Origin of the sequence: Pseudomonas atacamensis, assembly GCF_017167965.1 — a bacterium.
GTDB lineage: Bacteria > Pseudomonadota > Gammaproteobacteria > Pseudomonadales > Pseudomonadaceae > Aquipseudomonas > Aquipseudomonas atacamensis.
Genome location: NZ_CP070503.1, coordinates 2,137,349 through 2,250,044, shown reverse-complemented (window position 1 = coordinate 2,250,044; position 112,696 = coordinate 2,137,349). Strand labels below are relative to the sequence as shown.

Below are 112,696 nucleotides of genomic sequence, written 5' to 3'. Positions count from 1 at the left end.
GCAAAGTCCTGCTGCCCTTCACGGGAAGCCAGGAAGCGACGATATTGCGCCTTCTCTTCATCAGTAGGCGCGGCAGCTTCGTTAACACCGTTGAGTCGCACAACCATCAGACTGCCATCCGGCAAGGTAACGCTGGAGAAGGTCGGCTTGTCTTTGGCAGCCGGCTTCGGCATCCGGAACAGTGCCTGCAGCACAGCCGGATCAACCCCTTCCTGACCACGGGTGGCCGCTTCGGTGATCTTCCAGTTCTGACCGTCAATGGCCTTGTCCAGCGGCGCCTTGCCATCGCGCAGATCAGCGATCAGCTTCTCGGCACGGGTCTTGGCCTCGGCACTGGCGTGCTCCTTGGTCAGCTGAGTGCGGATCGCCGCGCTCACACTTTCCAGCGGCAGTTGCGCAGGCTTCAGGTGCTCCTTGGAACGCAGCACGATCACGGTTTCCGGGTCCAGCTCGATGGCGGTGCTGTTGGCACCTTCATCAATCACTTCCGGACTGAAAGCGGCAGTGACCACGGCACGGTTGGCTGCAACACCTTCGCCACCTTCACGGCCGAACGGTTTGGAAGTGTGCACGGTCAGTTTCAGATCCGCTGCTGGCTGCGCCAAGTCAGAGGCTTCGAACGCCGAGTCTTCCAGTTGCTTGGTCGCCTCAACGAAACGCTGCTCGACCTGAGCGGCTTTCAGCTCGCGGGTCAGCTTGTCTTTCAGGCTGGCCAGGGTCGGCACTTCAGGCGCTTCCACGCCCAACAGCTTGATCAGGTGATAACCGAAGTCGGTACGAATCGGCTCGGACACCTGGTCTTTCGACAAGGAGTACAGCGCTTTTTCAAAAGCTGGATCGTAAACGCCAGGACCGGCATAACCGAGGTCACCGCCATTGTTGGCGGAACCCGGGTCCTGCGAGAACTCTTTGGCCAGCGCTTCGAACTTCTCGCCCTTGGCCAGACGCGCCTGGACTTCGTCGATCTTCGCCTTAGCCTGCGCTTCGGTAGTCTTGTCGTTCACTTCGATGAGGATGTGCGCGGCACGACGCTGTTCCGCCAGGTTGGCGATCTCTTTCTGGTACGCCGCCTCAAGGTCTTCATCCTTGACCGCAACCTGATCAAAGAACGACGACTTCTTCAGCTCGACGTAATCGATGATCACCTGATCCGGCGTCATGAATTCCTTGGCGTGTTCGTCGTAGTAAGCCTTGACCTCGTCATCGGTCAGCTTGACCGCAGCCGGGTCGGCCTTGACGTTCAGAGTGGCGAAATCACGGGTCTGTTTTTCCAGACGGGCGAATGCCAGCACTTCGGCGTCGGTGACGAAACCGCTGCCGGCAACGCCAGCGCGCAATTGGCCGATTAGCATTTCCTGAGCCAGCATCTGGCGGAACTGCATGCGGCTGTAGCCCAGTTGACGGATCACCTGGTCGAAACGCTCGGAGCTGAACTTGCCATCGACCTGGAATTCAGGCGTCTGCAGGATCACTTGATCCAGCGCGGCTTCGGAGAACGAGAACTTCGCCTGTTCGGCGCCTTGCAGCAGCAACTTGCGGTCGATCAGGCCTTTGAGCGCCGATTCGCGCAGCATCTTTTCGTCGAGCAAGGAAGCATCGAAGTCCTTGCCCAGCTGTTGCATCAGCTGACGGCGTTGCATATCAACGGCCTGGCTCAGCTCGTTCTGGCTGATTTCGTCACCGTTGACCTTGGCCGCCTCGTTCTTGTGAGTCGTGGCCTGGAAAATGGCATCGAAACCGGTCAGGGCCATCAGTGCAACGATGACCCCGATAATGGTCTTGGCAATCCAGCCTTGTGAATTGTCCCTGATATTCTGCAGCATGCGTCCCCCAGAAACGGTTGAACTTCAATTTAGGCAACCGTGGAGCGTGGGTAGAATCCGGATAGAAGAAAGGCGCATCCGAGGATGCGCCTTCTCGTAACTGGCGGAGCGGACAGGGCTCGAACCCTCGATCCCGGCGTTACAGGTGGCTCTTTCAGCCACCTGCTCTACCGCTCCGCTGCCAAGTCAGGCTTGACCCCGACCCGGATGGGTAAAAACCTGGAAACTCAGTTAACAGCTTCTTTCAGCGCTTTACCGGCTTTGAAACCTGGCTTCTTGGCAGCCGGGATTTCCAGAGACTTGCCGGTTTGCGGGTTGCGACCGGTACGAGCCGGACGGTCAGTCACGGAGAAAGTACCGAAACCAACCAGAACAACGGAGTCGCCAGCCTTCAGAGCGCCAGTGACGGATTCGATTACAGCGTCCAGCGCACGGCCAGCAGCAGCTTTCGGGATATCAGCGGATGCAGCGATAGCATCAATCAGTTCCGACTTGTTCACTCTAAGTCCCCTTATATCTATTTTGAGATGTTTCTAAGTTTTTTGGTGAAAGCAAAAACGAGTGCTGAATGGCCTACAGACACTTAAGAGCCGCTTTATAACAAGGGCTCTAAAATGCTGTCAAGGAAAGCCCCCCAGGCTAAAACGTATTAATGCGTGCTAATTCTTTCCTTGGCATCAGACTCGCGTTTTTCGTCCTTGGCAACTATCTCCGGAGCCACATCCGGCAAGGGCTCCGGCGCGTATTGCAGCGCAATTTGCAGGACCTCGTCAATCCATTTAACCGGTTTGATCTGCAGATCCTGCTTGATATTGTCAGGAATCTCCTTCAGATCGCGGACGTTTTCTTCCGGAATAATCACAATCTTGATTCCGCCGCGATGTGCCGCCAGCAGTTTTTCTTTCAAACCGCCAATTGCCAACACCTGACCACGCAAAGTGATCTCACCGGTCATGGCGACATCGGCGCGCACCGGAATGCCGGTCAATGCCGAGACCAGCGCCGTGCACATGCCCACGCCAGCGCTAGGGCCGTCTTTCGGCGTAGCACCTTCCGGCATGTGAATATGGGTGTCGCGCTTCTCGTGGAAGTCCAGCGGGATGCCCAGGCTCTTGGCGCGGCTGCGCACAACGGTCTGTGCGGCAGTGATCGATTCGACCATCACATCACCGAGCGAACCGGTCTTGATCAGTTGCCCTTTACCCGGAATCACTGCGGCTTCGATGGTCAGCAATTCGCCGCCAACCTGAGTCCACGCCAGGCCAGTCACCTGCCCCACCTGATCCTGCTGCTCGGCCAGGCCGTAGCGGAACTTGCGCACGCCGAGGAAATGCTCGAGCAGATCAGCTGTCACTTTTACCGAGAAGCGTTTTTCCAGCGCATGCTCTTTCACTGCCTTGCGGCAGACCTTGGCGATCTGTCGCTCGAGGCCCCGCACGCCCGCTTCACGGGTGTAATAACGGATGATGTCGCGGATGGCTTCCTCGTCGAACTCCAGCTCGCCCTTCTTCAGACCGTTAGCGGTGATCTGTTTCGGCGAGAGGTATTTCACGGCGATGTTGATCTTCTCGTCTTCGGTGTAACCCGGCAGACGGATGACTTCCATCCGGTCCAGCAGCGCTGGCGGGATATTCATCGAGTTCGAGGTGCACAGGAACATCACATCAGAGAGGTCGTAATCGACTTCCAGATAGTGATCGTTGAAGTTGTGGTTCTGCTCGGGATCGAGCACCTCCAGCAACGCCGACGCCGGATCGCCACGCATGTCGCTGCCCATCTTGTCGATTTCATCGAGCAGGAACAGCGGGTTGCGTACGCCCACTTTTGTCATCTTTTGAATCAATCTTCCCGGCATCGAACCGATGTAGGTCCGGCGGTGACCACGAATTTCCGCTTCGTCACGCACGCCGCCCAAGGCCATACGTACGAATTTACGGTTGGTGGCATGGGCAATCGATTCCGCCAGCGAGGTTTTACCCACGCCTGGTGGACCGACCAGGCACAACACCGGGCCACGGATTTTCTTTACACGCTTCTGCACGGCGAGGTATTCAAGGATGCGCTCCTTGACCTCTTCAAGGCCGTAGTGATCGGCGTCGAGAATGTCTTCTGCACGAGCCAGGTCGAGACGTACTTTGCTTTGCGCCTTCCACGGCACCTGCACCAGCCAATCAATGTAGGAGCGCACCACGGTGGCTTCAGCCGACATCGGCGACATCTGCTTGAGCTTGTTCAGCTCGGCAGTCGCCTTGGCCAGCGCGTCTTTCGGCAGGCCGGCAGCATCGATGCGCTTTTTCAGCTCTTCGATTTCGTTGTGGCCTTCGTCGCCGTCACCGAGTTCTTTCTGAATGGCCTTCATCTGCTCATTCAGGTAGTACTCGCGCTGGCTGCGCTCCATTTGCTTTTTGACGCGACCGCGAATGCGTTTTTCAACCTGCAGCAGGTCGATTTCGGCATCCAGCAGCGCCAGCACGTGTTCGACACGGGCCGACAGATCGATGATCTCGAGGATTTCCTGCTTCTGCTCGATTTTCAGCGCCATGTGCGCGGCCATGGTGTCGACCAGACGACCCGGCTCATCGATGCTGTTGAGCGACGACAGGACTTCAGCCGGAACCTTCTTGCCCAGCTGGACGTATTGTTCGAACTGCGAAAGCAGCGTGCGTACGAAGACTTCCGACTCGCGCTCGGCGGCGTCGACTTCTTCGATCAGAGACACTTCGGCGCGGCAATGGCCATCGACTTCGCTGAAGCGCTCGACAGTACCACGCTGCTCGCCTTCGACCAGAACCTTGACGGTGCCGTCAGGCAGCTTCAGCAGTTGCAGAACCGTGGCAATTGTACCTACGCGATAGAGAGCGTCTTCACCGGGATCATCGTCAGCCGGGTTTCTCTGGGCCAGCAGCAGAATCTGCTTGTCACCCGTCATCGCGGCCTCGAGGGCTTCGATGGATTTCTCGCGCCCCACGAACAGCGGGATAACCATGTGCGGATAAACCACGACATCACGCAATGGCAGGAGAGGCAATTCGATGGTTGTCTTCATGATTTCGCCTCTACGGCGGCCGTATGGCCGTAATCAGATGGAATTAAGCTTGAAACCAAGATGGGGGCTGCCTCGAAAAAAAACAAGCGCAAAGCGGAGGTAAAAAACGACTTAAAAAAAAAGAGGCCCGAAGGCCCCTTCTTTGTTGCGGCGCTGTGAACGCTTACGCGTCCGGCGCTGCCTTGGCCGTCGGCTCACTGTTTTCATAGATATACAGTGGCTTGGACTTGCCTTCGATCACGCTTTCATCGATCACGACTTTGCTCACCTCGGACTGTGAGGGGATCTCATACATCGTGTCGAGCAGCACACCTTCGAGAATCGAACGCAGGCCACGGGCACCGGTTTTACGTTCCAGGGCACGCTTGGCGACCGATTTCAGCGCGTCGGAACGGAATTCCAGATCCACGCCTTCCATCTCGAACAGCTTGGCATACTGTTTGGTCAGAGCATTTTTCGGCTCTGTGAGGATTTGCATCAGCGCAGCCTCGTCGAGCTCGTCCAGTGTCGCCAGGACCGGCAGACGACCGACGAATTCCGGGATCAGACCGAACTTGACCAGATCGTCAGGCTCGACTTCACGCAGGGATTCACCAACCTTCTTGCCCTCTTCCTTGCTGCGCACTTCGGCGTTGAAGCCGATGCCGCCTTTGGTGGAACGGTTCTGAATGACCTTTTCCAGGCCGGAGAACGCACCACCGCAGATGAACAGGATGTTACGGGTGTCGACCTGCAGGAACTCCTGCTGCGGATGCTTGCGGCCACCTTGCGGCGGTACCGAAGCGACCGTGCCTTCGATCAACTTGAGCAAGGCCTGCTGCACGCCTTCACCGGAAACATCACGGGTGATCGACGGGTTGTCGGACTTGCGGGAAATCTTGTCGATTTCGTCGATGTAGACAATGCCCATCTGGGCTTTCTCTACGTCGTAATCGCACTTCTGCAGCAGCTTCTGAATGATGTTCTCGACATCTTCACCCACGTAACCTGCCTCGGTGAGGGTAGTCGCGTCAGCGATCGTGAACGGAACGTTCAGCAAGCGGGCCAGTGTTTCGGCCAGCAGGGTTTTACCGGAGCCTGTCGGGCCGATCAGCAGGATGTTGCTCTTGCCGAGTTCGACGTCGTCAGCCTTTTTGTCACGTTGGTTCAGGCGCTTGTAGTGGTTGTACACCGCTACGGCCAAAACCTTTTTCGCACGCTCCTGACCAATGACGTACTGGTCAAGGATGCCGCTGATTTCTTTAGGCGAAGGCAATTTATGCGCGCTGCTTTCGGCCTGTGCTTCCTGCACCTCCTCGCGGATGATGTCATTGCACAGGTCGACGCACTCGTCGCAGATAAAGACCGAGGGGCCGGCAATCAATTTGCGCACTTCATGCTGGCTTTTGCCACAGAAGGAGCAATAGAGCAGCTTGCCGTTGTCCTCGCCGTTGCGGGTGTCAGTCATTCGTTCGATCCAAATCCGATAGGCTTGCAACACAAGATGAAGGCTATTGCGGGCTTTTTCAAGCCCGCCGCTGATCGGACGTGCCGATCAGGCCTGTTTTGCGCTGCTTATATTAAGCTGGACGCTGGTTGATCACTTCGTCGATCAGGCCGTATTCCTTCGCAGCTTCGGCACTCATGAAGTTGTCGCGATTGGTATCGCGCTCGATTTCTTCCAGAGTACGGCCGCTGTGCTTGGCCATCAGCATGTTCAGACGCTCGCGGATGAAGAGGATTTCCTTGGCGTGGATTTCGATGTCCGACGCCTGGCCCTGGAAACCGCCCAGTGGCTGGTGAATCATCACGCGCGAGTTCGGCAGGCAGAAACGCTTGCCCGGAGCACCTGCGGTGAGCAGGAATGCGCCCATGCTGCAGGCCTGACCGATGCAGGTGGTCGATACGTTCGGCTTGATGAACTGCATGGTGTCGTAGATCGACATGCCTGCAGTTACCGAACCGCCCGGCGAGTTGATGTACAGATGGATGTCCTTGTCCGGGTTTTCCGCTTCAAGGAACAGCAGTTGCGCACAGATCAGGTTGGCCATGTAGTCCTCTACCGGGCCCACCAGAAAGATCACTCGCTCCTTGAGCAGGCGCGAGTAGATGTCGTAGGCGCGTTCGCCACGAGCGGACTGCTCGACAACCATCGGGACCAGGCCGCCGGCGGCCTGGATATCAGAGTTCTGCTGAATATAAGAATTACGGAACATGCTCTGCAGTCGCTCCCAAATAGTTATGTCTTGAATACGCATAAGCCAGCTCGAGAGCTGGCTTATGGTGTGCACTTCTAACGCAAAATCAATCAGTCGGCTGCTGGAGCTTCTACCGGCTTGACTGCTTCTTCGTAGGAGACCGATTTGTCGGTCACACTAGCTTTCTGCAGAACAGTATCCACAACTTGTTCTTCCAGCACAACCGAACGCACTTCGTTCAGTTGCTGCTCGTTTTTGTAGTACCACGACACGACCTGCTCTGGCTCCTGGTAAGCGGAAGCCATTTCCTGAATCATTTCGCGAACGCGAGCTTCGTCAGGCTTGAGGTCGAACTGCTTGACCACTTCAGCAACGATCAGGCCCAGCACGACGCGGCGCTTGGCTTGCTCTTCGAACAGCTCGGCCGGCAGTTGGTCTGGCTTGATGTTGCCGCCGAACTGCTGAACAGCCTGCACGCGCAGACGGTCAACTTCGTTGGACAGCAGAGCCTTTGGCACTTCGATAGGGTTGGTGGCCAGCAGACCGTCCATTACCTGATTCTTGACCTTGGATTTGATCGCCTGACGCAGTTCACGCTCCATGTTCTTGCGAACTTCGGTGCGGAAACCGTCGATGCCGCTTTCCTTGATGCCGAATTGAGCGAAGAACTCTTCGTTCAGCTCAGGCAGCTTAGGCTCGGACACAGTGTTGACGGTCACGGTGAACTCGGCGGTTTTGCCAGCCAGGTCCAGGTTCTGATAGTCCTCAGGGAAGGTCAGGTTCAGAACGCGCTCTTCGCCAGCCTTAGCGCCAACCAGGCCTTCTTCGAAGCCCGGGATCATGCGGCCGGAACCCAGTACCAGCTGAGTGCCCTTGGCGGAGCCGCCAGCGAACACTTCGCCGTCAACCTTGCCAACGAAATCGATGTTCAGCTGATCTTCGTTCTGGGCAGCACGGTCGGCCACTTCGAAACGGGTGTTCTGCTTGCGCAGGATGTCGAGCATCTTGTCCAGGTCAGCGTCAGCCACTTCAGCGCTCAGACGCTCAACGGTGATGCCTTCGAAGCCAGCAACGGTGAACTCAGGGAAGACTTCGAATACAGCAACGTATTCCAGATCCTTGCCCGCTTCGAGCGACTTTGGCTCGATCGAAGGCGAACCGGCAGGGTTGAGCTTCTGCTCGACCACAGCTTCGTAGAAGGAAGACTGGATGACGTCGCCTACCGCTTCCTGACGCGCATCAGCACCGAAACGGCGCTTGATTTCGCTCATTGGCACTTTGCCTGGACGGAAGCCAGCAATTTTGGCCTTTTGGGCAGTCTGCTGCAGACGCTTGTTGACCTGAGTCTCGATGCGCTCTGCCGGCACGGTGACGCTCATGCGGCGCTCGAGAGCAGTAGTATTTTCAACAGAAACTTGCATGGATATTCCTCGTTGCACAGACGTTAGCCGGCCGTTTCCGACCCCAGAATCAAGGGCATGCATTCTAGTGGGTCAAACTCAAGAAGTCACCCTACTGGAAACGGGTAAAAAAACAGCAGGCAATTTATAGGGAGCGCCGCACGAATGCCGTGCACTCCACTGGCGAATACAAGCGATCACGTCAGGGCTCTGCAGCAACGCTTCTATATATAGAAGCAACTATCAAATCCGCCCCGACAGGCGTTCCGGTAAAACCGGAACGACGAGCAGTTCAGCGTCATCCGATCCTTTAAAAGCGATGAAGTGCCCTGCCCTGCGCTTCGAAATCGGCCATGGCCGGATTTCGAAACCGCTAAAACAAAAAAGGCGCCAGACTGTTAAATCTGGCGCCTTTCGAAATATGGGGTGGACGATGGGGATCGAACCCACGACAACGGGAGTCACAATCCCGTGCTCTACCAACTGAGCTACGCCCACCATATTGCGTAACAAAAAAGCCAAACAACTTCTTTGTCGAAACTTCATCAGGCCCGAGGCACAGATGAAGCTTTATTTGGTGCGGATGAAGAGACTCGAACTCTTACGCCTCGCGGCGCTGGAACCTAAATCCAGTGTGTCTACCAATTCCACCACATCCGCGGATGAAGCTTTTAAAGCAAAGGCGCCAGACCGTTAAATCTGGCGCCTTTCGAAATATGGGGTGGACGATGGGGATCGAACCCACGACAACGGGAGTCACAATCCCGTGCTCTACCAACTGAGCTACGCCCACCATATCGCGTTACTTGTGCCAAAGCTGCCTAATGGCGCACCCGGCAGGACTCGAACCTGCGACCATCCGCTTAGAAGGCGGATGCTCTATCCAGCTGAGCTACGGGCGCCTTGTTAATCTGTACTCTTAAAGGACTACAAACTAAGTGCTTTCCAGCGTCGCAGAACCTTGATTCCGCTTCACCTTCTTAACCAGTGCTAGGCTGTGCCCGACAAGTGCGACGAATAGTATAGAGGGCTCCAAAGGTCGTCAAATCCTTTTTGAAAAAAATTCATTTAATTAAAGGAGTTAGAGGAATTTGCTGACCAAGCGCCTTTGCCCTCACCGCTCGACATGCGAGAATGCGTTCTCATTTTTTCCCCTCTCGATGGTTAATCACGCGCAATGACTGCACAACTAATCGACGGCAAATCGATCGCCGCCAGCCTGCGCCAGCAGATCGCCCAACGAGTTGCCGAGCGTCGCCAGCAAGGCCTGCGCACCCCCGGCCTCGCGGTGATCCTGGTCGGCAGCGATCCTGCCTCTCAGGTTTATGTCTCGCACAAGCGTAAAGACTGTGAAGAGGTTGGCTTCCTCTCTCAAGCCTACGACCTGCCCTCCGACACCACTCAGGACGCCCTGACCGATCTGATCGATCGCCTCAACGACGATCCGGCTATCGACGGCGTTCTCCTGCAGTTGCCTCTGCCCGAACATCTCGACGCGTCCAAGCTGCTGGAACGCATCCGCCCGGACAAAGACGTCGACGGCTTCCACCCGTACAACGTCGGTCGCCTGGCCCAGCGCATCCCGCTGCTGCGCCCCTGCACCCCGAAAGGCATCATGACTTTGCTGGAAAGCACTGGCGCTGATCTTTACGGGATGGATGCGGTAGTTGTGGGCGCCTCCAATATCGTCGGTCGCCCGATGGCCATGGAATTGTTGCTGGCCGGCTGCACCGTCACCGTGACTCACCGCTTCACCAAGGATCTGGCCGGTCACGTCGGCCGCGCTGATCTGGTGGTCGTTGCCGCCGGCAAGCCGGGCCTGGTCAAGGGCGAGTGGATCAAGGAAGGCGCGATCGTGATCGACGTCGGCATCAACCGTCAGGAAGACGGCAAACTGGTCGGTGACGTCGTCTACGAAACTGCCCTGCCCCGCGCTGGCTGGATCACTCCGGTACCGGGCGGCGTCGGCCCGATGACCCGCGCCTGCTTGCTGGAAAACACCCTCTACGCGGCAGAAACCCTGCACGTCTGACCGGTTTTTTCCGCCGCATCAGAACCCCGCCTCGTGCGGGGTTTTTAATGCCTGAGAAAAAACTTCAACCGTTCGCCGGAAACCGCTCTTTTTACAGGCCTTTTCACGAGATTTTCAGGTCTTACAAACAACCATCGACAGTTCTTCAGCCATACTCCTAAAATGCGCCGGTTTTAAGAAATAACCCGTTACAAACTAACGGTATATCCAACCTTTTAGAGTTCGCCCGCGTGAAAATTCGTCTCTCGATTCTGAGCCTGTTGTTTGCTGTTACAGGCACATTCATCACGCCAACGATCAACGCTGCGGAAACCACCGCTGCCCCACGTGACGCTTCGACTTTGAAGATCGCGTCCGGCAGCGCCCTGCTCATGGATATGCAGACCAATAAAGTCATCTATTCCAGCAACCCTGACGTGATCGTGCCGATCGCTTCCGTCAGCAAGCTGATGACGGGCCTGGTCGTGGTAGAAGCTCGACAGAACATGGACGAATGGATCGATGTCGACATCAGGAACACTCCGGAAATGAAGGGTGTGTTCTCCCGGGTCAAACTCAAGAGTGAGCTGCCGCGCCGCGAGATGCTGCTGATCGCCTTGATGTCTTCGGAAAACCGCGCCGCCGCCAGCCTCGCCCATCACTATCCGGGCGGCTACGCTGCTTTTATCGCGGCAATGAACGCCAAGGCCAAGGCGCTGGGCATGACCAGCACGCACTTTGTCGAGCCTACCGGCTTGTCGGAGCGCAACGTTTCCACCGCCCGCGACCTGAGCAAACTGCTGGTGGCTGCGCACAAGCAACCGCTTCTGGTGCAACTGACCACCACCAAGGAAAAAACCGTGGCGTTCCGCAAGCCCAACTACACCCTGGGCTTCCGCAATACCGACCACTTGGTCAATAAGGCCGATTGGGACATCAAGATCACCAAGACCGGCTTCACCAACCCGGCCGGCCATTGCCTGGTGCTGGTGACGAAGATGGGCAACCGTCCGGTCGCCCTGGTGATTCTCGATGCGTTTGGCAAATACACGCATTTTGCCGATGCCAGCCGTATCCGCAGCTGGGTGGAAACCGGGCGCAGCGCCAGTGTTCCTGCGGTGGCACAGCAGTACAAAGCCGACAAAAACCTCAAGAGCCGTCAGAGCGGCGTAGTCGAGGCGGCCAAGTAAATCCAGCGTTGATGAAAAAGCCCCGAATCTTCGGGGCTTTTTTCGTCTGCGCATCAGTCGTTGGGCAGCGGCATCTTGTCGTCATCGGGGATGCCATCGCCCGAGCTCGGCTCTGGCGAAACCTCCGGCGTCAGCACATTGGGCCGGGCCAGCGGGTCACGCATCGGGCTGTCCGGGTCCAGCACCGGATCAACCTCAGGCTCCGGCGTGGTCGGCACGCTGTCAGGTTTGTGGTCATCGAAGCTTGAATCGGTACTCATACGCACCTCACATCAAGGTTTCAGATCGGCTAACGGATCATAGGGCTTGGCCGGTTTCTTCGGATCTTCACCGGGCTCGACATCCAGCGGTGCTTTGGCCGGACCGACCGGATCAACTTGCGGATCGTCAAGGTCCGGCGAATCCGGATCGAATCCCAGATCATCACCCGAGGAATGTTCGGACGAGTGCGGGCCTTTCGGGTTTGGGGAATCTGCCATGTTGCCTCCTTGATTCACCCGCGAAGCACGGGCATTAATCTTCAGAGGCTGGCCGGGCGCAGTCGTGCCCGGCAGATGACGAACGGAGGTTTATTGCGCCGCCAGAGCCTTTCGCGCCTGCGCCGCAGCGTTTTCTTCACCGGCCTGGGCCAGTTCATCGGCGGCTTTCAGCCAACGGGAGCGGTCGACGGCTGCCGGGATCTGCGACGGTTTCTGAATCAGGATTGCCCAGCCACCGGCCTTTTCGAGCGCTGCTTCGAAGCTGGCGAAATCCATCAACTGCCGACGATTCATGCCGGCGCGCAGCAGGACTTTCTGTTTATTGCGATCGTAGCCGGACAGGATCGCGTAACGCGGCTCGGCCCAGAATGCCGAACCTTCACTGAAACGCACCATGACCGGATAGCCCGCTGCGACCTGGGTCAGCAAGGCCGGCAGCTTGCTGTCGAGCGGATAAACCACCAGGCCATATTCGCGAGCAAGGTTCTGCATGTTCTGCTGCAGCTTGTCCTCAGCCCCCGGCAAGTGCAGCGGTTTTTCCAGAAGGCCTGGGGTGATGACGATGCCTTGTTGCGACAGCAGACTGGCGAGCACCTGTGGCCCACTCTGGTTGGCTTCGCCACGATAGAAGGTGCCGCTGAGCTCAACCCGCTCCGGCAAGCGTTTGACTTCCGGCGCTACATTGCCTGCACATCCGCTCAGCACCACCGCGCAAGCGCCGGCAAGCAACGCTCCGCGCACTCGAGAAAATACCTGCACCATCAATCACTCTCTTCCAGACGCCGGTCATCGTGTTCCGGCAACGCCAGCGATCATAGAGCCGCACCCGCCTGCGGTATAGCCTTAAACCGCAGAGCGGGCGATTGCATAGAGCAAACTGATTGGTGACTAACGACCTTTGGTCAATAGCTTGAAACACCCCATTGACTAGACTGTCACTGAAATAGAGCGAATTGCGAAAAGCGGGCGCCCGATGCAGGGCGAAGAGGAGGCACCAATGAGCCTGACCATGACCATCGTGATGTTGATAGCCGGCTGGCTGGCCGTGGCGACTGCCATGTTGTGGGGCGTGCTGCGGATTTCGCGGCGCCACCATCATCCGGTGCAGACGATGCCGGTTGAGAAGACAGAAAAGCATCCAGTGCGACACGCTGCTGCGCATTGAGGACCAACAAGGTCCTTCCCTCAGGAGAGCGCTCAGCAGCAGCGCGCTCTCGATAACTCAGCAAAAGGTGAATAAAAAAACCGCCTGAGCTCAACCAGCCCAGGCGGTTTTTTGTGTTCTCAGCAATTACGCCTGCTGAGCAACCTTCTTCTGCTTCGCCCGGCGCGACATCATGTTCAACACCTCAATGCCCGCCGAGAACGCCATGGCCGCGTACACATAACCTTTCGGAACATGGGCGCCGAAGCCCTCAGCGATCAGCGTCATGCCGATCATGATCAGGAAGCCCAGCGCCAGCATGACCACCGTCGGGTTATCGTTGATGAACTTGGCCAGCGGGTCAGCCGCGAGCAGCATCACCAGCACCGACACCACCACCGCGATGATCATGATCGGCAAGTGTTCGGTCATGCCGACAGCGGTAATGATGCTGTCGATCGAGAACACCATGTCGAGCATCAGGATCTGACCGATAGCTGCGGCAAAACCCAGGGTTACGGTGGAAGTCGCGGTCTTCGGGTCTTCCGGCGACGGGTCCATGCTGTGATGGATCTCGGTCGTGGCTTTCCACACCAGGAACAGGCCACCGGCGATCAGGATCATGTCCTTCCAAGAGAACGCCTGGCCAAGAATTTCAATCACAGGCTCCGTCAACTGCACGATGAACGCGATGGTGCTCAACAACGCCAGACGCAGAATCAGGGCCATGCCGATACCGATACGGCGCGCCTTCTGCCGATGCTGTTCGGGCAGCTTGTTGGTCAGGATCGAAATAAAGATCAGGTTATCGATGCCAAGCACGATTTCCATTACCACCAGTGTGGCCAAAGCAACCCAAGCGGTGGGGCTGGCGGCGAGTTCTAACAGATATTCCATGGGTCAGTCCTGACTCTGTGTAAGACGGTTTAAATGGTCTTGGAGGAAGATTCGGATTCTTCCGCTTGTTTTTCCGGTGTTTCTTTTTTCTCGATCAAACCACCAGTGGCATCGCTGAGCGCTTGCTCAGCGGCTTTATGGGTGTCGTCGATTGCTTGTTTGGCGGTTTCAGCCGCCGCGCCCATCAGTTGCTGGGCGCTTTTTTCCGCCTGATCACAACCGGCCAGAACCAGTAAAGACGCAAACATCACTGCGGGAAATGTGTATTTCATAAGGTTTCCTTCGAATGAACAGACAGGCGCACACACCGGCCGTCGATGGCTGGGCATTCTAGGGAGATGAACACTTCAGGAAAATTCGTATTTTTAGCGGCTATACTTCGGTTTTCACGAAGTGGCCATCACTATGCTCAATTACCGACAACTGCATTACTTCTGGGTTGTAGCCAAAACCGGCAGCATCGTCCGCGCCTGCGAGCAACTGAACCTGACGCCACAGACCATCAGCGGGCAGATTTCACTGCTTGAGCAAACTTATGGCGTGGAACTGTTTCGCCGGGTTGGCCGCCAGTTGGAGCTCACCGAAGCCGGGCGCCAGGCCCTGCCCTACGCTGAGCAGATGTTTCAGTTGGGCGGCGAGCTGGAGCTGATGCTGCGTGCGCAGCCCAACGAGCAGCAGATCCTCTTTCGCGTCGGGGTGGCCGACGTGGTGCCCAAATCCATTGTCTATCGGCTGATCGCGCCGACCATGGAGTTGAGCGAGCCGCTGCGCATCACCTGCCGCGAAGACAAACTCGAGCGCCTGCTTGCCGATCTGGCCATTCAGCGTCTGGATCTGGTGATTTCCGACAGTCCGATGCCTTCGCATCTGGACATCAAAGGCTACAGCCAGAAGCTCGGTGAATGCGGGATCAGTTTTTTCGCCACCGCCGAACTCGCCGCGCAGTATGGCCAGGATTTCCCGCGCAGCCTGCACGGCGCACCGCTGCTGATTCCCGGCGCGGAAACCGTGGTGCGCAGCCGTTTGCAGCGCTGGTTCGCCGAACAGCAGATCCAGCCGCAGATTGTCGGCGAATTCGATGACAGTGCTTTGATGCAGGCCTTCGGCCAATCCGGCAGCGGGATCTTTATCGGCCCGAGCGTGATTGCCGAGGAAGTGAAGCGCCAGTACGGCGTCGAGTTGATCGGCCAGACCGACGCAGTGAGCGAGTCGTTCTATGCCATTTCGGTGGAACGCAAGGTCAAGCACCCTGGCATCGTAGCGATTACCGAGGGTGCCCGACGCGAGCTGTTTACCGGGTTATGAAGCGCAGACTTCACGCGGCTTCAGCGTCATCAGCACCATGGCGAGGAACACCGACAGCAAAATGAAGCCGGCAGCGGCAAAGCCCAGAAAGCCCAGCCCCGCAGTGTCGATCACCCGGCCGCCAACCATCGCGCCTAGACCAATGCCGAGATTGGCCCCGGCAATGTTCAGCGACGCGGCGAAGGCCGGCGCTTCCGGTGCTGCTTTCATCAGGCGCACATGGCTGACCAGGAACAGCGCCGCCTGAGTCACGCCCCAGATGCCCATCGCCACCGCCAGACCCACTGGCGAATGAATGTTCGGCACCAGCGAAACCATGCCGGCGATCATGAACGCACAGAACAACACCGACGCCCCCAACGGATGCCGATCCACCGCTCGCCCACCGAGCGAGTTGCCGATCAGCCCGACTGCGCCAAACGCCATCAGGCACCAGCCGACCACGGTGCCGTTGAAACCGGCAAGTCGTTCGAGGATGTCAGCAAGGTAGGTGTAAGCGGTAAACATGCCGCTGAACACCAGAATCGATAACAAGATATGGCCGAGCATCAGCGGGCTGCGCAGGATCTTGAACTGCGAACGGAAGCTGACCTGATGCTGGTGCAGACTGGTTTTCGGCAGGTAGACAAACAGCAGCAAGGCTTTGGCAAACGCGATCAGCGCCAGAATGCCGAATGCGCTGCGCCAGCCGAACGCGTCGGAAATCAGCGTGCCGACCGGAATGCCGAACACAGTGGCGCAGACGATGCCGAAGCCGATCTTGGCGATGGCGCGGCCGGCGAAATCCGGGCCGACGATGTCGACGGCGGTTTCACTGGCCAATGCCCAGAACACTGGCAAACCCAACGCCGGAATCAACCGTGCGATGGCCATCACCCAGATATTCGGTGCCAACGCTGCAACGGTATTGGCCAGACCGAACATGATCAGAATGCTGATAAACAGTTTGCGCCGTTCGAAACGGGCGAAATACGCGGTCAGGAACGGGCCGAACAGCGCCACGGTAAAGGCGAACAAGGTCACCAGCAGCCCCGCTTGCGGAATGCTGACTTCGAGGTCTCGGGCAATCGCCGGCAACAGGCCGACAATGACGAATTCCGTGGTCAGCACCGTGAACCCGGCGGCGGACAACAGAAGAATAGGCAACAGCATGCGCAACTCCAGCAAAACGACGACACCAGCGATGACCCGGAGGCCCGCTGGCAGAACTTGAAAATGAGGATGGTGAAGCTTAACAGACTGCGTCCGCACTGAGTTGCCCAAAACTGCCGATCTGCCGGGCCGATCCGGTGGCAGATCGTCACAGGCCTGAAGGTTCACGCCTACGCTGTGATAAAGTCCGCGCCCTGAAAATCGTACAGCTGTTCAACGTGCCGTTTGGCGGCGTTGATGTCACTTCGACAGGCGTTTCGTGACTGCCCACGACGCTTCGCACCCTATAAAAAACAGAGATGCCGCTATGACCGCTTCATCCCCTTCGTTACTGCAACGCCTGAAACGCCTGAGTCTGGTCAGCCAGATCGTCATTGGTCTGATCGCCGGTATTGCCCTGGCCCTGATTGCACCGGAGCTGGCGAAGTCCACCGCGTTCATCGGCAAGGTGTTTGTCTCGGCGTTGAAAGCCGTGGCGCCGATTCTGGTGTTCGTTCTGGTGATGGCCTCGATCGCCAACCACAAGCACGGTCAGGAAACCCACATCCGCCCGATCCTGTTCCTCTACCTGCTGGGTACATTCAGCGCTGCGGTGGTGGCCGTGGTCGCCAGCATGGCGTTCCCGTCGAATCTGGTGTTATCGACCGAAAACGTTGCCGTGACTGCGCCTGGCGGCATCGGCGAAGTGCTGCAAAGCCTGTTGCTCAGCGTCGTCGATAACCCGGTCAGCGCGCTGATGAATGCCAACTTCATCGGCATTCTGGCCTGGGCGATCGGCATGGGCATTGCCATCCGCCACGCTGGCGACACCACTCGCGAAGTGCTCGGTGACTTGTCCAACGGCGTCACCGTGATCGTCCGCGTGGTCATTCGCTTCGCGCCGCTGGGCATCTTCGGCCTGGTCGCGTCGACACTGGCCACCTCCGGTTTCGGCGCGCTGCTCGGCTACGCGCACCTGCTGGCGGTGCTGCTGGGCTGCATGCTGTTCGTCGCGCTGGTGATGAACCCGCTGATCGTGTTCTGGAAGCTGCGCCGCAATCCGTACCCGTTGACCCTGATGTGCCTGCGCGAAAGCGGCATTACCGCGTTCTTCACCCGCAGCTCGGCGGCGAACATTCCGGTCAACCTGGAATTGAGCAAGCGCCTGGGCCTGCACGAAGACACCTACTCGGTATCGATCCCGCTGGGTGCGACCATCAACATGGCCGGTGCGGCGATCACCATTACCGTGCTGGCCTTGGCGGCGGTGCACACTTTGGGCATCGCCGTGGACATCCCGACCGCGATCCTGCTCAGCGTCGTCGCAGCCATTTGCGCCTGTGGCGCGTCCGGAGTGGCCGGCGGTTCGCTGCTGCTGATTCCGCTGGCGTGCAGCCTGTTCGGCATCCCGAGCGAGATCGCCATGCAGGTCGTGGCGGTGGGCTTCATTATTGGCGTGCTGCAGGATTCGGCGGAGACCGCGCTGAACTCGTCGACTGACGTGCTGTTTACAGCGGCGGCTTGCCTGGGCGAGGAAGAGAAGGCTCAGCGTACGGCGTAACCGCCTTACCTTGTGGGAGCGAGCCTGCTCGCGAAAGGGGCGAGACATTCAGCATTAATAGCGCCTGATACGCCGCATTCGCGAGCAGGCTCGCTCCCACAGGAAAACAAAAGCCCGCCAAGGCGCGAACCTTGGCGGGCTTTTTCGTATCCGGGTGTTTAGAACGCGCCCATGTAATCGCGCTTGCCCACTTCAACACCGTTATGACGCAGCAGCGCGTAGGTGGTGGTGACGTGGAAGAAGAACTGCGGCAGGCCGTAAGTCAGCAGATACGCCTGACCACTGAAGCGCTTCTCTTTCGGCGTGCCCGGACGGGTCACGATTTCGATGCCTTCCTTGCCATCGATCTGCTCTGGCTTGATCTCGCCGATGAAGGTCAGGACCTTGGCGATCAACGCTTGCAGCTCGGCAAAGGTGGTTTCAGTGTCGTCGTACTTCGGCAGTTCGACTTGGGCCAGACGCGCCGACACGCCTTTGGCGAAATCCACGGCGATCTGCACCTGGCGCACCAGCGGGAACATGTCCGGGTACAGACGCGCTTGCAGGAAGACGCTCTGGTCGATGTTTTTCGCGCTGGCGTGGGCTTCGGCCTTTTTCAGCACATCGCTCAGGGCGTTGAGCATTTGTTGAAAAACCGGGACGGATGCGGCGTACAGTGAAATGGTCATGGCAATCTCATGTGATGGCTGGGTAATACGTGGTGGCGATTATAGCCATGCTTGATGAGCACACGGCTTGCCTTTTGTTTGGCAAGGATTAGGCTAGGCGGCTTCGACTGCAGAGGGAACGCGCGATGAGCAACGAACAAGAATCCACCTCCGACCAGCCACGGCTCAATGCCACGGAAATCCGCATTCTCGGTGCGCTGATCGAAAAACAGGCCACCAGCCCGGAAACCTATCCGCTGACCCTCAACGCGCTGGTGCTGGCCTGCAATCAGAAAACCAGCCGCGAACCGGTAATGAACCTCAATCAGGGCCAGGTCGGCCAGAGCCTGCGGGCGCTGGAGGGGCGTGGTTTCACCCGGCTGGTGATGGGCAGCCGTGCCGACCGCTGGGAGCACAAGGTCGACAAGGCGCTGGAACTGGTGCCGGCACAGGTGATTCTGACGGGTTTGATGTTTCTGCGCGGTCCGCAGACCGTCAACGAACTGCTGACCCGCAGCGGGCGCATGCACGAGTTCGAAGACGCCGAGCAGGTCGTGCATCAGCTTGAACGCCTGATCGCACGCGGTCTGGCGGTATTGATTCCGCGTCAGGCCGGGCAGCGTGAGGATCGCTACACCCATGCCTTGGGCGATCCGGCAGATATCGAAGCGATCCTGGCGGCGCGGCAGAATCCTGGGGAGCGATCGGGCGGTGGCGTTTCACTGGAGCGTATCGAAGAACTGGAAGCGCGGATCGCCGCACTGGAAGAACGCCTGGCCCGCCTCGAATAATCACAACAGAACTTTGTGCGAGCGAGCCTGCTCGCGAACGCGTAGTGTCAGTCACCACGACCTCGAATGACCTGCCGCCTTCGCGAGCAGGCTCGCTCCCACAGGGTCTGCGCGATATTCAGCTGCCCGCTCTATTCCCCATCCCAGTAATCCACCCCATCCACCTGCCGCGCGACAGCGACAAAGCCCGAGGCCTTGCCCTCGGCATCCACCGTGAAATTATCCATCACCGCATACTTGTTCGAATCCGGATACTCGCAGATCTCCGGCTGCTGCTGAGTGCTCACCGCCAGATAACGCAGTTCGCCCGCGCTGGTATTGATGATCTGATGTGCCTTCTCCGGTCCGCCCGGTGGGCAGGCGATCACATCACCGGCGCGGATCGGAAAACGCTCCCCTCCCAAGCGCACCTCGCCCTCCCCGGCCACCACGTAGAACATCTCCTCATTGACCCGATGGCTGTGGAATGGACTGCCGCGCATGCCCGCTGGCAGTGCATACAGGCGATAACCGAGTTTCTGCGCACCGAGTTGCTGGCCGATCCGCGCGAAACGCTGCTGATAACGCGCGGCGGTTTCGCCTTCAGGGGCCAGGGCTTCGGGAAGGGCTTCGAGTTCGACCTCGTTGAGGTTGAGGATGGGCGGATGCATGGGCGGCCTCGGTTATGGTTTTTGTGATGGGCACGTCTGTGCGTGCTGGCGAGGATTATAGATAGTGATCCAGAACCGCAGCGCCGCCTTCGCGAGCAGGCTCGCTCCCACATTCAATCGCATTCCAACTGGAGGAACACGCTCAACTTGTGGGAGCGAGCCTGCTCGCGAAGAGGCTAGCCCAGCCACTAAAAGATCAATCAGCTACGCGCAAAATCCACCGCCGCCGCAAACTGAGCCTCATTCGGCCGCACCCCGGTGTACAGGACAAACTGCTCCAGCGCCTGAATCGCAATCACCTCAAGCCCGGTGATCACTCGCTTGCCCTCGGCTCGTGCACGCACAATCAGTGGGGTTTCCGAAGGAATCGCCACCACGTCGAATACAGTCTCAGCCGCCTTGATCACTTCAGGCTCGAACGCCAGTTGCCCCGCCTCCGGCCCGCCGTCCATGCCTACCGGGGTGACATTGATCAGCATCTGCGGGCGCTCGTCGCCAAGCTCGGCCTGCCAGCGATAACCCAGCGAGTCCGCCAGGGCGCGGCCGGCGCGTTCGTTACGGGCGACAATCAAACCGTTCTTGTAGCCACCATCGCGCAGGGCGCTGGCCACCGCTTTGGCCATGCCGCCGCTGCCGCGCAGGGCGAAGGTCGAATCCTTCGGCACCGCGTGGCTTTCCAGCAATTGCGCGACGGCGATGTAATCGGTGTTGTAGGCCTTGAGGTGGCCGCCAGTGTTGACGATGGTGTTGATCGACTGGATCGCCGCCGCCGACGCATCCAGCTCATCGACCAGCGCAATGCAGGCTTCCTTGAACGGCATCGACACGCCGCAGCCGCGAATGCCCAGTGCCCGGATGCCGCCGACCGCGCCGGTCAGGTCCTGGCTGCTGAACGCTTTGTAATAGAAATTCAGGCCCAGCTGTTCATACAAATGGTTGTGAAAACGCAGACCGAAATTCCCCGGCCGCCCCGACAGGGACATGCACAGTTGGGTGTCTTTGTTCGGGTTCATCTGCATGAAACTTCTCCTTCAAACGCACTTTCGGATGGACGGGATTGGCCAGCCCACCGGGTTCTGAATCATCATTGGGGCTTGTTTGTGGCGCCGCGCAGCCGGGTAAAGAAGCCGCTACAGACCTTACACAAAATTTACCCAGCGGCTGTGCTGAATTTCGCAATTTTGCTGTCTTAGCTGTATCCCCGCGACAACTGTGGGCCTGACTCAGGCCGCGGCGCCGGGTCGAAGAACCGAGGACTTATCATGATTCGTAAACTTCCCATCATGGCTTTGTTGATTGGCGCACTTGCCGTCACCGGCCAGGCTGAAGCGGGTGGTGGCCATGGCTGGCAGGGCCCTGCAGTGTTTGGCGCGATCGTCGGCTCGGCCATCATCGGCTCGGCACTGATCAACCAGGATCGGCCGGTGTATGTGCAGCAACAACCGGTTTATGTGCAGCCGCAACCGGTCTACGTGCAGCAACCGCCGCCACCGGTCTATTACCAGCCGGCGCCGGTGTATGTACAACAACCGGTCTACGTGCAGCCAGCCCCCGTCTATTACGGCCCGCCTCGTGGTTATTACGGTCGGCCCCACGGCTACTACGGCGGCCCGCATGGCTACTACGGCGGTCCACGCTGGTAAGCGCAACACAGAGCCCCGTTTTCAAGCGGGGCTTTTTTATGACCGCTGGTCGGCCAACGTCTGAAAAAATCTCGCCAAGGTCGCTGTGAGGACAGTGCGAGCAGCTAAAGTCGGCATGATGGAATCGACCGTCGGGCTTTTTTCATCGAACGGTCACCGCTTTGTCATGACGGAACCGCAATCTGAATCCGTCCGTAAACAACAGATCGATAACAACAAGGACGACTGTATGCCCACACAAAACCCGCACCGCATCGTCGGTCTGTGCACCTCGAGCAAGGTGTACAGCGCACTTACCGAGCTCAAGCATCTGGAAGGCCATCGCTGCGCCAAGCTGCTGTCCCTGCTCGCCGAAAACCTCGTGCACAAGGGCCTGCTCAATGAGCGCGAAGTCATGCACATGCTCGATCAAGTGGTCGAATGACGCCAGACCTCACTGGCATCAATGACCACTATCGAAAGCGTTGATTGTCCGTCGTGCCGGCAAATCCCTAAGGTAGCCCCATCAGTTTGATGGAGTTTTTCCCATGGCACAGGTTCAAATCATGTCGGTGATCGGCAGCGCAGTTCCCGCTTCGCTGCGTGCATCCGGTTTGCTCGCTTGCTGGTATCTGGTGCGCGATGGCGAGCCGATCAGCGGCCCGCTCACCTCCTTGCCAGCAGCACAGGCCTTGTCGCAACAAGTCGCCAGCAATACGTTTCATGCCTAAGGCAGCTGCACCTTGGGCTTGGTCTCGACGAACAGCGCCCAGCTCGACAGGAACAACGCGGCAATCAGCGGTCCGATCACAAAGCCGTTGAGGCCGAAGACCGCGAGGCCGCCGAGGGTGGAAACCAGAATCAGGTAATCGGGCATTTTCGTATCCTTGCCCACCAGAATCGGGCGCAGCACGTTGTCGACCAGGCCGATCACGAATACCCCGAACAAGCCCAGCACCACGCCCTGCCAGATCATGCCGCTGAGCAGGAAGTACACCGCCACCGGCGCCCAGACAATCCCCGCGCCCACCGCTGGCAACAGCGACAGAAACGCCATCAGCACCGCCCAGAGCAGCGCGCTGGGAATGTCGAGAAACCAGAAAATCAACCCGCCCAGCGCGCCTTGGGTCACGGCCACCACCACGTTGCCTTTGACCGTGGCGCGCACCACGCGGTTGAACTTCAGTTGCAGGCGGCGCTTGTGGTTTTCTTCCAGCGGCACGGCAGTGCGCATCTTGCGCGCCAGCTCAGGGCCGTCACGCAGAAAGAAAAACAGCAGATACAGCATGATGAAAAAGCTCACCACGAATTCGAATGTGCCCTGGCCGAAGCTGAAAGCCTGAGTCGCCAGCGCCTGGCTGCCCTGCATCGCCGCTTTGACGATCTTCTCGCGCAAGCTGTCGAGTTCGCCCATGCCAAAGCGGTCGAGCAAGTGCTGAAAGTACGGCGGCAGGCTGTGCTTGAACTGCGCCAGATACGCGGCGATATCCAGCTCGCCGCTTTCGATGTTCTTGTAGACCGTCGCGCCTTCCTGCACTAGCAGGATGCTGACGATGATCACCGGCAGAATCGCGATCACCAGGCACAGGCTCAAGGTGCACAGCGACGTCACATTGCGTTGCCAGCCAAATTTCTGCTGCAACCTGCGCTGCACCGGCGCAAACAGAATGCCGAGGATGACAGCCCAGAACACCGCGCCGTAAAACGGCAGCAGAATCCAGATAAAAGCCACCGTGACCAGCACCAGCAGCACCGTCAGGGATTTGAATTGCAGACTCTTTTCGTTCATATCCGGTCCATGTCAGTCAGGCGTCACGCACGCCCGCCCCACTTAGTCAGCCGCCGAGCGCGCGAGTGCCATGTTTATTCATGGAGCATAGATCCAGATCAATAAACCCTCGCAACAGCTGCCCTACCCTGCGCGGCTTTTGCGACCGACACCCAAATGCAGACTCTCATCGCCCCCGAGCTTCTCGCCCCCGCCGGCACCCTGAAAAACATGCGTTACGCCTTCGCTTACGGCGCTGATGCGGTCTACGCCGGCCAGCCGCGCTACAGCCTGCGGGTGCGCAACAACGAGTTCGATCATGCCAACCTGGCGCTGGGCATCCGTGAGGCGCAGGCGCAGGGCAAGCGCTTCTACGTGGTGGTCAACATCGCCCCGCACAACGCCAAGCTGAAGACGTTTCTCAAGGATCTGGCGCCAGTGATCGAGATGGCCCCGGATGCGCTGATCATGTCCGACCCCGGCCTGATCATGCTGGTGCGCCGGCATTTTCCGCTGATGCCGATTCATCTTTCGGTGCAGGCCAACACGGTGAATTGGGCGAGCGTCGAGTTCTGGCAGCAACAGGGGCTGAGCCGGATCATTCTGTCGCGCGAATTGTCGCTGGAGGAGATCGGCGAAATCCGCGAGCAGGTGCCGGGCATGGAGCTGGAAGTGTTCGTGCACGGCGCGCTGTGCATGGCCTATTCCGGGCGCTGCCTGCTTTCCGGTTACATGAACAAACGCGATGCCAATCAGGGCACCTGCACCAACGCCTGCCGCTGGAAGTACACGGCGCAGGAAGCCACACAAAACCAGCTCGGCGAGATCGTCCAGACCTTTCAACCCGAGCCGACGCTAGGCCTCGGCGCACCGACCGATCAGGTCTTCCTGTTGCAGGAAGCCAATCGTCCCGATGAATTGATGCCGGCTTTCGAAGACGAACACGGCACCTACATCATGAACGCCAAGGACCTGCGCGCCGTGCAGCATGTCGAGCGGCTGACGCGCATGGGCGTGCATTCATTGAAGATCGAAGGCCGGACCAAATCGCATTTCTACTGCGCACGCACCACCCAGGTGTATCGCCGGGCGATCGATGATGCCGTGGCCGGGCGCGCGTTTGATCGCGGCCTGATGCTGGATCTTGAGTCGCTGGCCCAGCGCGGCTACACCGAAGGTTTTCTGCGCCGCCATGTGCACGACGAATATCAGAACTATCAGCACGGCAGTTCGGTGTCGGAGCGGCAGCAGTTCGTTGGCGAGCTGACCGGCGAGCGCCGGGATCGCCTGGCCGAGGTGAAAGTGAAGAATCGTTTTGCCGTGGGCGATCATCTGGAACTGATGACGCCCAAGGGCAATTTCCATTTTGATCTGCATGAATTGCAGAGTGTCAGCGGCCAAGCGATCGAAGTGGCGCCGGGGGACGGGCATACGGTGTACGTGCCGATACCGGATGCGGTGGACTTGCGCTTTGGGTTGTTGATGCGGGATTTGCGTGTTGGTTGACTGGCGATTTTGTCTGGCACTCGCAGCATGGCCGTGATTTGCTGGTGAAGCCGATGCCGTCTTCGCGAGCAGGCTCGCTCCCACAGTGGATCTGTGTCGTACATACATCCATTGTGGGAGCGAGCCTGCTCGCGAAGAGGCCGGCGAACTCAGCAAAGAACACCAGACTTCAGCACCTATCATCCGACAACGATCACTGTCGCAACCTTGCTTCGGCAAACTCCTCCCGCAACATCGCCACAAATGCATCTCGCGCCGGGTGCACACCGGCGTTTTCATGCCAGTAAAACAAATTCTCGATCGCCATCAGTTCAGCGAACTCGTAACCCTCGCAGCCCGCGCCTTTGGCGTACTGCTCGAACACGCCCCGGGGCACCAGCGCCACCCCGGCACCGGCGCTGACGCAGCCGACAATCGCTCCGTAACTGGCCAGACTGACAATCGGCAGCGCCTGCCCTCGGCGCAGCAACCAATGCTCAAGTGCCGCGCGGTATGGGCAACCCGGTGGCCACATGAACAGGGTTTTGTCTTGCAGATCCGCGATGTCGCGCACCGGGCCGACTGAAGTCGAGGCGATCAGTAACAATTCCTCTCGATACATCGGCGTGCGTTTGAGCTGAGCACGTTCGACATCTACCGCCACGATCGCACCATCCAGGCGATGCTTGACGGTGTCGTCGAGCAACTGGCTCCAGGTGCCGGTGGTAAGTTCCAGTGCCACTTGCGGGTAGCGCTTGTGGAATTTTGCCAGCAGGCGCGGCAAGCGCCCGGTCGCCGAAGACTCGATGGCGCCGATGCGCAGCGGTCCGGACGGCTCGGCGGCCGGGTCGAGCGCGAGTTTGGCTTCGACGGTCAGCGCCAGAATCTTTTCCGCATAAACCAGAAAGGTCTGCCCCGCCGGGCTGATGCGCAGTCCGCGCCCCTCGCGCAAGAACAGCGCCACGCCCAACTCGGCCTCCAGCGCTTTGATCCGCGCAGTGATGTTCGACGGCACGCAGAACAGCTTTTCGGCGGCCCGGGCAATGCTGCCGACCTCGGCCACAGTCTTGAACATGCGGATTTGCGCCAGCTCCATAATCATCACTCCGAGTGAACAGTCGACGCAGTATAAGTCAGTTGTGACGAATGATCGGGCGCCCGGATACTCGGCGCATCCACTGCCCTGGTGCCTCGATCATGACTTCCACTTCTACCTGCAAAATCATCCTGGCCATGGCGTTTGTCATCGGCTGCTGGGGTTATTCGCCCACCGGCATTCATCTCGGCTTGCAAGCATATGAGCCCGGACATCTGGCCTTGCTGCGTTTTCTGCTGGCGTCGCTGTTGATGGCGCTGATCGCAATTTTCAAAGGCATTCGCCTGCCGCAGTGGCGCGATGTGCCGTTGCTGTTTGCCTTGGGCTTCTTCGCCGTCAGCCTGCATCACGTCGCCTTGAACATCGGCCAGCAAGGCATCAGTGCCGGGGCTTCCAGCGTGCTGGCGCAATCGAGCCCGTTATTCAGCACGCTGCTGGCGCGCCTTGTGTTCAAAGACCGCGTCAGCCTCTGGCGTTGGGGCTGTGTGCTGCTTGGATTTGTCGGCGTGGTGATCGTAGTCAGCGGCGACAAGGGCCTGGGCGCTATCAATGCCCATGGCTTGTTGATCTTGTTGGCGGCGCTTTCCTGGAGCCTCTATTTCGCCCTGCAAAAGCATCATGCGCGGCGCTACGACGGCTTCAGCCTGGGCTGCTACGCGGTGTGGTCGGGGACGTTGCTGTTGCTGATTTATCTGCCGGGGCTGGCTGACGCCGTGATGCAGGCGCCGCCGCGTGCGCAGTGGGCGGTGCTGATGTTGGGGGTGTTTCCCAGCGCTCTGGCGTATCTGGCCTGGGGTTTCGTGCTCAAGCACGTGGATTTAAGTCGGGCGACGATGACTTTGTATCTGATACCGCCGACGGCCATGGGGATTGCGTCATGGGGATTGGGGGAACGGCCGACGTTGATGGTGCTGATGGGAGCGGTGGTTGTGTTGATCAGTGTGTTGGCGTTGAATCTGGAGCGTCGGGTTGGCGTCGTTCGAGCAGTTGAGAGCAAAGGCTTGAATCTGCAGTGAAGCCGATGCCGTCTTCGCGAGCAGGCTCGCTCCCACAGTGGATGACACAAACTCCCTGTGGGAGCGAGCCTGCTCGCGAAGAGGCCGGCCCACTCAATGAATAATCCAGACCTCAGCGCATATCATCCGACAATGGTGTCGGCTCATCCGCCGGCGGTACATCGTCGTCTTCCGACGGATCCTTCCAGTCATTCGGGCGGTCGGCATCGCTCAGCGGATCGCGCCCCGGGTCCATGCCCGGCGGTGCGTCGTGATCGCTCAGCGTCGGCTCGTCGGTGCCGGATACGGGGCGGGTCTGGTCGGTGGGCGCCATGCCACCGGGAACAAGCGAGTCATCAGCCATGCTGCACCTCACAATACTGGCCCGGATTATCCGGGGCGTATTGTTTGGAAGCGCGGGTGCTGAGGGCGTGCGGTAGATCAGACCAGCGGCATCAGCCTTGGGCGATAAAGCGATCACGACTGTTGGTCAGGTGCAGCCACATCGCGGCGCGGGCGGCATCGGCGTCCTGACGCTTGATCGCATTCAGAATCGCCTCGTGTTCCAGATTGGCCAAGTGCCCGAGCTTGCTCAGATCCGCCGCGCCGCGCTCGGCGGCATTCAGGCGATTGCGCGGGATCATCGCACTGCCCAGGTGCTGCATGATCTCGCTGAAACAAGCGTTGCCGGTGGCCTCGGCGATCAGCAGATGAAAACGCCGATCGGCCTCCACGCAGCTGTCGTTGTTCGCCAGCAGCCGTTGATAGTCATCCAGCGCCTGACGCATCTGCTGCACCTGCTGCTCACTGCGCCGCTGCGCCGCTAGCGCCGCCGCTTGCGTCTCCAGGCCCATGCGCAATTCGAGAATGCTGCGCACGCCGAGCGCCGTATCGACGTTCAGGCGCAGGCCCTGCTCCGCTGCACGCTCGATCACGAAGGTACCGATGCCGTGGCGCGTCTCGACCAGCCCCGAGGCCTGCAACTTGGAAATGGCCTCGCGCACCACCGTGCGGCTGACGCCGTGCTCCTGAACGATGGAGTTCTCCGACGGTAGCTTGTCACCGGGCGACAGTTGTCCGAGCAGGATGCTCTGGGTGAGCTTTTCCACCAGGTCATGAGCGAGGTTGTGCGTGCGTTTGCGCGCGGGCGCGTCGAGGTCTTCTTGCATGATCGGTTCCGGTGATCGGGGCTTGCCGATCGTAGCACTGCGGGATGACGGTTGAGATGGATTTTAGCGGTCGACGGGCCATCAACTTGTATGACAACACTCAATTACGTCGAATATTTTCGATAGCCAGCCATCACGCATCACCATTTACATATCAAAAATGCGCTCCGCTCGACTGGCTCAACAATCAATAAATACGAGCTTAGATCCTGTTTTCGCATAAGAAAACGAACAATCAGAAGAATTTAATCGCCCCTCCCCACTTGTAGGACAAAAAATTACGGTTGTATGATGTCTAGCAACAACGCAGCACCCAGTCCTACCCGCATAAAAATAATCAGTGGGAGAAACATCAGTGAAAACCTCCATCTCCGGGATGCAGGACAGCGTCGACCCGACGCTCGCCTCCGCCATCTCCAAAGTCAAACGCCACGTCCTGCCGCTCTTCGTGATCATGTTCATCGTCAATTACATTGACCGGGTGAACATCGGCTTCGTCCGCACCCACATGGAAACCGATCTGGGCATTGGTGCTGCCGCCTATGGCTTCGGCGCCGGGCTGTTCTTTATCGGTTACGCGCTGTTCGAAGTGCCGTCCAACATGCTTTTGCAGAAAGTCGGCGCACGCATCTGGCTGACCCGCATCATGTTCACTTGGGGCATAGTCGCCGCCTGCATGGCGTTCATCCAGAACGAAACCCACTTCTATATCCTGCGCTTCCTGCTCGGTGTCGCCGAGGCCGGGTTCTTTCCCGGGGTAATTTATTACTTCACCCGCTGGCTGCCCGGCGTCGAGCGCGGCAAGGCGATCGCGATCTTCCTCAGCGGCTCGGCCGTGGCCTCGCTGATCTCCGGCCCGCTGTCCGGTCTGCTCCTGCAGATCAATGGGCTGGGCATGCACGGCTGGCAATGGATGTATTTCATCGAGGGGATGTTCTCGGTGTGCCTGTGCGTGTTTGTCTGGTTCTGGCTGGATGCCAAACCCCACGACGCGAAATGGCTGAGCCGCGCCGAACAGGATGCGCTGGTCAGCGCCATCGACGACGAGCAAAAGGCCCGCGAAGCCGCGACGCCGATCCGGCCGTCGCTGGGCAAACTGCTCAAGGACCGGCAGATCATTCTGTTCTGCCTGATCTACTTCTTCATTCAGCTGACTATTTATGCGGCGACTTTCTGGCTGCCGAGCATCATCAAGAAGATGGGAGAACTCAGCGACGTCCAGGTCGGCCTGTTCAACTCGATTCCATGGTTGCTGTCGATCGTCGGCATGTATGCCTTCGCCTCGCTGTCGGCGAAGTGGAAACACCAGCAAGCATGGGTCGCCACTGCCCTGTTGATCGCCGCAGCGGGGATGTTCATGTCCACCACTGGCGGGCCGATCTTTGCCTTCGTCGCGATCTGCTTTGCGGCACTGGGTTTCAAATCCGCCTCGTCGCTGTTCTGGCCGATTCCCCAGGCTTATCTGGATGCACGCATCGCGGCGGCAGTGATCGCGCTGATCAACTCGGTGGGCAACCTCGGCGGCTTCGTCGCACCGACCACTTTTGGCCTGCTTGAGCAACACACCGGCTCGATCCAGGGCGGCCTCTATGGTCTGGCCGCAACCTCGATCATCGCCGCAATCATCGTCTTCGCCGCGCGCACCACGCCCAAACCCGCTGCTGAAAAGGCTGTGGCCGACGCCGCGCCGAAACACGCCTGACTACGTCTCGACAAGGAAAACAACAATGACTGTTCACGACACCGCCAAAGCTCCGATCATCACCGACATGCAGGTCATTCCGGTGGCCGGTCACGACGGCATGCTGCTCAACCTGAGCGGCGCCCACGGGCCGTTTTTCACCCGCAACATCGTCATCCTCAAGGACAACGCCGGCCACACCGGCGTCGGCGAAGTGCCCGGTGGCGAGCGCATTCGCCAGACCCTGGAAGACGCGCGCAATCTGGTGGTCGGCAGCCCCATCGGCACCTACCAGAAGATCCTCAATCAGGTGCGCCAGACCTTCGCCGACCGCGATGCCGGCGGCCGCGGCCTGCAAACATTCGACCTGCGCATCACCATTCACGCGGTCACCGGCCTGGAAGCCGCCCTCCTCGACCTGCTCGGCCAACATCTGGACGTGCCGGTGGCGGCGCTGCTCGGTGAAGGTCAGCAACGCGACGAAGTGAAGATGCTCGGTTACCTGTTTTACGTTGGTGATCAACACGAAACCGATCTGGCCTATCGCAGCGAACCGGACGCCGACAACGACTGGTTCCGTGTGCGTCACGAGAAAGCCATGACCGCCGAAGCAGTCGTGCGCCTGGCCGAGGCGGCGCACGCCAAGTACGGTTTCAAGGATTTCAAACTCAAGGGCGGCGTGCTCAGCGGCGATGCCGAAATCGAAGCGGTCACGGCACTGGCCGAGCGCTTCCCTGAAGCGCGAATCACCCTCGATCCGAACGGCGCCTGGTCGCTGAAAGAGGCGATTCGTCTATGCCGCGATCAGCACCACGTACTCGCCTACGCCGAAGATCCGTGCGGTGCGGAAAACGGTTATTCCGGGCGCGAAGTCATGGCTGAATTTCGCCGCGCCACCGGGCTGAAAACCGCGACCAACATGATCGCCACCGACTGGCGTGAAATGGGCCACGCGATTCAGTTGCAGTCAGTGGACATCCCGCTGGCCGACCCGCACTTCTGGACCATGCAGGGTTCGGTGCGCGTCGCGCAGATGTGCCACGAGTGGGGCCTGACCTGGGGCTCGCATTCCAACAACCACTTCGATATTTCCCTGGCCATGTTCACCCATGTCGCCGCCGCCGCACCCGGCGAGATCACCGCCATCGACACCCACTGGATCTGGCAGGACGGTCAGCGCCTGACCAAGGCACCGCTGCAGATTGTCGACGGCTGCGTGCAAGTGCCGCAGAAACCGGGACTGGGCGTGGAACTGGACATGGATCAAGTGGCCAAGGCCCACGAACTGTACAAAAGCATGGGCCTCGGCGCGCGGGATGACAGCGTGGCGATGCAGTTTCTGATTCCGGGGTGGAAATTCGATAACAAACGGCCGTGTCTGGTGCGGTAATCCAGCAGGCGCCGCTGATTTCAATTGTGGGAGTAGGAGCTGCCGAAGGCTGCGATCTTTTGATCTTCAAAACAGAATCAAAAGATCGCAGCCTTCGGCAGCTCCTACAAATCGGTTTTCAGCTTGAGATTTGCAGCAACCAGGTTTTGAACGCTTTCATCGCCACCGTTTCCGCTCGCGACTGCAACCGCGTCAGCCAGTAACTGCCGGTGGTGATCTCGATCGCAAACGGCTGGCAGATCGCATCTGCCGCCAGTTGCCGGGCGAACATCAGCGGCGGCGCCAACGCCACGCCGCCGCCCTGCAATGCGGCTTCCATCATTGCCAGCGACGAATCGAACACGATGCTTTGCGGTGGCGCGGCCTGCGTCGCCAGGCCCGCTGCGTGAAACCACTCCGGCCATTCATCGGTGCGATAGGAGCGCAGCAAGGTCTGCTGCAACAGGTCCGCCGGCGAGTGCAGCTGCCGGGCAATCTCCGGCACGCACAATACCGACAACGGCGCATCGAGCAAGCGTGTCGCCTCGATGCCATGCCAGGCGCCAGCACCGAAACGAATGGCGTAATCCAGTCCTTCCGCCGCCACATCCACCCGGTTGTTATTGGTCGACAGACGTAAATCTATAAGCGGATGTTTCCCCCGAAAGTCCGCCAGCCTCGGCAACAGCCAACCCACAGCAAAAGTGCCCACCGCGCCGACCGTCAACATGTCGCGATACTGCCCACCGGCCAGACGTTCGAGCATCTGCGCAATATGATCGAATGATGTGCTGAGTACCGGCAGCAAGGTTTCGCCTTCACTGGTCAGCATCAGCCCACGTGGCAGGCGTTTGAACAGGGTCAGGTTGAGCTGCGCTTCCAGGCTTTTGACCTGATGGCTCACCGCCGCTTGTGTCACGCACAACTCGACGGCAGCACGGGTAAAACTCAAATGACGTGCCGAGGCTTCAAATGCGCGCAGAGCGTTGAGCGGCAGTTGCGGTCGAATCATGCGTTGCCCCAAATTTTTCTAATGGCCCATGCGAGTTTTCATCGTTTGTCGAGATCCAGCGAAGTGCCTAAATTGGCCGCGCTGATCGGCCGCCCGATGAAAAATCACCCGCAGTGTAGCGGGATACAACAATCGACACTCATGGAGAGTGATTCAATCATGTGTTCCTTAAAACCGAGCAAGGTCTTTTCCTACAGCGCTTTCGCACTGTTCTTCGGCAGCGTTGCCTGTCATGCCGCAACGCCGACGGATGCGCAATTGCAGGCACTGGTCAGCCAAGCCGTCACCCCGGTGATGCAGCAAAACAACATCCCGGGGCTGACCGTAGCGATCACGCTGAATGGCCAGGCGCATTACTTTAACTACGGGGTCGCCGCTAAAGACACCGGGCAAAAGGTCAGCGAAAACACCCTCTTCGAAGTCGGCTCGGTGAGTAAAACCTTCACCGCCACCCTCGCCGGTTACGCCCAGGCCACAGGCAAACTCGACCTGTCGAGCAAGGCCAGCCAACTCTGGCCGGAGCTCAAGGGCAGCGCCTTCGACAACATCAGCGTGCTGCAACTGGGCACCTACAGTGCTGGCGGACTGCCGCTGCAATTTCCCGCTGACGCGGATTCTTCCGACAGGATGCTCGGCTATTACCAACAGTGGAAACCGCAATTTCCCGCCGGCAGCCATCGCCTGTATTCCAACCCGAGCCTGGGCCTGTTCGGCTACCTGACGGCGAAAAGCCTCGGCCAGCCGTTCGACCAGGCAATGACGCAAACCCTGCTGCCGAAACTCGGCCTTCAGCACACCTTCCTCAGCGTACCGTCAGCGCAGTCGAAGCTTTATGCCCAAGGCTACGACAGCGCCGACCAACCGGTACGCGTCAGCCCCGGCGCCCTCGACGCCGAAGCCTACGGCATCAAAACCAGCGCCGCCGACCTGCTGCGATACGTCCAGGCACAGCTGCAACCGGCCAGCCTTGCGCCTGATCTGCACAAAGCCATCGCCAACACCCACATCGGTTATTACCGCGTCGGCGACATGACCCAAGGCCTGGGCTGGGAACGCTACGCCTACCCGATCAGCCTGGAAAAACTGCAAAACGGCAACTCGACCCCCATGGCCATGGAACCGCACAAAGTCGAATGGCTGACTCCACCGCAAGCTGAACCGGCCAATGTGCTATTCAATAAGACCGGTTCTACACGGGGCTTTGGCGCGTATGTGGCGTTCGTGCCGTCGCGGGACATGGGCATCGTGATTCTGGCCAACAAGAATTACCCGAACGTCGAACGGGTGAAGATAGCGCATGAGATTTTCAGTCAGTTGACCGAATAAAGATCAAAAGATCGCAGCCTGCGGCAGCTCCATTGACCGAGTGAAAACCCGATCCTGTAGGAGCCGCCGCAGGCTGCGATCTTTTTCGTTTCAGCGCTTAAAGCTGCGCCTGCAAGCGCCAGCCAATGACATCCATCAAGTCACAGCTATCGCGCAACGGAATCGCCAGCACCCGGGCGAAATCCTGCAACAGCAATGCATCGTGTCCCTTGCCCTCGTCCAGCGAAAGGCTCTCCATCAGCTGCGTCACACAGCGCAAGCGGTAAGCCGCGGTGCCGTGCAACACGTCAATGGGGGCTTCGCTGTCGATCAGCACACAGGGAATTTTGCAGTCAATCCCGGTGATCGGTATGTAACGCGCCATGGTAGAACCTCCCTGTTCAATGTTGAGTCGCCGTTGGGGGTGAATCGAGATTGTCCAGCGCGCGGTTGACCAGCAGTTCTCCGACTACCGCCAATTGCTGGATCGACAACGTCAGGCTGCGCTGCGCACCGCTCAACTCGCAGGCCAGATCGGTGGTCAGTACGTTCAGTGAGGCAAGGGTTTCGCAGGCATGGCTCAGCAGTGTCGCCGTGTCGATGTCGGGGAGAATGGTGAAAACGTGGCTGATGGGATCGGGTTGGCCGGGGTGGCGCAGACGCGGATTATTGGAGTCGAAGGAGCTTGAATCCATGGGGGATTCGGGGGGATTTGGAGTGTGTTTTTTCATGTGTTGATTACCGTTGTGGATTGTAGGAAACACTACCTGTCTCACTTCCACATGAGGGTGGCAGCTGTACGCAGGTGTGGAAGACCAGGCCAATCCACCAATACCCGGCGCACTCGAGAGTGCTCCTGCGCACAGCCGCCAAAACGCGGCGATGTTGACATAAAACCCGTCGACATGCGCTTTTGAGACATTGATGGATGTAACCGAACAACCGGACTTCCACATCCGACCACTGTGTTTTTCAGCGGCCAAAAGAGGTTATCCCTCTGCGTCACAACGCACCAGTTCACCACGACCGCCGCGTCTTGCAGGAAAAATCCACTCGATTTGAAGGGTGTTGGCGTCAGACGTTTCGGCAGGCACATGCTGCAATGACTTTCGATCAGCAGATGACTTGTGGCAGCGAGCCTGCTCGCGAATGCGCTCGATCAGTCACCTTTCAGCGCCTGAAAAACCGCTATCGCGAGCAGGCTCGCTCCCACATTTGAACTGTGCACTTCACAAAAAAATGTGGGAGCTGGTTTGCCAGCTCCCACAGGGATTTTGCTTCACTCACGCAACGCGCAATCAATCATCCGGCATCTGCGGTGGTTTGCTCGGTTTCGCCGGTTTGCTGCCCTTCGCGCCTTTGGCCGGTTCCGGCTCGGTGGCGGCAGGCGTTTGTGCGGCGGCGGCCGCAGCGGCGGCTTCTTTTTCGGCCATGGGCATGGCGTCGATGGTTTCGAAGATTTTCGCCAGGCTCAATGCCTTGGCTTCATCACCCGAGGCGGAGAGCTTGGTTTCGCCGTCCTTGCCCACCAGGAACACTTTTGGATAAGCGCCGGCACCGAGCTTCAGCGAACGCAGCAGGGCCATGGTGTCCTGCTGGCCCATGTCCTTGCCGTCGAGCTGTCCGGACATGCTGAGGATGGTGTAGACCTTGATGTTGCGGTCGGTGACGCCCTTTTTGTTGGCCGGATCTTCCAGCGACTTCTTCAGGCTCAGCCACACCGGGTCGACAGTGCTTTGCGCAATCACGATCAGCGGGCGGGCGCGGCCCACGTCCCCGGCCAGGGGTGAATCGCTGTCGGCGGCGAACAGGGGGCCGGCGATTGCCAGCAAGAGGGTCAGGGTCAGGGACCTGATGAGCATGCGCATCTCCTTTTGATATCCACGCACTACTGATTGCGCATCGTGGCGATTGTTCCGGCGGCGTCTGGCAAAAAGGCATTGCCCTGTCAGAAGCTTAGGTCAGGGAGCGCTTTGCGCAACATGACGCAAGCGATCATTGGCACATCCCTACGGCCGCTGCATTGGAAGTGTTTGCTCCAGACTTACTCAGAACGCCAACTTATAACCAATCAACACCAGCATCGTCGCCAGGCACGGGCGCAGGGCTTCGTCGGAGATGCGTCCGGTCAGGTGGCTGCCGAGCCAGATGCCGGGCAGCGAGCCCATCAGCAGGAAACCCAGCACGCCCCAGTCCATGTTGCCCATGCTTGCGTGGCCGAGGCCGGCGACGAGGGTCAGGGGTACGGCGTGGGCGATTTCGGTGCCGACCAAGCGGCGGGTTGGCAGCAGTGGGTAGAGGATGAACAAGGCGACGGTGCCCAGTGCGCCGGCGCCAATCGAGGTCAGGGCGACCATGGTGCCGAGGATCAGACCGGTGATCACCGTCATCACGTTAAGCCGCGAACCGCTCGGGTTGTAGTTGCCACCCGCGCGTTTGTGGGCGAATTCGAGCAAGCGTTTCTTGAAGAAGATTGCCAGGGCGGTGGCGAAGAGGACGAAGCCGAGCGCCTGTTTGATGATGGCGTTCATCGCGTCCGGCGCGGTGTGCAGGGTGCTGAGGAACCACAGGGTCATGGCCACGGCTGGCACGCTGCCGAGGGTCAGCCAGCCGGTGATCGCCCAGTCGATGTTCTTGTTCTTCCTGTGAACGAGGACGCCGCTGGATTTGGTGATCGCAGCGTACAGCAGATCGGTACCCACCGCCGTCGCCGGGTTGATGCCGAACCACAGCAGAATCGGCGTCATCAACGAACCGCCGCCGACACCGGTCATGCCTACGATAAACCCAACCACCAGCCCGGCAATCACCAGGCCGAAATTTGCCAATTCCATTCAAACGTCCAGAAAACGACAGGAAAATCTGGCCCGCAGCATAGCGATTTTTCTTATAACCACATATATCGATGCGGTCTATCGTTATGCCATATCGAATTCACCGCAGATCCCTGTGGGAGCGAGCCTGCTCGCGAAGGGGGTGTCAGCCGACCGATGAGTTGAATGACACAACGCATTCGCGAGCAGGCTCGCTCCCACAGTGGATCTTTGCGCCACAGCAAACCTGCAAGGCTCACTGCACCGGCAGGAAATTCAAGAACAGCAGACTCTGCGCGTAATTCAGGCCGATCCTGCGATAGCGCTCATCGAGCATCTGCGTGAGCAGATCCAGGCGCGCGACGATTTTGCTGAATTCGGTGGCGAAGCTGAGATTGCTGCCCTCCTCCGAGATTTCGTTGGAGAACAGCAACGGCTGGCCTTCCTTGTTTTGTCGTTGCGACAAAATCCACATGGCTTTTTCGATGTTGCGCGCGGCGTTGTGCACGAACGTCGGGTTGATCGCGTCGGTCATGTAGAACTCGGTGCGATTGCCGTGGGCGGTAACCAGCATGCTGCCGATCGCATAGATGAAGGCGCCGACGCGGTCGCCGAGGAATTCCGGACTCATCGCATAGCTCAGCGCCGCCAGGTCCTTGCGCCCGCCCAGCACGGGCAACGGCTGCTGTTGCTCGACAGCGAGACGCACCTGTTTCACGGCGGCGTTGACGGTGAGGAAACCGGATTTGCGCAGTTCTTCCGGGTTGCGCAGGTAAAGCTTGCCCATCAATCGATAGAGACTGTCGAGGTTGTCGCGCATCGCCAGGGTGGCCATACGGTCGACGCTGGTCTGGAGAAATTCCTGCGGCTGCCCTTCACGTATCTGATTGAAAAATCCATTGCCGTTCTGGTGGCTGCAGCCGCTGAGCAACAGCGACAACAGGCAGGCCAGCAGCAGGCACGGGCGGCGGTGAGCGGCGGTGATCAGGGCAAAAACACTCGGCATGAAGTATCGGACAGGCACATTCCTGTGCGGCGGGAGTCACCGCATCCTGGCCATGCATAGAGCCGCCGATTGCGAAAAAGTGCAGTGCCCTGGCGGTGAGCCGACCTTCGGCGCTTTTCGCCACATCAATTAGTCGGACTTTATATTTGCCAACAGCGGTAAATCCGCTATAAATCTTCTGCGAAATATTCAATAGCCTGACTAATTGCGTTTTCTCAAAACAACAACAAAAAGGAAGGTCAACCATGCTTCAATCCCGTCACCTGCTCTCCGGCCTCGGACTGTCCCTGATGATCGCTACCCTTTCCGCCAACGCGGCGGGCCTGACCGCCGAACACAAAGCTTTCGGCAAAACCAATGACGGCACGCCTGTCGAACAGTACATCCTACGCAACAGCCACGGCATGCAAGCCACCGTGATTACCTACGGCGCGACCCTGCAAGCGCTGAAAGTCGCTGACAAACACGGCAAGTTCGACGACGTCGTCTTGGGTTTTGACGATGTGCAGGGCTATCAGAAAGGCACCGCGTACTTCGGCGCGACCATCGGCCGCTTCGGCAACCGTTTGGCCGAAGGTGCTTTCGAAATCGATGGCAAACGCTATCAAGTGCCGCAGAACGACAAATCCAACGCCCTGCACGGCGGTCCCGAAGGTTTCGACAAGAAAGTCTGGAAGGCCAGGGAAACCAAGGACAAGGATTCGGTGGGCGTAACCCTGACCTACCTGTCGGCCGACGGCGAGATGGGTTTCCCGGGCAATCTGACCACCGAAGTCACCTATCGCCTGACCGACAACAACGAACTGCGCATCGACTACAAGGCCAGCACCGACAAGCCGACCGTGCTCAACCTGACCAACCATAGTTACTTCAACCTGGCCGGCGCCGGTAATGGCGATATTCTCAAGCAAGTCGCCATGATCAACTCCAGCCATTACACGCCGGTCACCGCCAAACTGATCCCGACCGGGGAGCTGGCGCCTGTCGCCGGTACGCCGATGGACTTCAGCAAACCGACGGCGATCGGCACGCACATCAAGGCTGATCATCCGCAGCTGAAGTTCGCCGAGCCGAAACAGGGCGGGTTCGATTTCAACTGGGCACTGGACACCAAGGGCGATGTCAGCAAGCTCGCCACCGAAGTCAGCGACCCGCAATCCGGACGCGTCCTGCAACTGTTCACCAGCGAGCCGGGCGTGCAGTTCTACACCAGCAACTTCCTCGACGGCACGGTCAAGGGTAAGGGCGGCAAGGTCTATCCACACTGGGGCGCATTCACCCTCGAGACCCAGCACTACCCGGATTCGCCGAACCAGCCGGACTTCCCGAGCACGCGGCTTGATCCGGGGCAGACTTATGCCCACAGCGTGATACTGAAGTTCTCCACCAAGTAAGGCCCACGCCCCATGATAGTTCCCACGCTCTGCGTGGGAATGCAGCCCGGGACGCTCCGCGTCCCTTTCAGAGCTGGAACGCGGAGCGTCCCTTGATGCATTCCCACGCGGAGCGTGGGAACGATCTTGTAGGAGCTGCGATCTTTTTTGCTTTTTGAACCCCGACGCTATTCTGCTGCCCACTAAAGACACCCACTCTTTCAGGCAGGAGGTTTGAATGCGTACCCTTGAGTTGGCCGGCGTGCAGGTTCCCGTGATTGGTCAGGGCACTTGGCGCATGGGCGAGGATCGTTCGGCGCATAGCCGTGAAGTGGCGGCGCTGCGCAGCGGCATCGAGCTGGGCATGAGCCTGATCGATACCGCTGAGATGTACGCCGAGGGCGGTGCCGAAACGGTGGTCGGCGAAGCCATTGCCGGTCTGCGCGATCAAGTCTTTCTGGTCAGCAAGGTCTACCCGCACAACGCCAGCCGCCAGGGCATCCCGCAAGCCTGCGAGCGCAGTTTGCGTCGGCTCGGCACCGACTACATCGATCTGTATCTGCTGCACTGGCGCGGTCAGTATCCGCTGGAGGAAACCGTCGAAGCCTTCGAACGCCTGCGCGAGGACGGCAAGATCGGCCGTTGGGGCGTGTCGAATTTCGATGTCGACGACCTCGAAGAACTGTCTAGCTCGGCCTGCGCCACCAATCAGGTGTTGTACAACCTCGAGGAGCGCGGCATCGAATTCGATCTGCTGCCGTGGTGCCAACACCAGCGCCTGCCATTGATGGCGTACTGTCCGATCGGCCAGGGCGGCGCGATGCTCGCCGAGCCGGTTCTGCAAGACATTGCCAGTCGTTACAACGCCACCCCGGCGCAGATTTCACTGGCGTGGCTCCTGCGTCAGGACGGCGTGATTGCGATTCCCAAGGCTGTGCGCCCCGAGCATGTGCAACTCAATGCCGAGGCGGCCCGGTTGCAACTGGACGCCGGGGATCTGGCGGCGCTGGACAAAGTGTTCCCGGCGCCTCAACGCAAGCAGCGACTGGCCATGGTCTGAGCTGCCGACTGCGAGGGCTTCGCCATGAGAAGCACAGATCTGCACGACCCGTACAACCTGCAACGTTTTGTCCAGGCACAGGATCCGGTGTTCGAACGGGTCCAGCGTGAACTCGAGACAGGCCGCAAGCGCAGCCACTGGATGTGGTTCGTCTTTCCGCAGTTCGCCGGATTGGGCGGCAGCGAAATGGCCCGCCGCTTCGCCATCGGTTCAGCCGAGGAAGCCCAGGCCTATCTCGCCCACGAGCTGCTCGGGGCGCGGCTGCGCACCTGCACGCAACTGGTGCTGAATGTGCCGCAGCGCTCGATTGCAGAAATGTTTGGCCATCCCGATGACCTGAAATTTCATTCTTCGATGACCCTGTTCGCCCAGTTCAGCGCCGAGGACAGTCTGTTCCATCAGGCGCTGGAGCGTTACTTCCACGGCATTCTCGATGAATGGACGCTGCAACTGCTCGACTCAAAACAGGCCCAGTTGCCCACCGATCAGGGTTGAGAAGTCGTCGTCGACAAACGGCAGAATCGCATCCGCCACCGGTTGCAGCTGTCGCGTGATGTAGTGGTCGTAGTCGATGGCGGCGCGGCGTACTTCCAGCGGCTCCGGGCCGGCCAAGGTGATGACGTAGCTGATCCAGCCGCCGTTCTGATACTGCCGGGGCCGACCCTGCTCGGCGTTGTAGTCATCGGCGAGCCGCGCGGCGCGGACGTGGGGCGGTACGTTGCGTTCGTAATCGTCGAGGGTGCGGCGCAGACGCTTGCGGTAGATCAGCCGATCGTCGAACTCGCCGGCGAGGGTCTTGCGCACGTAATCGCGCACATAATCCTGGTACGGCTTGCGCTGGAAGATCCGCTCATACAGTTCTTGCTGAAATTGCCGAGCCAGCAGCGACCAGTCGGTGCGCACGGTTTCCAGGCCTTTGTAGACCATTTCTTCGCTGCCATCGGCGCGGGTGACCAGTCCGGCGTAGCGCTTCTTGCTGCCCTCCTCCGCGCCGCGAATGGTCGGCATCAGGAAGCGCTTGTAGTGAATCTCGAACTGCAATTCCAGCGCGCTTTCCAGCCCGTATTCTTCGCGCACATGGGCGCGCCACCAATCATTGACGTGTTTGACCAGCGCATGGCCGATCTGCGCTGCTTCATCCTGACCGTGCAGACTGCGCAGCCAGACGAAGGTTGAATCGGTGTCGCCGTAAATCACCGCATGGCCCTGCTCTTCGATCAACTGCCGGGTGCGCAGCATGATTTCGTGGCCGCGCAAGGTGATCGACGAGGCCAGCCGGGTATCGAAAAAACGGCAACCGCTGGAGCCGAGCACGCCGTAGAAGGCGTTCATGATGATCTTTAACGCCTGGGACAGCGGCGCATTGTGCTCGCGCTTGGCGGTTTCGCGCCCTTCGGCCACCCGCGCCACGATGGACGGCAGGCAATGGCGGGTGCGCGAGAAGCGTGCGCCACGAAAGCCCGGCACCGAGTCAGCGTCGTCCGGGTGCTGCAGACCCTCGATCAAGCCCACCGGGTCGATCAGAAAGGTGCGGATGATCGACGGGTAAAGGCTTTTGTAATCGAGCACCAACACCGATTCGTACAGCCCCGGCCGTGAATCCATGACAAACCCGCCGGGGCTGGCCTGCGGTGGATTGGTGCCCAGATTGGGTGCAACAAAGCCCTGGCGGTGCATCAACGGCATGTACAAATGGGTGAACGCTGCGACCGAACCGCCGCTGCGGTCGGCCGGCAAACCGGTAACGCTGGCGCGCTCAAGCAGGAACGTCAGCAGTTCGGTCTTGGCGAAGATCCGCGTGACCAGTTCGCAGTCCTTGAGGTTGTATTTGGCCAGCGCTGGCTTGTCCTCGGCGAACATGCGGTTGATCTCGTCCATGCGCTGGTACGGATTGTTGATCGCTTTGCCTTCGCCGAGCAGGGTCTGCGCGACGTTTTCCAGGCTGAACGAGGGAAAACTCCAGGTCGCCGAACGCAACGACTCGATGCCATCGATGATCAGCCGCCCCGCTGCCGAGGCGAAGTAGTGATTGCGGCTGCCGTGCTCGCGCCACTGCATTTCTTCGCCGCCACGACCGATCTTCAGCGGTACGCCAAGACGCCGTGCGTGTTCATGGAGGATGCGCAAATCGAACTGCACGACGTTCCAGCCAATGATCGCGTCGGGGTCGTGGCGGGCGAACCAGTCGTTGAGCTTCTTCAGAATGAGCGTGCGCGAATCGCAGTATTCGAGGTCGAAATCGACAATGCTGGCATCGCCATTCGGCGCGCCGAGCATGTACACCTGGCGCTCGCCGCAGCCTTCCAGCGCGATGGAATACAGCTCGCCGTTTTCGGTGGTTTCGATGTCGAGTGAGACCAGACGCAGTTTCGGCCGGTAATCGGGGTCGGGTTTCAGTTGGGCGTTGATCAGTACGCCGTCAGCATCCGGGGTGCCGCCAAACAGCACCGGCGCGGTGATGAAGCGCTCCATCAGATAGCGTTCCGGCGGGCGGATGTCGGCTTCAAAGACGTCGACGCCGGCGCGGTTGAGCGCGGTTTCGAGGCGCATCAACTGGCCATGCTGCTGGCAATACAGACCGAGCACCGGACGATGCTGAAAATCGAGCAAGGCCAACGGTCGCAGTTCCACATTCTTTTCATCGTGCAGCAGACGCTCGGCCGCTTCTCGCTGTGCGGCGGGAATAAATGCGACCGACGGCTGATGCGCCAGACGCACGCGGCGCGGCCCGGCGTCCGTTGCCAGCCAGAACTCGACTTCGGTGCCGGCCGGCGTATCGCGCCAATGCCGGGTCAGGACGAAGCCCTGCTGTAAATCCACCACTGCGACCTCAACGTTTCAATCAGAACGCCATTCTACGCAGCATTGTGGCAAGGGATTTATCTGCGGCAACAGGGATTTATCTGTGGCAAGAGGGATTTATCTGTGGCGAGGGGATTTATCTGTGGCGAGGGGATTTATCCCCGTTGGCCTGCGCAGCAGGCCCTTTCATTAAAAGCGGGGCCGCTTCGCGGCCAGCGGGGATAAATCCCCTCGCCACAGATGCTTCATTTACCGATACAAAGATGTTTTTTCCGGCAAATGGCGTTTTTTGCACGCTAACTGCCGCTTTGCCACCTTGCTCTGCGCGGCTGCGTCTACGATGCTTGATGAACAACGACAACACCTGAGTAACCGCCATGAAGACCGTCGCCCAACTGCTCAAGCTCAAAGATCAGAAAAATCAGGAAGTGCACCAGATCAAACCCGATCACATGGTGCTCGAAGCGCTGATGAAGATGGCCGAGAAAAACGTCGGCGCCTTGCTGGTGGTCGAAGACGACAAAGTGGTCGGCATCATCAGCGAGCGTGACTATGCACGCAAACTGGTGCTGCACGGGCGCTCTTCGGTCGGTACGCCAGTGCGCGACATCATGGTCAAGGACGTGATTACCGTGGATACCCGGCAAACCGTCGACACCTGCCTGGGGATCATGTCGGACAAACGCCTGCGCCACTTGCCGGTGGTCGAGGACGGCCAGTTGATCGGCCTGTTGTCGATCGGCGACTTGGTGAAAGAGGCGATTGCCGAACAGGCCGAGCTGATCAAACAGCTGGAGCAGTACATTCGCGGCGAATGAGCCCACCGCCGTGACCCCTTGTGAGAGCGAGCCTGCTCGCGAATGCGCCAGGTCAGTGATGATCGTTCCCACGCTCTGCGTGGGAATGCAGCCCGTGACGCTCCGCGTCCCTCTAAAGCCGAACGCGGAGCGTCCGTTGAGGCATTCCCACGCAGAGCGTGGGAACGATCGCGCCTGTCAGGCCGGCCAATGCCGCTCAAAGACCGGTGCCAGCACCGGGTGCCGGTCGATCCTTTGCAGCCACGCATAAAAGCCCGGGCGGGTCCGGCGCAGGTGTTCGCGGCTGCCGGCCCAGCGGCTTACCACGGCCGCCAGCACATCCAGCGCGCCGGGCGATTCATCATCCAGATACAGCTCCCCGGAAAACTGATCGGCAAACACCTCCCAACTGAAGTGCAAGCGCTGGCGGGTGCCGGCGATCAGGTTTTGCCGTGCGCTCTCGTCGGGCGTGCTCAGCCAACGCTCGGGGTAATCGATGATGCCGACCGCCGCATAGCAATTGCTGACGATATAGGCGAGGCCGCGAATCGCCTGATCACGATCGGCAGCCTTGCTCGGCAGCAGGCCGGACTTGGGAAACGTCAGGCCCAGGTGAATCAGGATCGCCGCGCTTTCAGTCATGGCGCTGCCGTCCGGCAGTTGCAGGGTCGGTATCTGCTTCAACGGATTGAGTTTGCCCAGCGCCTCGTCGGCCTCGGCGCTGGCTTCGGTATCAATGAAGCGATAGGCGATCTGGCACAACTCCAGTGCCGCCTCGATGGCAGCCGCGCCGGAATTCTTGTGCCCGTAGAGCTGGTACATGTCCGTTCCCCCGATAAGGCCTTTGCACAGGGTAGATGGCTGGCTGGCCTGACGTAGAAAATTCTGCAAATGTGTCGTGATTGGCACGTTTTTCCCATGCACTGCCGACTTGCGAAATCAACCTTCGCCAATCAGCGCTGGCGGTGCCCATCCCGCACCAAGAGCATTCATCGAACGCTATCCGCGTTCTTGTAAGGTGCGACAGCGAACCAAAAGTTCGCCTGTCCGAGCTGGCAATAAGGAGTTCACCCGTGAATCTTCAAATGCTCCGCCGTACGACATACCCCACTCACTCGCAAATCCAGCCCCAAGTTCAGCCGAGCCTATTCAGCCTGGCGCGTTTCTCCTTTATTACCTGAAACCCAATGCACACTCTGCGTGCCTGGCGATCGAGCGATCGCCGGGCGCCAAGTGTTATTTATTTTTTAAATACGGCAATTAATAAAAGGCACAACAACAAGATTGTCGAACAATGACTTTCCGTCATTGAAGTTGCACCAAAAGCGCACGCCCGAATGTGATGCAGTTAACCAATACTCCAGAATCAAAATAAGGAACATGTCCTGTGAACCGCTGAATGACTGACCTGCACCAAATCGATTCGCTACGCACCGATAGGTGCTAAGCCTGATCACCGAGCAGCCGCTCTATCCCGCCGATTGGCGTGATACAGCGTTCCCTCTGACTCGCTCTGGAAAAAGCCCTTCTGCGAGGACTTGAGGACCGCTTCGCGCCGAATAAACAGTGGGCGAAACTGAAACTTATATAAATGCGACACCAGTAACACCGAAGATTTGCGTTCAACCGGTTTCAGCAACATCTGGCACACCTGTTGCAAACTGTAACAAACCTGAGACAGCTCACGTCTCCACACAACAACAAGCCACGGAATGGATAATGAACAATCGATATAGATGCTACTAAGCCACTAAGTTTGTTCGAGGCCGTTTAAACAGATAGTCCAACTATCGGCCCGCGTACACCTTGAAGAAAGTTGCACCCACTCACTCGAACATCAGCCAGATGTTCGGACGGCACCTTATTGCCCTTCATCTGACCCGAGGGAGCTTTAATGAACGATGCGGTAAAGCACAAAACCCTGCCGGGGCCGTTGCAGCAAGCGCCGGTCTCGCCGGCAACGGGCAGGCCGGCGTTTACAGCCAATACGTCACGACCCGGCGGGTTGAACAAACCACAGATGCTCTTGCTGATCGCCGTGTCGGTGCTGATACACGGCGGCGCGTGGTGGTTCTTCCATCAGGCGCGTCCGGAACCACTGCCGACGCCGCCGGAAATCCCGGAAATGACCGTCGAGCTGACCAGCCCGACGCCTCCGGCCCCGCCAACACCGGAAGCACCACCGCCGCCCCCGCCTCCACCGCCGCCGGAACCCGAGCAGCCGGTGGAAGACGAGGACGCGCTCAAGCCGCCGCCCAAACCGGTGGAGAAGCCCAAGCCGATCGAAAAACCAAAACCGGTCGAGAAGCCAAAACCGGTGAAAAAAGTCGAGCCACCGAAAGCGCCGCCGGCCCCGGCGCAACCTGCCGCACCTGCGGCGCCGACAACACCAAGCGCACCACCGGCACCACCTGCTGCGCCCGCTCCGGTCAAGGAGTCGGCGGCGATTTCCGGCCTGGCCAGCCTTGGCAACCCGCCGCCGGAATATCCGTCGCTGGCGCTGCGCCGCAACTGGGAAGGCAGCGTGGTGCTGCGCATTCAGGTGCTGGCCAACGGCCGTGCCGGCAGCGTGACGGTGACCAAGTCCAGCGGCAAACCGCAACTGGATGAGGCGGCCGTCGCGGCGGTGAAGAACTGGAAGTTCATTCCGGCCAAGCGCGGCGACACGCCGATCGACGGCTTCGCCACCCAGACCATCGATTTCAAATTGCCGCAATGACGGCGCAACCGACTCATTACTGATTAACGCAAGCGAGGTGTAGCCATGAACGATTCACTGTCTTCGATGATTGTCCCCGGTGTGCTCTGGGGCCTGGTGCTGTTTTCCGTGGTCAGTTGGGCGATCCTGCTGGTCAAGTCGGCCCAGTACCTGCGCCAGAAAGCGCAGAACAAGCAGTTCGCCAAAGCCTTCTGGAGCGCGCCGGACCTGCTCACCGCCGCCGAACACGCCAGCCAGTATCCAGGCTCGCTGGCGCGCATCGCCAGCAGCGGTTTCGAAGCCCTGCTGGTGGAAGAGTCGCCGCGTACCACGCAACAACTGGCGCACACCATCAACCGCTCCGACCGCCTGGAACGCAACCTGCGCCAGCAGATCCAGAAGGAACGTCGCTCGCTGGAAAACGGCCAGGCGATCCTCGCCAGTATCGGCAGCACCGCGCCGTTCATTGGCCTGTTCGGCACCGTGTGGGGAATCATGGAAGCCCTGCAAAGCATTGGCGAAACCGGCTCGGCCAGCCTTGAAGCGGTCGCCGGGCCTATCGGCCACGCGCTGATCGCCACTGGCGTGGGCATCGCCGTCGCCGTGCCGGCGGTGCTGATCTACAACTTCTTCCTGCGTCGGCTGAAACTCGCCTCGGCGGACATGGACGACTTCGCCCACGACTTCGACGCCCTCGCCTCGCGCAGTGCGTTTTCCATCAGCCGCCAGGCCATCGCCAGCAAAAGCACCACCGCCGTGCGGGAGGCCAGCTGATGTCCTTCTCCACTCAAGACAGCGATGAAGTGCTCAGCGAAATGAACGTCACGCCGCTGGTCGACGTCATGCTCGTGCTGCTGGTGGTGTTCATTGTCACCGCGCCGCTGATGACCAACGCGATCAAGGTCAACCTGCCGAAAACCGACGCCGTCGCCCCTGCCGAAAAGAAAGACCCGGTGGTGGTCAGCGTCGATCAGGATGGCAAGTTCTATCTGGCCAAGACCGAACTGGCCCCGGAATCCCTCGAGGCCAGCCTCAAGGAGGTCAAGGCCAAAGACGCCGAAGTGCGTGTGCAATTGCAGGCCGATGCCGCCGTCAATTACGGCCAGGTGGCCAAGGCGATGGCATCGATCGAACGCTCCGGCATCAGCAAGATTTCGGTGATGACCACCCACTGAGTGCGGTGCCGGGCGGCTGTTGAAAGCTCCCGCCCGGCACCGCTGAAAAAAGAAATCCCGTCGCACCCGGCCGACCGAAAAAACGCCACGCGTCTTCGGAGGGGATCGGCTTGCTTGAAGAAAGTGGTTTTCCGCGCGCGGTATCACCGGAAGCGGAGCAATGAGCGGCTCACAAGGCCAATTCGATAACGTCTGAAAATCGGAAACAACCATGCTGATGAACACTCCACGCTTCACGCTCAAACCTTTGGTGGCAACGATGTCTCGCCACCGTTTCGTTCCGCTGTATCTGGTGGCCATGGGGATGGGCGCCGGGACCGTGCAAGCGGCCGAGGACGACAACAGCGCCACGCCGGCAGCCGCTGTGGTGGCGGCGCCGACCACGCAACTGCAACGGGTCGAAGTGACCGGTTCGGCGATTCGCCGGGTCGATGCGGAAACGGCGGTGCCGATCACCATTCTCAAGGCTGAAGAGCTGCGCAAACAGGGCGTGACCACCACCGCCGAACTGGTCCAGCGCATCACCGGCAGCCAGTCGATCAACAACAGCGCCGGCTCCGTCGGCGCGGCCACTGGCGGTGCGTCGTTTGCCGACATGCGCGGCATCGGCGCGAACAAGACGCTGGTGCTGCTCAACGGTCGACGCCTGGCCAACAATGCCCTGTCGGGGACCAACTCGGCCGGCGGCGCGGTGGACCTGAACATGATCCCGTTCGCCGCCATCGAGCGCGTGGAAGTGCTGCGCGACGGCGCCTCGGCCCTGTACGGCACCGACGCCATCGGCGGTGTGATCAACTTCATCACCAAGAAATCCCTTACCGACGGCGCGTTGACCCTCGGTGGCGAAACGCCGACCCACAGCGGTGGCGGCGCGACCAAGGACATGAGCGCCAGTTGGGGCTACGGCGATCTGGAAGAAGACCGCTTCAACGTCCTCGGCGTGTTCAACTACAACAAGCAGCAGAACCTCGACGCCAACGACCGCTCCTTCGCCACCGACTACGCGCCCGGTCGCGGTCTCGATCAGACCTCCGGCACCGCGTTCCCCGGCAACTACAGCCAGAACGGCAACGCCACCAACCCGTTGGCGAACAGCAACTGCAACGGCCCCAACCTGATCGCCCGCGACGGCTTGTGCCGCTTCAGCACCCGTGAATTCATCGACCTGGTGCCACAGACCGAGAAGACCTCGTTCTTCGGAAAGACCACTGCCAAGCTCGGCGATGATCACAATGCCAACCTTGAATATTTCTGGTCGCGCAACAACAACGCCGTCGCCGTCGGCCCGGCGCCACTGACTGGTCTGAGCCTGGATTCATCGTCGCCCTACTACCCCGGCAACGGCATCACCCCGGCGCCGACCGATTTCGCCCTCGACCCGACGCAGCCGGTCGATGTGAACTGGCGTGAAACCGCTGCCGGCCCGCGTGAATCGAAAGACCAGAACACCAGCCAGCGCTTTCTGCTGAGCTTCGATGGTCTGGTTGGCGGCTGGGATTACAACGTCGGCGCCTCGTACAACCAGAACAAAATCGTCTCCAGCGTCACCAGTGGCTATGTCAGCGATCAGGCGATGATTGACGGCCTGGCCAGCGGTCTGCTCAACCCGTTCGGCCCGCAGACCGCTGCCGGCCAGCAGTACATCGACGCCGCCGCGTACCACGGCGCCTACTCCACAGCCGTGGGCCGCGTCGCCGGTTTCGATGGCCGCGTGAGCCGTGAAATCGGCGACTGGTTCGGCGCAGGTCCGTCCGGTCTGGCGCTGGGCGGCGAGTACCGCAAGGAGAAATTCCATCAGGACTTCGAGTCGTTCGCCGGCGACATCCAGAGCCTCGGCATCGACCCGGCCGGTAGCGTCGAGGGCGACCGCAGCGTCAAGGCCGCCTATGCCGAACTCAACGTGCCGGTGCTCGACAGCCTTGAATTGTCCGCCGCTGTGCGCCACGACAAATACAGCGACTTCGGCAGCACCACCAACCCGAAATACTCGTTCCGTTATCAGCCGTTGAAAGAGCTGGTGGTGCGTGGCGCCTACAGCGAAGGTTTCCGCGCGCCGTCGCTGTATGAACTGTATTCGCCGCGCAGCATCACCTTCACCCAGGGTTTCTACAACGATCCCGTGCTGTGTACCGGCGGCGTGGTGCAACCAGGCGGTAACGGCGGGCGTGATTGCGGTCAGCAATTCCTCAACCAGATTGGCGGCAACGAGGATCTGGCCCCGGAGAAGGCGCGCAACGTGACGTTGGGCTTCGTCTACCAGCCGATCAGCAACCTCTCGGTGGGTCTGGATTTCTGGTGGATTCACATCTCCAACCAGATCCAGCCGTTCCCGGAATCCACCGTGTTCGATCAGGCCGGATCCTACCCGGACCGCTTCGTGCGCAACGCCGACGGCACGCTCAACTACATCGTCACCGGCAACGCCAACCTCGGCATCGTCGAAACCAACGGTGTCGATGTGTCGCTCGACTATCGCTTCCCGAACACGCCGTACGGTCAGTTTGGTCTCGGCCTGCAAGGCACCTATGTCGACGAGTACGACTTCCAGAGCACTATCAAAGGCCCGTTCACCGACAAGGTCGGCGACTTTCAGGGTGACGGCGTGATCGCGCGCTGGAAGCACAACCTCACCGGCAGCTGGAGCCTCGGTGCGGCGCGAGCAGCGCTGACCAACCGCTTCACCACCGGTTACAACGATTACGACCGCGACACCCATTCGCGCGTGGCCTCGTATTCGGTGTGGGACCTGTCGGCCGGCTACACCTTCAACAAAGTGCTCGACGTCGATGCCGGGATGAAGAACGTGTTCGACCGCAACCCGCCGTTCTCCAACCAGGCTTACAACTTCCAGAGCGGCTATGACCCGCGCTACACCGACCCGCTGGGCCGGACATTGTTTGCGCGCATGACTTACCACTTCTAACCCCAAATAAAACGCATCCCTCTGTGGGAGCGAGCCTTTGTGGTGAGGGGATTTATCCCCGATGGGGTGCGAAGCGCCCCCAGGACCTGCCGACGCGGAGCATCAGAAGTACCGCATGCATTGATCTTGCGACTGCTGCGCAGCCGATCGGGGATACATCCCCTCGCCACAAGGGCTCGCTCCCACCGGGGGTCCGGGTTCCTTCAGGGATTTCAAGGGTGACTTCATGAGTTTTTTGCGCAACATGGCTGGCCTGCTGCTCGGCAGTGCGCTGCTGTGCACTGGCACTTCGGCGCTGGCCGGCGGCAGTCACGCGCTGACGGTGTACGGCGAGGCGCCGAAGTATCCGGCCGGCTTCAAGCATTTCGATTTTGTTAACCCCGACGCGCCCAAAGGCGGTTCGCTCAGCCGTGCGTCGATGGAGATCGGTCAGTACAACTACATCACGCCGTATGCCGATCAGGGCATTTCCGTGGTGCAGGTCAATGACTGGGTATACGCGCCGCTAGCGTTCCGTTCGCTGGATGAGCCCTACACGGTTTACGCTCTGGTTGCGCAGCAGATCGAGCGCGATCCCGAAGGTTTGTGGGTGCGCTTCACCCTCAACCCCAAGGCACGTTTCGCCGACGGCACGCCGATCACCGCCGAAGACGTGCGCTACACCTTCAACCTGCTGATGACCAAGGGCAGCCTGAGTTATCGCCAGCAGTATGCCGACGTGCAAGACGTGCTGGTCGAAGGTCCACGCCAGGTCCGTTTCACCTTCAAGAACAACCTCAATCGCACCCTCGCGCTGGATCTGGCGACGCTGCGCGTGCTGCCCGAGCACTGGTGGAAAACCCGCGACTTCGCCAACGGCGGCGGCTTCGAGCCACCGCTGGGCAGCGGGCCGTACCGGGTGAGCAAGGTCGACGCCGGGCGCAGCATCAGTTTCCAGCGTGACCCGGACTGGTGGGGCAAGGACCTGCCGGTCAGTCGCGGCATGTACAACTTCGACAGCCTGACGGTGAATTTCTACGGCGACACCGACGTCGCTCGCCAACTGCTGCAGGCCGGCGCGTTCGACTACAACCGCGAGTTCTCCTCGTCCGGTTATGTGGTCGGCTATGACAGCCCGGCATTGCGCGACGGTCGTTTGCAACAGTCGATCCTCGCCCCGGACAAACCCACCGCCGCTCAGGGCTTCGTGTTCAACCTGCAGAATCCGTTCTTCAAGGATCGCCGCGTGCGTCAGGCGATCAGCCTGCTCTGGGATTTCGAGTGGACCAACAAACAGATGATGCGCGGCTTCTACGTGCGTCAGAACAGCTTCTGGCCCAAGAGTGAAATGGCCGCCAGCGCCCTGCCCGATGCCGAGGAATTGAAGATCCTCGAACCGTTGCGCGGCAAGGTTCCTGACGAGGTGTTCACCACGGTCTATGAAGCGCCGAAAACCGATGGCAGCGGCTACATCCGCGACAAGCAATTGCAAGCGCTGAAACTGCTCGGCGAAGCCGGTTGGACGGCGAAAAACAATCGTCTGGTGAACGCCGCCGGCGAGCCGCTGGAATTCACCTTTCTCGATGGCCAGGGCGGCTTCGATCGCATGCTGCTGCCGTTCAAACGCACCCTCGCGCAGATCGGCATCACGCTCAATCTGCGCCGCATCGATTCAGCGCAATACATCAACCGTCTCAACGCCCGCGATTACGACATGATCGTCTGCGCTTTCCCGCGCAGTGGCGATCCGATCGTCTCCCCGGGCCGCGAATTGTACAGCCTGTACGGCTCGCAAAGTGCCACGCAAGTCGGCAGCTCGAACGCGATGGTGCTGGCCGATCCGGCAATCGATCAACTGATTGACGGGCTGGTCCAGGCCAACAGCCGCGAAGCCATGGTGCATTACGCCCGCGCCCTCGACCGGGTGCTGCAATGGGGTTACTACATGATTCCCAACTACTACTCCAAAGGCACGCCGACGGTGTATCAGAACCGCTTCGGCATGCCCGCCGTGCAACCTTCGTATGACGAAGGCCTCAACACCTGGTGGGAAGTCTCGGCCAGGCCGCTGACGACGCAGCAAATGAGCGCTCAGCTTGCGGGAGGCCAGTGACATGCTGCGTTATCTGAGTCGCCGTTTGCTGCTGATCATCCCCACGCTGTTGTGCATTCTGGTGGTGAATTTTCTTATCGTGCAGGCCGCACCCGGCGGCCCGGTGGAACAAGCCATCGCCCGCCTGCAAGGCTTTGGCGGGCACAGCATGGGCGGTGGCGGCGAAGTCGCGGCGGTCGGCGGTGCCGGGCGCAGCAGCCGTGGGCTGGACCCGGCGCTGATCGAGGAAATCAAACGCCATTACGGCTTCGACAAACCGCTGCACGAACGCCTGTGGTTGCTGCTGAAAAACTACGCACAACTGGATCTGGGCAACAGCTTCTTCCGCGGCGCCAAGGTCACCGACCTGATCGTGCAGAAGCTCCCAGTGTCGCTGTCGCTGGGTTTGTGGGCGACGCTGATTACCTACCTGATTTCAATCCCGCTGGGCATTCGCAAGGCAATCAGGAACGGCAGTGCCTTCGATGTCTGGAGCAGCACCGCGATCATCGTCGGTTATGCGATGCCAGCGTTCCTATTCGCCATTCTGTTGATCGTGGTGTTCGCCGGGGGCAGCTACGTCAACTGGTTTCCGGTGCAGGGGCTGGTATCGGACGACTTCGCCACACTGAGCACATTGGGCAAGGTCGGCGACTACCTCTGGCACCTGGTGCTGCCGGTCACGGCGCTGGTGATCGGCGGCTTTGCCACGCTGACGATCCTGACCAAGAACAGCTTTCTCAACGAAATCAGCCGGCAGTACGTGATCACCGCACGAGCCAAGGGCCTGACAGAGCGGCGCGTGCTGTACGGCCACGTGTTTCGCAACGCCATGCTGCTGGTGGTTGCGGGTGTGCCGTCGGCACTGATCGAAGTGTTTTTCGCCGGCTCCCTGCTGATCGAAACCATCTTCAATCTCGACGGCCTCGGGCGCATGAGCTACGAAGCGGCGGTGTCGCGCGACTATCCGGTGGTGTTCGGCGCGCTGTTTCTGTTCACCCTGTTCGGCCTGCTGATCAAGCTGATTGGCGACCTCTGCTACACCCTGCTCGACCCGCGCATCGATTTCTCGGCGAGGACTGCCTGATGTTCACACTGTCGCCTCTGGGCCAGCGCCGCGTCGCGCAATTCAAGGCCAACCGCCGTGGGCGCTGGTCACTGTGGCTGTTTATCGGCCTGTGCCTGATCTGCCTCGGTGGCGAGCTGATCGCCAACGACAAGCCGCTGGTGATCCGCTACCACGACGCTTTTTACTTTCCGATCCTCAGCGATTACCTGGAAACCGATTTCGGCGGCGAGCTGCCGTTTCAACCGGATTACGCCAGCAGTTACGTGCACAAGCTGATCGAGGATCAGGGCGGCTGGATGCTGTTTCCGCCGATCCCGTTCAGCTACGACACGGTCAACTACGACCTCACCGAACCGGCGCCCAGCCCGCCGTCATCGAGCAATTGGCTTGGCACCGATGATCAGGCCCGCGATGTTCTGGCGCGGGTGATTTTCGGCACGCGGATCTCAATTCTGTTCGCGCTGATCCTCACCGCCATCAGCGCGTTGATCGGCATTGTCGCCGGGGCCTTGCAGGGCTACTACGGCGGCTGGGTCGACTTGCTCGGGCAGCGTGTACTGGAAATCTGGTCGGGGCTGCCGGTGCTGTATCTGCTGATCATTCTGTCCGGCTTTGTCTCGCCGAGTTTCTGGTGGTTGCTGGGGATCATGGCGCTGTTTTCCTGGCTGGCGCTGGTCGACGTGGTGCGCGCCGAGTTCCTCCGTGGACGCAATCTCGAATACGTGAAAGCCGCGCGGGCGCTGGGCCTGACCGACAGCGAACTGATGCGCCGGCACATTCTGCCCAACGCCATGACCTCCACCCTCACCTACCTGCCGTTCATTCTCACCGGCGCCATCGCCACCCTGACCGCGCTGGATTTCCTCGGCTTCGGCATGCCCGCCGGCACCGCGTCGCTGGGCGAGTTGATCGGCCAGGCCAAACGCAATCTGCAGGCACCGTGGCTGGGCCTGACAGCGTTTTTTGCCTTGGCGCTGATCCTGTCTTTGTTGGTTTTCATCGGTGAAGCGTGCCGAGATGCCTTTGATCCGAGGAGCTGAGATGCAAGACAACTTGATTGAAATTCGCGACCTGCGCGTGGCCTTCGCCGGGCAGGAAGTGGTGCGCGGTGTGAACCTGGATATCCGCCGTGGCGAGTGTCTGGCGCTGGTCGGCGAATCCGGCTCGGGCAAGTCGGTAACGGCGCATTCGATCCTGCGCCTGCTGCCTGGCAAGAGCGTCAGCAGCAGCGGCGCGATTCGCTACAACGGCGTGGATTTGCTGCACGCCAGCGAACAGCAGATGCGTGGTTTGCGCGGCAATCGCATTGCGATGATTTTCCAGGAGCCGATGACTTCGCTGAACCCGCTGCACACGGTGGAAAAACAGATCAGCGAAGTGCTGGAAATCCACAAGGGCCTCAAGGGCCGCGCCGCCCGCGCGCGGACCCTGGAGCTGCTCGAGCTGGTGGGTATTCGTCAGCCGTTGCAGCGCTTGAAAGCCTATCCGCATCAGCTTTCCGGTGGTCAGCGGCAACGGGTGATGATCGCCATGGCATTGGCCAACGAGCCGGAACTGTTGATTGCCGATGAACCGACCACAGCGCTGGACGTGACCGTACAGCAGAAGATTCTTGAGCTGCTGATCGAGTTGCAGCAGCGCCTCGGCATGTCGCTGTTGCTGATCAGCCACGACCTCAATCTGGTACGCCGGATCGCTCAGCGTGTGTGCGTAATGCGTCAAGGCGAGATCATTGAACAGGCCGATTGCGAGACGCTGTTCCAAGCGCCGGAACATCCTTACAGCCGCTTATTGATCGAGGCTGAACCGAGCGGCGCGCCAGTGCCCAGTGAATACGAGCACAACCTGCTGGAAGTCGATGATTTGAAGGTGTGGTTTCCCCTGCCGAAAAAACTCTTCAGCCGTCAGCAGGATTACATCAAAGCGGTGGACGGGGTCAGTTTCACCCTGCAACGCGGCAAGACGTTGGGCATCGTCGGCGAGTCAGGTTCTGGCAAGTCGACGCTGGGTCAGGCGATCCTGCGACTGGTCGAATCAGAGGGCAATATCCGTTTCGGCAACAAGCAGTTGAGCCTGCTCAATCAGCGTCTGATGCGCCCGTTGCGCCGGCAGATCCAGGTGGTGTTTCAGGACCCGTTCGGCAGCCTCAGCCCGCGCATGTCGGTGCAGCAGATCATTGCCGAAGGCTTGCTGACCCACGGCATCGGCAGCGAGGCCGAGCGTGTAGCGGCGGTGATTCGCGTGCTGGAGGAAGTCGGACTCGATCCGCAAAGCCGCCATCGTTACCCCCACGAGTTTTCCGGCGGCCAGCGCCAGCGCATCTCCATCGCCCGCGCACTGGTGCTGGAACCGGCGCTGATACTGCTCGACGAACCGACGTCGGCGCTGGATCGCACGGTGCAGAAGCAAGTGGTGGAGTTGCTGCGCCAGTTGCAGATCAGGCATGGGCTGACCTATCTGTTCATCAGCCATGATCTGGCAGTGGTGCATGCGCTGGCGCATGACTTGATGGTGATCAAGGACGGCAAGGTGGTTGAACAAGGCTCGTCGCGGGAGATTTTCGCTGCGCCGAAACATCCGTACACGCAAGAGTTACTGAAAGCCTCGGGCCTCAAGCCTTACAGAGAGCCTTGTGGGAGCGAGCCTGCTCGCGAATGCGCTGCGTCAGTCACATAAGTGCTGACTGACCCGACGCTTTCGCGAGCAGGCTCGCTCCCACAGGTTTGATCGGTGGTGTTTGAAATTTATTTTTCCGGCACTGCATCCAATCGCCTCCGCCACGGGTAGTCCCTGTAACAGCCCACTCTGGTGCTGTCAGCGCCCTATCCTTTTCGGAGAATCATCGGATGAACATCACCCAGCTGATTGGCTTCACCGGTTTGCTCGCTTTCACCGCGACCACCTTCGCCCAGAGCAGTTATCCCGACGCGATCAAGGTGCCGGACGGGCACAAGATTGCCCTGGAGACCACCGGGGTTGGCGAGATCACCTACGAATGCCGCGACAAACCCAATATGGCCGGGCAGACCGAATGGACCTTTGTTGGCCCGAAAGCGGTGCTCAATGATCGCAGCGGCAAACAGGTCGGCACCTATTTCGGCCCGCCAGCGACATGGCAAGCCAAGGACGGTTCGAAAGTCACCGGCACACAACTCGCCGTGGCACCCTCGAGCCCGGGCAACCTGCCCTATCAACTGGTCAAGGCCAACCCGGCCGAGGGCAAAGGCGCGATGACCGGGGTCAGCTACATCCAGCGTGTCGCGCTCAAGGGCGGCGTCGCGCCCGGCAGTGAGTGCACCATGGCGAACAAGGGCAAGCAGGAAGTGGTGAAGTACCAGGCGGATTATATTTTCTGGGCGGCGAACTGATATTCGGAAGCAGTGCACAATCCTGTGGGAGCGAGCCTGCTCGCTCCCACAGGGAACAATGCGTCTGGATGTTTGGGAAATGTGAGCTAGATTGCACCCCATGCCTTTACCCGAATCCGTTTTCGATTATGAAGCCCGCCTCGCCGCCTGTGCCCGGGGCGAGCGCGCGGCTTTGCGCGATTTGTATGTGCAGGAAGGCCCGCGCCTGCTCGGCGTGGCCAAGCGGCTGGTGCGCGATACGGCGCTGGCGGAGGACATTGTGCATGAGGCGTTCATCAAGATCTGGCACGGCGCCGCCGGGTTCGATCCGGCGCGGGGTTCGGCGCGGGGCTGGATGTTCAGCGTGACCCGGCACCTGGCGTTGAATCAGCTGCGCAAGCAAAGTCGGGAAACGCCGTTCAGCGAAGAACATGAGGCAGCGGCGCCTGATGAGGCGGTCGATGTTCACTCGGCACGCATTCATCGCTGCCTCGAGCAACTGGAACCGCAGCGGCGCAGCTGCATCCTCCATGCCTACGTCGACGGTTACAGCCACGCGCAGATTTCCGCGCGCCTCGACACGCCGCTGGGCACGGTCAAAGCGTGGATCAAGCGCAGCCTCAATGCTTTGCGGGAGTGCATGGGATGACCGGCGAATCAGCGCAGGAACGGGATGAACTGGCCGGCGAATACGTGCTCGGCACCTTGTCGTTCGAGCAGCGCATCGAGGTACAACGGCGCCTGCCGAACGATCCAGAATTGCGTGCAGCGGTTGATGCCTGGGAGCGGCGTCTGCTGGAGCTGACCGATCTGGCCGAACCTCAGCAACCCTCGGCGCAGTTATGGCCGCGCATCGAGCGCAGTCTCGAACGGCTGACGGTGAAGAAACCGCTGAGCTCGTGGTGGAATCTGCTGCCGCTGTGGCGCGGCTTGAGCGCGGCCGGGCTGGCGGCGACATTGATCCTCGGCACGATGCTGCTGACGCAGACTGCGCCGAAACCGAGTTATCTGGTGGTGCTGGTCGCGCCGCAGGACAAGGCGCCGGGCTGGGTGATTCAGGCGAGCAATGCGCGGGAGATCCAGTTGATCCCGCTGGGCGTGGTCGAGGTGCCGGCGGACAAGGCGCTGGAGTTCTGGACCAAGGCTGACGGCTGGTCGGGACCGGTGTCGTTGGGGCTGGTAAAGCCGGGGCAGGCTTTGTCGGTGCCGCTGGACAAACTGCCGCCGGTGCAGCCGAACCAGCTGTTTGAGCTGACCCTGGAAGGCGCCAATGGCTCGCCGATCGGCAAACCGACCGGGCCGATTCAGGCGATCGGGCGTGCGGTCAAAGTCTTGTAGGAGCTGCCGAAGGCTGCGATCTTTTGATTTTTCTTGGAATCAAGATCAAAAGATCGCAGCCTTCGGCAGCTCCTACATTAATCATCATCGACGTCGATGTTCACCATCACGGCAATGAAGTTCTCATAAAAAATTCCGGGCGTAACATCAGCTCCATACCAACCAACAACACCCCGGAGCACACCATTATGAAACGCCAGACTCTTCTCAGCATCGCTTTCTCGGTTTTCGCAGTTAACGCTTTCGCCGCCACCCCGGCGCACACCATGATCGCCGAAGGCGGTTCGGACAAGCTGATCGAAAGCCGTCTGGCTGAAGGTGGCTCGGATCGTCTGATCGAGCGCCGTGTTGCCGAAGGTGGTTCGGATCGTCTGCTCGAACGCCGTGTTGCCGAAGGTGGTTCGGATCGTCTGATTGAACGCCGTGTTGCTGAAGGTGGCTCGGATCGTCTGATCGAACGCCGTGTTGCTGAAGGTGGTTCGGATCGTCTGATCGAACGCCGTGTTGCCTGATGCATGACTGCAAGCGCAACACCGCAGAGAAACCCGGCTCCCGCAGCCGGGTTTTTTATGTCTGCGTGTTTTATCCGGCCTTGGCCATGCAGCGCTTGTAGCGCTCGTCCACGCGCTTGGCGAACCAGGCTGTAGTGAGTTTGCGGGTGATCTTCGGACTCTGCAGCACAATCCCCGGCAATACCGCGCGCGGTAACGCCTTGCCTTCGGCCCGCTCCGCCAGTTCGAACACGCGCTGATAAAGTTTGGTCTCTTCGAATTCCAGGGTTTTGCCTTTCTCCAGTTGATCGCGAATCGTCGGGTTGCGCATGCCCAGCGACTTGCCGAGGGTGCGCACCGCCAGTTCGGTACTGCCGGGCATGATCGAGTCGTAGCGAATCAGGTCGCCGTCCAGGGTCAGCGGGATGCCGGAAGCGCGGCTGACCGCATTCTGAAACGCGGCATTGCGACTGGCGTACCAGCCGGCGTTGAAATCGGCGAAGCGATACAGCGGCTCGCGGTAATTCACCGGATAGCCGAGCAAATGGGCGATGCCGAAATACATGCCGCCGCGCCGGCTGAACACTTCACGGCGGATCGTGCCGTCCACCGGGTACGGGTAATCCTTGGCGTGCTCCTCGGCAAATTCGATGCTGACCTGCATCGGCCCGCCGGTGTGCACCGGGTTGAAGCCGCCGAACAACGTGCGGCCCATCGGCACCATGCCGATGAAGTCGTCGAAAATCGCGCTCAGCTCTTTCTCACTGCGCGCCGCATTCAGTCGTTCGCTGTAGCTCTTGCCGTTGGGCGAGCGCACTTGCAGAGCGCCGCTGACCAGCAGGCTGGGGATGTGCACCTTGGCGGCGCGGCGATCGATTTCGTCGCGGGCGATCTTGCCCAGGCCGGGCACCGTCGGGTCGGCCTGGAAAGTCGATTCCTGCTCGGCCACAGCCAGTACCGAACACAGATTCTGCGTGGTGGTGTTGATGCCCTGTGCGGCGAACGCGGCGTAGATGTCCGTGGCCCAGCCCTGACGGTCGGCAGTATTCGCCGGCAACAGCCGAACGATTTCAGCCTTCACTTCGGCCGGCGGACGCGGCGCCGGTTCGTTGCTGCGCTGGCTGGCGCAACCGGCGAGCAGCAGCACGGCGCCGAGAGTAATGAGTAATCGCATGTTGCTCCATCCAATCAAATTAGCCACAACACCATACACAACCCCCGTAGAAGCTGCCGCAGGCTGCGATCTTTTGATCTTGCTTTTTGCAGCTCAGATCAAGATCAAGCTCAAAAGATCGCAGCCTTCGGCAGCTCCTACGCGCTGATGACAAACTGATTGCAAAACGTTACTGCGAAACCCTATCATTCGCGCCTGGAGTCGCATTAGCGCAAGGAGTTCCGCGCCGCCCTTATTTTTTCATTGGCCGTTCGCCTCCAGGTATCCGACATGCCCGCTTCAGCTCGACTCGGCGCTCCATTTCGCCCGACTTTGCTTGCCCTGCTGTGCTCCCTGACCGTCACCGCTCACGCTGCTGAACAAAACAGCAAAGCGCTGGTGCTCGACGACGTCAACGTCAATGCCCAGGCCCCGACACCCAACGCCCTGCCCCCGGTCTACGCTGGCGGCCAGGTTGCGCGCGGCGGCCAGTTGGGCGTGCTCGGCAATCAGGACATGATGGACGTGCCGTTCAGCGCAGCGTCCTACACCGAGCAATTGATCCAGGATCAGCAGGCGGAAAACGTCGCCGACGTGCTGCTCAACGATTCTTCCGTGCGCCAGGCCTCGGGCTTCTCCAACCAGGCGCAGGTCTTCATGATTCGCGGCCTGCCGCTCAATGGCGATGATATTTCCTATAACGGCCTGTACGGCGTATTGCCCCGGCAGATCATTTCCACCGATGCGCTGGAGCGCGTGGAAGTGTTCAAAGGCCCCAACGCTTTCATCAACGGCGTGACCCCGACCGGTTCCGGCATCGGCGGCGGCGTCAACCTGCAACCCAAGCGCGCCGGCGACGTGCCGCTGCGCCGTTACACCACCGACATCAACAGCGAAGGCCGCATCGGTCATCACTTCGATATCGGCCAGCGTTTTGGCGAAGACAACCGCTTCGGCGCGCGGGTCAACCTGTCGCAGCGCGAGGGCGACACCGGCATCGATCACGAGAACCAGCGCTCGAAACTGTTCGCCATCGGCCTGGATTATCGCGGCGATGCGCTGCGGGTGTCCGGCGACTTTGCCTATCAGAAGGAACGCGTCAACGGCGGCCGCAGCTCGGTCAACCTCGGCACCGCCACGCACATCCCGGATGCGCCATCGGCGGACACCAACTACGCGCCGAAATGGGGTTACACCGACATCGAAGACACCTTCGGCATGCTCCGCGCCGAGTACGACCTCAACGACAACTGGACCGCCTACGCCGCCGGTGGCGCCAAGCACACCCGTGAAGTCGGGCGCTATAACTCGACCACGCTGGTCGGCAACAGCGGCGCATCGTTCACCACCGGCTCGTTCGTCCCGCATGACGAGGACAACACCAGCGTCATGGCCGGTCTCAACGGCAAGTTCAACACCGGCCCGGTCAGCCACAAGCTGAATTTCGGCCTGACCGGGATCTGGGCCGAGCAGCGCAGTGCTTATGACTTCGACCTGACCCGCTACTCGAACAACATCTACCATCCGATCGCTCCTCCGGCACCGGTCGGCAATTTCTCTGGCGGCGATCTCAACGATCCAGGCATCGTCGGCAAGACCTTCAACCGCAGCGTGGCAATTTCCGACACCCTCGGGTTCTTCGATGATCGCCTGCTGGTCACCGCCGGTCTGCGTCGTCAGCAACTGGTGGTGCAGGGTTACAGCTACGCCAGCTACGGCAGCGGCCCGCGCTCGTCGAGCTACGACGAGTCGATCACCACGCCGGTGTACGGCATCGTGTTCAAGCCGTGGGAGCATGTGTCGTTCTACGCCAACCATATCGAAGGCCTGGCCCAAGGGCCGACTTCGCCGACCAGCTCCGGCGGTTTCCGCGTGACCAACGGCAACGAAGTCTACGCACCGAAACGCTCCAAGCAGACCGAGCTGGGCGTTAAGGTCGACATGGGCACCTACGGCGCGAGCCTGGGCGTTTATCGCATCGAACAGCCGAGCGACGGCTACTGCGAAATCAACAGCGCCACCACTTGCACCTACGTCCGCGAAGGCGAGCAGATCAACAAAGGCGTGGAGATGAACGTGTTCGGCGAGCCGATCGACGGCCTGCGCCTGATCAGCGGCCTGACGCTGATGGATACCGAACTGAAAAACACCCTCAACGGCGCCAACGACGGTAATCACGCCATCGGCGTGCCGACGTTCCAGTTCAACGCTGGCGTGGATTGGGACGTGCCGGGCCTGCAAGGCGTTGCGCTGAACGCGCGGATGCTGCGCACCGGCGGGCAATACGCCGACGCGGCGAACAACCTCAGCCTGCCGACGTGGAACCGCTTCGATGCCGGCGCGCGTTATGCGTTCAAGGTGTCGGAGAAGGACGTGACCGTGCGGTTCGGTGTTGAGAACGTGGCGAACAAGAAGTACTGGGAATCGGCACAGGGCGGCTACCTGACCCAGGGCGAACCGCGAGTGGCGAAGTTGTCGGGGACGATCGACTTCTAAGCGTCATTGCGTCGTAAAAAAGGCCCCGCAGCTTCACGGTTGCGGGGCCTTTCTGGTTTTTGTGGTGCTTGATCCGGCTTCTTCGCGAGCAGGCTCGCTCCCACAGGGGTACGAAGTGCGGCTTAGATCCCGGCGAGTGCCAGATCCATCGCAAAGTAGGTGAAGATCAGATCCGCCCCCGCACGCTTGATTGCGCCAAGGCTTTCGCGGACCACGCGATCCTCATCGATCGCACCGGCCTGGGCGCCGAACTTGATCATCGCGTACTCGCCGCTGACCTGATACGCCGCCAATGGCAGGTTCGAGGCCTGGCGGATGTCGCGGATGATGTCGAGGTAGGCGCCGGCCGGTTTGACCATCAGCGCATCGGCACCTTCCTGCTCATCGAGCAGCGATTCGCGTAGGGCCTCGCGGCGATTCATCGGGTTCATCTGATAGCTTTTGCGATCGCCCTTGAGCGCGCTGCCGCCGGCCTCGCGGAACGGGCCGTAGAGTGCCGAAGCGAATTTGGTCGAGTAGGCCATGATCGGAATCTGCGTGAAGCCGGCAGCGTCGAGCGCCTGGCGAATCGCGCGCACTTGGCCGTCCATCGCCGCCGAGGGCGCAATCACGTCAGCACCGGCGCGGGCGGCGGCCACGGCTTGTTTGCCGAGATTGATCAGGGTCTGGTCGTTGTCGACCTCGTGGTTGTGCATCACGCCGCAATGGCCGTGATCGGTGTATTCGCAGAAGCAAGTGTCGGACATCACGATCATTTCCGGCACGGCGTCCTTGGCAATGCGCGACATGCGCGACACCAGCCCGTCTTCGCGCCAGGTGTCGCTGCCGTTGGCATCGAGATGATGGGACACGCCAAAAGTCATCACCGACTTGATGCCGGCACGGGCATAGCGCTCGATTTCGCTGGCCAGTTTGCGCTCGGGAATGCGCTGCACGCCGGGCATGCTGGTGATCGGCACGAAGTCGTCGATCTCTTCCTCGACGAAGATCGGCAGGACCAGATCGTTCAGGCTGAACTCGGTTTCCTGGAACAGACTGCGCAGGCTCGCATTGCGGCGCAGACGGCGGGGACGTGCTTCGGGGAACTGACTGGACATGGGGCCTTTCCTGAAAACAGCGGATGAGACGAAAGTCGTAGGGGGCGAAGCTTATGCCTTGCGGCGGGTGCGGGACAAACCTGGATCAATCAAGAGAGCGTTACCGGGCTTGTAATAATCCTGCTGCTGATCGCGCATTTCCCCCTGTGGGAGCGAGCCTGCTCGCGAATGCGCTGGATCAGACACGAAAATGGTGTCTGATACGACGCTTTCGCGAGCAGGCTCGCTCCCACAGTGGCGACTGTGTTGGGTCAGGACGGGATGGTCAGGCCACGAATGACCGCCGGACGCGCGAGGAACCGCTCCAGCACTCGGGTGACATTGGGGAAACTCTGAATCCCGACCAGATCCCCGGCCTCATAGAAGCCAAGCAGATTGCGCACCCACGGGAACGTGGCGATGTCGGCGATGGTGTAGCGCTCGCCCATGATCCAGTCGCGGCCTTCGAGGCGGGTGTTGAGTACGTTCAGCAGGCGTTTGCTCTCTTCGACATAACGATCACGCGGGCGCTTGTCCTCGTAATCCTTGCCGGCGAATTTGTTGAAGAAGCCGAGCTGGCCGAACATCGGGCCAACGCCGCCCATCTGCCACATCAGCCATTGAATGGTCTCGTAGCGCAGCGCGCCTTCCTGAGCGAGCAACTGGCCGCTCTTGTCGGCGAGATAAATCAGGATCGCGCCGGATTCGAACAACGGCAGCGGTTTGTCTTCCGGGCCATGCGGGTCGAGGATCGCCGGGATCTTGTTGTTCGGATTGAGCGAAAGAAACTCTGCCGACGTCTGGTCGTTGGTGTCGAAACCGACACGGTGCGGCTCATAGGGCAGGCCGATCTCTTCGAGCATGATCGACACTTTGACGCCGTTGGGGGTTGGCAGGGAGTAGAGCTGAATCCAGTCCGGGTACTGCGCCGGCCATTTCTGAGTAATCGGGAATGCAGACAGATCGGTCATTGGAAGCATCCAGTCACAAATTGAAAACCGATCATAAAGTAGGCCTGCCGCTGCGCCTACACGAACCGTAACATCCTGTCGCTAACCTGCCTGCATGCCCGCAAAGGTTGCCGCTAGAGTGCTGCGCACTGGCCTGGAACGAACCAAACGGCGTTACAGGACTCTGAGTTATGCCTTTCTCGCAGAGGAAGCTGTTCATGACAGGGAAACACCCGGTGCTGGGAGCCCGCGGTGCCAAGGTTTGTCAGCCTTAACCGATTTTGCTGAAGAACCCTCGAATTGATGACGAATCTGATGAGTTTCGCCAAACGCTTCAAACATCGCGCGTACGTGGCCCTGCCCTCCCTGCTGGCAGTCAGCGCGCTGTTTCTGTCCCTCGAATCCAGCGAAAGCCGCGCACAACCAGCGGACGGCACGCAGACGCTGGTGTTCCTGCGCCACGCGGAAAAGCCCGAAGGCGGCCTCGGCCAGCTCAACTGCCAGGGCCTGAACCGCGCCATCGACCTGTCGACGCTGCTGCCGGAAAAATTCGGCAAGGCCGATTACGTGTTCGCCGCCAACCCGACGCGCAACGTCGAGGAAGGCGAGCTGGACAATTCCTACAGCTACATTCGTCCGCTGATGACCATCAGCCCGGCCGCGATCAAGCTCGGCCTGCCGGTGAACATCGAGTTCTCCGCCAACGACACCAGCGATCTGGCCCGCGAGCTGCTGGACGAGAAGTACCACAACTCGACGATCTACACCGCCTGGTCCCACGGTTATCTGCCGGATCTGATCAACAAGGTCGCTGGCAACGCAGTGGGCGAGCGGCAGAAGATCACCGATGACTGGGCCGGCGATGACTTCGACTCGCTGTATGTACTGACCCTGAAGTGGCACAACGGCAAGGCCAGTTTGCAGAGCCATGTCTACAAACAGGGGCTGGATAACGGCAAGGACACCTGCCCGACCTGAGTTTTGCAGCGCCTGACCTTGCGTCTTCGCGAGCAGGCTCGCTCCCACAGGGAACCGCATTTCAACTGTGGGAGCGAGCCTGCTCGCGAAGAGGCCAGCCGCTTGCGCCTCAAGCCTTCTGGCTCACCCTCGCACGCAAATACTCGATCACCGCCCCCCGCTCTCCGGCAAACTCGATCCGCCCGCCCTTCTTCTCGCGCTGGAACACATACATCGGGTCGTAATACTCACGCAGCAAACCCTCGATCCAGCCACGATGCAGCTCCACCGCGCCGCTGCGGCCCTGCTCGGCGAGCGCCTGCTCCATCAACACCAGCATCCGCGAATGGCGCTCACCGCCGAGGCGTTTCTGTACGTTGTTGAGGCTTTCCAGCAGACGTTCGGAGAACAAGGCAAAACCGTTTTCGCCGTGCAGCGAAGCAAACTCCGCCGACAGATCGATGACGTAATCACGCAGGATCCGTTCGACGCGATCCTCGAAGCGATCTTCCAGCCAGACCATCGGGTGCTGCTGCATGCCCTGATACAGCGGCAGCGGCAAGGCGCAACTGCCGACCACACGGCTCTCGTCTTCGAGCACAAACTGCTCGATCCCGGCATCGCGTTTCTTCAGAAAGTCGATGGCCAGGCGATTCTCGAAATCGATGTTCGACGGCTGCCCGGTCGCGCGTTTGCCGAAACTGGAGCCGCGATGGTTGGCGTGGCCTTCCAGATCCACACCGTTGCGCAACTGCACCAGCACTTCGGTCTTGCCGGTGCCGGTCATGCCGCCGAGCAAAACGAAATCACACTGCGCGATGGCTTGCTCAAGGGTGTCGATCAAAAAACTGCGCATCGCCTTGTAGCCGCCGCCGACGCGCGGATAGTCGATGCCCGCCTCGTCGCGCAACCACTGCTGGGTGATCTGCGAGCGCAAGCCACCTCGAAAACAATACAGATAACCATCGGGATGAGCCCGGGCGAAGTCGGCCCAGGCCTGGATGCGCTCGGCCTTGACCGAGCCGGACACCATTTGATGGCCCAGCTCGATTGCCGCCTGCTGGCCATGCTGCTTGTAGCAGGTGCCGATCTTCTGCCGTTCCAGATCATTCATCAGCGGCAGATTGACCACGCCGGGGAACGCGCCTTTGTGAAACTCGACCGGCGCGCGGGCATCCATCATCGGCCGGTCGTTGAGGAAAATGTCGCGGTAGTCGGTGCAGTCGCGGAGCATCAAATCACCTCAACCGCGTTCGTCTGTCGCTCAACCAGTTCGCCGATCGGCGCAAGGTTCAGGCCCAGTTCGGCGGCAACGCCGAGGAACTCGTCATTGCCTTCAGGCGTGACCGCAATCAGCAGACCACCGCTGGTCTGCGGATCGCACAGCACGCGTTTGTGCAACTCCTGCACGCGGCCAACCTTGCTCGAATAGCTGTCGAAGTTGCGCAGCGTACCGCCCGGCACGCAGCCCTGATCGAGGTAGTACTCGACGCTGTCCAGACGCGGCACGCGGTCATAGGCGATGCGCGCGGTCAACTGGCTGCCATCGGCCATTTCCACCAGATGCCCGAGCAGGCCGAAACCGGTGACGTCGGTCATCGCGGTGACGCCGGCGAGTTTGCCGAAGCGGCTGCCAGGCTTGTTCAGGGTGCACATCCAGTCGCGGGCGACACCGACGTCGGCGGCGCGCAACTTGCCCTTCTTTTCGGCGGTGGTGAGGATGCCGATGCCCAGCGGTTTGGTCAGGTACAACAGGCAACCGGCGGTGGCGGTGTCGTTGCGTTTCATGTGGCGCTTTTCCACAAGCCCGGTGACGGCGAGGCCGAAGATCGGCTCCGGCGCATCGATCGAATGCCCCCCCGCCAACGGAATGCCCGCCGCGTCGCACACCGAACGACCGCCACGAATCACTTCCCGCGCCACTTCCGGCGCCAGCACATTCACCGGCCAGCCGAGAATCGCGATCGCCATCAACGGATCGCCGCCCATCGCGTAGATGTCGCTGATCGCATTGGTTGCGGCAATGCGGCCGAAGTCGAACGGGTCATCGACAATCGGCATGAAGAAATCGGTGGTCGACACCACACCACGCTCGGCATCGATCTCATACACCGCCGCGTCATCACGCGAGGCGTTGCCGACCCAGAGTTTCGGATCGAGGTTCTGTGCGCCGCTGCCGGCGAGGATCACTTCCAGCACCTGTGGAGAAATCTTGCAGCCACAACCGGCGCCATGGCTGTATTGGGTCAGACGAATCGGCTCGCTCATGGGAGAGTCTCTGGCAATGAATGGGGCGGATTCTAGCAGAGCGCGAGCGCGCAGATTCTTGTGCTGACCGAGCGGCCCTTTCGCGAGCGGGCTCGCTCCCACATTCGTACGGTGGTCTCCCGTGGGAGCTAGCCCGCTCGCGAAAGCAATCGAACCTGCCTGCACCGTCCAGTCAGCCCCGCCTGCAAACCTCAGCGAAAATCTGCGTAATCGGCCGATGCGGCTGGCGCTTGTGCATCTGCCGCACCTGTTCACTCAGTCGCAACAGCTCTTCGCTGGGCTTGGCCCATTGCTCTTTTGGCAACGGCTCGGACCATTCGCGCATGACTTCCGGCAGCGCCTGTTTGCCGATTCTTTCCAGGCGGCGCACTTCCCATTCGACCAAACGGTTGGGAATCGTCCATAGGGTCATAACGTGATACAGGTACCAAAAAAATCCCGACAACCGCGAGCGCCGGCCTTCACGGATCTGCTGATGCATCCGCGTGCGAGCGTTACGGAAAGTGTGCAGGCCTTCGTGGGGTGGGTCGTCCGGGCCTTGAAGATCCTGCAAATCCTGGATCGATTTGAGGTCGTTGACTTCGTACTCCATGTAGCCGCGAATCGCTTCCCAATGGCTGATCGCGAGCTGCAGGCCGGCGCATTGGAATTCGAGGCTGGTGAGGGTTTCGCCGTGGCGAAAACCGATGCCCATGCCGTATTGGCGATGGATGCCGAACTGGGTGGCGCCCTTGGCTTCGATGATCCAGGCGCTGAGCGATTCCCACGGGACAAAGACAGGTTCGGTGGCGCCTTCGGGCATGAAGCACACTTCGCGGCGTTGACGGTTGAAGCGGGTTGGGATGAGGGAGAGGCGTTTTTTGTGGACGTGGTGCCAGACGCCGAGGCCGATCAGTAGAATCAAAGGCTCGGTCAGTAAAGCGCTTTCATATCCTGCTTGGAATATACCCACTATTGATTCCCAAATGAGTGTTGGACCGTAGCCGAATACGACACCCAGCATTCCCGTAATCAAGGGGAATATGAAAATGACCATAACCGCTAAACTGACCGGCCCCCCCAACGTCATTTGCCACATAAAAACTTGCGGCTGGCCTAATCCGAAGTCCATGTAAACATCATTGAGCTCACCGATATGTGGACCATAAGGGGGAATCGGTGTGGGCAGTGGCAACGGTGCGAGATAGGTAATCTTTCCGCTTGGAAACGGCTCTACATCGCCCGCTTTTCTGATCACTTCACATTGCGCATCAACTACAGGCTCATTGTGATTATTCAGCATGGTCAGCCCATTCGAGGTATTGAGTTTCTACCAGCAGAACCATCGGGTTTTCCTTGACCGGCCCGGTAGCAACAACTGAGAAATGGCCGCCACCCCGAGGGTCTACCACCTCGGCCAAGATCAACCGAAACATCTGCGTACAATGCGATCCCCTGTGGGAGCGAGCCTGCTCGCGAAGGCGCTCAAACAGGCAAAAAACCTCCCACCCTCTGGCCACAAAACTGCTCAACATCAGCACTCAGCCCGCCTGCAAACCTCAGCGAAAATTTGCGTAATCGGCCGATGCGGCTGGCGCTTGTGCATCCGCCGCACTTGTTCACTCAGTCGCAACAACTCTTCACTGGGCTTGGCCCATTGCTCTTCGGGCAGCGGCTCGGACCATGCACGCATGACTTCCGGCAGCGCCTGTTTGCCGATCCTTTCCAGACGGCGCACTTCCCATTCGACCAGGCGATTGGGAAGCGTCCATAAGGTCATGACGTGATACAGGTACCAAAAGAACCCCGACAGCCGCGAGCGGCGGCCTTCACGGATCTGCTGATGCATTCGCGCGCGAGCGTTACGGAAAGTATGCAGCCCTTCGTGGGGCGGGTCGTCCGGGCCTTGCAGATCCTGCAAGTCCTGAATCGACTTGAGGTCGTTGACTTCGTACTCCATGTAACCGCGAATCGCCTCCCAATGGCTGATCGCGAGCTCCAGGCCGGCGCATTGGAATTCCTGGCTTATGAGGGTTTCACCTTGGTAGAAACCGATGCCCATGCCGTATTGGCGGTGGATGCCGAACTGGGTGGCGCCTTTGGCTTCGATGATCCAGGCAGACAGCGATTCCCATGGGACGAAGACTGGCTCGATGGCGCCTTCGGGCATGAAGCAGACTTCGCGGCGTTGGCGGTTGAAGCGGGTTGGGATGAGGGAGAGGCGCTTTTTGTGGACGTGGTGCCAGACGCCGAGGCCGATGAACAGGGTCAAGGGGCCGCAAATTAACTCATTTTCCAATGCCACTTCGAATACACCTACCATTGATTCCCAAATTGCCTCGTTCCCATAGCCAAAAAGAATTCCTAGCAAGCCCGTGAACAAAGGAAATAAAACGAGCACCATAAAAGTGCCTGCGGTCGTTCCGCCGAAAATTAGCTGCCATGGGAATACCTCCAGTGAGCCGAGACCAAAATCCATGTATCCGTCATTGAACGCTCCGATATGAGGTCCGTAAGGCGGCATTGATGTAGGTAATGGCAACGGTGCGAGATAGGTAATCTTCCCGCTAGGAAACGGCTCAATATCGCCCGCTTTTTTAACCCCCTCATATTCCGAACTGGAAAGAGGATTACTGCGATTATTCAGCATGGTCAGCCCATTCGAGGTATTGAGTTTCTACCAGCAAAACCGGAGGATTGTCTTTAACCGAGCCAGGAGTTACTACAGCAAAATGACCGCTATCCAGAGGGTCAATATGAATCACGCGCGTTCTTGACTCCGCCCCACCTTTGCCATTGACGGTCTGGATACATATGGCAAGTTCGAGCGTTTCCTTTGCAGGCGTATAGTCAGAATCGTGACGGATGGGGTACTGAAGACAAAGCACCAAACCATCTGTCGATGACTTCACGATTCGCAGACTGCTCAATATCTCCTCACTAATGACTTCCTTGCGTACTTGCGGCACACCGCGACCATGCAGCGGTGCAACAAGTCTATGGCCACCGATTCCCAAGCGTTGACTCGGTTTACCGTTTAACGGTGGCAGAAGATCATTTAGTGCCAGCCTCGGCAGAACCAAATGGATATCACTGGGTTTGGCGCCAAATAATAAAGTCTTCAGCCAGGTGTCACTGGGATCAGGTCCTGATTGGGCGTAAGGAGCGTGTATCAAAAACGCCAGATAATTTTGATAGTCATCCAGAGAGTGGTCTCCGCGCATCTCGTCATCACGGCTCCAAGGCGTAATTTTCAGCCACTTCTCATGGGCAGAAAGGTTGTAACGATTGAACAGCCAAGTACCGACGAACTCCAGCACGGTGAACAACGCACCGGCCAAATTGAAGCGAAAGAACACTAAAGAAAGACGTGTACCAGCTGCAGCCCAAGCGGCCGTGCGTGCCGAGCTATTAGGTGCAGTGAACACTTTGAAAGAAGCGTAGACAGTGTTACTCGCTCCATATCCGTTAGCTGCAACCATACCTGCAGCGCCCAACGTTGCCAGCGCAGCCGCCCTTTGCTCAGATGGAGTGCCACTGCGGATCGCGTCTTGCCATTTTCGATCCTGGTTTCCGAGGCTGGTAATAGAAGTTCTTAAACCAAAAAAATAAGTAAAAAAGCCCAAACCAACATGCAACTTACCCATTTGCACACGAACATGTTGCAACGCTTCAAGCTGCAAACTCCCGACAAGGCTCGCGCTGCGAGACTTCAACGCTGTATCAGCAAGCCCCTGTGCAGCGGTAAAACCCGCCGCGCCTGTCGCGGCAAGGGCCGCGGAAAACTCCGCCCGTTTCTTCCTGTCCCTCGTCTGCTTCATCACCTCTCGATAAGCCCCCACCAAATTCACCACCTGCACCATCACCACCAACAACCCCATCCCCTCCGTCCGCACCAGACTCGCCTTCGAAACCCCCGCCACCCCCGCGCGAATGTTCTCCAGCAACCCACGCAATTCCCCGTGCTGCGCCGGCGGAAACACCACCGTCAATCCCGCTTTCGCCGGGGTGGCGCCGTACAGCCGCGCCGAGCGATCCGGCAGTTCATCAATCGGGCTCAACGCCGCCGCCAGCCTTCCTTCGAACAAGGCCAGTTGCGTGCGCACGCGGACGATTTCCTGCTGCAATTCCATCGCCCGGGCGGTTTTGTGGCCCTGGCGGTTTTTGTTGTGGGTGAGCTGGTTGCGTTCGCGGTTGAGGGTTTTCAGGTAGTCGCGTTCGCGCAGCACTTCCTTGATCGTGGCTTGCAGCGCCGCTTGTTCCGCCGGGGTGGACACGGTGAAGGTCACGCCGCTGGTTCGCGCGGCGTCGAAGACGCGCAGGCGCAGGGCTTTGGGCAAGCGCTGGAACAGTTCGTCGAGGTCGGGGATTTTCTCACCGGCAAGATCAAAACCTTCCAGCGCCCGGCTCAGGCCGAGGTTCAGCGCCGGGCTGTAGGTGTCCTGCACGGCATCGGCGAGGACGCGGCTGTGTGCGGGCAGATCGTCGAGGGCCGGCAGCTGCGGCTGCTCGATGCTCTGCAATTTGGTCAGCCAGTCCGGCAGGTTGTTGAACATCGCCATGCCGGCGTTGAACAGCGTTGAATATTGCCCGGCCTGTTCGGTCTGCAAGCGCAGCGGCAAGGTGTAAAACAGCGGGCGGGTCAGTTGCGGGTGTTGCTCGAGGTATCCGAGCATTTGTTCGTTGGCCGCGTCGCTGCGGCCGATGTCCTTGAGGCAGGCGTATTCGCTGGCGAGCGCCTGATCGATCTGCACTTGGCCGTCGAAATACCACGCCGAGCGATGGAAACGCCCGGCGCACAGCAGTTGCGCGCGGTCGGCGGTTATGCGTTCGAGCAGGCGATTCCAGCGTCCCAGGTTGTCGCGATGACTGTTCAGCACCTCGTCCATCGCCGGACGGTCGATCAGGTCGTTGATGCCGCGTTTGCCGCTGAGCAGCGGGCCGTCGAGCACGTCTTTCATGCGCCGGCTCTGGTCCTTGCCGAGCTCGACCAGTGTGCTCAGATGACGCTCGACGAATTCGGCGGGGGCTACTTCGAGAAAATATTCGCGGGTATAAAAGCGTCGATCCGCCTCGGCGGTGACGCGAGCGTGCGCGGTGAAATCCGGGGTGACGCCGTCGAAACGGTTCAGCGCCAATGACTCATCCAGTGCCTTTTCGCGCTGTTGTTGCAGTTCAGGTCGAGCCTGAGTATCGGTCGGGACAACCTCACCACCTTTGTTCAAATACTCAAGCAATGCGTGCCGGGTATTTTCCCGATCCGGTTCGGGCAATTGCTCCAGTTCAGCGAACAATGCCTGGGCGCGCGGATCGTCACTGGCCTTGGCCAAAGTGTCGAAATCCTGAGCGCCCAACTGGCTCAGCGACTCGATGTAACTGGCCAGCAGATAGTCGCGCTCGTTGTTGTCGGTGTTGCTCCACTGCTCGATCCAGCCGACCACCAGGTCCTGATAATCAGCCAGATCGCGCATCACCCCGAGGTCGTCGTTGACCAGCAGAAACAGCGTGTCGTCCTGATATGGTCCGCGCACCCGCCCGAGAAATTCGCCGATATGCGCCTCGCGAAAACGTCGCGGGTTTTCCCACAGATAGGGCTCACGCTCGTGCTCCGGCGCGTCGCTGACCTGCACCGCCGGCATCCGCGTGGCGTCCGCCTCGGCCAGCGGTTTCGCTGTGCAGGCCACTTCCGCCAGCCACTGTTTGGCCTGGGCCACGGTGAGCAGATGCTCGCCGCCGATCAGACAATGCACCGGGCCGAGATCGACCGCCTGCATGAAGTGCTCGCGCTCCTCCGCGCTGTCCAGCACCTGTCGGCACTTCGCCGCGCTCAACTGCACGTCGGCGAAGGTCACGTAGAGGGTGCTTTTACGCGAGAAGATCAAAGCCGGACGTTCTTCGATGGCGCTGCGCTGCTCCTCGCTGACGCTTTTGCCGCGATGCAGCAATGCGCTGATCACGCCGTCGAGCACGCGATATTCGTACAGCTCAGCGCTGAGACTGTCGACGATGTACAGCCAGCCATCGCGCAAACGGCGGATGCCCATGGGACGCGTGGTCAGGATGTAAGGCAGCGTGATTTCGGTGCTGGGGTCGAAGGGTTTTTCCACCAGGCCGTACGCAAGGGGCAGCAGTTGCACGTGGGTGTTGCGCAAGGGGCAGGCGGCGGGACCGATGATCGGGGCTTTGGACGCGGCGGCTGCCGCAAGGTCGGCGGGATGGTTCATGGTCGGACTCTTTCAGACGCCCATTGGCGGGCCATTGAAACGGCCAGCGTCAAGCGCTCACCGATCGGTTGCAGGGAGGGCTCGTGTAGCAAGTGCTGGATCTGCGGATGCTCATCCGGATCAGCGCCGTTGAGAGAGGCGACAAGGTTGGCGAAGTAAAGCCATTCCGATTGGCTGCTCAGGTCGAGCGCGCTGGCTTTTGCCTCGATTTGTTCCAGAAGCATCCAACGTTCAGCGATGGTTTCCCCGGTATGAAACCGGGGAAAATATTCAAGCAAATACGCATCGACTTGTAGCAACACCCGCCGCCGATCCACCCGATCCAGCGCGGCATCCTGCTCGAGACTCAACTGATACGGCACCACCAGCGCCCCACCCTGCCCGTGCCGAGGTCGCTGACAGTGCCAGACTCCCCGCGCGCCATCCGCCGTGACCACACACCCCAGCGGCCCGAACAGACTCGCATCGCCGCTGGCAAACAGCGCCTGCGCCACGGCGGCATCCGCCAGCCGCAACAACACCGGCGAGCCGACCGGCAACTCGACGATCAGCAACTGACGCAAGTGCGCGACGATTTCATGCGCCGGCGCGGTGCTGAACAACAGCACGCCCCATTCCTGTTGGGCGTGCTGGCGATAAAACCGCGCCACCGGATCGTCAGCGTCAGCGAGCGCCACCAGCAGCGGCGATACCTCACGCAGGGCCGAAAATGGTGGCTGGTCGTACAGCGCGAAAGCGTTGGCGGCGGGATCGAGCCTTCGCAGTTGCGCCGGTAAATCCGTGATCGTCGCGCCGTCGAGCAGCACAAACGCCTGCTGCTCAGCCCACGGCAAACCTTCAGGCCAATCCGTCAAAAGGCTCATGCCTGGGCTGCCTCGCAGATCAGGCAACGCGAGGTCCGCGTGGTCAGCAGCGCATGCCGTTGCTGCACGGCATCGAACGTCGCCTTGAGCAACGGCGCGGCCCCCGGCAGCAAGGGTTCCGCTGGCAGACACACCGTCGGCGCCCCGCCCTGCACCACCGGCACACTGCTGAAAATGCCGGCGGCGCCGACCGTCAGCCAATGCCCGCCAGCAGCCAGGGTGATCTGCAGGCCGCTGTTGAAAACCACCTGCTCGCCCGCGCCGAAATGCAGCTGCTGCGCCGCACTGACACGCTGGCTGGCGACCCGCACATGCTGCTCGCCCTGCACCCACAGATGATCGTCCTGCTTGAGTTCAGTCAGGCGATTGCCATGGGTCAGATGATGTTCCTCGTCGCGCAACTCAAGGCTGGAAACGCCGCCAATCACTTGGCTGTGCAGGTTGTCGATCTGCACACGCAAGTCGTTGAGCACGTGCTGCACCAAGTCGCGCTGCGCCCTGATGGAGATTTCTTCCGCGCCTTGCCGGTCCTCGATGCGCAGTTCGTTGTAACCACCGCCACCGGGACTGCTCTGGCTGCGCCAGATACTGCGCGTCTGTTGCGCCGGCAGGTCCAGTGGCACCGGGGTTTCGGCGTTGGGCAGGCAGGCGAGCACATGCGGTTTGTCCGGATCGCCATCGGTGAAGCCCACCAGCACTTCCATACCGACGCGAGGAATCTGCACGCTGCCGTAGCGGTCATGTGCCCAGGCAGTGGCCACGCGCAGCCAGCAACTTGACTGTTCATCACGCTGGCCGTCGCGATCCCAGAGCATTTGCACTTTCACCCGGCCGTAGGCATCGCTGTAGATTTCTTCGCCGGGCGGGCCGGTCACCACCGCCAGCTGACTGCCGCTGACGCGCGGTTTGACATGCCTGAGCTGCGGGCGAAACACCACGTCCCACGGTGTCGCGACGAAATGGTTGCGATAGCCCTGACTGAAACCATCTGCGTCAGCCTGCTCGGTGAACGCTTCCTCGAGCACTTGCGGCTGTTTGCCGATGTGCTCGACCTCGGTCAGCAACCATAAATCGTTGCAGTCGGCGCGCGAGTAATCCGCCATGGTCATGAAACTGCCGCCGCGCATCAGCGCCTGATTGCTGCGCCCGTTAGCCAGACGATAGTCGGCACCATGGCGCTCCAGCGCACGCTGGCTGAGGTGCTTGCCGCGCTCGCGATGGGTGAACTGCCCGGGAAACTCATAATCTTCCAGCAGCGGAACTTGCGCTGCACTGACCTTGGCGTCCAACTGCACTGCGGGCTTTTCGAAGTGATAGTCGCGGCGCTCGACGAGGTTGGAGCGTGGCTCCAGGCGCACAGTGAACTGGTCGATAACCGGCGCATTGGCAACCAGGCCGTTGCCCTGCACATAGCGCGTCGTCACGTCGTGTTTGAGGAACGCCGTTTGATCGTCGCCGAACACCAACAGGTGCGCCTCACGGCGGTGGCGGAAGTGAAAGTGCAGGCCCTCCTCTTCGCACAGCCTCTGGATGAAGTGCAGATCGGATTCCTGGTATTGCACGCAATACACCCGCGCCGGGTACTCGGCGCTGAGCTGAAAATGCCAGGCATCGGCCTGCATACCGTGATCGCTCAACACATTGGCGATGATCTGCGGCACGCTCAGGTTCTGGAAAATCCGCTGATTGCGCCGATGCGCGAGGTAGGCAAGATGTGGCGCCAGGGTGATCTGGTAACGGCTCAGCCGAACACCGCAATCACCTTGGCCGACCCGATAGACCAGCCCGTGCATGCCGCTACCGTCGGCACCGAAACAGAGAAAGGCCGGCCGATGCAGCAAGCCTTCCAGATCCAGATCGGGGCGCTCGCTGACCAGCTCGAGATCCAGTTCGTAGGTCTGGTTGAGCACTTCCCGGGTGCGAAAACCGAACACTTGAAGATCGTGGGAAACGCCTTCTATCTCGAGAGTGAAAACAACGGGCCTGCCAGCGATGCGCATCCACCTGTCCCTGTGTCTGAGTGAAAGACGGGACTGTGCTACGGTGCACTGCAATGGGTGAAGTCAGACCTTTCCCTGTTTTGCCGGTCTGCGAGCGAAAAGGACGTGGCCCACAGAGAAACGGCCGGGATCCTACGGAAATGATCCCGGATCCTATGCCTTTCCCCTGTGGTCAGGGCAGCAAGATGATCTTGTCGCCCCCCCCCTGATTGACCTCTGCATAGCGCGCCGGCCCTTCAGCCAGTGGCACCTCCACCAGGCCCTGCGGCAGTGGCAAGCGATCCTCATCGAAGAAGCGCCCGAACTGCTCGAGCATCGCCGCGCACGCCTCAACGCCGTACAACAACGAGTTGATCCCGACCACCGAGCCGCCCTTGCGATACAGCGCCAGCGCCGGCAATTGCACGTGGCCGTCGACCGGCGCGGCGATGATGGCGATGCGGCCGAAGGTGGCCAGTGCCGCCACCGAGGCCGGTAGCCAGAAACCGGTGGTGTCGAAGATCACATCGGCGCCGCCGCGATACACCGCGTTGACCTGGGCACCGAGGTCTTCTGGCTTATCCAGTTGAATCGTCTGATAGCCCTGCTGCTGCAGATCGGCGACCTGCTCGGGCCGGCGCGCCGCCGCCAGCAATTGCGCGCCGCGCACTTTTGCCAGGGCCAAAGCCGCCGTGGCCACCGCCCCGCCGCCAATCACCAGCAAACGCGTATCGGCGCTGACCAGGCTGCGTTCCAGCGCATCCCACGCCGTGGTGTACGGCACGCCAAGGCTGGCCGCCTGAGCGAAACTCAAATGCACCGGTTTGTGCGCCACGCCGCTGGCCGGCAGTTTGACGAATTGCGCATGGGCGCCGTCGGCGAAGAAGCCCAGCTCGCGCCCGGTACCCCAGACTTCCTGACCGATCAGTGCTTGCGGCCCCTCGACCACCACCCCGGCAAAATCCCGCCCCGGAACCCGTGGCAGCGTGGTGTAAGGAAAACGCCCGAGGACGTTTTTCACATCGCTGGGATTGAGGCCGGCAGCCTTGATCTGCACCAGCACTTCATCGGCGCCGGGCACCGGGGTCGGAACGTCGACGAAACGCAGGGAAGACAGGTCGCCGGTCTGATCGAATTGCAACGCTTTCATGGGCACATCCACCGAAAGGAAAAAGGGAAATTCAGGACAACCAGCCAGCGACCAGTTGCCGGCCCAGCGGCCACAACTGCTCACCGGCCAACATGCCGAGCAGACCGATTAGCGCGATCGCCGGTGGTGCGGGAGAACGGAAATCGAGCGCGCCATAGAGCAGGCCGACGCCCAGGCCGATGGCCAGAGAAATGAGGTAGTTCATGGGGGAACTCCGCCGCGATAAGTGATGGGCAGAGTCTAGGGAAACGGGCGGAGCGGTATCGGCCAAGGACTTCTGAATTTCGGACAAACCTTCTGCAGCCGCCATAGAACCGTGTGGGAGCGAGCCTGCTCGCGAATGCGGTCTTCCAGTCAAAACTTCATTGCCTGGTGCAAAGCTTTCGCGAGCAGGCTCGCTCCCACATAGATCTGTTCAAGTTGCCGAGAATTGCGAAGGCGCCACCCCCAGCTCTCGGCGAAACATGTCGCTGAAGCTGCTCGGTGAATAACCCAGTTCGCGAGCAATGACGCTCACCGCCACGCCCTGAATCAACGCTGCCACCGCCGTCGCCAACTGCACCTGGCGCCGCCATTCGGCGAAGCCCATGCCGAGGCTGTCCTTGAACAACCGCGCCAGGGTACGCACGCTGGCCCCGGCGTTCTGCGCATGCTGCTCGAACGGGATCTCCAGCGACGGCGCGGCCATCACGGCCTGACACAGATTCATCAGACGCCGGTCGGACTCATCCGGCAGCGGAATCTTCAGTTGCGAACGCCTGGCCCGGCGCAGTTCCAGCAACGCCAGCCCGACCAGTGCCTCGTAATACTCGGCCTCGCCGGCATCGCCCTGCGCCACCAGCCCGACGATCAACTCGCGCAGCAACCCGCCGACTTCGATCACCTGAACCGTCGCATCCAGCGTCGCCGCCAGCGCCGGGCGCAGGTAGATATTGCGCATCTGCAAATCCGACACCACACGAATCCCGTGCGGCACTCCCGGCGGCAACCACACCGCCCGCTGCGGCGGCACCACCAGCGCTTCGTGCGGGGTTTCGACCCACATCACCCCGCTCATCGCATACAGCAACTGCCCCCAGACATGCTCGTGCGGCTCGATGAACAAACCACGCGGATAGGTTCGCGCCAGCGGTTGCACGGGCACATCGGTGTCGGTCAGATCAGGGGGCGCGGCGAGGGCCATGGCGAGCGTTCACAGGGGGGTTGGCGAAGCCGCCATGGTAACCAGCCTGCCCCGCCCTCGCCAACGATAGCTACCGTCGGACAATCCGAATGAATTTTCCCGGCACAGCGCGATCCGTTTAATACCACAGGGAGGAATTCGGGCTTTATGAACAACGCAAAACTTTACGTCATCGACTACACACTGCATGGCACCCCCAAGTCGTTCATTATCCGCTCGGACAAAATGGACAATGCCGAAGCCTGGCATTGGGCAAGCTGCGACGCGGGCGTGGGTCGCATCCCGCGCTTCGGTCGCGAGAAAGTGCAAAAGACCAGCAAACCGATGGCAGAAAAATTCGGCCTGGAAAACGTCACCTGGCGCCAGACCAACTGACCCCACCGCCCTCACCGCAGGCTTGGCAATCGACAGGGGGAATCGACCGATGACCGACACTTATCACCCGGCCCGACTGGACTACGGCCTGACCACCTTCTTCGGCCAGATCACCAAAACGGTGAATTGCCAAGTCGCACTGGAAACGGTCGCGGATGACCCTTATCGCTTCACCTTGTGCGTCCAGGCACCGGTACCCGAAGACCTCGACCAAGCGAAGATTGTGGTGGTCAAAGTCGAAGGGCGAACCTTGCAAGGCACGGTGAGGCACTTTGAGCGACAGGAAGACGACAGTCTGAAAATGGAAGTGGAGCCTGATTAGGCTCCACTTTTTTTTGCCGTGCTTATTTCGGATGAGCGCAACCGCAACCCTTCATCGCACACTCTTCACCGTGTTTGTGGTGATGAGCGCAAGCCTCGCAGCAATAGTGTTTGCCGTGCACAGCGTAGGAATGTTCGCCTTCTTTGATCGTGCAGTTGCAGCCCGGGCAGTCGCATTTTTTGTCGGACATGGGACAGACTCCTTGCGTGGTGGTTGTCTGAGGCTTGCGAGCAAGCCATAAGGGACAGTGTAGAAGGTGGTGTTACAGGCTGGCCAACTGTTGAGAGATTGGGCGACCCAGAGATGTCTCTCGCGAGCAGGCTCGCTGCCACAGGGGTTAACCGCACAAAGCAATGAGCGTTAGCTCAAGTAGCTTTTGATCTTGATCTCAGAGCCCGTCGGCAGGCTGAGCGGAGGGCAACACCCGCAGCACCGGATATGTGCACAGTCAAACAAATAAAATCACTGCGCCTGCCGCGAACTCCGATACATAAACACCAAAGCCACCGCCAAACACACCATCGCCAGCATCCGACTCGGAGACAAGCCGATCGCCGGATTTCCCAACCAGCCAAAATTGTCGATCAACATCCCCATCCCCAACTGCCCGACAATCACCGCCACCGTCGCCACAGCCGTCCCGACCACCGGCACCGCGCCAACCATCACCATCATGTACACCACGCCGAACAGCGCCCCGGTCAACTGCCACTTCGGCACCTCAAGCAGACTCACCGCCTGCGCCGGCTCGAAAAACAGAATCAACAACCCGGTCACCACCGCGCCCACCGCAAAGGTCAGCAGACTGCTACGCAGTACCCCCACCGTCTCACCCAGACGCCCATTGATCGCGGCCTGCACACTCAACACCGCACCGGCCAACACCACCACCGCCAACAAAATCACCAGACCCATCACTCACCCCCGCGCAATCAGAACCAAAGCCACCACAATCAAGCCCAACGCCAGCCAGCGCTCGCCGTTGACCTTCTTGCGCGTCGCGCCGAACCAGCCGAAATGGTCGATCAGCACACTCTTGCCGACCTGACCGGACAAAATCGCAATCATCGTCATGGCGATGCCGATATGCGGCGTCGCCAGCGTCAGCACCACCACGTAGATCGGCCCGAGAAACCCGCCGATCAACTGCCAGCGCGGCAGTTCGGTCAACGCCGGACCTTTCTGTGGGCCGGCGAACAGCAGGAGCAAAAACAGAATCGCCGAACCCACACCGAAGATGCTCAACGTCGCCCACAAATGCCCGACCTGCTCACCCAGCGGCCCGAGCAAACCGGCCTCCACCGACAAGCCCATGCCAGCGAGAATCACCAGCGGCAGCAACAGCAGACGCAACACCGATCTTTTCACCGGTGCAGCAACCACCTCTTCATCCAACGTCTGCATACATAACCTTCCACGCTCGAAAACAATGGCGCGGATTATCGGCTGGCGCCGCTGTGCGATAAATGGGAGCATCCGGACAACACTTTTGCGCAATACGCACAGCGAGACATGGCATGCACGGGCTCAACGAACTCGGATTCAAAGCGTTAAGGCTGTTTTTGGCGGTCCTCGACCACGGCAGTTTTTCCGAAGTCGCCCGCCGCGAAGGCGTCGCGCCCTCCTCCATTTCGCGGCAGATCCAGTTGATGGAACAGGCGCTGAACCAGCAATTGCTCTACCGCCACACCCGCGCCGTCACCCCGACCGAAGCCGGGCGCACGCTCGGCCACCATGCGCGGTTGCTGTTGGTGCAACTGGAAGAAGCCGAACAGGCGTTGCAGGAACAGCAAAGCGAACCCACCGGACTGGTGCGCATCAACGCGCCAGTGGTGTTCGGCCAGCGCCATCTGACGCCCTGGCTGGGCGAGCTCTGCGCGCGTTATCCGAAGCTGCAACTGGATATCCAGCAAACCGACCATTACGTCGACCCGCTACAGGAAGGCGCCGACCTGCTGTTTCGCATCGGCGCGCTGCACGATTCGAGCATGCAGGCACGAATTGTGGCGCCGCACCGTTTTCAGGTCGCCGCCAGCCCGGCCTATCTCAAACGCCACGGCACGCCGCAGCATCCCGACCAACTCGCGCAACATCAGTGCCTGGCCTACAAAGGCGCGGCCGGTCAGCAGCGCTGGTTTTTCCGCCGTGATGGCGAGGACTGGACGCCCTACACCGTCAGAGGCCCAATCACCGGCAACCACGCCGACACCCTGACCCAGGCCGCCCAGCAAGGCTTAGGGCTGGTGATGTTTCCGTCGTGGCTGATTGGCGAAGCGGTACGCGAGGGCACACTGGTGCCGGTGCTGGGGGAATATCAGGTGTCGAACAGTCTGGAACCGCAGCAGATCGCCGTGCTGTGGCCGGGGAGCCGACGGCTGTCGGTGAAGGTGAGGACGGTGATTGATTTTTTTGTCGAGTGCTTTGGCGAAGTGCCCTATTGGGACAGACCTTAAGCCCCACACAAATCCAATTGTGGGAGCGAGCCTGCTCGCGAATACGGTCCGTCTGATATCAGAGCAGCGTCTGATACACAGCTTTCGCGAGCAGGCTCGCTCCCACAGGGTTTATGCAGGGCTCCAGAATTGCGTCAGATACGGAACTGCCCGACCAGCTTGCCCAACCGCTGCCCGAGCTCCGCCAGACTGCGCGACGTTTGCGCGCCCAGTTGCGTTTCATCGGCGACGCTGTCCACCGCCACGGCAATCTGATGCACGCTGCGGTTGATCTCTTCGGCCACGGCCGTCTGCTCTTCCGCTGCGCTGGCGATCTGCGCGTTCATCGAGTTGATCGTGGCGATCAACTGCGCCATCGCGTCCAGCGATGCACCGGCCTGATTGGCTTGCTGCGAAGTGCCGTCGCCGGCCTCGCTGGAACGGCGCATCGCTTCGACCGCCTGCTGCGTGCCGGCCTGCAAGCGGTCGATCATGCCCTGGATTTCCTGGGTGCTGATCTGCGTGCGGCTGGCCAGTGCGCGTACTTCGTCGGCGACCACCGCAAAGCCACGACCGGCCTCACCGGCGCGCGCCGCTTCGATCGCGGCGTTGAGCGCCAGCAAGTTGGTCTGCTCGGCAATCGAACGGATCACCCCAAGCACGCCGACAATCGAACTGACGTCCTGCTGCAGGCTGTCCAGCGATACGCCGCTGTTGCGGATATCGTCGACCAGCGCATGAATCTGCTTGATGCTGCCCGCCACCACGCGCTTGGCGCTCTGGCCTTCTTCGTCGGTCTGCTGCGCGGCGACGGCGGCGTTTTGCGCGCTCTTCGCCACTTCCTGGGCGGCGGCGGACATTTCGTTGATCGCCGTGGCGACCTGATCGGTTTCGTGGCGTTGACGCTCCATCGCCTGATCGGAACGCTGCGCCTGTTCCGAGACCTGAGTAACCAGCCCGGTCAGTTGCGTGGTCATCTCGGTGATCTGCCGCACCAGACCGTGGATCTTGTCGACGAAGCGGTTGAACGAGCCGGCCAGTTCGCCGAGTTCGTCCTGGCTGGTGATGTTCAGGCGCCGGGTCAGGTCGCCCTCGCCTGCCGCGATGTCGTCGAGGTTGGCTTTCATCAGGGTCAGCGGGCGCAGAATGGTGTTGGCCAGCAGCATCCCCGCCGCCGCGATCACCAACAGCACCAGCACCGCAACGCCGACAATGCTCAGCACCACGCCTTGCACGCGCTCCTGCACTTGCGCCTCGACCTGCGCCACTTGCGCTTCGATGCCGTCGAGGTTGACCGAAGTACCGACCGCCATGTCCCACTTCGGCAGGTATTCGGTGTAGCCGAGCTTCGGCACCAGCACCTTGGCGTTACCCGGCAGCGGCGAGCTGTATTGCAGATAGTGGGTGCCGTCCTTGGCCACCTTGACCAGGCCGAGGTTGACGTAGACGCCGTTCGGATCGCGGTTGTCCTTGAAGCTTTTGCCCACGCCGTCGGGGTCGTTGGCCTTGAACAGACGCACGGTCTCGGAGTCGTAGCCGAAGAAGTAGCCATCCTTGCCGTAGCGGATGCCCGAGAGCAATTTGATCGCCTGCGCCCGCGCCGCGTCATCGCCCGGTGCGGCGGCGTCGTACAGCGGTTTGATCGTGGTCATGGCCACGGCGACGTAACTTTGCAGGGTGGCCTTGGCGTCGCTGAGCAGCCGCTCGCGGGTCTGTTCGACCTCCTTGCGCGCCTGTTCCTGGAGGATGAACAGCGTGGTCACGCTGATGACCAGCGCAAAGAGCAGCACCGGCAGAACGGCAAGGGACAGGACTTTAGCCTTGAGACTCAGGCGCATCGGGGGACTCACTCTTTTGATTTTGTTGGCGTGGTTAAAGGCTTTAACGGCACGCCGGAGCAAAAGTTGAGTCCGCAGGCACTGCGTGTCCCTGTGGGAGCGGGCTTGCCCGCGATGGCGGTGTGTCTGAAAGACAAATAACGAATGTGCCGACGCCATCGCTGGCAAGCCAGCTCCCACAGGGTTCAGTGGTTTAGAGAACCATCGCCGCGATCCAGCCAAACACCAGCAGCGGCAGGTTGTAGTGCAGGAAGGTCGGTACGACGGTGTCCCAGATGTGGTGATGCTGGCCGTCGATGTTCAGACCCGAGGTCGGGCCGAGGGTCGAGTCCGAGGCCGGTGAACCGGCATCGCCCAGCGCACCGGCAGTGCCGACGATGCAGACAATGGCGATCGGGCTGAAGCCCAGTTGCACGCACAGCGGCACGAAGATCGCTGCGAGAATCGGCACGGTAGAGAACGACGAACCGATGCCCATGGTCACCAGCAAGCCCACCAGCAGCATCAACAAAGCCCCGACACCTTTGCTGTGATTGATCCAGGCCGCCGACGATTCGACCAGCGTCTGCACCTGCCCGGTGGCCTTCATCACCTCGGCAAAACCTGAGGCCGCGATCATGATGAAGCCGATCATCGCCATCATTTTCATGCCTTCGGTGAACAGGTCATCGGTCTCGCGCCACTTGACGATGCCCGACACCGAGAAAATCAGGAACCCGACCAGAGCGCCGATAATCATCGAGTCCAGCAGCAACTGCACCACGAATGCCGAAGCAATGGCCACACCGGCGATCATCAGGCTCAGCGGGTTGTAGTGCACCGCCGTCTGCTCGACCTGTTCGATCTTCGCCAGGTCATACACGCGCTTCTTGCGATAGCTGATGAACGCCATCGCCAGGCCGAAAACCATGCCCAGTGCCGGGATACCCATGGCGTGGGTGACATTGATGCCGCTGATGTCGACGCCGCTGCGGGCGACGTTGGCCAGCAGGATTTCGTTGAGGAAAATGTTGCCGAAGCCCACCGGCAGGAACATGTAAGGGGTGATCAGGCCGAAGGTCATGACACAGGCGATCAAACGGCGATCGAGTTGCAGCTTGGTCAGTACATATAGAAGTGGCGGCACCAGCAGCGGAATGAAGGCGATGTGGATCGGCAGGATGTTCTGCGAGGCAATCGCCACCACCCACAGCAGCCCGATCAGCAGCCATTTGACGTTACCGCCGCCGGTTGCATGCTGCCGATCCACCATGGCCAGGGCCTTGTCGGCCAGCGCATGGGCCAGGCCGGATTTGGCAATCGCCACGGCGAACGCGCCGAGCAAGGCGTAGGACAACGCCACGGTCGCGCCGCCGCCCAGCCCGCTGTTGAACGCCTTGAGTGTTGCGTCGATGCCCAGACCGCCGGTCAGACCACCGACCAGCGCCCCGACGATCAGCGCGATCACCACATGCACGCGCGACAGGCTGAGGATCAGCATGACGCCGACGGCTGCTATGACTGCATTCATTTCACTACCTCAAAAAACACTGCGGGTGAAAACACACCGCCAGACAGGATGAGTCCGCCCGGGGTTGGCCGGCGGAGGTGTACAGAGGGTCTTGTTAGAGGGCGCGCACTGTGCCGCAGAGTGGCGGCGGTGTCAAAGCCCCGTGGCGAGGGGATTGATCGTTCCCACGCTCTGCGTGGGAATGCAGCCCGGGACGCTCCGCGTCCCTTCCATAGCCGAACGCGGAGCGTCCGTTGAGGCATTCCTTTGCTGCGCGTGGGAACGATCAATACGCAGGGGTCACGACTGCTTCGCAGCCGAACGGGGATAAATCCCCTCGCCACAGGACCACAGGACCACAGGCCCCGCATGCGGCAATCGGTCATATTGCGCTCACGGCATAAAGAAAGCCGAAACGCGGCCGCTACAGTGCAAAGTCTCAGATATTTATCGGATAAGGATGTTTTCCATGTCGCTCAGACAACTTTCCATCCAATGGAAAATCACCCTGCTCGCCGGCCTCTGCCTGGCCGGTATCGTGACCCTGTTGGTCGGTCTTTCGCTGTATCGCATGGAACACAGCTCGGCGCTGGTCAAGGCCTCGAGCATGGAGATGCTCACCGAGTCGGCCCAGGCGCGGATCGAGTCGCAAGGTGAAGTGCAGGCCGCCGGCATTCGTCAGCAATTCATGGACGCCTATCAGTACGGCCACGGTTTCTCGCGGCAGGTGCTGTTTTTGCGTGAGCAGGCCGAGAAGCGTTTTCTCGATGCCTTCGACCTGCGCGAGGACATGACCCGTCAGGTCAAATCCGCGCTGCAAGCCAACCCGGACCTGCTCGGCCTGTCGCTGGTGTTCGAAGCCAATGCGCTGGACGGCAAGGACGAACTGTTCGCCGATCAGGCTGAACTGGGCAGCAACGACAAGGGCCGTTTCGCCCTGTACTGGTCGCAGCCGACCCCGGGCAAAGTCACCTCGATGGCGCTGCCGGAAAGCGACATGAGCGACACCAGCACCGGCCCCAGCGGTCAGGCCGCCAACGCCTGGTTCACCTGCCCGCGCACCACGCTCAAACCGTGCGTGATCGAGCCGTACTTCTATGTCATCGACGGCCACAAAGTGCTGATGACCAGCATCGTCTTCCCGCTGCAGGTCAACGGCAAAGTCATCGCCTCGCTGTCGGTCGACATCAACCTCAACAGCCTGCAAGCGATCAGCCAGAACGCCAGCCGCAAGCTGTATGACGGTCAGACCGCCGTCAGTATTGTCAGCCCCGCCGGCCTGCTCGCCGGTTACAGCCCGGATGCCGGCAAACTCAGCCAGCGCCTGGATGCGGTGGATCAGGCCAGCGGCAGCGAGTTGCTGCGCCTGCTCGCCGCGAGCACTGGCGTGAGCAGCCTGCACAGCAACGGCCAGTTGAAAGTGCTGTCGCCGTTCCAGCCGATTCCCGACGGCCCGGCATGGGGCGTGTTGCTCGATGTGCCGGAGAAAGTCCTGGTCAGCCGTGCCGAAGCGCTCAAGCAGCAACTGGATGCGAGCAATACCTCGGGCACGCTGATCGAACTGAGCCTCGGCCTGCTCGCCGCGCTGATCGGTCTGTTGCTGGTGTGGCTGATGGCGCGCAGCGTGACCAAACCGATTCTCGGCGTGGCGCACATGCTTGAAGACATCGCCAGCGGCGAAGGCGACCTGACCCGGCGCCTGGCCTACGACAAGCATGACGAGCTTGGCCAGCTGGCCGGTTGGTTCAACAAGTTCCTCGACAAGCTGCAACCGATCATCGCCGAGGTGAAGCGCTCGGTGCAGGATGCGCGCAACACCGCTGACCAGTCCTCGGCCATCGCCACCCAGACCAGCGCCGGCATGGAGCAGCAATATCGCCAGGTCGATCAGGTCGCCACCGCGTCCCACGAAATGAGCGCCACCGCGCAAGACGTTGCGCGCAGTGCCGCGCAGGCCGCCGAAGCTGCCAAGGACGCCGACCGCGCCACCCGTCAGGGCCTGACCGTGATCGACCGCACCACCGCAAGCATCGACACCCTCGCCGCCGACATGAGCGCAGCGATGGTTCAGGTCGAAGGCCTGGCTGCGAACAGCGAGAAAATCGGCACGGTGCTGGAAACCATCCGCGCCATCGCCGAGCAGACCAACCTCCTGGCACTCAACGCCGCCATCGAAGCCGCCCGCGCCGGTGAAGCCGGACGCGGTTTTGCCGTGGTCGCCGATGAAGTGCGCAATCTTGCGCGCCGCACTCAGGAGTCGGTGGAGGAAACCCGCCAGGTCATCGAGCAATTGCAGAACGGCACGCAGGAAGTGGTCGGCTCGATGGGCAACAGCCATCGTCAGGCCCAGGGCAGTGTCGAGCAGGTGGGCCAGGCCGTGACCGCGTTGCGGCAGATCGGCGATGCGGTGACGGTGATCAGCGACATGAACCTGCAAATCGCCAGCGCTGCCGAAGAGCAGAGCGCAGTGGCTGAGGAGATCAATAACAACGTGGCGACGATTCGCGATGTGACCGAATCGCTGTCCGGACAGGCGAACGAGTCGGCGCGGGTCAGTCAGTCACTCAACAGCCTGGCGAATCAGCAGCAGAGGTTGATGGATCAGTTTCGGGTCTAGAATCCACCGCAAACCCAATGTGGGAGCGAGCCTGCTCGCGAAAGCGTCGTATCAGTCAGCGAACATTTATCTGACAGATTGCATTCGCGAGCAGGCTCGCTCCCACAGGGGATGTAGGGTGTTTTGGCAATTAGCGCTTAGGCAGTTCAATCACCACTTTCAACCCGCCCCACTCGCTTTCGCCCAACACCAGCAAGCCACCCCACGTATCGACGATATCCCGCACGATCCCAAGGCCGAGCCCATGCCCGTGGGTCTGCTCATCCAGTCGCGTGCCACGGCTGAACACCTGAGTGCGCTGCTCTTCGGGAATCCCCGGGCCGTCATCTTCCACGCTCAGGGCAAAGCCGTCTGACCTTTCGATCACACTCAAGCGCACCTCGGCATCGGCCCATTTGCAGGCGTTGTCGAGCAGGTTGCCGAGCAGTTCGAGCAAGTCCTCGCGGTCCCACGGCAGTTGCAAACCCGGCGGTGCGACGTAGCTCAAGGCCAGATGCTCGCCGTGAATCATGTTCAGCGTCGCCAGCAACCCCGGCAGCTCGGCATCGCAATCGAACAACGCGCCGGGTAGCGCATCCCCCGACAACCGCGCGCGATTGAGTTCGCGATTGAGGCGCTGCTGCACCTGTTCCAGTTGTTCCTTGAGAATCCTGCGCAGCTCGGGATGCTCATCGAGCTTGTCGCTGGAGGCGAGGCTGAGCAGCACCGCCAACGGGGTTTTCAGCGCGTGACCAAGGTTGCCCAAGGCATTGCGCGAGCGCTTGAGGCTGTCTTCGGTGTGGGCAAGCAAATGGTTGATCTGCGCCACCAGCGGCTCCAGTTCCACCGGCACCTGATCGTCGAGTTGCGAGCGCTGGCCCTGCTGCAACTGAGCGATCTGCTCGCGCGCGCGTTCCAGCGGTTTCAGCGCGCGGCGCACGGTCAGGCGTTGCAGGAACAGAATCAGCAGCAACGCCGCCAGCCCCAGACCGAGGCCGATCTGGCGCATGCGCTGGAAGCTGTCGCTGACCGGCGTGTAATCCTGGGCGACGCTGATCGAGATCGACTGACCCAGGCGCCGATAGTCCGAGCGCAGTATCAGCAAGCGTTGCCCGCCCGGGCCAAGTTGCAGGTTGCTGTGCAGCCCCGGGTGTTGCAGCAGCGGCAGTTCCTGATCCCACAGCGAGCGCGAACGCCAGTGGCTGTCGGAGAAATCGATGCGAAAGTAATGCCCGGAAAACGGCCGCTGATAGGCCGGCGAGAGATGCCGCTCATCCAATTGCAAACCTTGCGGGCCGCGCACCAGCGCCACCAGCAGGCTTTCGCTGTCGTTGCGCAGGCCGGCTTCGAGGTAGCGCTGCAAACCGACTTCAAACAACCACAGGCTGGTTTGCGCCAGTACCAGACCGACGATCACCATCACACTGATCAAACCCAGGCTCAAACGGCGCTGGATTGATCTCATGAAGCTTGCCCGCCGAACAGGTAACCCTGACCGCGACGGGTTTCGATCACGCTTTTGCCGAGCTTGCGCCGCAGGTGATTGACGTGCACTTCGAGGACGTTGGAGTCACGCTCGGTCTCACCGTCGTAGAGGTGTTCGGCGAGGTGGCTTTTCGAGAGGATCTGTTCCGGGTGCAGCATGAAATAGCGCAGCAGACGGAATTCAGCGGCGGTCAGCTGAATGTCGGCGCCGTCGCGAACCACGCACTGGCGGCCTTCGTCCAGATGCAGGCCGGCGGCTTGCAGGGTCGGCTGGTTGGCCTGGCCCTTGGAGCGGCGCAACAGTGACTGAATGCGCAGGTACAGCTCTTCCGGATGGAACGGTTTGGTCAGGTAATCGTCAGCGCCGGCCTTCAGCCCTTCGATGCGCTCGGCCCAAGAATCGCGCGCGGTAAGGATCAGCACCGGAATCGCCAGACCGGCGGCGCGCCACTGCGCCAACACCTCCAGCCCCGGCACGCCGGGCAGGCCGAGGTCGAGGATGATCAGGTCATAGGGCTCGCTGCTGCCCTGATACACCGCGTCACGACCATCGGCCAGCCAATCCACCGCGTAGCCTTGGCGCTGCAGACCGGCGAGCAATTCGTCGGCCAGCGGTACGTGGTCTTCCACCAGAAGCAAACGCATCGATCAATCTTCCTTGTCTTTGACTAACTCGCCGGTATCGGCCTTCAGGTGCAGCTCGCGCGCCACGCCTTCGACCGTCAGCAATTCGACTTCGTAAATGTACACGTCGTGTTTTTCTTCCAGCTCGACTTCCAGCAGCTTGGCGCCGGGGTAGCGATCCATGGCCTGCTGCAGGACTTGCTCCAGCGGCAGGATCACGCCATCGCGACGCAGGGCCAGTGCCTCGTCCTGATCGAGGTCGCGAGCCATGGCCGTGCTGCACAACAACACCAGCGCCAGCGCCGTCAGGCGGGTGGCGCGACTATTCAGCTTCATTACGTATCCTGATGATCCCTGAGCACTTCACCATCGACCGCGTTCAACTCCAGATCCCACTTCAGCCCTTTCGGGTCGCGCAGTTCGATCTGGTAAATGAACTTGCCGTACTCTTCCTCCAGCTCGGTTTCGGTGATTTCCGAACCGGGGTGTTTTTCCAGGGCGATGGCGTTGAGCTTCTCGAAGGAGACGATAGTACCAGCGTCGCGCAAACGAAGCGCTTCGTCGGGTCCGAGATCGCGCGCCAGCGCAGTGTTGGCGCCAAGGCCGAGGATCGAGGCAGTGGTCAGGGCAGTCAGGGTTTTCATGGGTGTCTCCGAATTCTTATATGTTGCTTACGGTGGGCACCATAGCGGGATCAACTTAACTGAAACTGAATGGCCATCATTGTGCCCCCTCAGTCCGATCGTTCCCACGCTCTGCGTGGGAATGCCTCAAGGGACGCTCCGCGTTCCAATGGGACGCAGAGCGTCCCCGGCTGCATTCCCACGCAGAGCGTGGGAACGATCTGTACGCCGTCGTCGCGGACCCTCCCACAGGATTCGGCGGTGTGCTTATAATTCCCAGCTTGCTAACGATCGAGACCGGTATGACCGCCATCCACATCAAGTTTCCCGCCCTCACCCTCAAGGCCGGCCCACGGGCCATGGCGCGGATTCGTGCGCAGGGATTGCACGCCGCGGACGTCGGCACCCTGCCCGGTGCGGCCGGTGGGCCGAAGGCATTGGGAATTCAGGGGCTCGATCTGGCGTTGTTCGGCGAGTGGCTGCCGAGTGCGCCGCGCAAGCGTTCGCTGATCGGCGCCTCGGTGGGTTCCTGGCGCTTCGCCAGCGCATGCCTGCCAGACGCCGCCGAGGGCATTCGCCGCCTCGGCCAGCTCTACGCCGAGCAGCATTTCAACAAAGGCGTGAGCATGGCCGAGATCAGCCAGAGCTCGCAGCGCATGCTCAATGACCTGCTCGACGGCCGCGATGCGAGCATCCTCGAAAACGCCGATTACCGCTTGAACATCATGGTGGTGAAGAGCCAGGGCCGCCTCGCTGAAGACCATCGCGGGCGCCTCGGTCTGGCGCTGGGTTCGGTGATCGCCGACAACCTGCGCGGTCGTGCGCGGCTGTCGCGGCACTTCGAACGGCTGATCATCCACGATCCGCGCCTGGCGCCGCCGCTTGATGCCTTGACCGATTTCCCCTCGCGTTTCGTTGCCCTCAACACCGGCAACCTGCGCCAGGCCCTGCTCGCTTCCGGATCGATCCCGATGGTCATGGAAGGCGTACGCGACTTGCCCGGCGCCGGCGCGGGTACGTTCCGTGACGGCGGTTTGCTCGACTACCACCTCGACCTGCCCTACAGCGGCGACGGTATCGTGCTCTATCCGCACTTCACCGATCGAGTGATTCCCGGCTGGTTCGACAAGACCCTGCCATGGCGCCGCGCTTCGGTGCAGCGTCTGCAAGATGTGCTGCTGGTCGCGCCGTCGAAGGAATATCTGGCGCGCCTGCCCTACGGCAAACTGCCCGATCGCAACGACTTCAAACGCTTCATGGGCGACGCGCCGAGCCGGCAGAAATACTGGCACACGGCGATGGACGAGAGCCGTCGACTGGGCGACGAATTTCTCGAACTGACGGCCAATGGTCGCCTCGCCGAGCGCTTGCTGACCCTTTAGTCAGCACGGCCAAAGACAAGCTGATAAACTCGCCGCCTGCCCGAATCGCTGCGGCGAACGCCATCTGAACAGAGCCGAAAATACCGTGGAAATCTTCAAAGAGTTTACTTTCGAATCCGCCCACCGCCTGCCGCACGTCCCGGACGGCCACAAGTGCGGACGCCTGCACGGCCACTCGTTCAAGGTCGCGCTGCACCTGAGCGGCGACCTCGATCCGCACACTGGCTGGATTCGCGATTTCTCCGAGATCAAGGCGATTTTCAAGCCGCTGTATGAGCGTCTTGACCACAACTACCTGAACGACATTCCCGGCCTGGAAAACCCGACCAGCGAAGTGCTGGCCAAATTCATCTGGAACGAGATGAAGCCATTGCTGCCGGAACTCAGCGCGATCCGCATTCATGAGACGTGCACAAGCGGCTGCATCTATCGCGGCGAATAGCAACAAAGATCTCCTGCCAAAGCCATCGCCGCTGCCCTCATGCGCTTCTTCTGACCCAACATTACTCCCCCTGACACCGATCGTTCCCACGCTCTGCGTGGGAATGCCTCAACGGACGCTCCGCGTTCGGCTTTGGAATGGGACGCGGAGCGTCCTGGGCTGCATTCCCACGCAGAGCGTGGGAACGATCAGACGCTCTGCGTGGGAACGATCAGATCGTCCGATCGCGGCCCGAGCCTTCGGCAGCTCCTACATTGGGCTTCGGTGTGTTCGGGTGCACCGTTTTCGCGCCTGACTTCGCCGTGTCGTCTATACATACCCGGCCCGACCGTGCTTGGCACGACCGCTGCAACCCTTCTGCGTCTTCCCCTTCCAGCAAGGACTGCCCCATGACGCAGAACGCCTCCGGCAACGATTACCCGCTCAGTGAAGTGCCCATGCACGCGCGCAAAGGCCTGGCCTCGACGGCGATGGTGTTACTGGGCTTCACGTTTTTCACCGCGACCATGTTTGCCGGCGGCAAGCTCGGGGTCGCGTTCGGTTTCGCCGAGATGATGGCGGTGATCATTGTCGGCAACCTGCTGCTCGGTCTGTACGCGGCAGGCTTGGGTTACATCGCCTTCAAGAGCGGCCTCAATTCGGTGCTGATGGGCCGTTTCTGTTTTGGCGAAGTCGGCAGCAAGCTCAGCGACCTGATCCTCGGCTTCACCCAGATCGGCTGGTACGCCTGGGGCACGGCGACGGCAGCGGTGGTGATCGGCAAGTATTTCAATCTCGATGAAACCACCGTGCTGGTCCTGATGGTGCTGTTCGGTCTGGGCTTCTGCGCTACGGCGTACATCGGTTATCGCGGGCTGGAGATTCTCTCGTACATCGCGGTGCCGGCGATGATGTTGCTGCTGATGCTGTCGATGTGGGCAGCGACCGTGAAAGTCGGCGGCTTCGAAGGCTTGCTCAGCGTGGTGCCGAGCGGTTCGCTGGACTGGTCGACAGCGATCACGCTGGTGTTCGGCACCTTCGTCAGTGGCGCAACGCAAGCCACCAACTGGACGCGATTTTCCCGCTCGGCAAAAGTCGCGGTGCTGGCCAGCCTGATCGGTTTTTTCATCGGCAACGGCCTGATGGTGCTGATCGGCGCGTATGGCGCGATCGTCTATCAACAGCCGGATGTGGTTGAAGTGCTGCTGTTGCAGGGCTTCGCCATGGCCGCGATGGCCATGCTGTTGCTGAACATCTGGAGCACTCAGGACAACACCATCTACAACTTCGCCGTCGCCGGCTGCAACCTGCTGCGCACCGGGCGGCGCAAGACTGTGACCCTCGGTGGCGCGGTGATCGGCACCCTGCTCGCCCTGCTGGGCATGTACGACATGCTGGTGCCGTATCTCATCCTGCTCGGCACGGTGATTCCGCCGATTGGCGGGGTGATCATGGCTGACTTCTTCTACCGCTGGCGCGGGCACTATCCGCGCCTGGCCGACGCACGGTTGCCGGCGTTCAACTGGCCGGGGCTCGGGGCCTACGGGGTGGGCACCGTCGCTGCGTTCAGCTCGCCCTGGGTCGCGCCGCTGGTAGGCATTGCCGCTGCCGCGCTAACGTATGTCATCGTCACCGGTGTGCTCGGCGCACGTCGCGTCAGCGCACCACTACAAGACCTATAAAAGGATTTGCCTGATGCACATCATCAACGCCCGCCTGCGCAACCAGGAAGGCCTGCACGAGTTGCACCTTGAAGACGGCCTGATCCGCAGCATCGCCCGTCAGACCGAAGCGCCGACCCTCGGCCCGGATGACCTCGATGCCGGCGGCAATCTGGTGGTGCCGCCCTTCGTCGAGCCGCACATCCACCTCGACGCCACCCTCACTGCGGGCGAGCCGCGCTGGAACATGAGCGGCACGCTGTTCGAAGGCATCGAATGCTGGGGCGAGCGCAAGGTCACCATCACCGAAGAAGACACCAAGACCCGCGCCAAGAAGACCATTCAGGCCCTGGCCGCCCACGGTATTCAGCACGTGCGCACCCACGTTGACGTCACCGACCCGCAACTCACCGCGCTCAAGGCCATGCTCGAAGTGCGCGAGGAAAGTCGTCACCTGATCGACCTGCAAATCGTCGCGTTCCCGCAGGAGGGCATCGAGTCGTTCCGCAACGGGCGCGAGCTGATGGAAGAGGCGATCCGCATGGGCGCCGACGTGGTCGGCGGCATTCCGCATTTTGAGTACACCCGCGATCAGGGCGTCAGCTCGGTGAAGTTTCTGATGGACCTGGCCGAGCGCACCGGCTGCCTGGTCGATGTGCATTGCGACGAGACCGACGATCCGCATTCACGCTTCCTTGAAGTGCTTGCCGAAGAAGCGCGCAGCCGCGACATGGGCGCCCGCGTCACCGCCAGCCACACCACGGCGATGGGCTCTTATGACAACGCCTACTGCGCCAAACTGTTCCGCCTGCTCGGCCATTCCGGGATCAGTTTTGTTTCCTGCCCGACCGAAAGCATTCATCTGCAAGGGCGCTTCGACAACTTCCCCAAACGCCGGGGCGTGACCCGCGTCAATGAACTGCTCGAAGCCGGCATGAACGTGTGTTTCGGCCAGGACTCGATCGTCGACCCGTGGTATCCGCTGGGTAACGGCAACATCCTGCGCGTGCTCGAAGCCGGTCTGCACATCTGCCACATGCTCGGTTATCGCAACCTGCAAAGTGCGCTGGATCTGGTCACCGACAACAGCGCCAAAGCCATGCACCTGGGCGAGCGTTACGGACTGGAACAGGGCCGCCCGGCGAACCTGCTGATTCTCTCGGCGGACAGCGACTACGAAGTGATCCGCAGCCAGGGCCTGCCGCTGTATTCGATTCGCGGCGGCAAGGTGTTGATGAAGCGGCAGATGCCGGTGGTGGAGTTCAGTTGAGATTGCGCTGGGGCTGATGGCCTCATCGCTGGCAAGCCAGGCTCCCACAGATTTTGTGTTGAGCACATGATTGGGCCATCATGCAAAACCTGTGGGAGCCTGGCTTGCCAGCGATAGCGTCGGCCGAATCAACCCGCCAACCGCGCCGTGCCAAACAATCTGACGCGCAGCAACTCCCCTTCCGAAACCTCAAGCAAAACCGGTGCGGTGCCACCCGGCATGACCACCCGCACTTCACCCGCCTCGACCCAACCCACCCGCCACGCTGCACACGCGACCGCACTGGCGCTGGTGCCGGATGACGCGGTTGGACCTTCGCCACGCTCGAATACCCGCGCAGCGATTTTCTGCGGCGACACCAGCGCGGCCCACTGCAGATTGACGCCCGCCGGACAGGGATTGCCGGCACCGGTGGGCATGGCATAGGCGATTGCCGTCAGCCTCTCGTTCAGCGGTGATTCACCCATCTGTTCGTTGCTAGGCAAAGCGCTTGCATCGCTGAGCAGCGTTACACAGTGCGGATTGCCGATACGGACGAATTGGCTGTGGCTCCAGTCAGGATCGAGTTCCGCCAGCGGCTGGACATGGCTGACGTCGCGATTATTGATTTGAACGCTCTCGACTGCCTGCGCCCCAACGGCTCGCGGGCCGAATCCGGGCCGGCCGAGGTCGAGCCAAAAACCGCGCACGCCTTCGACTTGGGCCGGTGTCACAGCGGTTTCCAGCGCCTCGCCCTTGTCATGATGAACGCGCAACACGACGCCCTGCTCCGCCATCAAGCCTTGCTCGGTCAATGCCTGAGAAAAAATCGTCAGGCCGTTACCGCTGCGCTCGGCGAGGCTGCCGTCGGTGTTGACGATGAGTACATCGAACGGCGCCAATGCCTGGAACGGGCCGATCAGCAGGCCGTCGCTGCGGTGGGGTTTGCTGTTGGCCGGGCGTTGGCCTTCGGGCCAGTGACAGCACAAGGCGATGGCGGCCTCGCTCCATTGCTGCCTGGATACGGCGCACTCTGCGGCCCTCGCTGGCAAAGCGATTCCGGCTTCGCGCAAGGCTTGGGGCGAGACCACTCCGTAGATATTGCCGCGTGCGTCGTAGAACTTCGTCATGCCTTGTTCCCGTATTCCATGCTGGCGAAAATCCGACTGTAAACGGCAAACCAGTGTGGGAGCGAGCCTGCTCGCGAAGGCGGTGCGTCAGTCGACAATTCCATATTTGACCCACCGCTTTCGCGAGCAGGCTCGCTCCCACAGGGTAGGATGTTCACCGTTATGCCCCGAAAGGCCTGAGATCGAACCTCAACGCCGTCAGAATGTCACTCGGGATGCAGTTGTTTTTTTGCCAAGGATCGATATGACCAGCCTCAACCCCCAAGACACCTTCGTCCCCGGACGTCTGCAACAGATGTCCACCCGCGTCGCTTTTTTCATCGCTGGCCTCGGCATCGCCGCGTGGGCGCCGCTGGTGCCGTACGCCAAGGCGCGAGCCGGGCTGGATGAGGGCACGCTGGGATTACTGCTGCTGTGCCTGGGTGTCGGCTCGATTCTGGCGATGCCGCTGGCGGGGATTCTCGCCACGCGCTTCGGCTGCCGACGTGTGGCCACCGGCGGCACGCTGCTGATCTGCGCGGCATTGCCCCTGCTGTCGACGGTGTCATCGATCCCGGCGCTGATCGCCACGCTGTTTATGTTCGGCGCCGGCCTCGGCACGGTGGATTCGACGGTGAACCTGCAAGCAGTGATCGTTGAACGCGCCAGCGGCAAGCACATGATGTCGGGGTTCCACGGTTTGTTCAGCCTCGGTGGCATTGTCGGCGCGGCGGGCGTCAGTGCCCTGCTCGGCCTCGGCCTGACACCGCTGGCGGCGATGCTGGTGGTAGTGGTTTTGCTGATCGGCGCCTTGCTCAAGTGCGTGCCGCACATGTTGCCCTATGGCAGCGAAAGCTCCGGCCCGGCGTTCGCCATTCCCCATGGCATCGTGCTGTTTATCGGTGGCATGTGCTTCATCGTGTTCCTCACCGAAGGCGCGGCGCTGGACTGGAGCGCTGTGTTCCTCGCTCAGGAACGCGGGATCGACACGGCTTACGCGGGAATGGGTTACGCAGCGTTTGCCCTGACCATGACCGTCGGCCGTCTGCTCGGTGACCGCATCGTGCGCAAGCTGGGTGCGACGCGGATCATTCTGTTCGGCGGGCTGTTGGCGGCTGCGGGACTGTTTCTCGCCACCTTCGCGCCGAGCTGGCAAGCGGCGCTGGTAGGTTATGCGCTGGTCGGCGCCGGTTGCTCGAACATCGTGCCGGTGTTGTACACGGCGGTGGGCAAGCAGACGGTGATGCCGGAGAGCATCGCGGTGCCGGCGATTACCACGCTGGGTTATGCCGGGATTCTCGCCGGGCCAGCGGTGATCGGTTTTGTCGCGCATGCCAGCAGCCTGAGTTTTGCCTTTGGACTGATGGCGGTATTGCTGGTGGCTGTGGCGATTGGCGGCAAAGTCCTCAAGGTCTGAAAGCTTCGCGAGCAGGCTCGCAGGACGTAGCCAGATCGTTCCCCGCGCTCTGCGTGGGAATGCCTCAACGGACGCTCCGCGTTCGGCTTTGCAAGGGACGCGGAGCGTCCCGGGCTGCATTCCCACGCAGAGCGTGGGAACGATCAAGCCTTAGAAACCTACGCTGGCCTGCACGAAGAACGTGCGCGGTGCGCCGACATACATCCCCGAGTTGTTGTCGCTGGAGCGGGTGAAGTATTGCTTGTCGAAGACGTTCTTCACCCCGGCACCGAGCTTGAGGTTCGACACCTGCGGACCAAAGTCGTAGCCGCCGCGCACGTTCCAGGTCACGTAACCCGGGATGTCGCCGTACTGCCCATCCGCCGTGCCTTCAGTGATGTAGTTGCCATTGAAGCTGCCATCCGCATTCACACCGGTGCCCGGCGAACGCTGTTTCGATTGGGCGAAGCCATCGATGTTGTACGTCCAGCGGTTGATCTCATAACGCAATCCGACCGTGGCCACCTGCCGCGAATAGAACGGCAGATCGCGGCCCTTGAAGCCGGGGATCTCGCCTTCATAGGTGGCGCGGGTGTAGGTGAACCCGGCGTTGGCAGTCAAACCATCGAGGCGTGGATCGAGGGCGACCATGTCGTAGTGCGCCGAGGCTTCGATGCCCTGGTGCTTGGTCGCGCCGAGATTGGTCCAGCCGACGTCGTTGCTGATGTATTGCAGTTCTTCATCGAAGTCGATGTAGAACAGCGTCACCTCGCCGCCCCAGACATCATCGTTGTAGCGCGTGCCGATCTCGTAGGTCTTGGCCTTTTCCGGCTCCAGACCGTTGGCGGTGCTGTCACCCGAACCGCCCTGGCCGAGCTGGAAATATTGCAGGCTGCCGAATGAGGTTTCGTAGTTGGCGAACAGCTTCCAGGCATCGGACAGGTGATACATCACGCTCAGCGCCGGCAGCGGTTCGTTGCTTTCGATGCTGCGGTTTTTCTCCGGTACCGGGCGGCCAGCGGTGTCGAGGACAGCGCGATCATGCCAATCGGTGCTGATGTGTTCGAAGCGAATGCCCGGGGTGATAGTCCAGTTGCCGACGTCGATCTTGTTGTCGACATACACCGAATTGGCCTCGGTGCCACCGGTGCGATCCTGGAACACATGGCCGTCGGAGGTCGGCGTGACCACCGGCTGATTGTTGACCAGCGCCAGACGACTCGATTCTTCGTGCATCGCCTCTTTCAGATAGCGATAACCGACGCTGACTTCCTGCGTGGTCGGACCGACATCGAACACCCGCGACACGCGCGGTTCGATGCCGAGGGTGTAGTAGGAACGCGGGTAAGAGCTGAGGGTGCGCTGATCGCGCGCGGCGATGGTACTGCCGCGAAAGCTGTCGGTGTAGTAGGTGAGGATTTCTGCCTGGGTGCGCTCGTCGATCTGGCGAATCCACTTGAACGACACGTCCTTGCGCCGGCCTGTGAACTGGTCGTAATCACGCACCGATTCGTACGGTTTGTCGTCGTACTGACGCTGGGTCAGGCCGCCGGGCATGTCGGCGCTGGCGTCGTAGTAGTGGAAATTGAGACTGAAATCGTCCTGGTCGGTCGGCGCCCAGTGCGTCTTGAGCAGCACATCGTCGATGTCGTTGCCGTTGTTGCGCTCGCGATAGCCGTGGCCGTTGACGCCGGAGTACAGCAGCGCGACGCCCATGCCGTTGTCGGCGGTGCCTCCGAGGAATGCGGTGTCGATGTGTTTCCAGCCGCCGTACTGAGTGGTTTCCAGCGTTGTGCCGATTTCGCCGGTGGTTTTCTCCGGGATCGCGCGGGTCACGAAGTTGATCACGCCGCCGACGTTCTGTGGCCCGTAGCGCACGGAACCGGCGCCACGCACCACGTCGATGCTGTCGAGGTTGCCCGAGGAAATCGGCGCCATCGACAGTTGCGGCTGGCCGTACGGAGCAAACGCGGCAGGTACGCCGTCGATCAGCACGGTCGAGCGTGGCGACAGGCGCGAAGTCAGACCGCGTACGCCGACGTTGAGGGAAATATCACTGCCGCCGGTGCCATTGGAGTCCTGCACCTGCACGCCGGGCACGCGTTTGAGCACGTCGCTGACGTTCATCGCGCCCTGCTCGACCATCGCTTCGCGGCGAATCACCGTGCGTGCGCCGGGGTGGTTCTGCACCACCGCAGCGTCCGCGTCACCGAGCCAGTCGCCGACCACTTTGATGTCGGTCACGCCGAGCTCCAGCGGGCCGTTGCTGGCTGCGGAGGTGGCGGCTGGAGCGAGCGTCACCGAGCCTTCGTTGATCTGATAATCGAGACCGCTGCCCTGCAACAGCTGACGCAATGCCTGCTCTGGTGAAAGGTCGCCGTCGACCGCTGGCGCCTGTTTGCCGGCCACCAGCTCAGGGCTGAAAAACACCTGCAGCGAGGTTTGCTGGCCCAGTTCGCTCAAGGCCTGGCCCAGCGGTTGCGCGCGGATATGAATGGCTTCAGCGGCAAACGCCAACGGCATCGCGGCGCTGACCGCCAGCGCGAGAGCCAATGGCAACCAAGGGGATTTTTTATTGTGGGTTGTGGTGATGTTCACGTCGTACGCAGTCCTGTGGATCGCAAGAGTGTGCGGCTGTTAATGCAAACCAGTTGCAGTTGAACAGGAAGACGATGAACTGAAAAAAAACCTGAATGCTATCTGGAAATTATTTCCTGACTGCCATCGGCCAAGGTGCGAACGGACACTGGCAGGATGCTCGGCAAGGCTTTAAGCAAGGCGTCGGTGTCGTCGGATTTGAACACGCTGGTCAGGCGCAGGCTGGCCACATTCGGCTGGGATACGGTCAGCGGTTTGTCGCGATAGCGCGATACTTCCGCCGCTACTTCGCCGAGGCTGGCGTTGTTGAACACCAGTTTGCCGTTGCGCCATGCGGTCAGTTCCGCCGGGTTGACCGCGTAGGCCGGCAGGATCTTGCCCTGGGCATCGACCGCCGTGCCGAGGCCTGCGGTGAGGTTGATGAATTGGTTGTCCGGGGCAGCACTTCCCTGCACCTTCACCGTGCCCTGCTCCACCGCCACGCGGGTCTGCGTGGCATCGCGGCGCACATCGAAACGCGTACCGGTGACTGTGACCTTGCCGCTGCCGGCTTCGACAATGAACGGACGCGAGGCGTCGTGTTCAACGCTGAACATCGCCTCGCCCGCGCTCAATTCGATCAGCCGTCGATCCTTCTCATAACGCACCTGCAAGCGGCTGCGACTGTTCAGATCGATCAGCGAACCGTCCGGCAACGCCACATGCTTGCGCTCGCCCGGCGCCGTGGCGAATTCGGCGCGGTAAGCGCCCGGATGATTCAAACCACTGAACAGGCCAAGTCCCAGCGCCACGGCGAGGACACTCGCGGCGACGGCATAACGCAGCATCGGCCGGCGTTCGCGGCGGGGAGTTTGCGCAAGCGCCTGAAGACGCGACGTCGGCAGCAGATCAGCCGCCGTCCACAAACCCTGCAGCAACTGGAATTCTTCGCGGTGTTGCGGATGCTCGTTCAGCCAGGCCTCGCAGCGCTGCTGTTGCTCGACGCTGACATTCGGCTCCTGCAGACGCACGAACCAGGCCGCCGCCTCTTCCCGGACCGCCGTTTGCCCACAGGCGCAATCACCCGTTTCCATCATGGAATGTCCTGTCCGGCTGAGAATGAAAAGGTGCGAACGCTCATGACTGCAAGCCATCCAGTCGCTCACGCAGATGCCGCAGGGTGCGGATCATATACTTTTCGACCATGTTCTTGGACAGCCCCAGGCGTTCGGCGATTTCTGCCTGCGTCAGGCCTTCGATCTTCTGCCAGACAAAGATCTTGCGGCAGTTGAGCGGCAGCTCGGTGAGCGCGCGTTCGATGGAATCGGCCAACTGGATCGCGTGCATGTAATGCTCCGGATCGCCCGCCGACGACGCAGTGTCCTCGACCGCCTCCGACTCCATGACGCCCCGGCGGTCCTCCCGCCGATAACCATCGACCGCGATATTGCGCGCGGTCTGATGCAGATACGCGCGGGGCTGCTGCACCGCCGCCGAATCTGCCTCGAGCACCCGCACAAAGGTGTCGTGCGCCAGATCCTCGGCCTGCGCGCGATTGCGCAGGCGCCGAGTCCAGGTGCCGATCAACTCTTCGTAATGCTCGAAAAAGCCGGATCTGCGGGAGCGCATGGGGGAAGGGCGGCGTGGTGAGAAAGGGGCGTGAATAGTAATGCTTCGTATTAATACAAAGCAATGCACGCTGTGATGGTGTTCTTGATGCGCAAGGTGCGCTCACACGAGGCCGAGTTCAGATGGACACTGAAGATCTCCCTGTGGGAGCGAGCCTGCTCGCGAATGCGGTATGTCCGCAACGATGATGGTGACTGACACGTCGCCTTCGCGAGCAGGCTCGCTCCCACATGGGAAAAGCGTGAATGCCTCAGGCCTGCGGCAGTTTGCGGAAGCCCACCGCCAGGCGATTCCAGCCGTTGATGGTGTTGATCGCCACGGTCAGGTCAACCAGTTCCTTCGGCGAAAACTGCGCAGCGACGACTTCATAGTCTTCGTCCGGCGCGTGGGTCAGGCTCAGTTGTGTCAGCGACTCGGTCCACAGCAGCGCGGCGCGTTCACGCTCGCTGAAGAACGGCGCTTCCCGCCATGCCGTTACGGCGAACAGGCGGCGTGGGGTTTCGCCGTCCTTGATCGCGTCGGCGGTGTGCATGTCGATGCAGAATGCGCAGCCGTTGATCTGTGAAGAGCGCAGTTTGACCAGTTCGAGCAGGCTCTTTTCCAGCGACAGTTTCGAGACGGCATTTTCCAGCGCCATCATCGCTTTCATGGCATCAGGGGAAGCGGTGTAGAAATCGGCACGAGGTTGCATGGTGGGCTCCGGGGTAGCGATTGAATGTGTGGCTACGTTAGTCCCCGGGGGTGGTTCGGCAAATAGCCAATATTGCAGAAGAACGGTAGGCCACTCGGCGCGGCGACTGACCGCTCGTCACTCGACGGGCACCAAGGTTTCAGTGCGCAAGACCAATATCAGGTAATCCCCTTTATCAGGAGACGTACCATGATGACGCGCAAATTCACTTCGTTATTGTTGGCCGGCCTGCTCGCCACGGCGTCCGCCGCCAGCTTCGCGGCCAATGACAGCACCGATGCGACGGGCACCAAGTCCGGCGGCGCCAGCAGCTCGACCATGCCGCCAGACAACACCCCGGGCTCGCCATCGGGTGGCAGCGGTTCTGGCGGAACCAATAACGGCACCGGCACTGGTACTGGCTCGGGCATGGGCACCGGTACGGGTACCAATGGCGGCGCCAGTGGCTCGGGTTCCGGCGCGGGCGGTGGCACCGGTTCGGCCGGCGGCGGCACGGGTGGCGCGGGCGGTGGCACGGGCGGCTGAACGAACAAGAGCCACCCCAGATAAAGCAACGCTGAGTAACTGTGGGAGAGAGCTTGCTCGCGAAGGCATTGTGTCAGTCGACTGATTTGGTCACTGGTGCGCCGCCTTCGCGAGCAAGCTCGCTCCCACATTTGCTCATAGTGTGACTGAGATCAGCGATCCGAACGCATCAGCTCGGCGAAACCCTCTTCAGCTGCAAACACCGCCGCGCGATTGCGCCCGGCATTTTTCGCCTGATACAACGCCGCGTCCGCGCGCTGGATAAACACTTGCGGGCTGTCGTTGCCGTGCGGAATAAACGCATAACAGCCCAGGCTCACGGTGAGATAACCGGTCGGCGAGCCGCTGTGGATGATGTGCTTGTCGATCACGCTACGGCGAATCTGCCCGGCTATCGCCAGCGCACCGTTGATGTCCGTGTCCGGCAACAGCACGGCAAATTCTTCGCCGCCATAACGCACCGCCAGATCCGACTTGCGCTGGCAGCAGGCCTTCACCACTTGCGCCACCTGCGCCAGGCATTGATCGCCGGCGACATGGCCGTAAGCATCGTTGTAACGCTTGAAGAAATCGATATCGAGCATGATCAGGCTGACCGGACTGACCTGGCGTGCGCCCCGGGCAAACTCGATGTCCAGCGAGCGCTCGAACAAGCGCCGATTGGCCAACCCGGTCAGGCTGTCGTGGGTGGCGATCTGCTCCAGCGCCCGTTGCGCCTTGCGCAGGTTTTTCTCGATACGTTCGCCATCGCGCACTTGATGAATGAACACCCAGCCGAACAGGCCAACCCCGAGAATCACCAGCGCGACAATCACGCTGGACTGAAACGCGCGGTCATACCAGCCCTGCAGAATCGTGTCTTGCGACGTCGCAGCAGACACTACCAGCGGATACGAGGCGAGCTGTCGATAGCCATACAAGCGGGTCACGCCGTCGACCACGGAGTTGAGCATCGCGGTGCCAGCGTTAGCGTTCGGCAGCAAGGTTTGATAGATCTCGCCGTGGGCCACCGAGGTATTGATCAACGACTCATCGAAGGGCCGTCGCGCCAGCAAGGTGCCGTCGGTCAGCGCCAGAAACATGATGCCGCTGTCATCGAGGCTGAAGCTTTTGAAGAACTGATCGAAGTAGGACATGCGGATGCCGGCCATCAGCACGCCCTGAAAATTGCCGAGCTGGTCGTTGACGCGTCTGGAAATCGGAATGATCCACTCGCCGTTTTCGCGGCTGCGAATCGCCGGGCCGATGTGCGCAACGGTCGAAGCATTCTGCTGATGGAACTTGAAATATTCGCGATCGGCCACACCGTTGCCACGAGGCAGATCGGCAAACGAGGTGATGATCCACTGCCCTTCGCGATCGAAGAGAAAGATGCCATGCAACTGATCCAGTTGCTGCGCGCGGCGGGCAAAGATCCGCTGTAACCGAGGGCGCTGCGCCGCCCCGTAACCATCGTCCTGAATCCAGTCGACCAGGCTGGTCATCACCAGATCCGCCGCCCGCACGGTGTCCTCGGCCTGCTGCGCCATGGCCCGAGTCAGGTTGCCCGAAGCCATTTTCGCCACCGCCAGATCCTGACGCCGCGACTGCTCCAATTGCAGGTACAGCAGACCGCACAGGCACAGGCTCACCGCAACGATAAACAGCACCGCCGCTTTGCGAAGCGGCAACCGTTTGAGCGTGCCGGGGGCCTGATGCGGATCGTGAATGGGGATTGGCAAAAGCATGTCCTGGGCAGGTACGACAGGGGCGCGAGCCCGAAACCCTTGTATGTGTGAGCGTAGCCCACCGGGATGTACCGGGCAAACGCCCGCCTCCCGCCCAGTTATCGGCGCGTCGCGAGTTTGGATGATCGCTTTTCGTCGATTTATTTACGATTGCTTCTTTACGGTTAATCAGTTGTGCAGGGCCAGCCGCCGCATCGCGCTGGTCAGGTGCTCGCGGGCACTTTGCGCATCGCCTTCACGCATCTGTTCATAGGCGCGCTGCGCAATCGCATGAGGCACCGGTTTCAATTCGCGCTGAGTGGCCATCGCCAGCAGTTGCACCTGCGCGGCGCGTTCCAGGTAATACAGATCGTCCCAGGCTTCGGCGATGGTCGGCGCAGCGACAATCACACCGTGGTTTTTCAGAAAGAGAATGTCGGCATCGCCCATGACGCTGGCGATGCGGTCGCCTTCGGATGCGTCCAGTGCGAGGCCGTTGTAATCCTCGTCCACTGCCGTCCGTCCGTAGAACTTCAGCGCGGTCTGCCCCAGCCACAGCAGCGGCGGGCCTTGCAACAGGCACAACGCGGTGGCGTGCGGCATGTGCGTATGGAACGCGACTTTTATCCGTGGCAGTTGTTTGTGCAGGCGCGCGTGGATATAGAACGCGGTTGCTTCGGGCTCGCCATCGCCATCGACCACATTGCCGGCGAAGTCACAGACCAGCAGATTCTGCGCGGTCACTTCCGAAAAAGCGTAGCCGTATGGATTGACCAGAAACAGATCATCATGCCCCGGCAGCATCGCCGAAAAATGATTGCAGATGCCCTCCTCCAGACCATGCAGGGCTGCCAGTTGAAAGCACGCAGCGAGTTCGTTGCGGGCGGTGATGATCGCCTCGGTGTCCAGGTGCAGCGTTGCGCTTGGTCTGGCTTTGCCAGTGCCGCTCAAGATATGAGCCATGGCAATTCTCCTTAGGTCCAGCCGAGGGATTTGAACAGCGGCAGCACTTGATCGAGGCTGGACAGGATCGCGTCGGGGCGATAGTCCGGCAACAACTGACGACCCGTGCCGCGATCGATCCACACGCATCGAAAGCCCATGTCCCGCGCCGCTGTGTGATCGAGCATGGGGCTGGCGCAGATGTGCACCACTTCATCCGGGGTCACGCCCAATTGCTCATGAGCGTAGTCGAACAGGCGCGGCGCCGGTTTGTAGGCACCGGCCTGTTGCGCGGTGATCACCCGGTCGATACGGCCACCGAGTTGCGCAACGTTGCCTGCAATGATCGCGTCGTCGGTGTTGGAGACGATGCACAGCTTGAAGCCCAAGGCTTTGAGCAGCGCGAGGGTGTCGACCACTTCGGCAAATGGCGGCATGTTCGGGATGGCCGCCGCCAGACGCTGACTGTCCTCGGACTGGCTCGGCAAGCCCAACTCTGCCAGCGCCAGTTGCAGGCCGAGGGTGCTCAGTTCCCGAAAGGAACGGTGCGGCGGTGTTTGTTCGAGACGATGCTCGTGACGGTCGTAGACTTCGATCAGCTTAGCGGCGTCGACTGCGTGCTCGCCCTTGTCGCTGAGCATTTTCTCGACCACGGCTTTCAGTCCTTCATCCCACTGAATCAGGGTGCCGTAGCAATCGAAGGTCAGCCAGTGCGGGCGCGGCGTGTTGTTCAAGGTCATCGGTCGATTCCTCCAAAGTGAGGATTTCAGCTTATGAGCGTGCGGTGATAGTGTGAAATTAAATAAATCCGCTATCGTCATTCGCAAATCCACTATCAGGAACGCCGCCATGCTGGATCTGGAATTGCTGAAAACCTTTGTCTGCGTAGTCGACGAAGGCAGCTTCACCCGCGCTGCCGAACGTGTGCATCGCACGCAATCGACGGTCAGCCAGCAGGTGCGCAAACTCGAAGATCTGGTCGGCCACCCGCTACTCCTGCGCGACCGCACCGGAGTGAACGTCGCGGTCACCGAACACGGCGAACTGCTGATCCACTATGCGCGCCGGTTACTGGCGCTCTCCGCCGAAGCCACGCAAGCGCTGGCCAGTGACGTCGACCTTGAAGTGCTGCGCATCGGCATGCCGGAAGACTTCGACGCCCGGCGCATGGCACTGATCCTCGCCGGTTTCACCCGCAACCATCCGCAGGCGCGCCTGGAAACCATCAGCGGCATGAGCCTCGACCTGCGCCAACGCCTCAACGCCGGCGACATCGACATTGCCCTGATCAAACGCGAACCCGACAGCGGCCCGGCATGGGCCACCTGGCCGGAGCGACTGGTATGGGTCAAAGGCACCGAATTCGACACCTCCAGCGGTGTGCTGCCGCTGGCGCTGTTTCCGCAGGGCTGCCTGTACCGACAACGGGCGATTCGCTTGCTCGATGTGGCGCAGCGACCATGGCGAGTGGCGTTCGGCAGCCATAGCCTGACCGGGATTCAAGCGGCGGTGGCGTCTGGGTTAGGGATTTCGGTTTTGCCGGTTTCGGCGCTATTGCCAGAGCATGAGGTGTGCACGGATTTGCCGGAGTTGGCGCCGACGGAACTGGCGCTGGTTAGTCGTGAGGGAGTGTTGAGCGGGTTGCAGCGGGGGCTGGTGGAGTTTTTGCGTGGGGAATTGGGGGTGGATGCGGGGGGATTTGCGTGAGTATCCCGGGGTTGTTTATTCGGGTTTGTTGATTTCGCGGAGCAGGTCGGCGGTGGGGATGTTCATGGTGTTTGAGTAGTAGCGTGGGTCGTATTCATATTTCCAAATCCTCAGGCCAAAAAAAACAGGCGCTCACGGGAGCGCCTGTTTTTTTTGGCTCATTACGGATGGCTCACCGTACCGGCGGCACCCGAATATCTCCCGCCCGGCACTGCGTCTTCACCCCTTTGCCACACGCGCCGAACTGCAAATCCCTGTCCATGCACACCCGCACTTCCGACAGCTGCGGGCCACTGCAAACCACCGCAATTCCATCTTCGGGAATGCCCGGATTGGCCTTGCGAAACAGATCGACAATTTCCTGCGCTTCGAAGTAGTACGACGTCGAGCCGAACGGCTGTAACGCCTGCGGAATCTTCACTGCGCCGAGGGCCTGATCGGACTTGTCCAGATAGCCCTCCGCGCCGAGACCGCTGCAGGTACCGTGCTTGGACCATTCGTGATCAAGGAGTTTTTTCGTTGGGTACATCGTCAGGCCCTTGCTGGTTTCTGCCGCCGATAGCGTTGTCAGCGGCGGGCAGGATTGCGGCCAGCCGCCCTTGGCATATTGCGGCCACAAACCGTGCAGGACAAAACCATAACCCTTGCCGGTGCACTGCGCGTCGTCCTTGTGCGACAGACAAAAAGTCGGCGACCAGGACAGCGCCAGCAGGTAGTAGTCGAACACCCCCGCCACCGATTCCGCCTGCGCTTTGTTCGACGCCGGCTGACGCGCCGAACTCATGCCGATGCTACCGGCCGTCAGCGCGATCAGCGCTAGAATTGTAAACAGCTTTTTCATTAACCCGTTCCTTGGGACGCCTGCGTCCGTGGTTTTCGTTGTTGGCCAGACCTGGCCAGTGCTGATTTCGACACGCTTGTATTGCAAGCGCATGACGCAAGGCAAGGCCCTGCGTCGTGCAAAGGTCTACGCTGAACAGGCAGACATCCAACAAGGGAACCGACATGAGTAAAGCAGACGAACTCGCCGCCAGACTCAAGCAGACACGGCATACCCAGGCTGATGCGGCGCTGGAAATCGATTGCTGGCCTGCTCAGGTGTACGACTTGTACCACCGCATTGAGGGCTGGCTGCAGCCAGTCACCGAAGTAGGACTGAAGATTCGGCGCAATCCTACGCACGTTTGCGAAAGTTCGCCGGACGGCGAAAGCCACGACTACGCCATCGACCAGTTGGTGATCGAAGCGAACAATCACAGTCTGATTTTCGATCCGATTGCGCGGTTCACCGAGGACGGTTGCGGACGTGTCGAGATCAAGGTGCCGGGGCGCGATCAGTCGTTGCTGCGCACGGTTGACCAGCATGGCGAAAGCCATTGGTGGTTGCAGACTATCGAGACCGGCCAGGAGCTGGATGCGATCGCGCTGACGGAAAACAATCTGCTGCAGGTGGTGCAGCAAGGGTTAAGCCTGTAAGCCGCCCGGGTTAACTGACAAAACTGTAATGTTTGCCTCAGCCAACTGAAAGCCGGGGCTGGCTAGTCTCTCTGTCATGAGCCAGACGGGGATTTCCAGCGCATGCCTTCCATTCTCACAAGACGCACTTTTGTCAAAGGCCTGGCCGCCGGTAGCTTGCTCGGTGGCCTCGGGCTCTGGCGGACACCGGTCTGGGCGCTGAACGGCGCCGCGCCCGTCAACGAACTGAGCGGTAACGAATTCGAGTTGTTCATCGGCGAAACTCCGGTCAATTTCACGGGTTCGGCACGCACAGCGATGACCATCAACGGCAGCCTGCCCGGCCCGCTGTTGCGCTGGCGCGAAGGCGATACCGTGACGCTGCGGGTGCGTAACCGGCTCACGGCCGACACCTCGATTCACTGGCACGGCATTCTGCTGCCGGCGAACATGGACGGCGTACCGGGTCTGAGTTTCCATGGCATCGAACCGGGCGGCGTGTACGTTTACCAGTTCAAGGTTCGGCAACACGGCACCTACTGGTATCACAGCCATTCCGGCTTACAGGAGCAGGCCGGCGTCTACGGGCCGCTGGTCATTGAGGCCAAAGAGCCGGAACCGTTCCAGTACGATCGCGACTACGTGGTGATGCTCAGCGACTGGACCGACGAAGACCCGGCCAGCCTGATGAAGACCCTGAAAAAGCAGTCCGACTACTACAACTTTCACAAACGCACCGTTGGCGACTTTATCAACGACGTCAGTGAAAAAGGCTGGGGCGCCACGGTTGCCGATCGCAAGATGTGGGCGCAAATGAACATGAATCCCACCGACATTGCCGACGTCAGTGGCGCCACGTACACCTTCTTGATCAACGGCCAGGCCCCCGATAGCAACTTCACCTGGCTGTTCCGTCCCGGCGAAAAACTGCGCCTGCGCCTGATCAACGGCTCGGCCATGACCTATTTCGACGTGCGCATTCCGGGATTGAAAATGACAGTGGTGGCTGCCGATGGCCTGCACGTCAAACCGGTCAGCGTCGATGAACTGCGCATCGCAGTGGCCGAGACCTATGACGTGATCGTCGAACCTGAAACCGAGGCCTATACCCTTTTCGCCCAGGCAATGGATCGCACCGGCTACGCCCGTGGCACTCTCGCCACACGCACCGGCATGTCGGCAGCAGTGCCGGCGCTGGATCCGCGTCCGTTGGTGAGCATGGACGACATGGGCATGGGCGGCATGGATCACGGCAGCATGGACATGGGCGCCATGGATCACTCCGCCATGGGCCCGATGCAAGCCCATCCCGACAGTGAAAACAACAATCCGCTGGTGGACATGCAGGCCATGATCACCGCGCCAAAGCTCGACGACCCAGGCCTCGGCCTGCGCAACAACGGCCGCCGAGTGCTGACCTACGCCGACCTGCGCAGCACCTTCGAGGACCCGGACGGCCGCGATCCGGGCCGCACGATAGAGCTGCACCTGACCGGCCACATGGAGAAATTCGCCTGGTCGTTCAACGGCATCAAATTCTCCGATGCCGAGCCTTTACGGCTGAAATACGGCGAGCGCATCCGCCTGGTGCTGGTCAACGACACCATGATGACCCACCCGATCCACCTGCACGGGATGTGGAGTGATCTGGAAGACGAAAACGGTAACTTTCAGGTGCGCAAACACACCATCGACATGCCGCCCGGCAGCCGCCGCAGCTATCGCGTCACCGCCGACGCCCTCGGCCGCTGGGCCTATCACTGTCATCTGCTTTATCACATGGAAACGGGCATGTTCCGCGAAGTGCGGGTGGAAGAATGAAGAGGCCGATCATGACTCGACTCAGCGTGTTTTCGCTGCTGCTCGCCAGCACCTCTGCCATGGCTGCCGACGCCATGCACGGCATGGACCACAGCCAGATGCCCGGGATGGATCATTCGGCAATGCAAAGCATGGACGACGGCATGATGCAGCCCGCCGCGCCCAGCGAAAGCCGCACGCCGATTGCGCCCGTGACCGACGCCGACCGCGCTGCGGTGTTCACCAGCCCCGGCGGTCATCAGGTGCATGACAGCGTTATAAACAGCTACTTTCTTGCCGACAAACTCGAATGGCAGAACGCCGATGACGGCAGCGCTTTGGCCTGGGATCTGTCCGGCTGGATCGGCGGGGATACCGATCGGCTGTGGCTGCGCTCTGAAGGCGAGCGCAACAACGGCAAGACTGAAGACGCGGAAATTCAAGCGCTATGGGGCCACGCGATTTCACCATGGTGGGACGTGGTCGGCGGCGTGCGTCAGGACTTGAAACCCGGCGCACCGCAAACCTGGGCCGCGTTCGGCGTGCAAGGCATGGCGCTGTACAACTTCGAGGCCGAAGCCACGGCTTTCCTTGGCGAGGGCGGCCAGAGCGCGGTACGCCTGGAGGGCGACTACGACATCCTGCTGACCAATCGACTGATCCTGCAGCCGACCGCAGAACTGAATATCTACGGCAAAAACGATCCGCAGCGAGGCATCGGCTCAGGGTTGTCCAATACCGAGGCGGGCCTGCGGTTGCGCTATGAAATCCGCCGCGAATTCGCGCCTTATATCGGCGTGACGTGGAATCGCACTTACGGCAACACCGCTGATTATGCCCGCGAAGAAGACGAGGATCGCAGTGAGGCGCGCCTCGTCCTCGGCGTCAGGCTGTGGTTCTGAATTCTTCTACAAAAACAAACCGGAGACCTTGTATGCGCACATTGACGTTGCCCCTGATATTCGCCAGCGGATTACTCCTGAGCACCCTCGCCCAGGCCCATCCGAAACTGCTCTCGTCGACGCCAGCCGAAGGTGCGGAAGGCGCCGCGCCGGGCAGGATCGAGCTGCACTTTTCCGAGAACCTGGTCACGCAATTTTCCGGGGCCAAACTGGTAATGACCGAAATGGGTGGCATGGCTCACTCGCCGATGCCGATGAAAGCCAAGGTCAGCGCCAGCAGCGATCCGAAAACCATGCTGATCACCCCGCTCGCCCCGCTGCCTGCCGGCACCTATCAGGTGCAGTGGCGCGCGGTGTCCGCCGACACGCACCCGATCACCGGTAACGTCACGTTCAAAGTGAAGTGAACAATGGCGGACCTGCTCAACATCATCCAGCGGTTCGCCTTGTATGTGGATTTGCTGCTGTTGTTCGGGCTGGCGTTGTTTGGCTTGTACAGCTTCAACGCACTGCTGCGGTTCCGTCGGTTATTGCGTGGCATGGCGGTGACAGGGGCATTGCTGTCAGTAGCCGGGCTGGTGCTGATGACCCGCGCCATGAGTGGCGAAACACAGCTCGCGGCATTGTGGCCGCACCTGCAGATGATGCTGCTGGAAACGGACGTCGGCCTGGCGTGGGCGCTGCGGATGACAGCGCTGGCCATCGTAGTGATCCGGCCGAGTCTGTGGTCAGCGTCGTTGGCAGGCGCCATTGCCCTCGCTTCGC

The 112,696-nt window shown here is 60.5% G+C and carries 105 protein-coding genes, 4 tRNA genes and 3 pseudogenes (2 of these 112 cut by a window edge); 49 read left to right on the top strand and 63 right to left on the bottom strand.

Annotated features, from left to right (window positions below; all coding sequences use genetic code 11):
• The 10 genes from JWU58_RS10295 to JWU58_RS10250 form a co-directional block, all read right to left on the bottom strand.
• Window positions 1-1,823, bottom strand: the 5' portion of a protein-coding gene (locus JWU58_RS10295; RefSeq protein ID WP_110646902.1) for a SurA N-terminal domain-containing protein. Its footprint begins 49 nt before the window's first position; 1,823 of the gene's 1,872 nt are visible here — the first part of the coding sequence; it begins with the start codon at window positions 1,821-1,823; its stop codon lies beyond the left edge, outside the window.
• Between the two features lie 227 nt (window positions 1,824-2,050).
• A complete protein-coding gene (locus JWU58_RS10290) occupies window positions 2,051-2,323 on the bottom strand; it encodes an HU family DNA-binding protein (RefSeq protein WP_016775333.1) in 273 nt (90 codons plus the stop codon).
• 149 nt (window positions 2,324-2,472) lie between these two features.
• Window positions 2,473-4,869, bottom strand: a complete 2,397-nt coding sequence (gene lon, locus JWU58_RS10285; RefSeq protein WP_206421867.1) for an endopeptidase La — start codon at window positions 4,867-4,869, stop codon at window positions 2,473-2,475.
• 163 nt (window positions 4,870-5,032) lie between these two features.
• A complete protein-coding gene (clpX, locus tag JWU58_RS10280) occupies window positions 5,033-6,316 on the bottom strand; it encodes an ATP-dependent Clp protease ATP-binding subunit ClpX (protein ID WP_016775335.1) in 1,284 nt (427 codons plus the stop codon).
• Window positions 6,317-6,428: 112 nt separating this feature from the next.
• The gene (gene clpP, locus JWU58_RS10275) at window positions 6,429-7,064 is read right to left on the bottom strand and encodes an ATP-dependent Clp endopeptidase proteolytic subunit ClpP (RefSeq protein WP_016775336.1); all 636 of its coding nucleotides are present in this window, start codon (window positions 7,062-7,064) and stop codon (window positions 6,429-6,431) included.
• Between the two features lie 92 nt (window positions 7,065-7,156).
• The gene (tig, locus tag JWU58_RS10270; RefSeq protein ID WP_016775337.1) at window positions 7,157-8,467 is read right to left on the bottom strand and encodes a trigger factor; all 1,311 of its coding nucleotides are present in this window, start codon (window positions 8,465-8,467) and stop codon (window positions 7,157-7,159) included.
• A gap of 401 nt (window positions 8,468-8,868) precedes the next feature.
• Window positions 8,869-8,944, bottom strand: a tRNA-His gene (locus tag JWU58_RS10265).
• A gap of 77 nt (window positions 8,945-9,021) precedes the next feature.
• A tRNA-Leu gene (locus JWU58_RS10260) sits at window positions 9,022-9,106 on the bottom strand.
• A 57-nt stretch (window positions 9,107-9,163) separates the two neighbouring features.
• Window positions 9,164-9,239: transfer RNA gene (locus JWU58_RS10255), tRNA-His, on the bottom strand.
• A 32-nt stretch (window positions 9,240-9,271) separates the two neighbouring features.
• Window positions 9,272-9,348, bottom strand: a tRNA-Arg gene (locus JWU58_RS10250).
• Between the two features lie 275 nt (window positions 9,349-9,623).
• Here JWU58_RS10250 and folD point away from each other — a divergent pair.
• Window positions 9,624-10,478 carry a bifunctional methylenetetrahydrofolate dehydrogenase/methenyltetrahydrofolate cyclohydrolase FolD gene (gene folD, locus JWU58_RS10245; protein WP_122698458.1) on the top strand — a complete coding sequence of 285 codons (855 nt, stop codon included), beginning with the start codon at window positions 9,624-9,626 and terminating at the stop codon, window positions 10,476-10,478.
• Between the two features lie 230 nt (window positions 10,479-10,708).
• The gene (pbpG, locus tag JWU58_RS10240) at window positions 10,709-11,647 is read left to right on the top strand and encodes a D-alanyl-D-alanine endopeptidase (protein ID WP_073471341.1); all 939 of its coding nucleotides are present in this window, start codon (window positions 10,709-10,711) and stop codon (window positions 11,645-11,647) included.
• A gap of 53 nt (window positions 11,648-11,700) precedes the next feature.
• Here pbpG and JWU58_RS10235 read toward each other — a convergent pair whose 3' ends face one another.
• The 3 genes from JWU58_RS10235 to JWU58_RS10225 all read right to left on the bottom strand — a co-directional run bounded on the left by JWU58_RS10235 (window position 11,701) and on the right by JWU58_RS10225 (window position 12,888).
• Window positions 11,701-11,907, bottom strand: coding sequence for a hypothetical protein (locus tag JWU58_RS10235; protein ID WP_016775340.1), 207 nt, complete (start codon window positions 11,905-11,907; stop codon window positions 11,701-11,703).
• Window positions 11,908-11,919: 12 nt separating this feature from the next.
• Window positions 11,920-12,126, bottom strand: coding sequence for a DUF6021 family protein (locus JWU58_RS10230; protein WP_024013462.1), 207 nt, complete (start codon window positions 12,124-12,126; stop codon window positions 11,920-11,922).
• 90 nt (window positions 12,127-12,216) lie between these two features.
• Complete coding sequence (locus JWU58_RS10225) at window positions 12,217-12,888, bottom strand: peptidase C39 family protein (protein ID WP_206421866.1); 672 nt, start codon at window positions 12,886-12,888, stop codon at window positions 12,217-12,219.
• A 235-nt stretch (window positions 12,889-13,123) separates the two neighbouring features.
• Between JWU58_RS10225 and JWU58_RS10220 the strand changes: the two genes are divergently transcribed.
• Complete coding sequence (locus JWU58_RS10220; protein ID WP_016775342.1) at window positions 13,124-13,291, top strand: hypothetical protein; 168 nt, start codon at window positions 13,124-13,126, stop codon at window positions 13,289-13,291.
• 126 nt (window positions 13,292-13,417) lie between these two features.
• Here JWU58_RS10220 and JWU58_RS10215 read toward each other — a convergent pair whose 3' ends face one another.
• Together JWU58_RS10215 and JWU58_RS10210 are read right to left on the bottom strand one after the other, a co-directional pair.
• Entirely contained in the window at window positions 13,418-14,167 is a 750-nt protein-coding gene (locus tag JWU58_RS10215; RefSeq protein ID WP_071172950.1) for a TerC family protein, read from the bottom strand.
• 29 nt (window positions 14,168-14,196) lie between these two features.
• Window positions 14,197-14,439 (bottom strand): hypothetical protein, encoded by a 243-nt coding sequence (locus tag JWU58_RS10210; protein ID WP_024013465.1) that lies wholly within the window; start codon window positions 14,437-14,439, stop codon window positions 14,197-14,199.
• Between the two features lie 133 nt (window positions 14,440-14,572).
• Between JWU58_RS10210 and nhaR the strand changes: the two genes are divergently transcribed.
• The gene (gene nhaR, locus JWU58_RS10205) at window positions 14,573-15,472 is read left to right on the top strand and encodes a transcriptional activator NhaR (RefSeq protein WP_016775345.1); all 900 of its coding nucleotides are present in this window, start codon (window positions 14,573-14,575) and stop codon (window positions 15,470-15,472) included.
• Here nhaR and JWU58_RS10200 read toward each other — a convergent pair.
• On the bottom strand, window positions 15,467-16,624 hold the full coding sequence (locus tag JWU58_RS10200) for an MFS transporter (RefSeq protein WP_122612098.1): 1,158 nt from the start codon (window positions 16,622-16,624) through the stop codon (window positions 15,467-15,469). The two genes, nhaR and JWU58_RS10200, sit on opposite strands and share 6 nt — an antisense overlap.
• 307 nt (window positions 16,625-16,931) lie before the next feature.
• On the opposite strand from JWU58_RS10200, the gene sstT reads away from it, so the two are divergent.
• The gene (sstT, locus tag JWU58_RS10195) at window positions 16,932-18,164 is read left to right on the top strand and encodes a serine/threonine transporter SstT (protein WP_073471344.1); all 1,233 of its coding nucleotides are present in this window, start codon (window positions 16,932-16,934) and stop codon (window positions 18,162-18,164) included.
• A gap of 158 nt (window positions 18,165-18,322) precedes the next feature.
• Here the strand turns inward: sstT and JWU58_RS10190 are convergent, their stop codons facing one another.
• A complete protein-coding gene (locus tag JWU58_RS10190; protein WP_206421865.1) occupies window positions 18,323-18,832 on the bottom strand; it encodes a DUF1993 domain-containing protein in 510 nt (169 codons plus the stop codon).
• A 125-nt stretch (window positions 18,833-18,957) separates the two neighbouring features.
• On the opposite strand from JWU58_RS10190, the gene JWU58_RS10185 reads away from it, so the two are divergent.
• Complete coding sequence (locus tag JWU58_RS10185) at window positions 18,958-19,602, top strand: YceH family protein (RefSeq protein WP_016775349.1); 645 nt, start codon at window positions 18,958-18,960, stop codon at window positions 19,600-19,602.
• Between the two features lie 131 nt (window positions 19,603-19,733).
• Here the strand turns inward: JWU58_RS10185 and JWU58_RS10180 are convergent, their stop codons facing one another.
• Entirely contained in the window at window positions 19,734-20,252 is a 519-nt protein-coding gene (locus JWU58_RS10180; protein WP_016775350.1) for a cupin domain-containing protein, read from the bottom strand.
• Window positions 20,253-20,452: 200 nt separating this feature from the next.
• Window positions 20,453-21,271, bottom strand: a complete 819-nt coding sequence (locus tag JWU58_RS10175) for a shikimate 5-dehydrogenase (protein WP_122508131.1) — start codon at window positions 21,269-21,271, stop codon at window positions 20,453-20,455.
• A gap of 243 nt (window positions 21,272-21,514) precedes the next feature.
• Here JWU58_RS10175 and JWU58_RS10170 point away from each other — a divergent pair, with 243 nt between their 5' ends.
• The 3 genes from JWU58_RS10170 (at window position 21,515) to JWU58_RS10160 (ending at window position 22,605) form a co-directional block, all read left to right on the top strand.
• Complete coding sequence (locus JWU58_RS10170; RefSeq protein ID WP_024013471.1) at window positions 21,515-21,895, top strand: hypothetical protein; 381 nt, start codon at window positions 21,515-21,517, stop codon at window positions 21,893-21,895.
• Between the two features lie 229 nt (window positions 21,896-22,124).
• Entirely contained in the window at window positions 22,125-22,319 is a 195-nt protein-coding gene (locus JWU58_RS10165) for a hypothetical protein (RefSeq protein WP_016770691.1), read from the top strand.
• 103 nt (window positions 22,320-22,422) lie between these two features.
• Window positions 22,423-22,605, top strand: coding sequence for a hypothetical protein (locus tag JWU58_RS10160; RefSeq protein WP_016770690.1), 183 nt, complete (start codon window positions 22,423-22,425; stop codon window positions 22,603-22,605).
• Here JWU58_RS10160 and JWU58_RS10155 read toward each other — a convergent pair.
• On the bottom strand, window positions 22,602-23,663 hold the full coding sequence (locus JWU58_RS10155) for an AI-2E family transporter (protein ID WP_071172957.1): 1,062 nt from the start codon (window positions 23,661-23,663) through the stop codon (window positions 22,602-22,604). The two genes, JWU58_RS10160 and JWU58_RS10155, sit on opposite strands and share 4 nt — an antisense overlap.
• Before the next feature lie 156 nt (window positions 23,664-23,819).
• Between JWU58_RS10155 and trhP the strand changes: the two genes are divergently transcribed.
• Complete coding sequence (gene trhP, locus JWU58_RS10150; RefSeq protein ID WP_206421864.1) at window positions 23,820-25,148, top strand: prephenate-dependent tRNA uridine(34) hydroxylase TrhP; 1,329 nt, start codon at window positions 23,820-23,822, stop codon at window positions 25,146-25,148.
• Between the two features lie 193 nt (window positions 25,149-25,341).
• Here trhP and JWU58_RS10145 read toward each other — a convergent pair whose 3' ends face one another.
• Window positions 25,342-26,223 (bottom strand): LysR family transcriptional regulator, encoded by an 882-nt coding sequence (locus tag JWU58_RS10145; RefSeq protein ID WP_206421863.1) that lies wholly within the window; start codon window positions 26,221-26,223, stop codon window positions 25,342-25,344.
• A gap of 101 nt (window positions 26,224-26,324) precedes the next feature.
• On the opposite strand from JWU58_RS10145, the gene JWU58_RS10140 reads away from it, so the two are divergent.
• Window positions 26,325-27,239, top strand: coding sequence for a DMT family transporter (locus tag JWU58_RS10140; protein ID WP_241196156.1), 915 nt, complete (start codon window positions 26,325-26,327; stop codon window positions 27,237-27,239).
• A 112-nt stretch (window positions 27,240-27,351) separates the two neighbouring features.
• On the opposite strand, the gene JWU58_RS10135 is transcribed toward JWU58_RS10140, so the two are convergent.
• Window positions 27,352-27,582 carry a hypothetical protein gene (locus JWU58_RS10135; RefSeq protein WP_206421861.1) on the bottom strand — a complete coding sequence of 77 codons (231 nt, stop codon included), beginning with the start codon at window positions 27,580-27,582 and terminating at the stop codon, window positions 27,352-27,354.
• Window positions 27,583-27,673: 91 nt separating this feature from the next.
• Window positions 27,674-28,387: a FadR/GntR family transcriptional regulator gene (locus JWU58_RS10130; RefSeq protein ID WP_016775357.1), complete on the bottom strand. Its 714-nt coding sequence runs from the start codon at window positions 28,385-28,387 to the stop codon at window positions 27,674-27,676.
• Between the two features lie 355 nt (window positions 28,388-28,742).
• Between JWU58_RS10130 and JWU58_RS10125 the strand changes: the two genes are divergently transcribed.
• Window positions 28,743-30,089 (top strand): MFS transporter, encoded by a 1,347-nt coding sequence (locus tag JWU58_RS10125; RefSeq protein ID WP_024013478.1) that lies wholly within the window; start codon window positions 28,743-28,745, stop codon window positions 30,087-30,089.
• Between the two features lie 25 nt (window positions 30,090-30,114).
• Entirely contained in the window at window positions 30,115-31,458 is a 1,344-nt protein-coding gene (gudD, locus tag JWU58_RS10120) for a glucarate dehydratase (protein ID WP_206421860.1), read from the top strand.
• Between the two features lie 118 nt (window positions 31,459-31,576).
• On the opposite strand, the gene JWU58_RS10115 is transcribed toward gudD, so the two are convergent.
• Window positions 31,577-32,449: a LysR family transcriptional regulator gene (locus tag JWU58_RS10115; RefSeq protein ID WP_122611228.1), complete on the bottom strand. Its 873-nt coding sequence runs from the start codon at window positions 32,447-32,449 to the stop codon at window positions 31,577-31,579.
• Window positions 32,450-32,608: 159 nt separating this feature from the next.
• Between JWU58_RS10115 and ampC the strand changes: the two genes are divergently transcribed.
• Window positions 32,609-33,775, top strand: a complete 1,167-nt coding sequence (gene ampC / locus JWU58_RS10110; RefSeq protein ID WP_206421859.1) for a class C beta-lactamase — start codon at window positions 32,609-32,611, stop codon at window positions 33,773-33,775.
• Between the two features lie 97 nt (window positions 33,776-33,872).
• Here ampC and JWU58_RS10105 read toward each other — a convergent pair whose 3' ends face one another.
• From JWU58_RS10105 to JWU58_RS10085, 5 genes are all read right to left on the bottom strand, one after another.
• Window positions 33,873-34,139, bottom strand: coding sequence for a hypothetical protein (locus JWU58_RS10105; RefSeq protein WP_016775363.1), 267 nt, complete (start codon window positions 34,137-34,139; stop codon window positions 33,873-33,875).
• A 16-nt stretch (window positions 34,140-34,155) separates the two neighbouring features.
• Window positions 34,156-34,449 carry a DUF6124 family protein gene (locus tag JWU58_RS10100; RefSeq protein ID WP_390896805.1) on the bottom strand — a complete coding sequence of 98 codons (294 nt, stop codon included), beginning with the start codon at window positions 34,447-34,449 and terminating at the stop codon, window positions 34,156-34,158.
• A 603-nt stretch (window positions 34,450-35,052) separates the two neighbouring features.
• Window positions 35,053-35,616 carry a DUF4174 domain-containing protein gene (locus JWU58_RS10095; RefSeq protein ID WP_016775365.1) on the bottom strand — a complete coding sequence of 188 codons (564 nt, stop codon included), beginning with the start codon at window positions 35,614-35,616 and terminating at the stop codon, window positions 35,053-35,055.
• Window positions 35,617-35,802: 186 nt separating this feature from the next.
• Window positions 35,803-36,588, bottom strand: a complete 786-nt coding sequence (locus tag JWU58_RS10090; protein WP_206421858.1) for a sulfite exporter TauE/SafE family protein — start codon at window positions 36,586-36,588, stop codon at window positions 35,803-35,805.
• A gap of 235 nt (window positions 36,589-36,823) precedes the next feature.
• Entirely contained in the window at window positions 36,824-37,573 is a 750-nt protein-coding gene (locus tag JWU58_RS10085) for a hypothetical protein (protein ID WP_016775367.1), read from the bottom strand.
• A 245-nt stretch (window positions 37,574-37,818) separates the two neighbouring features.
• Between JWU58_RS10085 and JWU58_RS10080 the strand changes: the two genes are divergently transcribed.
• From JWU58_RS10080 to JWU58_RS10070, 3 genes are all read left to right on the top strand, one after another.
• Window positions 37,819-38,967, top strand: a complete 1,149-nt coding sequence (locus tag JWU58_RS10080) for an aldose epimerase family protein (RefSeq protein ID WP_123442076.1) — start codon at window positions 37,819-37,821, stop codon at window positions 38,965-38,967.
• Between the two features lie 217 nt (window positions 38,968-39,184).
• Window positions 39,185-40,006 carry an aldo/keto reductase gene (locus JWU58_RS10075; RefSeq protein ID WP_123442075.1) on the top strand — a complete coding sequence of 274 codons (822 nt, stop codon included), beginning with the start codon at window positions 39,185-39,187 and terminating at the stop codon, window positions 40,004-40,006.
• Window positions 40,007-40,030: 24 nt separating this feature from the next.
• Window positions 40,031-40,501, top strand: coding sequence for a DUF1810 domain-containing protein (locus JWU58_RS10070; RefSeq protein WP_122880166.1), 471 nt, complete (start codon window positions 40,031-40,033; stop codon window positions 40,499-40,501).
• Here JWU58_RS10070 and JWU58_RS10065 read toward each other — a convergent pair.
• Complete coding sequence (locus JWU58_RS10065) at window positions 40,466-42,826, bottom strand: DNA polymerase II (RefSeq protein WP_185015324.1); 2,361 nt, start codon at window positions 42,824-42,826, stop codon at window positions 40,466-40,468. The two genes, JWU58_RS10070 and JWU58_RS10065, sit on opposite strands and share 36 nt — an antisense overlap.
• A gap of 359 nt (window positions 42,827-43,185) precedes the next feature.
• On the opposite strand from JWU58_RS10065, the gene JWU58_RS10060 reads away from it, so the two are divergent.
• Window positions 43,186-43,626 (top strand): CBS domain-containing protein, encoded by a 441-nt coding sequence (locus JWU58_RS10060; protein WP_016775372.1) that lies wholly within the window; start codon window positions 43,186-43,188, stop codon window positions 43,624-43,626.
• A gap of 177 nt (window positions 43,627-43,803) precedes the next feature.
• On the opposite strand, the gene JWU58_RS10055 is transcribed toward JWU58_RS10060, so the two are convergent.
• Entirely contained in the window at window positions 43,804-44,427 is a 624-nt protein-coding gene (locus tag JWU58_RS10055) for a glutathione S-transferase N-terminal domain-containing protein (RefSeq protein ID WP_110600707.1), read from the bottom strand.
• A gap of 1,072 nt (window positions 44,428-45,499) precedes the next feature.
• Here JWU58_RS10055 and JWU58_RS10050 point away from each other — a divergent pair.
• From JWU58_RS10050 to JWU58_RS09995, 12 genes are all read left to right on the top strand, one after another.
• Complete coding sequence (locus tag JWU58_RS10050) at window positions 45,500-46,324, top strand: TonB family protein (RefSeq protein ID WP_206421857.1); 825 nt, start codon at window positions 45,500-45,502, stop codon at window positions 46,322-46,324.
• Window positions 46,325-46,369: 45 nt separating this feature from the next.
• Window positions 46,370-47,077, top strand: a complete 708-nt coding sequence (locus JWU58_RS10045; protein ID WP_122508145.1) for a MotA/TolQ/ExbB proton channel family protein — start codon at window positions 46,370-46,372, stop codon at window positions 47,075-47,077.
• A complete protein-coding gene (locus JWU58_RS10040; protein WP_016775377.1) occupies window positions 47,077-47,478 on the top strand; it encodes an ExbD/TolR family protein in 402 nt (133 codons plus the stop codon). The genes JWU58_RS10045 and JWU58_RS10040 overlap by 1 nt, the downstream gene beginning before the upstream one ends.
• 211 nt (window positions 47,479-47,689) lie before the next feature.
• A complete protein-coding gene (locus JWU58_RS10035; RefSeq protein WP_163018908.1) occupies window positions 47,690-50,401 on the top strand; it encodes a TonB-dependent receptor in 2,712 nt (903 codons plus the stop codon).
• 226 nt (window positions 50,402-50,627) lie between these two features.
• The gene (locus JWU58_RS10030) at window positions 50,628-52,493 is read left to right on the top strand and encodes an extracellular solute-binding protein (protein ID WP_122692112.1); all 1,866 of its coding nucleotides are present in this window, start codon (window positions 50,628-50,630) and stop codon (window positions 52,491-52,493) included.
• Between the two features lies 1 nt (window position 52,494).
• A complete protein-coding gene (locus tag JWU58_RS10025) occupies window positions 52,495-53,559 on the top strand; it encodes a microcin C ABC transporter permease YejB (protein ID WP_206421856.1) in 1,065 nt (354 codons plus the stop codon).
• Window positions 53,559-54,581, top strand: coding sequence for an ABC transporter permease (locus JWU58_RS10020; protein WP_123442070.1), 1,023 nt, complete (start codon window positions 53,559-53,561; stop codon window positions 54,579-54,581). Before JWU58_RS10025 ends, JWU58_RS10020 begins: the two co-directional genes overlap by 1 nt.
• A 1-nt stretch (window position 54,582) precedes the next feature.
• On the top strand, window positions 54,583-56,217 hold the full coding sequence (locus tag JWU58_RS10015; protein WP_206421855.1) for an ABC transporter ATP-binding protein: 1,635 nt from the start codon (window positions 54,583-54,585) through the stop codon (window positions 56,215-56,217).
• A gap of 170 nt (window positions 56,218-56,387) precedes the next feature.
• Window positions 56,388-56,909 carry a DUF3455 domain-containing protein gene (locus JWU58_RS10010; RefSeq protein ID WP_016775383.1) on the top strand — a complete coding sequence of 174 codons (522 nt, stop codon included), beginning with the start codon at window positions 56,388-56,390 and terminating at the stop codon, window positions 56,907-56,909.
• 100 nt (window positions 56,910-57,009) lie between these two features.
• Entirely contained in the window at window positions 57,010-57,537 is a 528-nt protein-coding gene (locus JWU58_RS10005; RefSeq protein ID WP_076563589.1) for a sigma-70 family RNA polymerase sigma factor, read from the top strand.
• Window positions 57,534-58,226 (top strand): anti-sigma factor, encoded by a 693-nt coding sequence (locus JWU58_RS10000; protein ID WP_123442068.1) that lies wholly within the window; start codon window positions 57,534-57,536, stop codon window positions 58,224-58,226. Before JWU58_RS10005 ends, JWU58_RS10000 begins: the two co-directional genes overlap by 4 nt.
• 188 nt (window positions 58,227-58,414) lie before the next feature.
• Entirely contained in the window at window positions 58,415-58,738 is a 324-nt protein-coding gene (locus JWU58_RS09995) for a hypothetical protein (RefSeq protein ID WP_123442067.1), read from the top strand.
• Between the two features lie 70 nt (window positions 58,739-58,808).
• On the opposite strand, the gene JWU58_RS09990 is transcribed toward JWU58_RS09995, so the two are convergent.
• Window positions 58,809-59,891, bottom strand: coding sequence for a DUF1615 domain-containing protein (locus JWU58_RS09990; RefSeq protein WP_206421854.1), 1,083 nt, complete (start codon window positions 59,889-59,891; stop codon window positions 58,809-58,811).
• 270 nt (window positions 59,892-60,161) lie between these two features.
• Here JWU58_RS09990 and JWU58_RS09985 point away from each other — a divergent pair, with 270 nt between their 5' ends.
• A complete protein-coding gene (locus JWU58_RS09985; protein WP_206421853.1) occupies window positions 60,162-62,366 on the top strand; it encodes a TonB-dependent receptor in 2,205 nt (734 codons plus the stop codon).
• A 122-nt stretch (window positions 62,367-62,488) separates the two neighbouring features.
• Here the strand turns inward: JWU58_RS09985 and hemB are convergent, their stop codons facing one another.
• Together hemB and JWU58_RS09975 are read right to left on the bottom strand one after the other, a co-directional pair.
• The gene (hemB, locus tag JWU58_RS09980) at window positions 62,489-63,463 is read right to left on the bottom strand and encodes a porphobilinogen synthase (RefSeq protein ID WP_042609118.1); all 975 of its coding nucleotides are present in this window, start codon (window positions 63,461-63,463) and stop codon (window positions 62,489-62,491) included.
• Between the two features lie 251 nt (window positions 63,464-63,714).
• Window positions 63,715-64,413, bottom strand: a complete 699-nt coding sequence (locus JWU58_RS09975; RefSeq protein WP_073471373.1) for a glutathione binding-like protein — start codon at window positions 64,411-64,413, stop codon at window positions 63,715-63,717.
• 282 nt (window positions 64,414-64,695) lie between these two features.
• Between JWU58_RS09975 and JWU58_RS09970 the strand changes: the two genes are divergently transcribed.
• Window positions 64,696-65,370 carry a hypothetical protein gene (locus JWU58_RS09970; protein ID WP_024013504.1) on the top strand — a complete coding sequence of 225 codons (675 nt, stop codon included), beginning with the start codon at window positions 64,696-64,698 and terminating at the stop codon, window positions 65,368-65,370.
• Between the two features lie 109 nt (window positions 65,371-65,479).
• On the opposite strand, the gene mnmH is transcribed toward JWU58_RS09970, so the two are convergent.
• From mnmH to JWU58_RS09920, 10 genes are all read right to left on the bottom strand, one after another.
• Window positions 65,480-66,583 (bottom strand): tRNA 2-selenouridine(34) synthase MnmH, encoded by a 1,104-nt coding sequence (gene mnmH, locus JWU58_RS09965; protein ID WP_123442064.1) that lies wholly within the window; start codon window positions 66,581-66,583, stop codon window positions 65,480-65,482.
• On the bottom strand, window positions 66,583-67,617 hold the full coding sequence (gene selD / locus JWU58_RS09960; RefSeq protein WP_039763432.1) for a selenide, water dikinase SelD: 1,035 nt from the start codon (window positions 67,615-67,617) through the stop codon (window positions 66,583-66,585). The genes mnmH and selD overlap by 1 nt, the downstream gene beginning before the upstream one ends.
• Window positions 67,618-67,789: 172 nt before the next feature.
• A complete protein-coding gene (locus JWU58_RS09955; RefSeq protein WP_223631115.1) occupies window positions 67,790-68,899 on the bottom strand; it encodes a hypothetical protein in 1,110 nt (369 codons plus the stop codon).
• Between the two features lie 231 nt (window positions 68,900-69,130).
• A complete protein-coding gene (locus JWU58_RS09950) occupies window positions 69,131-70,246 on the bottom strand; it encodes a hypothetical protein (RefSeq protein ID WP_123442062.1) in 1,116 nt (371 codons plus the stop codon).
• Window positions 70,236-73,820 carry a toxin VasX gene (locus JWU58_RS09945; RefSeq protein WP_123442061.1) on the bottom strand — a complete coding sequence of 1,195 codons (3,585 nt, stop codon included), beginning with the start codon at window positions 73,818-73,820 and terminating at the stop codon, window positions 70,236-70,238. Before JWU58_RS09945 ends, JWU58_RS09950 begins: the two co-directional genes overlap by 11 nt.
• A complete protein-coding gene (locus JWU58_RS09940; RefSeq protein ID WP_123442060.1) occupies window positions 73,817-74,683 on the bottom strand; it encodes a DUF4123 domain-containing protein in 867 nt (288 codons plus the stop codon). Before JWU58_RS09940 ends, JWU58_RS09945 begins: the two co-directional genes overlap by 4 nt.
• Window positions 74,680-76,683 carry a type VI secretion system tip protein TssI/VgrG gene (gene tssI / locus JWU58_RS09935; protein ID WP_123442059.1) on the bottom strand — a complete coding sequence of 668 codons (2,004 nt, stop codon included), beginning with the start codon at window positions 76,681-76,683 and terminating at the stop codon, window positions 74,680-74,682. Before tssI ends, JWU58_RS09940 begins: the two co-directional genes overlap by 4 nt.
• Window positions 76,684-76,855: 172 nt before the next feature.
• Window positions 76,856-77,812 carry a quinone oxidoreductase family protein gene (locus JWU58_RS09930; protein ID WP_123442058.1) on the bottom strand — a complete coding sequence of 319 codons (957 nt, stop codon included), beginning with the start codon at window positions 77,810-77,812 and terminating at the stop codon, window positions 76,856-76,858.
• A 31-nt stretch (window positions 77,813-77,843) separates the two neighbouring features.
• Window positions 77,844-78,017 carry a DUF1427 family protein gene (locus JWU58_RS09925; protein WP_123442057.1) on the bottom strand — a complete coding sequence of 58 codons (174 nt, stop codon included), beginning with the start codon at window positions 78,015-78,017 and terminating at the stop codon, window positions 77,844-77,846.
• Between the two features lie 210 nt (window positions 78,018-78,227).
• Window positions 78,228-78,995 (bottom strand): AraC family transcriptional regulator, encoded by a 768-nt coding sequence (locus JWU58_RS09920; protein ID WP_024013509.1) that lies wholly within the window; start codon window positions 78,993-78,995, stop codon window positions 78,228-78,230.
• Window positions 78,996-79,142: 147 nt separating this feature from the next.
• Here JWU58_RS09920 and JWU58_RS09915 point away from each other — a divergent pair, with 147 nt between their 5' ends.
• Window positions 79,143-79,370 carry a DUF6555 family protein gene (locus tag JWU58_RS09915; RefSeq protein WP_016775403.1) on the top strand — a complete coding sequence of 76 codons (228 nt, stop codon included), beginning with the start codon at window positions 79,143-79,145 and terminating at the stop codon, window positions 79,368-79,370.
• A 49-nt stretch (window positions 79,371-79,419) separates the two neighbouring features.
• Window positions 79,420-79,692, top strand: coding sequence for a hypothetical protein (locus tag JWU58_RS09910; RefSeq protein WP_123442056.1), 273 nt, complete (start codon window positions 79,420-79,422; stop codon window positions 79,690-79,692).
• A gap of 22 nt (window positions 79,693-79,714) precedes the next feature.
• On the opposite strand, the gene JWU58_RS09905 is transcribed toward JWU58_RS09910, so the two are convergent.
• The 3 genes from JWU58_RS09905 to JWU58_RS09895 all read right to left on the bottom strand — a co-directional run bounded on the left by JWU58_RS09905 (window position 79,715) and on the right by JWU58_RS09895 (window position 81,096).
• Window positions 79,715-79,882, bottom strand: a complete 168-nt coding sequence (locus JWU58_RS09905) for a metallothionein (RefSeq protein ID WP_016775405.1) — start codon at window positions 79,880-79,882, stop codon at window positions 79,715-79,717.
• Window positions 79,883-80,154: 272 nt separating this feature from the next.
• On the bottom strand, window positions 80,155-80,607 hold the full coding sequence (locus tag JWU58_RS09900) for a DMT family transporter (RefSeq protein WP_016775406.1): 453 nt from the start codon (window positions 80,605-80,607) through the stop codon (window positions 80,155-80,157).
• Between the two features lie 3 nt (window positions 80,608-80,610).
• Window positions 80,611-81,096 (bottom strand): DMT family transporter, encoded by a 486-nt coding sequence (locus JWU58_RS09895; protein ID WP_123442055.1) that lies wholly within the window; start codon window positions 81,094-81,096, stop codon window positions 80,611-80,613.
• Window positions 81,097-81,209: 113 nt separating this feature from the next.
• Here JWU58_RS09895 and JWU58_RS09890 point away from each other — a divergent pair, with 113 nt between their 5' ends.
• A complete protein-coding gene (locus JWU58_RS09890) occupies window positions 81,210-82,145 on the top strand; it encodes a LysR family transcriptional regulator (protein WP_123442054.1) in 936 nt (311 codons plus the stop codon).
• Window positions 82,146-82,279: 134 nt separating this feature from the next.
• On the opposite strand, the pseudogene JWU58_RS27555 reads toward JWU58_RS09890, so the two are convergent.
• The 3 genes and pseudogenes from JWU58_RS27555 to JWU58_RS09880 all read right to left on the bottom strand — a co-directional run.
• Window positions 82,280-82,873: pseudogene (locus tag JWU58_RS27555) on the bottom strand (methyl-accepting chemotaxis protein); the annotation flags it as partial.
• A 312-nt stretch (window positions 82,874-83,185) separates the two neighbouring features.
• Window positions 83,186-83,962: pseudogene (locus JWU58_RS27550) on the bottom strand (cache domain-containing protein); the annotation flags it as partial.
• Between the two features lie 193 nt (window positions 83,963-84,155).
• Window positions 84,156-85,472, bottom strand: coding sequence for a Na+/H+ antiporter family protein (locus tag JWU58_RS09880; protein WP_206421852.1), 1,317 nt, complete (start codon window positions 85,470-85,472; stop codon window positions 84,156-84,158).
• Window positions 85,473-85,911: 439 nt separating this feature from the next.
• On the opposite strand from JWU58_RS09880, the pseudogene JWU58_RS27545 reads away from it, so the two are divergent.
• Window positions 85,912-87,210: pseudogene (locus tag JWU58_RS27545) on the top strand (methyl-accepting chemotaxis protein); the annotation flags it as partial.
• 102 nt (window positions 87,211-87,312) lie between these two features.
• Window positions 87,313-88,068 (top strand): methyl-accepting chemotaxis protein, encoded by a 756-nt coding sequence (locus JWU58_RS27540; protein WP_371699990.1) that lies wholly within the window; start codon window positions 87,313-87,315, stop codon window positions 88,066-88,068.
• A gap of 130 nt (window positions 88,069-88,198) precedes the next feature.
• Here the strand turns inward: JWU58_RS27540 and JWU58_RS09870 are convergent, their stop codons facing one another.
• The 4 genes from JWU58_RS09870 to JWU58_RS09855 are packed head-to-tail and all read right to left on the bottom strand — an operon-like array spanning window position 88,199 to window position 90,800.
• Window positions 88,199-89,512 (bottom strand): sensor histidine kinase, encoded by a 1,314-nt coding sequence (locus tag JWU58_RS09870; RefSeq protein ID WP_123442051.1) that lies wholly within the window; start codon window positions 89,510-89,512, stop codon window positions 88,199-88,201.
• The gene (locus JWU58_RS09865) at window positions 89,509-90,177 is read right to left on the bottom strand and encodes a response regulator transcription factor (RefSeq protein WP_110603823.1); all 669 of its coding nucleotides are present in this window, start codon (window positions 90,175-90,177) and stop codon (window positions 89,509-89,511) included. Before JWU58_RS09865 ends, JWU58_RS09870 begins: the two co-directional genes overlap by 4 nt.
• Before the next feature lie 3 nt (window positions 90,178-90,180).
• Window positions 90,181-90,492, bottom strand: a complete 312-nt coding sequence (locus JWU58_RS09860) for a PepSY domain-containing protein (RefSeq protein WP_016775413.1) — start codon at window positions 90,490-90,492, stop codon at window positions 90,181-90,183.
• Window positions 90,492-90,800, bottom strand: coding sequence for a PepSY domain-containing protein (locus JWU58_RS09855; protein WP_016775414.1), 309 nt, complete (start codon window positions 90,798-90,800; stop codon window positions 90,492-90,494). The genes JWU58_RS09860 and JWU58_RS09855 overlap by 1 nt, the downstream gene beginning before the upstream one ends.
• A gap of 281 nt (window positions 90,801-91,081) precedes the next feature.
• Between JWU58_RS09855 and JWU58_RS09850 the strand changes: the two genes are divergently transcribed.
• The 4 genes from JWU58_RS09850 (at window position 91,082) to codA (ending at window position 95,513) form a co-directional block, all read left to right on the top strand.
• Window positions 91,082-92,161: a patatin-like phospholipase family protein gene (locus JWU58_RS09850; RefSeq protein WP_206421850.1), complete on the top strand. Its 1,080-nt coding sequence runs from the start codon at window positions 91,082-91,084 to the stop codon at window positions 92,159-92,161.
• An 85-nt stretch (window positions 92,162-92,246) separates the two neighbouring features.
• Window positions 92,247-92,603: a 6-carboxytetrahydropterin synthase QueD gene (gene queD, locus JWU58_RS09845; RefSeq protein ID WP_007915588.1), complete on the top strand. Its 357-nt coding sequence runs from the start codon at window positions 92,247-92,249 to the stop codon at window positions 92,601-92,603.
• 389 nt (window positions 92,604-92,992) lie between these two features.
• Complete coding sequence (gene codB / locus JWU58_RS09840) at window positions 92,993-94,264, top strand: cytosine permease (protein WP_122603777.1); 1,272 nt, start codon at window positions 92,993-92,995, stop codon at window positions 94,262-94,264.
• 13 nt (window positions 94,265-94,277) lie between these two features.
• Complete coding sequence (codA, locus tag JWU58_RS09835) at window positions 94,278-95,513, top strand: cytosine deaminase (RefSeq protein WP_122612641.1); 1,236 nt, start codon at window positions 94,278-94,280, stop codon at window positions 95,511-95,513.
• A 128-nt stretch (window positions 95,514-95,641) separates the two neighbouring features.
• Here the strand turns inward: codA and JWU58_RS09830 are convergent, their stop codons facing one another.
• Complete coding sequence (locus tag JWU58_RS09830; RefSeq protein ID WP_206421849.1) at window positions 95,642-96,622, bottom strand: diaminopimelate epimerase; 981 nt, start codon at window positions 96,620-96,622, stop codon at window positions 95,642-95,644.
• Between the two features lie 244 nt (window positions 96,623-96,866).
• Here JWU58_RS09830 and JWU58_RS09825 point away from each other — a divergent pair, with 244 nt between their 5' ends.
• Entirely contained in the window at window positions 96,867-98,018 is a 1,152-nt protein-coding gene (locus JWU58_RS09825) for an MFS transporter (protein ID WP_206421848.1), read from the top strand.
• Between the two features lie 150 nt (window positions 98,019-98,168).
• On the opposite strand, the gene JWU58_RS09820 is transcribed toward JWU58_RS09825, so the two are convergent.
• The 4 genes from JWU58_RS09820 to JWU58_RS09805 form a co-directional block, all read right to left on the bottom strand.
• A complete protein-coding gene (locus tag JWU58_RS09820) occupies window positions 98,169-100,595 on the bottom strand; it encodes a TonB-dependent siderophore receptor (RefSeq protein ID WP_206421847.1) in 2,427 nt (808 codons plus the stop codon).
• Between the two features lie 98 nt (window positions 100,596-100,693).
• Entirely contained in the window at window positions 100,694-101,671 is a 978-nt protein-coding gene (locus JWU58_RS09815) for a FecR family protein (RefSeq protein WP_206421846.1), read from the bottom strand.
• 40 nt (window positions 101,672-101,711) lie between these two features.
• Complete coding sequence (locus JWU58_RS09810) at window positions 101,712-102,203, bottom strand: sigma-70 family RNA polymerase sigma factor (RefSeq protein WP_024013584.1); 492 nt, start codon at window positions 102,201-102,203, stop codon at window positions 101,712-101,714.
• Window positions 102,204-102,453: 250 nt separating this feature from the next.
• A complete protein-coding gene (locus JWU58_RS09805; RefSeq protein ID WP_016775423.1) occupies window positions 102,454-102,894 on the bottom strand; it encodes a carboxymuconolactone decarboxylase family protein in 441 nt (146 codons plus the stop codon).
• A 189-nt stretch (window positions 102,895-103,083) separates the two neighbouring features.
• On the opposite strand from JWU58_RS09805, the gene JWU58_RS09800 reads away from it, so the two are divergent.
• Window positions 103,084-103,419 (top strand): hypothetical protein, encoded by a 336-nt coding sequence (locus JWU58_RS09800; protein WP_016775424.1) that lies wholly within the window; start codon window positions 103,084-103,086, stop codon window positions 103,417-103,419.
• Window positions 103,420-103,571: 152 nt separating this feature from the next.
• Here JWU58_RS09800 and JWU58_RS09795 read toward each other — a convergent pair whose 3' ends face one another.
• From JWU58_RS09795 to JWU58_RS09785, 3 genes are all read right to left on the bottom strand, one after another.
• Window positions 103,572-105,140, bottom strand: a complete 1,569-nt coding sequence (locus JWU58_RS09795) for a sensor domain-containing diguanylate cyclase (RefSeq protein ID WP_110603820.1) — start codon at window positions 105,138-105,140, stop codon at window positions 103,572-103,574.
• A 174-nt stretch (window positions 105,141-105,314) separates the two neighbouring features.
• Entirely contained in the window at window positions 105,315-106,088 is a 774-nt protein-coding gene (locus JWU58_RS09790; RefSeq protein ID WP_206421845.1) for an aldolase, read from the bottom strand.
• Window positions 106,089-106,099: 11 nt separating this feature from the next.
• Entirely contained in the window at window positions 106,100-106,807 is a 708-nt protein-coding gene (locus tag JWU58_RS09785; RefSeq protein WP_206421844.1) for a haloacid dehalogenase type II, read from the bottom strand.
• A gap of 109 nt (window positions 106,808-106,916) precedes the next feature.
• On the opposite strand from JWU58_RS09785, the gene JWU58_RS09780 reads away from it, so the two are divergent.
• Window positions 106,917-107,774, top strand: coding sequence for a LysR substrate-binding domain-containing protein (locus JWU58_RS09780; RefSeq protein ID WP_206421843.1), 858 nt, complete (start codon window positions 106,917-106,919; stop codon window positions 107,772-107,774).
• 172 nt (window positions 107,775-107,946) lie between these two features.
• Here the strand turns inward: JWU58_RS09780 and JWU58_RS09775 are convergent, their stop codons facing one another.
• Complete coding sequence (locus tag JWU58_RS09775; protein WP_206421842.1) at window positions 107,947-108,615, bottom strand: ribonuclease T2 family protein; 669 nt, start codon at window positions 108,613-108,615, stop codon at window positions 107,947-107,949.
• 164 nt (window positions 108,616-108,779) lie between these two features.
• Here JWU58_RS09775 and JWU58_RS09770 point away from each other — a divergent pair, with 164 nt between their 5' ends.
• From JWU58_RS09770 to copD, 5 genes are all read left to right on the top strand, one after another.
• Window positions 108,780-109,250, top strand: coding sequence for a hypothetical protein (locus JWU58_RS09770; protein WP_206421841.1), 471 nt, complete (start codon window positions 108,780-108,782; stop codon window positions 109,248-109,250).
• Between the two features lie 102 nt (window positions 109,251-109,352).
• Window positions 109,353-111,050, top strand: coding sequence for a copper resistance system multicopper oxidase (locus tag JWU58_RS09765; RefSeq protein WP_206421840.1), 1,698 nt, complete (start codon window positions 109,353-109,355; stop codon window positions 111,048-111,050).
• A gap of 11 nt (window positions 111,051-111,061) precedes the next feature.
• Window positions 111,062-111,931 (top strand): copper resistance protein B, encoded by an 870-nt coding sequence (locus JWU58_RS09760; RefSeq protein ID WP_206421839.1) that lies wholly within the window; start codon window positions 111,062-111,064, stop codon window positions 111,929-111,931.
• 32 nt (window positions 111,932-111,963) lie between these two features.
• Entirely contained in the window at window positions 111,964-112,338 is a 375-nt protein-coding gene (copC, locus tag JWU58_RS09755; RefSeq protein ID WP_056791417.1) for a copper homeostasis periplasmic binding protein CopC, read from the top strand.
• A gap of 3 nt (window positions 112,339-112,341) precedes the next feature.
• Window positions 112,342-112,696, top strand: partial view of a copper homeostasis membrane protein CopD gene (gene copD / locus JWU58_RS09750; protein ID WP_206421838.1) — the 5' end (the start) only. The gene runs 515 nt beyond the window's last position; 355 of the gene's 870 nt are visible here — the first part of the coding sequence; the start codon lies at window positions 112,342-112,344; the stop codon falls past the right edge of the window.

Coding starts and splice junctions, on each gene's coding strand:
- JWU58_RS09770 (WP_206421841.1), top strand. CDS start 108,780: ATGAGTAAAGCAGACGAACTCGCCGCCAGACTCAAGCAGACACGGCAT.
- JWU58_RS09765 (WP_206421840.1), top strand. CDS start 109,353: ATGCCTTCCATTCTCACAAGACGCACTTTTGTCAAAGGCCTGGCCGCC.
- JWU58_RS09905 (WP_016775405.1), bottom strand. CDS start 79,882: ATGTCCGACAAAAAATGCGACTGCCCGGGCTGCAACTGCACGATCAAA.
- JWU58_RS09805 (WP_016775423.1), bottom strand. CDS start 102,894: ATGCAACCTCGTGCCGATTTCTACACCGCTTCCCCTGATGCCATGAAA.
- clpX (WP_016775335.1), bottom strand. CDS start 6,316: ATGACTGACACCCGCAACGGCGAGGACAACGGCAAGCTGCTCTATTGC.
- JWU58_RS10180 (WP_016775350.1), bottom strand. CDS start 20,252: ATGCATCCGCCCATCCTCAACCTCAACGAGGTCGAACTCGAAGCCCTT.
- tig (WP_016775337.1), bottom strand. CDS start 8,467: ATGCAAGTTTCTGTTGAAAATACTACTGCTCTCGAGCGCCGCATGAGC.
- lon (WP_206421867.1), bottom strand. CDS start 4,869: ATGAAGACAACCATCGAATTGCCTCTCCTGCCATTGCGTGATGTCGTG.
- JWU58_RS27540 (WP_371699990.1), top strand. CDS start 87,313: ATGGAGCAGCAATATCGCCAGGTCGATCAGGTCGCCACCGCGTCCCAC.
- JWU58_RS10025 (WP_206421856.1), top strand. CDS start 52,495: ATGCTGCGTTATCTGAGTCGCCGTTTGCTGCTGATCATCCCCACGCTG.
- JWU58_RS09945 (WP_123442061.1), bottom strand. CDS start 73,820: ATGAACCATCCCGCCGACCTTGCGGCAGCCGCCGCGTCCAAAGCCCCG.
- JWU58_RS10080 (WP_123442076.1), top strand. CDS start 37,819: ATGCTTCAATCCCGTCACCTGCTCTCCGGCCTCGGACTGTCCCTGATG.
- JWU58_RS09955 (WP_223631115.1), bottom strand. CDS start 68,899: ATGCTGAATAATCACAATGAGCCTGTAGTTGATGCGCAATGTGAAGTG.
- codB (WP_122603777.1), top strand. CDS start 92,993: ATGACGCAGAACGCCTCCGGCAACGATTACCCGCTCAGTGAAGTGCCC.
- JWU58_RS10175 (WP_122508131.1), bottom strand. CDS start 21,271: ATGCAGATGAACCCGAACAAAGACACCCAACTGTGCATGTCCCTGTCG.
- copC (WP_056791417.1), top strand. CDS start 111,964: ATGCGCACATTGACGTTGCCCCTGATATTCGCCAGCGGATTACTCCTG.
- sstT (WP_073471344.1), top strand. CDS start 16,932: ATGACCGCTTCATCCCCTTCGTTACTGCAACGCCTGAAACGCCTGAGT.
- JWU58_RS10100 (WP_390896805.1), bottom strand. CDS start 34,449: ATGGATTCAAGCTCCTTCGACTCCAATAATCCGCGTCTGCGCCACCCC.
- JWU58_RS10020 (WP_123442070.1), top strand. CDS start 53,559: ATGTTCACACTGTCGCCTCTGGGCCAGCGCCGCGTCGCGCAATTCAAG.
- JWU58_RS09940 (WP_123442060.1), bottom strand. CDS start 74,683: ATGAGCCTTTTGACGGATTGGCCTGAAGGTTTGCCGTGGGCTGAGCAG.
- ampC (WP_206421859.1), top strand. CDS start 32,609: ATGTGTTCCTTAAAACCGAGCAAGGTCTTTTCCTACAGCGCTTTCGCA.
- JWU58_RS10220 (WP_016775342.1), top strand. CDS start 13,124: ATGAGCCTGACCATGACCATCGTGATGTTGATAGCCGGCTGGCTGGCC.
- JWU58_RS10165 (WP_016770691.1), top strand. CDS start 22,125: ATGCCCACACAAAACCCGCACCGCATCGTCGGTCTGTGCACCTCGAGC.
- JWU58_RS10055 (WP_110600707.1), bottom strand. CDS start 44,427: ATGTACCAGCTCTACGGGCACAAGAATTCCGGCGCGGCTGCCATCGAG.
- JWU58_RS10040 (WP_016775377.1), top strand. CDS start 47,077: ATGTCCTTCTCCACTCAAGACAGCGATGAAGTGCTCAGCGAAATGAAC.
- JWU58_RS09800 (WP_016775424.1), top strand. CDS start 103,084: ATGATGACGCGCAAATTCACTTCGTTATTGTTGGCCGGCCTGCTCGCC.
- JWU58_RS09860 (WP_016775413.1), bottom strand. CDS start 90,492: ATGAAGCTGAATAGTCGCGCCACCCGCCTGACGGCGCTGGCGCTGGTG.
- JWU58_RS09870 (WP_123442051.1), bottom strand. CDS start 89,512: ATGAGATCAATCCAGCGCCGTTTGAGCCTGGGTTTGATCAGTGTGATG.
- JWU58_RS09815 (WP_206421846.1), bottom strand. CDS start 101,671: ATGATGGAAACGGGTGATTGCGCCTGTGGGCAAACGGCGGTCCGGGAA.
- JWU58_RS10190 (WP_206421865.1), bottom strand. CDS start 18,832: ATGACCATTTCACTGTACGCCGCATCCGTCCCGGTTTTTCAACAAATG.
- JWU58_RS09855 (WP_016775414.1), bottom strand. CDS start 90,800: ATGAAAACCCTGACTGCCCTGACCACTGCCTCGATCCTCGGCCTTGGC.
- JWU58_RS10185 (WP_016775349.1), top strand. CDS start 18,958: ATGAGCAACGAACAAGAATCCACCTCCGACCAGCCACGGCTCAATGCC.
- JWU58_RS09975 (WP_073471373.1), bottom strand. CDS start 64,413: ATGACCGATCTGTCTGCATTCCCGATTACTCAGAAATGGCCGGCGCAG.
- JWU58_RS10095 (WP_016775365.1), bottom strand. CDS start 35,616: ATGCTCATCAGGTCCCTGACCCTGACCCTCTTGCTGGCAATCGCCGGC.
- JWU58_RS10005 (WP_076563589.1), top strand. CDS start 57,010: ATGCCTTTACCCGAATCCGTTTTCGATTATGAAGCCCGCCTCGCCGCC.
- JWU58_RS09990 (WP_206421854.1), bottom strand. CDS start 59,891: ATGCGATTACTCATTACTCTCGGCGCCGTGCTGCTGCTCGCCGGTTGC.
- JWU58_RS09930 (WP_123442058.1), bottom strand. CDS start 77,812: ATGAAAGCGTTGCAATTCGATCAGACCGGCGACCTGTCTTCCCTGCGT.
- JWU58_RS10070 (WP_122880166.1), top strand. CDS start 40,031: ATGAGAAGCACAGATCTGCACGACCCGTACAACCTGCAACGTTTTGTC.
- JWU58_RS10105 (WP_016775363.1), bottom strand. CDS start 34,139: ATGGCGCGTTACATACCGATCACCGGGATTGACTGCAAAATTCCCTGT.
- JWU58_RS09890 (WP_123442054.1), top strand. CDS start 81,210: ATGCACGGGCTCAACGAACTCGGATTCAAAGCGTTAAGGCTGTTTTTG.
- tssI (WP_123442059.1), bottom strand. CDS start 76,683: ATGCGCATCGCTGGCAGGCCCGTTGTTTTCACTCTCGAGATAGAAGGC.
- JWU58_RS10015 (WP_206421855.1), top strand. CDS start 54,583: ATGCAAGACAACTTGATTGAAATTCGCGACCTGCGCGTGGCCTTCGCC.
- JWU58_RS09790 (WP_206421845.1), bottom strand. CDS start 106,088: ATGGCTCATATCTTGAGCGGCACTGGCAAAGCCAGACCAAGCGCAACG.
- trhP (WP_206421864.1), top strand. CDS start 23,820: ATGCAGACTCTCATCGCCCCCGAGCTTCTCGCCCCCGCCGGCACCCTG.
- JWU58_RS09950 (WP_123442062.1), bottom strand. CDS start 70,246: ATGCTGAATAATCGCAGTAATCCTCTTTCCAGTTCGGAATATGAGGGG.
- JWU58_RS09915 (WP_016775403.1), top strand. CDS start 79,143: ATGAACAACGCAAAACTTTACGTCATCGACTACACACTGCATGGCACC.
- JWU58_RS10155 (WP_071172957.1), bottom strand. CDS start 23,663: ATGAACGAAAAGAGTCTGCAATTCAAATCCCTGACGGTGCTGCTGGTG.
- JWU58_RS09780 (WP_206421843.1), top strand. CDS start 106,917: ATGCTGGATCTGGAATTGCTGAAAACCTTTGTCTGCGTAGTCGACGAA.
- JWU58_RS10060 (WP_016775372.1), top strand. CDS start 43,186: ATGAAGACCGTCGCCCAACTGCTCAAGCTCAAAGATCAGAAAAATCAG.
- JWU58_RS10030 (WP_122692112.1), top strand. CDS start 50,628: ATGAGTTTTTTGCGCAACATGGCTGGCCTGCTGCTCGGCAGTGCGCTG.
- gudD (WP_206421860.1), top strand. CDS start 30,115: ATGACTGTTCACGACACCGCCAAAGCTCCGATCATCACCGACATGCAG.
- JWU58_RS10160 (WP_016770690.1), top strand. CDS start 22,423: ATGGCACAGGTTCAAATCATGTCGGTGATCGGCAGCGCAGTTCCCGCT.
- JWU58_RS10045 (WP_122508145.1), top strand. CDS start 46,370: ATGAACGATTCACTGTCTTCGATGATTGTCCCCGGTGTGCTCTGGGGC.
- selD (WP_039763432.1), bottom strand. CDS start 67,617: ATGAGCGAGCCGATTCGTCTGACCCAATACAGCCATGGCGCCGGTTGT.
- JWU58_RS09825 (WP_206421848.1), top strand. CDS start 96,867: ATGACCAGCCTCAACCCCCAAGACACCTTCGTCCCCGGACGTCTGCAA.
- JWU58_RS09810 (WP_024013584.1), bottom strand. CDS start 102,203: ATGCGCTCCCGCAGATCCGGCTTTTTCGAGCATTACGAAGAGTTGATC.
- JWU58_RS10090 (WP_206421858.1), bottom strand. CDS start 36,588: ATGGAATTGGCAAATTTCGGCCTGGTGATTGCCGGGCTGGTGGTTGGG.
- JWU58_RS10235 (WP_016775340.1), bottom strand. CDS start 11,907: ATGAGTACCGATTCAAGCTTCGATGACCACAAACCTGACAGCGTGCCG.
- JWU58_RS09775 (WP_206421842.1), bottom strand. CDS start 108,615: ATGAAAAAGCTGTTTACAATTCTAGCGCTGATCGCGCTGACGGCCGGT.
- mnmH (WP_123442064.1), bottom strand. CDS start 66,583: ATGCTCCGCGACTGCACCGACTACCGCGACATTTTCCTCAACGACCGG.
- JWU58_RS09985 (WP_206421853.1), top strand. CDS start 60,162: ATGCCCGCTTCAGCTCGACTCGGCGCTCCATTTCGCCCGACTTTGCTT.
- JWU58_RS09785 (WP_206421844.1), bottom strand. CDS start 106,807: ATGACCTTGAACAACACGCCGCGCCCGCACTGGCTGACCTTCGATTGC.
- JWU58_RS09920 (WP_024013509.1), bottom strand. CDS start 78,995: ATGGCCCTCGCCGCGCCCCCTGATCTGACCGACACCGATGTGCCCGTG.
- JWU58_RS09830 (WP_206421849.1), bottom strand. CDS start 96,622: ATGACGAAGTTCTACGACGCACGCGGCAATATCTACGGAGTGGTCTCG.
- JWU58_RS10135 (WP_206421861.1), bottom strand. CDS start 27,582: ATGGCTGATGACTCGCTTGTTCCCGGTGGCATGGCGCCCACCGACCAG.
- JWU58_RS09900 (WP_016775406.1), bottom strand. CDS start 80,607: ATGGGTCTGGTGATTTTGTTGGCGGTGGTGGTGTTGGCCGGTGCGGTG.
- JWU58_RS10000 (WP_123442068.1), top strand. CDS start 57,534: ATGACCGGCGAATCAGCGCAGGAACGGGATGAACTGGCCGGCGAATAC.
- JWU58_RS10200 (WP_122612098.1), bottom strand. CDS start 16,624: ATGCTGTTGCCTATTCTTCTGTTGTCCGCCGCCGGGTTCACGGTGCTG.
- JWU58_RS10140 (WP_241196156.1), top strand. CDS start 26,325: ATGACTTCCACTTCTACCTGCAAAATCATCCTGGCCATGGCGTTTGTC.
- JWU58_RS10130 (WP_016775357.1), bottom strand. CDS start 28,387: ATGCAAGAAGACCTCGACGCGCCCGCGCGCAAACGCACGCACAACCTC.
- hemB (WP_042609118.1), bottom strand. CDS start 63,463: ATGTCCAGTCAGTTCCCCGAAGCACGTCCCCGCCGTCTGCGCCGCAAT.
- JWU58_RS10170 (WP_024013471.1), top strand. CDS start 21,515: ATGATTCGTAAACTTCCCATCATGGCTTTGTTGATTGGCGCACTTGCC.
- JWU58_RS10085 (WP_016775367.1), bottom strand. CDS start 37,573: ATGCCGAGTGTTTTTGCCCTGATCACCGCCGCTCACCGCCGCCCGTGC.
- JWU58_RS09895 (WP_123442055.1), bottom strand. CDS start 81,096: ATGCAGACGTTGGATGAAGAGGTGGTTGCTGCACCGGTGAAAAGATCG.
- JWU58_RS09925 (WP_123442057.1), bottom strand. CDS start 78,017: ATGAACTACCTCATTTCTCTGGCCATCGGCCTGGGCGTCGGCCTGCTC.
- JWU58_RS09970 (WP_024013504.1), top strand. CDS start 64,696: ATGACGAATCTGATGAGTTTCGCCAAACGCTTCAAACATCGCGCGTAC.
- JWU58_RS10010 (WP_016775383.1), top strand. CDS start 56,388: ATGAACATCACCCAGCTGATTGGCTTCACCGGTTTGCTCGCTTTCACC.
- folD (WP_122698458.1), top strand. CDS start 9,624: ATGACTGCACAACTAATCGACGGCAAATCGATCGCCGCCAGCCTGCGC.
- JWU58_RS09850 (WP_206421850.1), top strand. CDS start 91,082: ATGACCGCCATCCACATCAAGTTTCCCGCCCTCACCCTCAAGGCCGGC.
- codA (WP_122612641.1), top strand. CDS start 94,278: ATGCACATCATCAACGCCCGCCTGCGCAACCAGGAAGGCCTGCACGAG.
- JWU58_RS10115 (WP_122611228.1), bottom strand. CDS start 32,449: ATGATTCGACCGCAACTGCCGCTCAACGCTCTGCGCGCATTTGAAGCC.
- JWU58_RS10225 (WP_206421866.1), bottom strand. CDS start 12,888: ATGGTGCAGGTATTTTCTCGAGTGCGCGGAGCGTTGCTTGCCGGCGCT.
- JWU58_RS10145 (WP_206421863.1), bottom strand. CDS start 26,223: ATGGAGCTGGCGCAAATCCGCATGTTCAAGACTGTGGCCGAGGTCGGC.
- JWU58_RS09760 (WP_206421839.1), top strand. CDS start 111,062: ATGACTCGACTCAGCGTGTTTTCGCTGCTGCTCGCCAGCACCTCTGCC.
- JWU58_RS10050 (WP_206421857.1), top strand. CDS start 45,500: ATGAACGATGCGGTAAAGCACAAAACCCTGCCGGGGCCGTTGCAGCAA.
- JWU58_RS09995 (WP_123442067.1), top strand. CDS start 58,415: ATGAAACGCCAGACTCTTCTCAGCATCGCTTTCTCGGTTTTCGCAGTT.
- JWU58_RS09880 (WP_206421852.1), bottom strand. CDS start 85,472: ATGAATGCAGTCATAGCAGCCGTCGGCGTCATGCTGATCCTCAGCCTG.
- JWU58_RS10035 (WP_163018908.1), top strand. CDS start 47,690: ATGCTGATGAACACTCCACGCTTCACGCTCAAACCTTTGGTGGCAACG.
- clpP (WP_016775336.1), bottom strand. CDS start 7,064: ATGTTCCGTAATTCTTATATTCAGCAGAACTCTGATATCCAGGCCGCC.
- JWU58_RS10210 (WP_024013465.1), bottom strand. CDS start 14,439: ATGAAATACACATTTCCCGCAGTGATGTTTGCGTCTTTACTGGTTCTG.
- JWU58_RS09865 (WP_110603823.1), bottom strand. CDS start 90,177: ATGCGTTTGCTTCTGGTGGAAGACCACGTACCGCTGGCCGACGAATTG.
- JWU58_RS09910 (WP_123442056.1), top strand. CDS start 79,420: ATGACCGACACTTATCACCCGGCCCGACTGGACTACGGCCTGACCACC.
- JWU58_RS10075 (WP_123442075.1), top strand. CDS start 39,185: ATGCGTACCCTTGAGTTGGCCGGCGTGCAGGTTCCCGTGATTGGTCAG.
- JWU58_RS10215 (WP_071172950.1), bottom strand. CDS start 14,167: ATGGAATATCTGTTAGAACTCGCCGCCAGCCCCACCGCTTGGGTTGCT.
- JWU58_RS10230 (WP_024013462.1), bottom strand. CDS start 12,126: ATGGCAGATTCCCCAAACCCGAAAGGCCCGCACTCGTCCGAACATTCC.
- nhaR (WP_016775345.1), top strand. CDS start 14,573: ATGCTCAATTACCGACAACTGCATTACTTCTGGGTTGTAGCCAAAACC.